This window comes from Trinickia dabaoshanensis, assembly GCF_002879885.1.
Lineage (GTDB): Bacteria > Pseudomonadota > Gammaproteobacteria > Burkholderiales > Burkholderiaceae > Trinickia > Trinickia dabaoshanensis.
Window position 1 is genome coordinate 1 of the sequence record NZ_PNYA01000010.1, and the last position, 113,570, is coordinate 113,570.

A 113,570-nucleotide genomic window follows, 5' to 3' on the forward strand; every position below is an offset into this window, starting at 1 on the left:
AAGTTCAGGCGGGGGCACGTTGCCCGCCTACCAACGGGTCGCACGCGCGAATCTCGGGCAGCAAGGCATTTGAAGGTGAGGTGGTCATCATGACAGGACGATTCAAGATGGTGGGCGCTGCGATCGTGTGGCTGATGTTTTCTTCTTCGAGCCATGCGCAGGGCATCCCGGTCTTCGACGCGCAGAACGTGCTCCAGGCTATTGCCACTGTCGGACAGCTCGAGCAAGAGGTCCAGCAGGAGATCCAGATTTACCAGTCAACGGTGGGCACTCGTGGCTTTGGCGCGCTGCTTAACAATCCGGTGCTCGCGAACTCGCTGCCGTCAAACTGGCAGAGCGTCTACACCGCTGTACAGAACGGAGGCTATGCCGGGCTCACTGGTAGTGCTCAGGCGCTGCGGTCGGCAAGCGAAATCTATGACTGTGCCGACCAGGCGGGCATCGATCAGCAGGTGTGCCAGCGCGCGCTGAACAAGCCATTTCAGGACAAGGCGTTCGGCATGCAGGCGTACCAGACCGAACTGCAGGAGCTGGACAAAACCCAGAGTCTGATGCAGCAAATCGACGTCACGCAGGATCCGAAAGGCATCGCGGAACTGCAGGCGCGCATTCAGACCGAGACGACGGCGGTCGGCGACGAAATGACGAAACTGCAGCTCTTCAGAATGCTGGCCGACACGGAAGACAAGCTTGTCGCCGAGCAGCAGAGCGAATTGATACTGAGCCGGGCGAGTAATACTGTCCGGCTGCAGGACCAGATGGTACCGGCTTCGTTCGGAAACTGAGGAGGCGGCCATGAGCCTCAACTTTCGAATCCTTCTTTCAATTAGCTTAGTACTACTAATTGATGGATGTGTTTCCGGTCCGCCGAAGCCGGTTCTGCCGGACGGCTCACATCGGGTTCCCATCAACCGTGCGCCGCCTGTTCCGCCCGCGCCCAGTCCGTCCGCGTTGCCACGCGCGTCAGTAGGGGGAGGTGGACGATGAGTGACTTTCACGACTACGGACGCGTGCTTGATATCGAGGCGTCGCTTACGCACTTGCAGGAGCGATCGGAGAGGCGGGCTTGGCATGTCGCTTACGGCGCCGTCGGCGTCGCTGTGCTGAGCGTTGCGGCGCTTGCCGTCATGGTCCCGTTCTACCGCGTCGTTCCGCTGCCGATCGAGGTCGACCGCCTGACGGGAGAAGCGCAGGTGATCGACGTGCTCGACGCACGGCACGTCCATACGAAGGAAATCCAGGACAAGCATTGGGTCGAGGCGTACGTGCGGGAGCGCGAGCGCTACAACTGGGGCCTGCTGCAGATGGATTACGACGACGTGCTCGCAATGAGCGATGACGTGGTCGCGCGCGACTACCGCTCTATCTACAGTGGCCCCGACGCGCTGGATCGGCAGCTCGGACCGAACGTCGAGCGGCGGGTGCGGATTGTCTCGACCACGCTGCCACCGGACGAACCGGGCCACGCGGTCGTCCATATCGAGCGCAGGACGTTCAAGAACGGCGAAGCGAATGCGGAGCCTGCTCAGCGCTTCGTGATCACGCTGGCCTACACCTATCGGCCGCCGGTCTTTACTCGCGAAAGCGTAGCCGTTGCGAATCCGTTTGGGTTCAAGGTCACCGCTTACAGCCGCGATCCGGAATATACGCCGCCTGCCGCGTCGGCAGCCGCAGCCGGAGGGGCGCCATGAAAGCCGACTGGAAAGCGCTTGCCCTGATGTTGCTTTGGCTCATGACTCTGATGATGGCGAGTCCTGTAGCGCGTGCCTATACGGTGCCGGGCTGGTCCGACGATTCGCGGGTGCGGCAGGTCGTCTATCGGTCCGACGCGGTCGTGCGGATCGAGGCGCAGCGCGGCTTCGCTACGCACATCGCTCTCGATCCGCAAGAGCATATTCAGGTAGCGGCGCCCGGCGATCGCGACGGCTGGCAGATCGTCGCGAACAAGGGCGACCACGACGTCTACCTCAAGCCGCAACTCGTAGCACACGATTCGAATCTGGAAATCCGCACCGACAAGCGCAGCTACAGCTTCGACCTTGTTGTGCTGCCCATCAAGGCGAGATTCGGCAACGACGAGGAGATGTACCGCGTGACCTTTGTCTACCCGGACCAGGCGAAAGCGCAGGCACAGGCCCAAAGCGATGCGGCGTTGGTTGCCGAACGGTTGGCGCGGCCACCCGCGGTACGAAACGCCCAGTATTCGATGCAGGTCATGCCGCACTCGGACGATATTGCGCCGACCGCAGCATGGGACGACGGCCAATTCACCTACATTCGCATCCCGGCCAACCGGCGCATTCCGGCGATCTTTCGTGTGGCTGACGATGGAACGGAGAGCACAGTCGACAGGCATATGGAAGGTGACACGATTGTCGTTCACGAGGTGGCCAAGCGCTTCGTGCTCCGTCTGGGCGACGAGGTCGTGGGAATCTGGAATGACGCTTACGACATGGACGGCGTGCCGCCACGTGACGGGACGACTGTCGACGGCGTGAAGCGCGTTTTGCGGAGTCACGATGATGAATGACCCGTTGAACGATCACCGGCCTCGCAACACGATTGAACCGGACGAAGCTGTCGATCGGGGAGCGAATGAGCACGACCGCGATCCGGGTCGGGCGGACGGCGGGTTCGCGGATCGTGGCATGCCGGCACTGGGCCAGTACCGAAGCGCACGCCCACGGGCGTGGTGGCTGACGCCGCTTGTCGTCGTCCTCGTCGCGGGCGCCGGCGCGGTCTGGACGGTCCATACGTTCCTTACCCGTCACGATGCGCAGGCGAAAGCGCGTCGTGACGCGATAGCCGAAGCCGCACCTGCGGGCCGGATATTTAAGGATGTACCTGCATCGGCGGCGAGCACTGCTGCTGAATCAAAGGCGGCGCGAGCAGAAGCGGTGGCCTCTGCGCCCGTCGCGAATCGCATACCCGTCTCGGGCCGGACGCAGCCCGCGCGCAGCTACTACGACGCGCCCCTGCTGGCCACCGGTACGAGGTGCGAGGCGAACGGTCGGGAAGGTGAGCTGCCGACACAAGCAATTTCGGGTGGTGTCGCGGACGGTGCTTCGGCGCTGGGAGCGGGCCGCGCGCTAGGTGCATCGGGACGGAGCGGCACTGGAGCGCTCGCGCAGGCGTTGACGCCGACCGCCACGCCGCGGGCGAGGGCGGGCATGCTTGGCAACCGCAGCCTGATTCTGGCACAGGGCGCAAAAATCGACTGCGCCGGGGACACCGGGTTCGATTCGACAGAAGCGGGGATCTCCACCTGCACGGTGACAAAGAACGTCTATTCCGACGACGGGAAGGTGGTGCTGATCGAGCGCGGCTCGCAGATCAACAGTGAGTATCGCTCGAACCTGTCGCCCGGGCAAAAGCGTGCCTTCATTCTCGCCGCGCGGATCAAGACGCCCAATGGGGTGACTGTCCAGATCGATTCGCCGGTAGCCGACGCGCTCGGTCGCATGGGGATCGACGGCTATGTGGACAACCACTGGGGCCAGCGTATCGGTGCGGCACTGCTGCTTGGCATGACTCAGGACGCGATCGGCTATCTCGCCACACGCGGCGGCAATAGCAACAGCTCGGTCGTTTATCAGAACACCGAGCAGCAGGGCAACGACATGGCCACGCGCGTTCTCGACCGGACGATCAGCATTCCGCCGACGCTCACGCAAAACCAGGGTGCGGAGTTCACGATTGTCGTGGCGCGCGACCTCGATTTCGGAACGGTGTATGCGCTCCAGCCGGAGGGATCGCGATGAATTGCACTGACAGAACAAATCGGATTGACGATAGGGTGCTTGCACGCCTTCCCGACGACGCATCGGTGCGTGAGTTGATGCGGCCGTTTGCGCCGATGCTCGACGACGCCGACGTGACAGAGTTGGTCATCAATCGGCCGCAGCGCGTCCTCACCGAGACCCATCGTGGCTGGCACGGTTACGACTACGCCGATCTCGACTACGAGCGTCTGATGTCCTTCGCGGTGGCTGTGGCGACGCTGACGAACCAGGAGGTGTCCGCCCAGCATCCGGTCCTGTCGGCATTGTTGCCAGGGAACGCGCGTATTCAGATCGTCGTGCCACCGGTTGTTCCATCGCGCACGGTTTCGATCACGATCCGCCGGCCGTCTTCGCGCGAGAAGACGCTCGATGCGTACCGGGAAGAAGGGTTGTTCGACGATACCGTGTGGCGTCGTCCAGACGGTATCGACACCGTGTTGCCGATGTTGCTGCCGCAGGAGCGCAAGCTCGTCCACCACCTCGAAGCACGGGACTGGTGTGCATTTTTCGAGCTGGCGGTGACCTCGCGTCTGAACATCGTCATCGTGGGAAACACAGGTTCCGGCAAAACCAGCCTGATGAAGACGCTGTGCCGCTCGATTGCGTCGACTGAGCGCATCGTCACGATCCAGGACGTCCGGGAAATCTTTCTGCCTCACATCGAGAACTGCGTGCATCTGACGTACAGCAAGGGCGGACACGGTCAGGCACATGTGACGCCGGCCGACCTGATCGCAAGTGCGATGCGCATGCGCCCCGACCGCGTGCTTCTTGCTGAGCTGCGCGGCGCGGAAGCCTACGACTTCCTGAAGCTGCTGACAACGGGCCACGCTGGCTCGATCACAAGCTATCACGCACCGAATGCCACGGTGGCGGTGGAGCGCTTTGCGCTGATGGCCAAGGAACATCCGGAAGCTGCTGCATATGACGATGGGGCGCTCAAGCGCCTGTTATTCCTGACTATCGACGTGGTGGCGCACGTGGAGGCACATGCGCTCTACAACGACGCCGGCGAGCAAGTAGGAAAGCGCTGGGGCATGACGGAAATCTGGTTTGATCCCGTGCGCAAGGCGCGCACGACCTTCGCGTGAGGCCGATATGAACGCGAACGGCAAATCCTTAACAATTGTGAACGGCGCCAGCGCTACCGCTTTCCACGCACGGTCAGCCCTGGTTGCGCTCGCCGTACTGGCGATCGTCGCCGTCAGTGTGCTGGCGTCGATGTGGGCCGCGTCATTCTTCCTCTACGCCAGCCTGCGGTGGAATCCGCTGCATGCCGGTCTATGGGGCTGGCCAGATGCTTTACTCGCGTGCCTGCACGGTCAGATGCCGAACGCCGGACGGCGTCTGGCTGGTGCGGCGCTGCTGGGCGTGCTGACTACGGTGGGCGGTCCGGCGATTGGCTTGTACACCCTGTGGGAAAGTACCGGACGGCGGCGCCTATATGGCAGTGCCCGTTTCGCCAGCGAAGCGGAAATCCGCGCGGCGGGGTTGCTATGAACACGCCAACCAACATCAAGGCACCGGCCTTAGTCGTTGGTGTCTGGCGCGGGCGCTATCTGCGGTTTTACGGTCAGCAATTCGTGCTGCTGGCCGCCCCCGCGCGCTCAGGCAAGGGCGTCGGCATCGTGATCCCGAATCTTTTGACCTACCCCGATTCGGTCGTCGTGCTCGACATCAAGCGCGAAAACTATGCGCTAACCTCGGGGTTCCGCCGCGCGCACGGTCAGGATGTCTATCTGTTCGACCCGTTCGCGGAGGATGCCCGAACCCACCGGTATAACCCGCTGTTGGCGATCTCGGACGGGCTCTTTCGCGTGGGTGACATCCTCGCTATCGGCTACGCGCTGTATCCGGCCGGCGGCCATGATGATTTCTGGAAGGATCAGGCGCGCAACCTTTTTCTCGGCATCGCGCTCTTGCTCTGCGAGTGGCGCGACGCGCGAAGGGCTGGCAAGGGCGCGTCGATACCCGACTATCCCGTCACCATAGGTGAGGTGCTGCGGCAGTCGTCGGGCAATGGCATGCCGGTGAAATCGTATCTGCAGCGCGCGCTGGTCCAGCATCGCGGGCTGCTGAGCGGGTCCTGCGTCGATGCGCTCAATCGCTTCCTGTCGAACGACGACAAGGTGCTGGCGAGCATTCTCGCGACATTCCACGCACCGCTCACGATCTGGGCAAACCCGATCGTCGATGCGGCAACCAGCGCCAACGACTTTGACTTGCGCGACGTGCGCCGGCGGCAGATGTCGATCTATGTCGGGATCACGCCGGACCACCTGTCCGAGGCGGCACTCGTTGTCAATCTGCTGTTCTCACAGCTCGTCAACCTGAACACGAAGCAGTTGCCCGAAGCGGATCCAACGCTGCGTTTTCAGTGTTTGCTGCTGCTCGATGAAATGACGGCGATCGGCAAGATCCATATCATCGCCCGCGCGGTTGCCTACATGGCCGGCTACAACCTGCGGCTGCTTTCCATTGTTCAATCGATCGCACAGTTGGAATCTGTCTACGGTCGGGCCGATGCACGTACGTTCATTACGAACCACGCGATGCAGATCCTTTACGCGCCTCGTGAGCAGAAGGACGCGAACGACTACTCGGAGATGCTCGGGACGTTCACCGAACAGTCGCGAAGCGTCAGCCGCCCAAGTGCGATGTTCGGTGGCCGAGGTGGCGCGAGCGAGAGCCTGTCGGAGCAGCGTCGCCCGCTGTTGCTACCACAGGAACTGAAAGAGCTCGGGCGGGAGAAGGAAATCATCGTCCTCGAGAACACCAAGCCGATCCTGGCCGACAAGATCTGCTACTGGCGCGATGCCGAGTTCGCCTCGCGCATAGTCGCCGCGCCGTCCGTCCCGGCATTGAATCTCGCTCGCTTTACGGCTCAGGTGGAGCGGCGCCTGCGTGAGGTGCAGCCCGAGGACGTCGATTTCGAGGGCGCATGCGACATCCATTTGCCTGCCGAGTATCTGGAAATCCTGCAGGCGTGGGATCCACGCGATTTGCCGCCGAGCCTGTCGGACCTGACTGAAGACGAGGCCACCGCGTATGTCGAGCGGCATTTCATGCTGCTCGGTGTGCCGGCGGAACGCGTCACGCGAGCGACGAGGCGGCTTTCGGTTGCGGACCTTGATGTTGCCGAGTTGCGGCCTGTCCGATCGAGCCGAGCCAAGCGCGGATCGACGTCGCGCGGCGCGTCGAACGTGGTGCCGATCGAGGGAGCACGTCAATGAGCCAGCCCTACGTGGACGAGACGGCGCGCGTGCGTGCTGCGCTGGCGGTGATCCCCGCAGACGACTATGGAACATGGGTCGACATGGCCTTTGCGCTCAAGAGCGGGTTGGGCGATGCCGGCTTTGAGATTTGGGACGAGTGGAGCCGTACCGCCGCCAACTATAACGAGCGCGCCGCCCGCACGACCTGGCGATCGGCGAAGCAGACGGGCGGCAAGACGCTCGCGTCGCTCTTTTGGCTGGCTCGGCAGCACGGCTTCGAGCTCAAACGCTCGGCGTATCCGGATCGGATGGCGACCGCACTGGCGCCGCGCCCCGACGTGCTCGAGCAGCGTTCGCGCGAAGAAGCGCGCCAGCGAGCCCGTCATGCGGCGGTGGCTCGCGAGGCCCAAGCGATCTGGGAGTGGGCGCGGCCGGTCGGTCCTGAACATCCCTATCTCGTGCGCAAGCACCTTGAGCCGGTGCCGACACTACGCGAGCTTGAAGCCCCCGAATTGCATGCGCTACTGGGCTATGTCCCAGCGAGCGAAGCGTGGCCGCTTACCGGACGCGTGCTCGTCGTGCCGTTCTGGATCGGCGAGGCCATGTCGACGCTCGAGCTCATCGACGAGTACGGGCGCAAGTCATCGCTGGCCGGAGGGCTCAAGAAAGGCGGCTACTGGATTGCCGGGGCGCCCCCAAGCAAGGCAGAGCCCGCCAGTCCGATTCTGATCGGCGAAGGGATGGCGACGGTGCTCTCAGCGCATCGCGCGACGGGCTGGGTGGCGCTTGCGAGTCTGTCGAGCGCAACGTTGCCGCAGGTTGCGGCCATTGTGCGAGAGCGATTTCCCGATGTCGAGTTGGTGGTGCTGGGTGACCTTGGCCCAGGCGAAATCAAGGCGCGCGAGGCTGCGCAAGCGTCGCGTGCCTATCTGGCGCTGCCCGTATTCGCGAATGACGCGCGGATTGACGACAAGGTGCCGACCGACTTCAACGACATGGCGGTGCTATCGAGCTTCTCGCGAGTGGGCGATCGTCTTCGAGAGATTGTGTATCGGCATAGCGAGCCGGTGCAGCCGGCGGCACATCTGGAAATTGGCGAGGTGCCGGGCGAACGGAGGGAGGAAGTGATGAGTAACGTGAAAGAAAAGCTGGTGACGGAAGCTCAGGAGCCTTCGCGGCGCCGCGCGTCGAAGCGCGGGGAGCCGAAGCAGGTAACGCCGCCGGAATCGCCCCCTCCGGCGGCGGCCCCAGTAACGACGGAGCCTGCTGCCACGGTGGCACCTGCCGGCGAACCTTCGGCGGCCACTGCGGTCACCTCGCGGCAATTCGCACCGACTCGCCCGCCGGTCGGCGAACCCCTGTTCGCCGTCGCGGATGTGCCGAACGAGGTCAGGGCGCTGGCCGAGCATCGTTTCGGCTCACCGCTGCGGATGGCGACGCCACGCGAGAACGGCGGACCGTACCGCGGCGAAGTCTTCAACACCGAGCACTACCTGATTCAGGAGGTTGCTACGCGCAGCGTAGTGTTCCATCCGAAGGCGCAGATGGAGTTCGTGTCGGAGCGACTGCGATGGATGGATGAGAACGCGCGGCTGAACGGCTCGGAGTTGCAAGTCGGGTATGACGGCGACCACCCGAAAGTCTATCCGTGGGATCGTGCGCGCGACCTGCTGGAACGTACTGTGGGGTCGCTCAAGAAATCCGCGCGGGAACTGAATTTCAGTCCGAACCTCGAGGTGATGCTCGATCAGTTGCAGACGCGATCGTGGGCTCGCATACGCGAGGCCCGTGCGGCGGCGCTTGAGCAGTCGAAGGAGCGGGCCGGGTCGCAGGATCCAAACGGGCCGGATCGGTAACCGCCCGCGAGTCACCAATCGCGGCAAATCAGAACGGAGTCGCACAATGACTGAAATCTCTTCCCCTGCCGATCCGGTCATCAACGTGATCGAGCAAGACATTTTCGGCCGCCCGAGTGTCGCAGGGCAGTCGAGTAGTGAAGGGCGTAACCATCGAATCGACGCGCAGGCGATGGATGCCCTGGCGTCCCGACGCCGTCGCGAGTTTGATGCGGCTCGCGCACGACTACGCGACCAGGCGATCAGAGACGAAGGGCGAGGGCTAGACCCGGATTCACGCGCGGTCGCGGACGATCCGGCAGTAAACGGAGCGGCACGCGTACCCCTGGAGCAGGCGCCCGAGCGGGTGCACAAGCGCTATCTGCGCGTGGGCAACCAGTATTTTTTGAAGGATGCGCCCTATCAACTGGCATTCGAGGATCTGGGCCCCTACCTGATCACCGAGCACAATCGGCCAGACGTGGTGGAATCGATGGTCGACATGGCGGCTGCCAAGTCGTGGCGGCGCATTCGCGTCTCGGGGCACGAAGCATTCCGCAGCGAGGTATGGTTGCAGGCTACGGTGCTCGGGATCGAGGTGAACGGCTATGAGCCGAAGGCGGCGGATCTCGCTCGCCTGGCCGATGCCCGGCAAGCGCGACTGAGCAACCGGATTGAGGCGGATGCTTCGATGGTTGCGGCCGGGACACCTGCGCGTGCCAATGAGAGCAACGCGCCGGCGCCGGCGCCGGTGTCGGGGTCGCTCGCCGAAGCGGCGGCTGTCGCTGCTGGCGCTTCCGACGCATTGGCTTCAGGTGCCCCGTATCGGTACCAGGCTCGAGAGCGTCCGGAAGCACGGTTGTCGGCTGCGAGTGACGAACCCGAAGCTGCACGCCGGTACACGGGGGAACTGCGAGAGCACGGTCACACGCCGTACCAGAACAATCCCGCCCGAAGCGGCTCGTACTACGTGGTATTTCGCGATACCGCGGGCACCGATCAGGTTGTCTGGGGTGTGGATCTCGAGCGCGCGGTTCAAGAGTCGCATGCCCAGCCGGGACAGCGCGTGATTCTCGAGAACCAGGGCCGGCGGCTGGTGACGGTCAAGGCGCCGATCTTCGATGATCAGGGCGTGGTGGTGGGTGAGGAAGAGAAGGACGTATACCGGAACATATGGCAGGTTGACGTTGTTGATCGGCACCGGTCGGCGGCCGCGTCCGAGGTGCGATCAGAACAGGCACCGGATGGTGCTGCGGCACCTAACGCTGCGACGCGTAGGGATAGACGTGAACAGCCACGCTCGACCGTGTCGGACGAAGACAAGGTGTTGCATCTTGCGGTGCTGACTGGCGCTATGCGCGAACAGGGATTCAGTGCAAGGTCGATTTCGCGGGTGCGGCAGCGTGCCGAAGCCATGCTCGATGCGTTTGGCACGGAAGGCGTTTTGATACCGCGACCGCGGGTGTTTGACCCGAAGGCGCCGTCTGAACGTGAGCGCCGCGCGCGTCCAGCGCCGGACCGCTCGCGGACCCGCGAGCTCGAGCTCAAGCCTGCCGAACCGTCGCTACCGGCGCGATAAACGGATTCCTGCGAATGCGTCGCCGCGAACGATTGTGCGTCGAGCTGGCGGGAATGCGCCCGGATTGGGAGGCATGGTGCGTTCGCCGTGGGGTGACCGCCGGCGATGGCGTGCGACAGTTGATCACGGCCGCGCTGGATGCAGAAGAGAGTGGTAGCGTTGCGGCTGTCAGAACAGCGATGCAGCCGAATGCTGTCGATGAGCCGCGTACGCGTATCGAAGTCAGGTTGGCCCGCTCCGAACTTGAGGCAGTGGACAAGCGGGCTGCTGCCGCTGGCTTGAGCAGTAACCGCTGGATCGTGGCGCTCATCCGTGCGCAGTTGACGCGCGAGCCGCAGCTTGGACAAATCGAGATGAGGTTGCTGTCCGACTCGAATCAGCAGCTTGCTGCGGTCAGCCGCTGGCTCGCACCGCTTGCGCGTGACGTAGCGGCGGGACCTTCGACGCCCGACAGGGAACCGAATATCGGGGCGGTTCGGCAACAGATCGACGCGCACCTGCGCGCCGTGGCGGCTGTAATTCGCGCCAATCTTGATCGATGGAGCCGGTGATATGGGTTATCCAAAGATTTACGTCGACGCCATGCTTCTGAACTGGGGCGATCGGTTGTTCCAGGAACCGTTTCGACACGCCCGCGCACAGCGGCTTTCCCGCGCTGGATTGCGCAGCAAAGCGGCGCGCATGCGCGAACAGTTGGCCCGAACGCTTCGGCGCGCCCCAGAAGTCATGGTGAAGATCACCAACAAGGCATCGAGTGCTCAGGGCATGGGCGCAGTGCGACGACACCTGCGTTATATCTCTCGCAATGGGCGGGTCGAGCTTGAAGACCAGAACGGAGACAGGATCGTAGGCGCGCAGGCGGTGCGCGATCTCGCGCGGACGTGGCAGTTGGGCGGATGGGGAATACCCGAGACCAGTCACCGTCGCGAGGTGTTCAATGTCCTTCTATCGATGCCACCGGGAACCAACCGGCAAGCAGTGCGCGATGCTGCTCGGGATTTTGCGGCGCTCGAGTTCGGCGATGGGCGTGCGTATGTGTTCGCTGCACACGATGACGAGGCCCATCCGCACGTGCATTTGAGCGTGCAAGTGAGGGGGCCGGATGGGCGCCGGCTCAATCCGCGCAAACAGGATTTGCGGCGCTGGCGCGAGCGATTTGCGGAACAGCTGCGCGAGCACGGTGTCGACGCAAACGCGACGCTCCGGCGCACGCGCGGCGTCACGCAACGATATCCCGGTCAGGGCGTCACGCACATGCTCGCGCGCGGTGAAATCCCCATGTACTGGCGCGCCGTCGCAACTGAGGAAGAGCGGCAGGCGGGTTGGAAATCCCACGACGGCATATTTGCTGCATGGCGGGAAGTGGCGCGCTCGATGGCGGCGTCGCCTGTCAGGGAAGATCGGGCTATGGCAGCCGGCATTGTGGACTTTGTGCGTGCCATGCCGGTGCAGCAGCATGTTTCCCTTCCTGAGCTTCGGCCCCAAACGGCACCGAATCGGGGAGATCCTGCCGTACCTGAGCGCGACCATCGGCATGGCGGCCCGGACTCGGGCGTCGAGCGCTGATCCAGACGGAAACATGTACTGCGCAGATCAATGGGCCTCGGTGTCTTATCGCCCTCAAGGCGGTACGGCGCACGCGGTCGCGATGTCCTCGGCCGGGTAGTTCCTATGGCAGGGCATCCATCTTTGCTCACTGCGGATTGGCGCGCGACCGCGAGCGGCATCGCGGACATGCTGACTTCCGCACGGGCTGCGGCGAGGCGGAATATGCCGGCCTGTTCTTGCGTGCGTTCATCAGTGTTTGATGGAGGGGCTCAACCGCGAGACGTTCACGGATCGATGAGCCATGCAGGCGCGCCCCTGTACGTCGCAAAGAGCAGGAAAAGCAAGGCGATGACGAGAAGCGGTATGCCATAGAGCGCCACGGGGAAAAACAGCATGAGTTGGAGCGACGACACGCCGATGCCGTATACGACGTTCGTTTCGCGAACGTTTTCGTATATCAGCCTTGTGACGGCCGCGATGCCCAAGGCCACCAGGACAATTCCACCATACGCCGGCGCGTGATGGAGTGGGGCGGTCGCCCACGCGTAATATCCCCACCAAACGAGATTGATCGCGATGGCTGCGAGCCAGAAGCCTCGCATACTGAAAATGCTGCAGCCGAACTTGCGTCGGCAGTGGAGATTCAGCTGCTGGATTCCTTTGGCAACTACAAGCAGGATTCCCACGACGATGGCAAGTTTGAGCAAAACCATGTGGTGTTCATCCTTCGATGAGAAGCGTGACTGCCGGTAATTCGGGAGGGGAGGATAACGCATCGCCGTTCGAGACAATTTTTTTCTGCCTCATATTCAATATAGCCGGTCGTGCCGTGAATGCAATGAACGGTCGCAGACTTCGCGTTATGCGATCGTAGGCGGCCGTCAAGAGTTAGTCGACGACTCTGTCGGACAGACTTCGGACTGCCGGTCCGCATCGGTATGCGGCCACATGAACGAGTGCGACGCCCTTTGCGCCGGCGCGCGGATCAGCGCGGTTGAAATGCGAGGAGCACGTGCTCGTCTGAAATCGCTGCCGCCGTTGTGCTTTCGGCAAAAAAGGGTCTTTATGGCCGCAACCAACCCCGACCTATCGGCCCAGCGAATACCTTGCGGTACACTGCAATTAATGCCTGAGAGAAAACGTCGCCCCCAAGTCGCCACAGCGGTGCGCTGAGAACGTAGGTCAACCAGGCGATCATCGCCGCTCCGGCCATGTCAAACGGGAAGTGCACACCGACAAACACGCGCGCCCAGGCGATCGCGATATCGACAGCGAGGGCAAGCATGCCGAGCAGTCGCCTCCCGCTGTAGAAGAACGTAAAGGATATTGCCGAAAGCAGCGTAGCGTGATCGCTTGGAAACGACGAGTCAGGTGCGTGCGTCAAGAATGTGTGCCCCAGCCCGATTGCGAATGGTCGAGGGTGATACCAAGCCATGCCAATCAACTGGTTGATGCCAAGTGCCACAAAGCCAACGAAAGCCGCATGAACAGCGATTCCTCGCCGATTGTCTCCGCCTACCAGCCACATGCAGACAAGCATAATTGGAACTGCCCAGATCGCGTAGTTTGCAATGAACACGCTCGCAGCGATGAGCCAGTGCGGCGTGGCTGGCGTGGCGTTGATCTGAAGAAAAATGGCTTGATTAAATGCTTCGATTGTTTCCATTTCAGACTAATGTAGTGAAGATGTGGGTATGTCAGCGCGTGTGCTTTGTCAGGCTTGGCGCAAAGCCGCACATGGCCAGAGGAACGACCGCCAGCGCGGCCCCAACGTAAAACGTCGTCGATGCGCCGTGGCGATCCCAGAGCCAGCCGGCGATGACGCTCGCGAGTAGCATGCAGATGCCGCTCGCGAGATTAAAGACGCCAAACGCGCTCCCGCGCAGTGTCTGCGGTGCGGTTTCGGCCACCATCGCGGCGAGAATGCCCTGTGTGAAACCCATGTGCACGCCCCACAGGGCAACGCCGAGGAGCACCATGCCGATCGACGTGCTGGTGCCCAGTACCAAATCTGCTGCGATCAGAAGAACCAGCCCGCAGGCGAGGAGAATTCTGCGATCGATGCGATCCGACAGTGCACCTGCTGGATACGCGGAGAGCGAATAGGCGAGGCTCATGACCACCATCACGCCGGGAATCCATGCGACGTTCAATCCTGTCTGCTTGGCGCGCAGCACGAGGAACGCTTCGCTGAAGCGAGTCAGCGTGAAAGCAGCACCGATCGCGACCACAAACCAGTAGCGGCCGGGGAATTCGGGCAGTGCTCGCCAGTGCAGCGGGGATCGGAAGCGGCGAGACGCGCCCGCATGGACCGGCTCTTCGATGCCAAAGAGGATCAAGCCGACCGCAATGAATGCAGGCACGACCGCAAACCACAGGACGGTGCGGATATGATCGGCGAACCAGAGCATCAATACGATGGCGACGAGCGGGCCGGCAAACGCACCGATTGTGTCCATCGACTGCCGAAGGCCGAAGCAGGCTCCGCGGATTTCCGGTGGAGCGATATCGGCGACGAGTGCATCACGCGGGGCGCCGCGGATACCCTTGCCGACGCGATCGAGCAGACGTGCGGTCACGACGATCGCGGGCGTGCTTGCAAGCGGGAAAAGCGGCTTGGTGAACGCGGCCAGCCCGTAGCCGAGCAACAGCAGCGCCTTGCGCTTGCCAAGCCAATCACTCACGGGGCCCGAGAAGATCTTGACGATCATCGCAGTTGATTCGGCCGCTCCCTCGAGCAAACCGAGTGCCGTGACGCTCATGCCCATCGTGGTGACGAGAAAGATGGGCAACAACGCATGAATCAGCTCGGACGACAGATCCATGAAGAGGCTGACAAGCCCAAGCATTCGGACCGCACGAGGGATAGGGACGCGGGCGCTGGCAGAGGTATCAGGTGTCATCGTTCGTTATCGAGAAAGAGAGGTGCTGCCACTGATCAATCGGCGAGACATGGCCTCATCGTCGGTCTGGAAGCCGCATGTGATGCTGCAAGTGATGCTGCAAGTGATGCAAGCGTCGGTCGTCATACACCCAACTATTTTCCTCACCGATTGTCACTTTCTGCCCCACATACCGCCCTCGAAACAGCGTCAATCTTGCTCGAGCCAAGAATGGGCTCGAGTTTGCCCACGGAACCGCCGAACTGCGATAGCACCTTTCCGGAGGCATCGAGGAACTTGCCGCCCGCAATGCCATAGCGCGCGTTCTTGCAGTCCAGCACGAAAAGCGTCATGTCCGCCGTGTAGTGAACCTCAACATCCGTCTGGGGTGACGAATAGAGCGTCTTCGTCCAGACGCTGATGAGACCATGCGCGTCCTTCTTCAAAGAGCCAGCATCCACGAAGACTTGGACATCGGGGCTTGCGGCCACGCGCACCCAGGCTGGCTGTGCGATTGCGTCGATTGCGGTGATGAAGAGGATCGTCGCCAAGAAGAGGCCTCGTCGCTGCCTCGTCGCTGCCACGTCGCGACGAGGCGAACAATGCGCAGGGGGGGCACGCGGCGCGGGTCGAAGATCGCATCGAAGTCGTTCGTGTCTCGATATGTTGTCAGCGGACTCCCCGAATGGTGCTTGCCGAGAGCCGCACGAAACCGGATTCAATCAAGAGCCTGCCGGGGCGATTCTCCGCTCGTTTCGGAGATATCGGTACTCGTGCCACGTGAGCGCGATAATGACGACGTCCAGGGCCGTGATGAGCAGCAACCATATTGAATGCGTGAAGGTGTATCGGTAAAGTTGGTAGACGATGAACGCACCGAATACGACTATTGAGACGGGGTAATACCAAAGTCTCTCTCGCAGTAGACCGACGATCAGCCACAGTTTGATCACGCCGTGTCCGAGCAGATAGACGGCCGCGAATTCCCGGGTGCCGATTGAAAGATGCTGTACCGTATGGAGGAGAAGGTTGGCCACGAGATCGTGCGGATCTTCGACGAACTCTTCCCTGGTGACCCAAAGCACGAGCGTCAGAAAAAGTTGCTGCGGAATGAAATAGGCAGCAACACCAGCGAGGATTTCCGAAAGCGCGAAAGCAGCCTTGAACCACAGGCTTACCTCGAAGACCAGATGGATCTTCTTTTCATCGAGAAATGTGTTCAAGCGAATCACGAGGGTCTCTCCAATGGTTCATAGCGAGCGTTGCATCAGCCTCATTCATACCCCGGCGTGTCGGTGTTGGATGCGCCAGACGCTCCTGGTAGCACCAGCACCGCATCTCGAATCCGATTGTTTTCCGTTATCGAGCGGATCGCGGACCGGCCGCGTAGGTCGAGCAGCGTGACGATCGTCGCGGTGCTCGTGATGTTCTGCGTGGACGCCAGTATGGAAAGATGCGCGGGCCGAGACAGCGTTTCATGGTAGACGGCTCCGTACCAAAGCGGCTCCGCGCCTTGGGCGCTCTGAACGACGTAATGCGATGGCCAAAGGCGCAGCACAAACCTGCCGTCGGGCGAATCCGGTTCAGTACGTATGAACGTGAGCTGTGAGTTTTCCCCTCGCGAGTATTTCGGTAGCATGGGCAATTGAGTCGGCTGGGTCTGGGGCAGCAGCCAGCCCAATGCCGAGTGCACCGACCACGCGGGCGCTGCCAGCCAGCCAATTTGCTGCAAGCGCTGCTCGATAGTCCCGGTGCTTGCTGGCCATTGCAGCGATAGTGGCTCTTCCTCGTCGCCGCTGATCTCTGTGCGTCTTGCCGGAAGCCGCTGCCAGCCGGTGTCCATCCACTCGCCGATCTTCAATGAAGTGACCGTCACCGTGGAAGGGGGCGATGACACCTCGATCGACTGGAGCCCCGCCGGAACAGCCCACGATCCCGCGATGGCCAACGAGCCGATTACGACGAGGGCCACGCCCTTGGGGTGCATGTTGTCCCGGACATGCCAGAACGCATAAGCCCCACCCAGTATGGCGAACCATGCCAACCCAAGCGCCCAGCCCCCCAGTAACCCGCTCAGCCAGGTTTTACCTAAGTAGAGGTCCGCAAGGCCGCCAACGACGATCCAGAGCGCGATGGCAATTGCGACGGCGGTACGCCACGATATCGCTTGCCGACGCGAGATCGCCCACCCCAGAAACGCGTACACGAGAATGTTGAAAGCCGCCTGTCCATCCGGCAGTGGCGTATGCGGAGCGTTAGGGTGCCAGTCGAGGGGCAACGCACCTCCCGATTTTGCCCAATCGAAGGGTGACAGCACGACGGCTATTCCTACCAAAATGATCCACCAGACCGCCGTCTTCCAGCTTCGCCTCAGGACAAACCATACCAGCACGGCAGACGCCATCGCGAAACCGACGACGCGACCATTCAACGCAGCGATGCTTGCCATCACCGCGTCGGCCGGCGTTGCATGCAGCGATTGCAGGAACGTATAAAGTGATGTATCAGCCCGCATCAGCGGATCGTTGGCAATCACGTCCTGCAAGACGCCACCGAAGAGCCATACACTGGCAATAAGGAGCAAGGCGAATGCCGAAACGGTAGGGAACTCAGGATCGTCGAGTTTGATGACTCGTTGTACGCGGTCTCCGAACCGGGGGAAGCGACGCGCCATCACGAGCATCGCGTGCCGCGCGGTGTGCTTCGCGGCGGGAATCCCTCGCGTGATCGTCAGTCGAGCCAAGCGGACGACGAGGTAAAGCAGTACCACGAGAAGAATCAGCGCAGCGGCCAGGCGCGTGCTGACCGCTTCCGCCAAGGCGGCCGACGCGCCGAAGACGATACCGGGTATGAGATTGATCGGCGCCCAGATCACCGCTGAGACGACGTTGGCGGAGTAAAACCTCAACCGCCCCAGATGCGCGGTGCCGACCAGAAGCGGCACGATAGAACGCACCGGTGCGAAGAATCGGGCGAGCAAGAGGCTCCTGCCCCCGTGCCGCTTGACGAACTGCTCACCGCGCACCCAACGGACCTCATGCCCCTTCGCCTGGAACCATGAGCGGACCTTGCCGTGAAAGCGGCGGCCCAATTCGTAGCTCAGACCGTCACCCACGATTCCACCCAGAGCGGACAACGCGATCGTCAGCCACCCGTCGAGCACCCCCGCACCGACGAGGGCGCCCGCGAAAAACATGACGATACTCGCCGGCACCATCGCGATCGTACCCACAACTGCGATCGCTTCGGCAGCCGCGATGGCAAATACCACGGCCAATACGAGAAAGGGGTGGTTGCTGATCGATACAAGCCAGGTATGCATGGACATCTCCTTATCCACACGTGCCGTTTGGTATGTATTGTGGCGTCCGATTACCCGCCGCATCAGGGAGTGTTACGGTGCAGAGGAGCCATACACGCCCATCCCAGCGCTGGAAAGCAGCGCTGACCGGATCGTCCCGTGTAACGCCCTGCGCACCGGCGAATTGCCTCGCGAACGCGGCGGCCGGCACCGTGAAGTCCTCGTCGGGCGACTGAACCGAGAACGACCACGCGATTCCTGTCGTGGGAAGTTCGCGCGTCACCGTACCCGTCCAGATCGGAACGGTACCGTGCGTCGAGCCGGGCAGCGCCATCTCAGCGGCCGGCCAGAGCCGCAACACGAGCAGCGTGCCTCGCGCCCCGTCGGAAAAGCGGACGAACGCCATTGCGGGAACTGCGCCCTCGTGGAACTCAAGCGCAATGGCGGGTGCCGCCCGCACGCCGCGCGTTGCCGGCGCGGCAGGCCAGGCCAGGTTGCTGCGGGCCGCCTGCCACCCGTTCGCTTCCATCACGCGTTCGATCGTCCGCGCGGTGGCGGCCCACTGGACGTTGAACGGCTCATCGATTCTGCCGACCGCCGCCACGCGCCCGACCGGCAGCGTTTGCCACGCGCCCCCTCGCCACTGGGTAGCCGTCATCCGCTCGACCCGCTCGACCGGGCGGTAAAGCACGACGTCCACCGCGTGGCGTCGCACGATATGCAGCGTGGCGCCGGCCAGCAACGTCAACGCGACGAGCACCATCAGCCGCTTCGCGCCGATCGGCTCGATGGTCCGAAGCGAATAGCCGACGGCGAGCACGGTGACCCAGGCGAGCCCAAAGCTCAGGCCAGCGACAACATCGGAGACCCAATGCACCCCCAGATAGAGGCGCGACGCCGCAATGAGCGAGACGGCCACCGCGGTGACGAGCACGATGGCCGTTCGCTGCCGATGTCGCTGCCCGTCGCACAGCAGGAACGCGAGGAATCCGTACGTGACGATGGCGAGCGTCGCGTGACTGCTCGGGAACGAAAAGCTCTCGGCACCGCTCGCGAACGGGTTCGGGCGGACGCGATGCAGCGCCAGCTTCAGGAGCTTGACGATGACCTCCGCACCGCCCACCGCGGCCAGCCAGTAGATCGCGGCGCGCCATCGCCGGTGCCACACGAACCACGACAGGACGACCAGCACGACGGGGACCACGACGGCGGCGTCGCCTAGCTCGGACATGGCGGTCATCCACGCGTCGAGCGGCGGTGTGCGGACGTGCTGCAGCGTGCGATAGACAATGAGGTCCGCCTGCATCAGTGGGTCCTTCGACAGCACGTCTTCCAGCACGCCGAGGAACAGCCACGCGCTGCCGCCGAATATCAGCACCGATATGGGGATGAGCGCCTTGTGCCGACGCCACAACGCCAGCAAGGCGCGTGTCGCCGACAGGATCGGCGGTTCGGCAGGAAGCACCGGAGATTTCTGGATGGCGTCGGAACGTGACGTTACCCCACGCAGCGCGGAGCACGCCAATACGATCATGCCGATCGCCCCTAGCCAGATGCGCAGCGGAAGCGGTTCGAGCGCAAAGAAGGCGCGCAAGAGCGCCGTGCTTGCGACTACTACAAAGGATGCGGCCATCGCCGCAACGATGCCGACGCGCAGGCGGGTCAGCGGCCGCACCAGCAGAGCGACGATCCACAGCGCGATGCCGAACAGCGTCAACGTTGCCGCGCTGCGTGCCTGTTCGAGCGTGCCGTGCAGGTAGCTGAGCGTGACGGAATACGCGGCGAACGTCGCGATCGCCGCGAGGACGCCCGCCGGCACCGTGAAGCGCAGCACGCGCTCTACGAAGCCGCGGCGCGCGCGTTCCGCGGTCGGTTCGAGCGAGAGAAAGAACGCCGGGATGCCGATGGTAAGCGAACCGACGAGCGTCAGGTGTCGCGGCAAGAATGGAAATGCGAGATCGGCGACGCCGATCGCAAACGCGAGCAGCATCACGTAGACGGTCTTGGTCACGACCAGGTTCGCGACCCGTTCGACGTTGCCGATCACGCGCCGGCCTTCGTTGACGATCGACGGCAGGCTCGCGAAGCGATTATCGGTCAGCACGGCCTGGGCCACCGCCGCCGCCGCGCCGCTGCCGCCCCCCATCGCGATGCCGATGTCGGACTCCTTGAGCGCGAGCAGGTCGTTCACGCCGTCGCCGATCATCGCGACCACATGGCCGCGGGCGCGCAGCGCCGTCACCATCGCCGCCTTCAGGGTTGGCGAGACGCGGCCGAACACGGTCTCTCGCTCCATCACGTCGCCGAGCTGGCTGGCGCTTTCCGGCAGCGTGCGCGCGTCAATGCCGGCTCCGGTGCCGGCGATGCCCGCGCGCTGCGCGACTTCGGCGGCCGTGTCCGGATGATCTCCGGAGATCACCTTGAGCGACACGCCCTGCGCGGCAAAGTAAGCGACGGTTGACTGCGCATCGGCACGGATGCGCTCCGCGAGCAGCACCAGCGCGACGGGTGTGATCGCATCGGGCAGCCCGTCCGCGACGAGGGCCGCGTCGGACCGTGCGAGCAGCAGCACCCTGCGGCCTTCGCGCGCATGGGCGGACACGGTCCGGCGCAGTTCGTCCGCGGCCGCCGTCCCGCCGAGCAGAACATCCGGCGCGCCCAGTAGCCACGTGCCATGGCCGTCAAACGACGCACTCGCCCATTTCCTGGCCGACGAGAACGGGACGGCATGGGTCGCATGCCATGCCGGCGATGCGTCGCAGCCCGCCGCAATCGCGCGCAGCGTCGCGTTCGGTGCGGGATCGCTCCGCACCAGCGCGCTGAGCGCATCGTGGGCATCGGCGTCGCCGTCAAGGCGTTCCAGGCGCTCCATGACAGGCTCCCCTTCCGTCAGCGTGCCGGTCTTGTCGAGACAGAGCACGTCCACACGCGCGAGGGTCTCGATGGCGGGCAGTTCCTGCATGAGGGCGCCACGTTGCGCCAGCCGTACCGCACCGATGGCGAGCGCCACGCTCGTCAGCAATACCAGCCCTTCGGGCACCATGCCGGCGACCCCGCCCGCGGAATAGAGCAGCGCCTCATTGAGCGACGTGCCCCGCAGCAACTGGGTCGCCACCATCAACGCCGACAGCGGCACGATCACCCAGCCGACGTAGCGCAGCATGCGATTAATGCCGGCGCTCAGTTCCGACTGCGGCGGCACGAAACGCCGTGCCTGCGCCGCGAGCTGGTGGGCCCAGGCGTCGCGTCCGACCCGCGTGGCCCGAACCCATCCCTGCCCGGCGACGACGAAGCTGCCCGACAGCAACTCGGATTCGGGCGTTTTGGTCTGCGGTTCGGATTCTCCCGTCAGCAGGGATTCATCGATCTCGAGCCCGTTCGCCGCGCACACGACGCCATCGACGACAATCTGGTCGCCTCGTTCGACGGCGATCAGGTCGTCCTTCACGATGTCGCCCAGCAAGACCTCGATCGTCTGCCCCTCGCGGCGTACTCGCGCATGCGGCTGGTGCAGCAGCGCGAGCCGGTCGAGCTGACGTTTCGCCCGCCACTCCTGAACGATCCCGATGAGCGAGTTCGTGATCAGCACGCCGCCAAAGAGCGCATCCTGCCAGGGGCCGACGGCAAGCACCACGGCGCATAGCGTGCCTAAAAGCGCGTTGAAGCGCGTGAACATGTTGGCGCGCACGATCTCGCCAAGGCTGCGGCTCGTCTGCCGCCGGACGCGGTTGATCTCGCCGCGGCTTCGGCGTTCGGCCACCTCGGCCACGCTGAGGCCGTTCGGAAGATCCGCCATCGCCGGCTGCTCAGTCACTTGTCGTCTCTCGGTTCGACTCACGCAGGCGCGGGGCCGGGTTCTGCCAGCGTGTCGCGCTCAAAACGCCCGTAACGCAACGTCAGGGTCGGCAGCACGATCAGGTTGAGCGCGGTCGACGTGATCAGGCCGCCGAGAATGACGATTGCCATCGGCCCCTCGATTTCGTTACCTGCCGCTCCGCTCGTCAAGGCGAGCGGAGCCAGCGCGAGCGCGGTGACGAGCGCGGTCATCAGAATCGGCACCAGACGCTCGGATGCCCCGCGCACCGCCGTATCCATGTTCCACGTCAACTGATCGATATGCACCAGGTGCTCATAGTGGCTGATCAGCATGATCGAGTTTCGCAGTGAGATGCCAAACAATGTGACGAAGCCCACCATACCACCGAGCGACAGGTTCGCCCCCGTCAGCACGACGCTCAGCACCCCGCCGACAAGTGCAAAGGGCAGGTTGACCATGACGAGCAACACGCCGCGGCGGCTTTTCATTGCGAGGAACAGCAGCAGCGCGATGCCGATCAGCGAAATCCCCCCGTATGCAAGCAAGTCGCGCTGCGATTGCGCACGCGCCTCGCTCTCTCCGCTGAAGACGGCGTAGGTGCCCGGCGGCATTTTGATCTCGCGGTTCACGCGCGCCTGGGCTTCATTGACGAAATCACTGGCCGGCCGGCTGCCGAGATTGACTGACACCGTTTGCACGCGCTGGCCGCCGTCGTGAGTGATCTGATAGCGGCCGGCGACCTGGCGGATCGTCGCAAGTGTGCTCAGCGGAACGGAAAACCCGTCTGCATTGCGCACCATGAGCTTCCCGATGTCGCCGACCGTCTTGCGCTGCGCCGGGTCGAGCACCACCGCGACGTCATAGGTGCGGCTGCCCTTGTAGATCTGCGATACCGTTGCGCCCGCATAGGCGGCCTGGAGCGTATCGAGCACTTCGACGGGCCGGAAGCCCCAGCGGCTCAACACGTCCGGCTTGAGCTTCACGTCGAGCTCGGGTATGCCGGGAGGCGAATCCACCCGCACGCTGGCAACGCCGTGGATCGTGCCGATCAGCTGAGCGATCTGCTGCGCCGTGCGATCGATGACGTCCAGATTGTTGCCGAACACTTTCACGACCACCGGGGCCGTCGTACCCGAAATGGTTTCGTCGATACGTTCCTCAAGAAACGTGTTGACCGACGTGCTCAGGCCCGGGAAGCGCGCCAGCGCCTGGCGAATCCGATAGAGCGCCCAGTTTTGGCCCGATGCGCCCATCGGCTTCAAATCGACCTCGAACTCGGAGAGCTGCACGCCGGTCGGATCGACCACACCGTTCGCGCGGCCTGCGCGCTGCGCCACGAGACGCACGCCGGGCACCTGCATCAATGCCTTCGATACCTGCGTGCCGATCCGCATCGATTCCGCGAGCGATGTGCCGGGCTCGAGCCCCATGTGGACGATGTAATGGCCTTCGCGCAGTTGTGGAATGAAATTCCCGCTCAAGAACGGCAACGACGCGAGCGCAGCGACACACATTAGTGCCACCATCACCATGACCCCCTTCACATGCTGCTCGACCTTCGTCAGCAGCGCGATATAACGCGCCTTCAGGCGCGCAACGAGACGTGGTTCATGCTCGGGCAAAGGCCCTCTCGCCAGCAGTGCGAGCGCCATTGCCGGCGTGAGCGTCAATGCGACCCCGAGCGACGCGAGCACGGCCAGTATGTAGGCAATGCCGAGTGGCGCGAAGAGCCGCCCGCCGACGCCCGAGAGCGTGAGCACGGGCAGGAAGATCAGCATCACGATGAAAGTGGCGAACACCACGGCGCTACGGACTTCGAGTGAAGCACGCAGCACGACGCGAAACGCGGGCAGCGGCTGAGCCGACTTGCGGTTCTCCCGCAAGCGGCGAAAAATGTTCTCGACGTCGATGATCGCATCGTCCACCACCTCGCCGAGCGCGATCGCGAGGCCGCCCAAGGTCATTGTGTTCAGACTCACGCCGAACTTGGTCAGCACGATGATCGCAACCAGCAGCGATAGGGGAATCGCCACGGCCGAAATCACCGCGGTGCGCACGTTGAGCAGGAACAGGAACAGCACTGCAATCACAAGCACTGCGCCCACGAGCAGCGCGTTGCGCAAGTGACCGACCGCCGCGTCGATGAAATTGGCGGGCCGGAAGACGTTCGCGGTCACGTCGACACCTTGCCGTGCGAGCGCCGGCTTGAGTCCGACGAGCGCATTTTCGATGTCATTCGTCACGGCCAACGTGTTGGTGCCATACTGGCTTTCCAGCACGACCATCACGCCGGGCTTGCCCATGATCGAAGCCGCTCCGACAGGCGGTGCACTGCCCCACGCCACGTTCGCGACATCGCCGAGACGAACCGCCGCCCCGTTGCTCGAACGGAGTACGACGCCAGCCAGTTTCTCCGGCGTAGCGATCTGGCCATCGGCATTGACGGCGATGCGCTGATTCGTGTTCTCGATGAATCCGGCGCCACGCACCCCAGTGGCTTGACGGGCTGCGGCAATCACGTCCTGAATCGACAGTCCATAGCGCATCAACTTCGCGGGGTCGACCTGGATCTGCATTTGGGGCGTCTCGCCACCGAACACGATGACATCGGCCACGCCGGGAACGCTCAGCAACTGCGGCTTGACGGTCCAATTTGCGATGTCGTAGAGGTCCGCGAGCGAGCGCGTCTTCGACGTGAGGCCGATGATGCGCACGACGCTCGTCGTGGTAGTGAGCGGCAAAAGCCGCGGCGGCTTGACGCCCGCAGGCAGCGTGGCCGCGAGCCCATTGATGCGCTCGGTGACGAGCTGCCGCACCTGCATCACGTTTGCATGGTCATCGAAGACGAGCGTGATCGCTGAGAGGCCCTGCATTGACCTCGACCGCATTGACTGCAGACCGACCATGCCGCCGAGGGCGTTTTCGAGCGGCTGCGTAACGAGCGTTTCTACCTGCTCGCTGGTCATACCCGGCGCTCCGGTCTGCACGATGCTCATCGGCGGTGCGAATTCGGGAAAGACATCGAGCTTGGCACGTGTCAGCGTAAAGAGCCCGTAGCCGGCCGCGATAACGGCCAGCGCGTAGATGACGCCGCGAAAGCGCAGCGAAAAGCGGATGATCGCGTTGAGCATGGGACGTGAGGTCGTGTTGATCTGGGCAGGCGAGGCACGGGTCAGTCGTCACACTCGGGCGGATCCTTGCAGGCCGTGGCAATGCCTTGCGGCTTGAGTTCTTCGGAGAGCAGCAATTGCGCACCCTGCGTCACGATCTGGTCGTCGGCGTGGAACCCGGACGTGACCGTGAACCCGTGATCGCCCTCGTCACCGGCAGGCACGAAGTGCCGCGTAAAGCGGTTGGAAGCCGTCCGCACATAGGCCCACGTCTGTCCGCCGTACCACACCACGGCCCGTTCGGGGATCAGTAGGCCGGACACGGCCTGGCTCGACGTCGGCACGCGCGCGCTGGTGCGCAAATTCGCAGGCAGTGCATCGTCGGCGACGTAAAGCCAAGGGCTGCCCTGCACGGCCGGATCGGCGAGAGGCGAGGCGGAAAGCTTTTGAGCCGGCACCGAGCGGCCATCGGGCGTATCGATCGCGATACGCGCAGGCGGCACCACGCCGAAGCTCGCAGGTAACGTGACGCGCAGCACGACAGCCTGGCCGGACTCGAGGCGCTGGAACAGCGTCGAGGCCGGTGTTGCTGCGGCATTCGCGAGTGTGTCGCCGAACTGCTGCCGCATCGCGGCATTCAGCCCGTTCAGCGTGGCATTGGCCGATTGCAGTTTCGCTTCGTCGGCTTTCATGGCCGACTGCGCATCCTGCAGGCTCTTTTGCGAAATATTGCGGTCGTCGGCGAACAGTGCATGGCTGCGTTGGTACTGCGCCCGCGAACTGGCCGCCTGCGCGGTGAACGTGCCAACGTCCGCGCGAGCGCTAGCCAGGCGGTTGTGCAAATCGAAGAGCGGCTGCAGATCGATGACCGTGGCATAGGCACTAACGTCGGGCTGGCTCGCGACGGCCCTGAGCGGCGCAACCTCGATGTGGCTGGCGCGTTGCTCCTCGGCGCCGATGACGACCACCGTTTCGCCGTTTACTGTCTGTACGGCGGGGGGCGGGGCCGATTGCGCCGCCGCGGTTGCCGAGGCACTTGAGTCCTGGAACGTCTGATAGATGTACCAGCCAGCGCCTGATGCCAAGGCCAGCGATACGACGGAGAGAAGGATCAGTCGGAGTTTCATCGTGGCGTCTCTTCACTGAGGGTATCGCTCACCGCCTCGTGACCGAGGGGTTGCTGCATCGCATCTTCGAGTGCGCCGGCGGCTTGCTGGACCGCGACCGCGGCGTCGAGATGAAGGGTTTCGCTGGTCTGATAGTCAGCCTTCGCCTGCGTGTAAGTCAGACGGTCTGCATCGCCGTTGGCGAAAGCTGCGGCCTGGCTGTCGAGTTGTCTGCGGGCACTCACGAGATGTGCGTCGGACAGACGTAGTGCTTCAACGCTCGACTGGTAGCGCGCCAGCGCGTGTGCGAGATCGCCGAGGATCTTGTCCTGCAGCGCGCCGGTACGGGCTGCCGCTTCCTTGCGCCTGGCCTCGGCTGCATGGATGCCGCCTTGATTCTGGTTGAAGATCGGCAACGTGATGCCGGCCAGCCCGAACGCGATCTTGTGCGTGCCCGTGTCATACGTGTAGCCGGGCCCGAGGTGGATGTTCGGATATTGCTTTGCAACCTCGAGCTGGAGCGCCGATTCGGCCGCGGCGTAATCGGCGAGCGACGCGAGCAGATCGGCGCGATGGAAGATCGCCGCGCGCTGCGCATCCGCGGCCGGCGGCGCAGGGGAAATCGCACCGAAGGCGGAGAGATCGATCGCGACGCCGTCGAGCGCGGCGACAGGCACGCCGATGGCAGCAGCGAGTTGTGCATGCGAATCCTGTTCGGCACTGCGCGCCGCAGCCAGATCGCTTTGAGCCTGGGTGTCGGCCAGGATGGCGGAATCGACGTCGGGCCGCGAGAACTGGCCCACCGCCAGACGCTTGCGGCTCATCTCGGCAATTTGCCGCTCGGCTTCGGCCTTGGTCGACAGGAATGCGATGCGCTTTCGGGCGGCGTAGAGGGCGAGCATCGCATCCCGGACTTGCGCACGAACCTTCCACGCCTCATTGACGAGGCTCAGCCGCGCGGCTTCCGACAAGTGCGTGGCCTGATCGGCGCGATATCCACGCTTATGCGCTGTCTCGATCGGAATATCGAGCGCCGGGCCCAACGTGATCGGAGATCCCGGTCCGGGGTTGGGTGTGGAATACTGAAACGGCAACTGCAGAACCGGGTTGGGGATCGTGTCGGCGACATCGATGCCGGCCTTGGCGGTGTCCCATTGGGCGCGCGCGACGTCGAGGGCGGGATTGTAGTAGAAGGCTGCCAGCGTGAGCATTTCGCGACTCCAGTGCGCGGGTGGCCACGGTGCGACATCGTGTCTTGTTTCGCGCACGACGAAGGCGTGCAACTCCTTGCTCGCAAGCGAGCGCTGCTCGAATTGACGGGCAAGCTGGGCTGGGGCGATCGGCTGGGGGTGATAGGTCGTACAGCCGGCCAGCCCGACGAAGGTAATCAATAACGCTCGGCGCATTCTGGCATCCATCGGTCGTTCTGCCGCCCACCAGGGGCAGCTTCCGACGCGGATGCTACGCCACCGCTTGTGAAGTTTTCGTCAATAAGGTGCCAGACCATCGCGAAACCCGACTGCTTCGGGCTTCGCGGACGGCAAACGCAACGAAACGCGGGTGCCGCGATCGGGCTCGCTCGCGAGTTCGATCGACCAGCCGTATCGATCGCAGATCTTTTTGACGATCGACAGACCAATACCGATGCCGCACTTCTCGGTTTGTTGCCCGTCCGCCTGGTAGAACCGATCAAAAACGTATGGCAGCGCCTGCGTCGGAATACCGGGTCCGGTGTCCTCGATACGCAGCCACCCGTCTGAGTAGGAAAAATGCACATGTCCACGGTCGGTATGCCGCACAGCGTTGTCGATGAGGTTGGATAGCACGACCGCAAGCGCGGAACGGTTCACTACGACGTGAAGATTGCGATTCACGTCAATGACGGCCTCGAGCCTCTTTTTCGCAACGCGATCGGCAAAAGGCATCAGCGCACTTTCAATCAGATTTGCCACAGCCACCGGTTCGACATCGTGCGCGGAATCTTCTCTGGCGAGCATCAGCAATGCGTTCGTGAGTTCACGCATAGTGTCGGCCGCGCACTCGATCTGCTGGAGCCGCGTGCGCGACTTCCCGCTGATCGCGGCATCCTGCGCAAGCAGTTCGCAACTCGTCTTGATTGTCGTGAGGGGCGTGCGCAGTTCGTGGCTCACATTGCCAGTAAACTCCTTCTCCCGCTCGATCATGTCGGCCATGCGCCGATGGTAGTCGTTGAAGGCCTCGACCAGTCCTACGAGTTCCGTTTCATCGTACTTGCCGGGTTGGATCGACGGCGATTCTCCGAACCTGAGCATCTTCACTTGGCGTGCGAGACCGGCTACCTGCCGCACCAGCAGGCCCGACAGACCGAAGGAGAGCCAAATCGTGAGCAGCGCAAAGACGCCCGTGCCGGCCATCAAGGCATTGATGACTCCCTTGAAATGGCGCTCGTAGGCGCTGAAGTTGTAGACGCGATACAAGCGCGTCATACCGAAGGGTACGATCGCGACGTGGATCTCCCGTCCGTTGATGATAATCTGATGCGTCCCGACCGGCAGATCCGTGGCCGATGCCGGTAGAACAATTGGCGGACGGTCTGAGGTCGACACGTAGCCGTTCATACGTTGGTCGAACGGAGGCAGTAAAGCCGGATTGGCTTCGTAGCTCCTGAGCACATTGGCCATATCGTCGTGGATCAGCGCCACGATCAGTTTCTCTTCCTGTGCTTCGGCCAGCGTTCTTACGCCTAGCGCCTGGGCGAGCAGCAGAGCGATGGTCAGCACGGAGAACACAAGCGTGACCTTTAGACGAAGGCTACGCCCCATTACGACCACTCCCAACGAGTCGATAGCCGACACCATGGACCGTCTCGATGAGGTCTGTTTGCCCTGGAGCGGTGAGTGCGCGGCGCAGGGTGTAGACATGCGCGCGCAGCGTGTCGCTGTCGGGGAGTTCTTCGCCCCAGACTTCAGTTTCGAGTTCGGCGCGACTGAACATGCGGTTCGGTGACTGCATCAGAACACGCAGCAACTGCAAACATTTTGGCGGGAGCTTGACGGGGCGACCGGCGCGTTCGACTGTCATCGTCGACAGGTTGAGGAACACATCTGCAAACCGAAGATCCATGGGCGCAACGCGGCCCCGGTAGCGCTTGATCAGGGCGCTGAGCCGCGCGCCAACCTCCTTCAGAGAAAACGGTTTGACCAGATAGTCATCGGCGCCGTGCACAAAGCCCTCGAGTTTGTCGTCGAGCGCGTCTCGGGCGGTCAGCATCAGCACCGGCGTGTCCCGGCGCGCTTCACCGCGCAGCTTACGACAGAGCATCAGTCCGTCCATGCCGGGCAATGACAGATCAAGCAGGATCGCATCCCACGAGTCGGCGAGAGCCATCTGTAGGCCCGTCCTACCATTGGAAGCGACATCGACCTCGTAGCCGCTCTCCTCCAGATAGTCGTAAAGGTTCGCGGCGATCGCCGCATCGTCCTCGACAATGAGCACCTTCATACAGTATCGTTGGTTAGTCTTCCGTTGACGCCGTCAGGTTGTGTTGCTGGGAACCGCAATTGGACCGTCAGGCCCTGCTGATCGCGGCCATTCTCGAGCGAGATTCTCGCCCGATGCTGCTCGGCGATGCGCTGAACAATTGACAGACCCAGCCCGCTCCCCGACGCCGCATGGTCGCTGCCGCGGTAGAAGCGCTCCCACACTCGTGCCCGCTCTGCCTCGGGTATCCCCGGACCCGTATCGCAGACTTCAAGCATTGCACAGCTACCTTCCTGGCGCACGATGATGTCGACGCGCGCATGCGCGCCCGCATAACGAATCGCATTGTCGACCAGGTTATTCAGCAAGATGCGCAGGTTATCGGCATTGCCGGTGACTGTCACTCGGGACGTCCCGACAAAACCCAGGTCGATCTGATTCGCTAGAGCAATCCGCGCCCGGTCGCTCACGACTGACCGGGCCAGGGCGGTCAGATCGACGTCATCCGATATTGGAGCTTGCGAATCGGGCGAGAGCCGCGCGAGCGTCAGAAGCTGTTCAGCCAGGTGCGCGAGGCGTGCTGCCCCGGTCCGGATCTGCGCGACGATGGTTTCGCGTTCCTCCGCGCTCGTAGCCCGCGGCAGCAGCTCTGCCTGGAGTCCGAGCCCCATGATCGGTGTGCGCAGTTCATGCGCCGCGTCAGCAATGAAATGTTTTTGCGTTGTGAACGCCTCATCGAGCCGCTGCAGCAGGTCATTGAGCGCCTCGACAAGGGGCTTCACTTCCCCCGGTACGGCCTCCGTGTCGATCGACTGCATATTGTTGGCATCGCGCCGTTTCAGGCTCGCAACGACTTCGCGCAGCGGCCGCAGGCCGTAGCCGATGCCGAACCACAGGAAAAGTGCGAGCACCGGTATCAGCGAAAGCACTGGCCAGAACAGGTGCACTGCGATTTCCGCCACGGCTTCCCAGCGTGCCTGCTGGACCTGGGCAACACGGACAAGCATGTCTCCATTGCGGGAAACGTATGTATGCCAAAGCTGGCCGTTGACAGTCACATCGGCGAGGCCGGGGCCGCGTGGTGGTGGAATCACCGAATCGGGATCGCTGCTGAACACCGGCGTAGAACCGCGCCAGACCTGGACTAGCACACCGTGCGATTGCTGGCCTGAGAGCCGGTCCTCGTCCTTCCCATGCACCCCTTTCAACGACAGCCGGCCGTCGGCATCGACCACGACGTGTCGCGCAATCGCTTTCAACTGATCATTGAGTAAATCGTCGAGTTCGGCGAGCGCGCCCCAATAGGTGGCAGCACTGGCCAGGATGCCAGTCAGCAACGTGGCGGGCAATAGCCACAGCAGCAGACGGCGGCGCAGCGATGTCACGCGATCTCCCCGATCTGGTAACCCACGCCGCGCACGTTGCGGATTGCGTCGGCACCCAGCTTGCGGCGCAGGTTGTGGACGTGGACCTGGACGGCATTGCTCTCGATTTCCTCGTTCCAGCCGTAAAGGCGCTCCTCGAGCTGCTCCCGGGTGACGATGATGCCCGGATCGTGCATCAACTCGTGCAGCAGCGCGAACTCGCGTGCCGTCACGGATACCTCTTCGTCGCGCAACCAAACACGGTGCAGGGCCGGATCGAGCCGGAGCGCACCTACCTGCAGCGCCGTCTGGGCACGGCCTGCCTGCCGCCGATTCACGACGCGGATGCGCGCGAGCAACTCCTCGAGCGCGAACGGTTTGACGAGGTAGTCGTCGGCTCCGCTGTCCAGGCCTGCGACGCGATCGGGGACCGCGTCGCGGGCAGTAATGATGATCACAGGCGTCGCGTCGTTGCCTCGACGCAATCTCGAGAGCAGCGTCAGTCCATCCTGCCTGGGCAAGCCCAGATCGAGCAACACGAGGCCATAGGATGTCGTGCGCAGCGCGAGTGAGGCGGCCTCGCCATCCTGGGCCCAGTCGACGGCGAAGCCCTCCCGGCGCAGTCCGTGCCGCAGTCCGTCGCCGATCAGCGCATCGTCTTCAACCAGCAGGATCCGCATGCCCTGTTCCGTTTTTCCGGTCTCTAAGCGTCGTTCAGTGGTGACTGTACAACGAGTTCCAGTCGGCGGCCGGGACACGTAAACCAGACTGCGACGCACCACCTGGCGTCCCGCCAACGCCTGTGCTCGCGGCCCCAGTCGCCTCACTTTTGGCAGCGACGCGAGCCTCGGCCGCCTGGATGTCAGCGGGGTACATGTTGTCTTTTCTTGCCGGGTTGTAGCCGGCCCGTTCGAGCTGGGTCAACTCGTGGCGCACCTGCGCACGAGTCAGCGGTACGTTGGAAGGTTGAGCAAAAGAGATGGCCGGCGCGACGACCACGGCGGCAAGGACGATGGATTTAACAGTGGATTTCATGATTAGACCTCCAGATAGTTGGGGCATACCGCTGCGGGCACAGGGCTGTCCGCAACTAGTAAAGACATGTTGACGAGCCAGACTTAAGGAACAGTTAACGCTGGAGGGTTCCGGCCGACGGCCGCGCATCGGGCATCCGTTGACGCGAGCAAAGAACGCTACGCCGCCGCCAATGCCAGCTGATCGAGGAACGGCCGTATCGGATGAGTTTGTTTGCCCGAGCGGGGCCGTATCTGGAGCGCCAGCAGACGCCGCAATAGCCGGCCCACCAGGCCCAAGATCACCCGGCGTCGTTCTGCGCCACGTCTATGGCCACGGTTAGATAGGGCAGGGGATGGCCGGTTGCTGCGCCGGTGAGCGCTACAGCACATGTAGACAAGAAGAGTGCACGCGTCACGGAGAAGGCTGCAGGCGTGATCAGAGAGAATCAACCCGCAGCCGCGAGCGCTAGGGCGAGCACCCAGGGGCGCAGCGGCACGTCGTTTTTATAGCTCGCGCATACGTTGCACAGCAGGAACGCGCGTCTCGCGAAGCGCACCGGTCACGGCCAGCATGACCGTCAGCAGCGCAACGCCAAAGTGGGTGACCAGATAGAGCCACGGCACGCTCGGCAGTTCCGGAGGCGGATCGAAAACACCGATCAGGAGCTTAACCAGCATCCAGGCGAGCATGAACCCGGCAAGCGTTCCAACGGCGGATCCCGCGACAAAAAGCAGACATGCCTCGCTCCAGAGAAAGGCGCCGAGCTGGCGAGGCTTTGCGCCGAGCGCCGACAGAACGGCGAACGTGCGCCGTCGATCGGCGAGTCCCACCGACAGGATGAGTCCTGTGGCGCCGGCAGTCAGCAAGATCGCGAAGCCCAATTCCAGGCGCGTCAACCCGCCGAGATCGACCGAGGTGAGACTGGATCCGATAACGTGTTGGGTTTGGTCGAGATCAGTAACCTTGACACCTTGCAGTCCAGCGACCACGTTTCGCGCTTCGGCGGCCACGCTCGCGGGAGGTCTGGACGTCTTGAGGAGCACGACTTCGGCACCACTTGCGTTGGTCTGCCGAGCCACGTAGCGCGCATTGGCCACCAGGAACGAATCGCGTGGTGCGGTGGGGAATTCGCGAACCACACCGACGAACCGGAACGGGACAACGCGATACTGCTGATCCTTGGCGTTCTGCAGCCGCAGGTTAAGGGTATCACCGACGTGCAGTTGAAAGTCTTTGACGGTTTCCTCCGAGACGAGAATCCCGTCAGGCGTGCGCGCAAGCCGAGCCAGCGCTTGCCGCGCGGTTTCACCCGAGAAGAACGCGTCGGACATGCTGGTTGCCTCGCCGATGTGCTCCGGATCAATTCCGTACAGGTCCTGCAGATCGGTGCCGACATACGCCAGCCGGTGCTGCATCGGTTGCGCGGCACTCACGCCGGGCAAGGAGGACAGCGCGTCAAGCTTCGCCGAGGCGGGCGACGCCGGCGTGCCGGTGATAGTCACGTCGGCACCGTTCGTCAGTTGGGCATCGATGAGCGCCTGCGCATTGTAGGTGGTGTTGAAAATCGCGGTTGAGGTTGCGAACGTAAAGGCCAGTGCCACGAGGGCGATGCCTTGCGTCATCCGTTTCCGCTGTCGGCTTAGGGCCGCCGCCACCACGCCGGCGAGCCGGCCTGCGATCGGCCCCAGCCACCTGGCCAGGCGCGCGCGCCCTCGCTTGAGGCCGCCCAGGCAGAGCCTGACCGTCAGCAATCCAAGCCCGAGCCACAGCAGAAGCGGTGCGAGAAACACCGGGTAGTCCACCGATGCGGACGGTACCCCCTCCGGCGCGAGCACGACCTGGTACCCGGTACTCCAGGTGCGCCAGAAAATGAGGGCCGACAACGCGATCAGAATGAAATCGAGCCCAGCTCGGCGCCAGAGCGATGCGCGCTCGTGGCCGACGATCATGCGTGCCGCCGCGACCGTCGTTTGCCGGGCATCGATCCACGCCGTCACGAGGACGGCGGCGGAAGCCAGCACGACGCCCGCCAACGCCGCGGCCGCGACCCAGCCGGCCGTGGACGCAGCAAACAGGCCGGAGCCGAGCGCCAGGTGTGTCAACGCAACAGCGAGCACGATTCCACCCGCAATGCCGGCCGCGCCGATGCATGCTGCTTCGACGGCGGCCAGCATTACGATTTGCGCGAGCGACGCGCCACGGATTCGCAACAGGGCTTGATCGCGTCGACGCCGCCCGGATCCGGAGGCTATCACGGCGATGGTCAGCATGGCGGCAAGCGTGGCACCCGGCGCACCGAGAAAGAGAAACAACACTTTTGCATACAGCGCGTCGCTGCGCACGGCGTCCAGCCGCGCGGCCAGATTGTCGGCGACGATGCCGCTGCCCGCGATGCGCGCCTCCAGGTTTCTCGCGGCACGCTGCGCCGCCGTGAAGGCGACCTGCGGGTCGCTCGGAAGACGGCCGTGCGCCAATCGGACGTGCAACTGCATGCGCACCGAATCCGGCCGGATCGCCTGCTGTGGATCGAATAGTCGATGCCAAGCATCGATCGGCATGATCAGGACATTGTCCGGCGGCGCTTGCGGTGCTGCCCCGGGCGGCACGCCCACGGCCTGGAACAGCGAGTCGGCGTACGGCAGGTCGACGATGCCCGCCACCGTGACGTCCACCGGCGCAAGGCCGGGGCGGTGAATCGTGACCGTGTCGCCGACGCTCAAGTGCAGGTTCGCTGCGGTTTGTTGCGCGACGAGCACGCCCTCCAGGCTTCCGAGCAGGGACCGGAACTCGCGGGGATACGTCCGGATATAGTCCCCGGCGATGCCGAGAACCCTGCCTTTGCCGGTGGTTTGCACCGTTGCCCCCGTGTGAGCGACGAAACCGTCGACATCGGCGTAGCCGACCTCCTGCAGGTGAGTCGCGCTTGCAGTTTTGCCGACGGAGGCAACGACCGATTGGACGGGCGTGCCCGGGGTAACCTGAATCTGCCAGTCGACCGGCACGCCCGTCACGGCACGATGCGTCATCGTTGCGGTGCTTTGTGCAAGAAAGGCGCCGAGTGACGCGAGCATGGCCACGGTGACCGTAACACCCGCCGCAGCCCCGGCCAGCCGGGCCTTTCGGGTGCGCAGAAGTCCCAACAGCCAGAGCTTGATCATGATGTCCTCGTCGCGACGACGGTTTCAGTGAGTCTGCCATGCTCCATTCGCCAGACCCGCTCCATGCGACCGGCAACAGCGGGGTCGTGCGTGGCGACGACGAGCGCAATGTCGGTCTCCCCCAGGTGCGCAAACAGCGCGTCGAGCAGCGCCTGGCCGGTCGCTTGATCAAGCTGGCCGGTTGGTTCGTCGGCGAGAATCACCCTCGGCGTGCCGGCGATGGCCCGCGCCATCGCAACCCGCTGCATCTGGCCGCCCGACAACTCCTCCGGCATTTTGTGGGCGAGTGCGTCCAATCCAAAGGTGGCAAGCGCATCCGCCACACGCTTGTCGATATCGCGGGCACTGTCCATCATGAGAAGCGGCACCGCCACGTTCTCGCTGACCGTCAACGGCTCCAGCAAGCTGGGAGCTTGAAACACCATGGCGATCTTCTCCGGCCGGAGCGAGTCGGCTCCCCCCAATGCGGGCCATTCGATCTTACCGCTCGTCGGGGTGTCGAGCCCGGCCATGAGATGCAGCAAGGTCGATTTGCCGCAACCGGACGGGCCGACCAGTGCGACGCGCTCGCCCGGTTGCAGGCGGAATGTCGCGGAAACAACCGCGGCGATCGATACTTCTCCCTGCACGTAACGTCGGCCGACCGCTTGGGCATCAATCAGGATGTCAGTCATGGATGAGCCGTCCATCTCGAATGCGCAAGAGCCGGTGAGCCTGGGCCGCGAGCGCGGAGCTGTGAGTGGCGATCAGGACGGCCGCGCCGCCTCGGCACCGGTCCAGCAGATGCGCGAGGATCGCCGCTTCCGTCGCCGCGTCCACTTCCGCCGTGGGTTCGTCCGCCAGCAGGACGTGCGGATTGGCCGACAGAGCCACGGCCAGTCCGGCTCGGGCGGCTTCGCCGCCGGACAGTTGCGACGGCCGGGCATGGCGTCTCGGCGCAAGCCCGACCGTGTCCAGAAGCCCGTCGATGGTCTTCGGTTCAATTTGCCCGGCCAACGACATCTGGAATTTCATATTGGCCTCCACCGTCAGATGATCGAACAGATTTTCCGATTGCATCAGGATGCCGATATGCCGCGCCCGCAAAGCGGCACGAACGGCCTCAGGGCGACGGGACATACGCAGACCCATGACTTCGACATGCCCGCCGTCCGGTTCATCCAAACCGGCGAGACAAGCCAGCAAAGTTGATTTGCCGCTGCCCGACGGGCCTGTCAGGGCAACAAATTCTCCCGCGTGAATCTGCAGCGAGACGCCTCTCAGTGCGGCGGTTTCGTCCTCGCCCGCATGGTAGAAGCGATAGAGTTCAAACGCTTCCAATGGCCGCGCTTCAGCGCCACCGGAAGGAGTTCGAGATGAGTTTCCATTGATCGACATTGTCGGCTCCGAGCGGTGCGGACAGATCCACCGTGGCGAGCCTGCCGCTCCGGTAGATAAGATAGCGGTCGCTTCTAAGGCGTAGTTGCTTGTTGGTGACCGGATTCGGTTCGGAGTTCGACGTATAGACAATCAGAAACGCCGAGCTGGCTTGCAGGGTCATCTGCCTGACGCTCTCGATCTTGACCGCGCGGCCATCCTTGACCAGATCCGCGACGTACCCGCTTTTGACGGCCGCGATCGTCGGTGCCTGGACAGCGGGTGCAACCGTGACATCCACTGCGTTGTACTTGTCCGCGAATCGTGCGCCATCCGCCCGCTCGGTGCGGGCCCAGCCCTCGGGCACCTTGAGCGAGAACCTCAATGGCGAAGAATAATTCACGAACACTTGCGTGTCGGGAATGTCGCCCGCCGGATTTACTTCTGGCACGACGGCGATTTCCTTCGCGATGGCTGACGATGTCGTCCACGCCGCTCCGATTAGGCTCGACAGCGCTACAAGCGTTGCAGCGGCGACGCTCGAGCGCCATGTGACTCTGGTCCTCATGGCAGTTCCTTTGGAAAGGCCGGCAAGCGCTCGTACGTCAGCGCTCGCGCGATGTCTTTGGCACATGCGGGTTGGCATCGACGGTTCTGGACTCCACGCTCACGAACGATAGCGCCAATCACTGCGGCCACAGGAACAGCAATCGTTCGTGTTGGCCCGGCGTGACGTTCGCGGCCCGCTGCTGAGACACGCCGTTGCGCTCAGTGCTGACGGCGTACCGTCCTTGAGGCAATTTCACGAGCATGAATGGCCCGTCGGACGTGGCATTGAGCACGGTCTTGTTCGTGTGATCCTTGATGATCACTTTGACGTCCGACACATACTCATTTTTTGTCGCAGCATGACGCGCGAATTCCAGTTCGAGCGGATAGTGGGTGACGAGTTGCTTGATTGCCGCGACCTCATCCATTCCGATGCCGCCGCTGACGTATGTTGTGCTGCCTTGCACGTGCTCGTGGGGAGAGCCAGTCTGCGCACGTGCCGGAATAAGTGTCGCGATTCCAAGACCGGCAATGACTACAACGACCATAGATGCGAGAGAACGATGTTTCATGGCAGACCTCCTGCAGTTGAACGGGCGTGGCCGAGTCAGGTCGCGATTTCAAATGGCGTACGGCCTGACTTGTGCCGACGTTTGTTACCCGTGACCTATATCAATCCTCCTTCCGCTCCTCCTCCTTGGTCTCGTTTTTCTCATGCTTCGGGTTCTCGTATTTTTCTTCGGCCGCTTCCCGCAGTTTGCTTTCCTTGATGGAATGCTGGGCAGGCGTGGCACCTGCCGGCGTGTGCTCACGCAAAGCGCCCCTTTCGGTCCGGTGGTGGTGAGATAAGGACAGACGTCGCTACCGCGGCGTACGCGACGACGAGCGGTTTTCCATGGGCCATAGCAGTTTTACTCTATCTGTGAGCCGTATCGTCGGCTTGACTTAGGTCAGAGCTTCTCGAATTGGGGACTCTCAGCGTTCGCACTCGAGTGGCCACCGGGTATTGGTTGCCAGGAGAAATTCACGGTGCCTGCCGGAACTTGCGCGCGCGCCGGATCGCTTCATTGAGTCCGGCCCCGCCCATCACAATCCATGCGAGTTGGAGCCGGATATTACTCAAACAAACAGTCCGCGAAGGAGCGCCTGCGATCGGGATGCCTACTCTTCCTCGTTTTCCTCATGGTCGGCCGCATCCACATGCAGGACGGCGCCGTTGCCGGCATCGATCTTCACATCCTTGACCGCATTGCTGGCCGTCTTGATCTCCACGCCATACACCAGATTGCCGTTTTCGTTATCGAGTCCCACCTCGAGCACTGTTCCGGGAACGTGCGCGAGCGCGGCCGAGCTCGCGCGCGTAGCATCGATCTTCGCCAAAGCGGCAAGTCGCGTCGCCTCGTCTTTTTCTCCGCCAGCTTGGTCCGGCACACGGATGCTTGACCGGTAGGACAGAGACGGGCTGTCGCCGCTGCTTTCAGCGTATGCGGCACCCAGCAAGCCGGCACCGACCGCCACTGCACCCAAAGCCGCGATAATTTTGACGCCATTCTGCTTCCAGAGCATTATCTGCACTCCTGCATAAATTCAAGTTGGACGACGAGATTTTCTGGGTCTTTCGGACGATGCATGGTGTTCGATATCGACCGATCGTACCCGTCAGAGCAATGGTGGCACGGCATCGTTGCCCGGATCTTTCCCGGACGTTACTCTTTGGTAATGATCGGCGGCCCACCAACAGGGGAAGGTGAATCAGCGAAAGGGGTGGCGGGAAACACAAGCGTGAAAGTGGAGCCGGCGCCGGGCGTGCTTGCCGCGTGAACACGGCCGCGGTGCGCCTCGACGATCGCTTTCACGAGGCTCAGCCCCAGTCCCAAGCCACGTTCCGAGCGGCTGCGATCGCCGCGATACAGCCGCTCCCAGATTTTCAAGAGCTCGTCGGGCGTCATTCCGATCCCGGTGTCCGAGACGCGAATGACGACCTGGCGCGGCTCGCTCACGGCGCTCACTTCGACCCGCCCGCCCGCCGGTGTGTACTTGATGGCATTATCGAGTAGATTCGCGATGACTTGACGCAGTCGATTTCGGTCAGCAGTCAGCCTGATCGGCGTGGGCTTGGCGAGCGATAGAGCGATGCCCTTGTCTTCGGCAACGTAGCGGTAAAGATCAATGGTATCGGCCAATAATGCCGGGACATCCACAAGCGCGCGCTGTAATTTCAGCGCCCCGGTTTCGGCCTCGGAGATATCCATCAGCGTGTTGAGCATTTGCAGGAGCTGATCCGACTCCTCCACGCAATCCGCCAGCGCTTCACGGTAGCGTTCGGGCCGCTCGTCCGAGCGCAGCGCGATTTCCGCGACGCCGCGGATGCGCGCCACCGGTGTGCGCAGATCATGCGCGACGTTATCGAGCGCGTCGCGCATGCCTTGAACCAGGGCCTCGATTCTGTCCAGCATGCCGTTGAACAGCGTCCCAAGCTCGTTCAGTTCGTCATTGGCCGGACGAACTGCCACGCGAGCATCCATCGCTCCGGACTTGATGGCGCGGACAGTATTGACGAGTTGGCGAATCGGCCGCAACGACTGCCGTGCGAGAAATGCGCCGCCGACGACTCCAATCAGCACCATCGGCAGCATCACGCCGGCGACGATCCAGCCAAAACTCTCCAGCACGCTGTCGCGTTCCTCCGTACTCTTTCCTACTTGCAGCAGCCCGCCGTTCGCCAGACGCATAGAGGCAATCTCCAGGACTGCCTCGTCATCCTTGGCTGGCAACCGGGTCAAGGTGCCAGCCTTCGTCGGAGGCACGCCTTCCAGCCGGCCCACCTCGAACTCCGCCCACTGGTCGGGAATTTCAGTGAAGATCGTGACATTGCGCGGCCCCGCAATGCGAATGAAGAACGGTTTGCCGTGCCGCAGCTTCGCCTCGAGCGTGAGTTCCTTCTTGACGCCCGCGAGATTCGTGGCCTGATACTGTGCAGCCAGTTGATGGAGCCGCTGTTCGATGCTGTTGCGATCGTGCGCACGCAGAGTCGAGGCCAATAGAACGTATGCAAGCGCGAACAGCAGGGCCGTGCTGGTGATGAAGTAGGCCGAATACCAGAGCGCGAGCCGGAAGCTGATTGTCTTCCTGAGGGGATTAGCCGCCCTTGATGGCATACCCGATTCCTCGCACGGTATGGATCATCTTTACGGGGAAATTTCTGTCAATCTTGCTGCGCAGACGGCACACCAGGACATCGACGACGTTGGTCTGCGTGTCGAAGTGGTAGTCCCACACGTGCTCGAGGATCATCGTCTTCGAGACCGGACGATTCGCGTTGCGCATCAGGTACTCGAGCAGTGAAAACTCACGCTGCTGGAGCTCGATTCGTTGGCCAGCCCGTTCTACCTCCCGCGTGAGCAGGTTCATCGTCAGAGCCCCAACGCTAAGATGCATCGGTTCAGCGCCGCCGCTCGACCGCCTGATCAGCGCGTGCACGCGAGCCAGCAACTCGGCCAAAGCAAAAGGTTTGACCAGGTAATCGTCGCCGCCGGCCTGAAGGCCTCTCACGCGGTCATCGACGGAGCGCTTGGCGCTGAGGATGATGACAGGCGTGGCAAGCTTGTTGCGCCGAAGCGCGTCGATGAGCGACAGACCGTCCATTCGCGGCAGCATGACGTCCACGACGGCCGCGTCATAGGACGTCGCAAGTGCTTGCTCAAGCCCGCACACCCCGTCTTCCGCATAGTCGACGACGAAGCCCGCCTGTCGAAGGGCCTTTGTCACAAACAAGCCGATTTTTCTATCATCCTCGACGACGAGCACACGCATGGCATTGCACCTCTCCCAATGATTGCTTTGATTACTTCCGAGAATCGCACCTACGGTGTCCTTCGATCGATGGTAGCCGAATGGCGCGGTCTAGGCGATCTCGATCCCGCCGAGACGCTCACCCGCGCACTGCCGCAACAAGTGGTCGTGTTTGCCGGTGTTACGTCGCGAACAATTCGGCCATGACGATGCAGTACCTCTTGGCCCACCTGCGCCGCGACGTCGGGCGCCAGCCCTCGATGATGTCGCCGATCAGAAAGATCGGTATTTGCGTCGTGATGCCGCAGGAATTCCAGCAGCAGTTCAGGTTGAGCAGCCTCGTTTGCTCCAGGTGCAGATCCAAAAGGAATAATGCTGCCACGCGTCTTGGCCGGGTAGGTCCCGCCCCGGCCGGCGTGTCATGTGGGGGCGGTCGTCCAGCACACACGTCGTTTGTCCGCGCCGGGGCTCGCTGTCCCACGGAAGCGTTTCACCATAAGGTTCTGGTAAGCGAAACGCCTTTAGGCTGGCAACTGCCTTCCGTTCAGACGGGTCAACATGATATCCAACTCTGATTCCAACAAAGTCGCAACCATCACGATAACGTTCTGGGTCCTGAAAACTGTCGTAACGACCGTCGGCGACCTCGTAGGCGACGCGCTCTCCATCGCATTTGGTCTCGGTTACTTGCTCGCGCTGGTCGTTGCACTTGGTGCAACCGCGGCGCTACTTTCAGGGCAGCTTCGTATCGAGCGCCACCGCCCTATGCTGTTTTGGGCCTTAATTCTGAGCACGGCTGCCGTTGGCGCTGAAATTTCAGACAGTTTTGATCGATTCTTGCACTTTGGAACCGCGACCGGGGCAGGACTATTCCTAGTTTGTTTGCTGGCGACTCTGGCGATCTGGCGCGTTCGCTGCGGCAGAATCGGTTTCTACCCAATATCGAGGCGCGAGGATGAAGTCTTCTACTGGGTGTCGGTCATTCTAGCGAACTGTCTTGGCTCGGTGCTCGGTGACTTGATTGGTGACAAATTCGGCTTCGGAACCTTCGGTAACATCGGAGTCAACGCTGGTGTGCTTGTCCTTCTCGCCGTATTGAATGGCAAAACTCGCATCTGTAAGGGCTCGTTGTTTTGGGTCGCTTTCGTGTTCACGCGAATCCCGTTATGACATCGACCCGCAGCAGTGCCGACAGGGACGTAGAGGCGCCCAGGAATGGCCTGATTGGGCCGTAAGTACTTCATGCTAAGTAGTTGGGGAGGAAAGGGCCCGTCCTGCGGGGAGGCCGTCGGAAAGCAAGTCCGAACACGATCTTCGTCGGCCTTGCTACCCGGGAGATCCGACGACTGGCTAGATGGCGCCGATGGCGTCGGGCGGGACACTCGAACAAGGCGAAAGGCTCGAGCGAAAGCGCTGCATGACCTGACATACCCGTGGTTTTGGGCGTGCGCATTGCGCCAGCCATGCTCATGCGCCTCCTCGAGGCGAATAACGCGAAGGAGTTCATGATGAAATCACTAGCCGAAATGCCGAGTGCGCGCCGGATCGTACCGTATCTATCCATATAGTCCTTGCTCGCCGCCTCCTCCGACCGCACGTCGCCGGGCGGCCCAACCAATCGTTCGACGTCCGCCGATGACATCTAGCGTCCCGATAGCCACCTTGGCGGCTGGGGCGCCGCGTTCGGCAGCGCCGGATCGCGTGGATGCAGTGAGGCTTCGCCGCGGAAAACGACTTGACGGTGAGCGCCTACGGGCAGGATCGCATCGCCGAATAAGCGCGCTTCATTGCGCGAACACTTCGATGCATCCGTTGGGACAAGCCTTATCGCCCGCCGCCACCGGCAAGAAGAACTCACCGGCATCGCCGGCGACGGAGTGGGCCGTCTTTCCGCTCGGCAAATTTCCGAGCCACCGCTTGAGCCCGGCATCGATGATGCCAATGACCGGGCCACCTGGATTGGCCACCGCCGCCAGCGCGTAACGCCCACTTGCCTCGTCGTACCAGACCTCGTCCGAACCACCCACCTGCCCGAACGTCTTGACGATCTTCCCAGTCTTCGCATCGAGCAACAGCGAATGCGCGGGGAAGCCCGCGCTCACCGCATCGTCGCTGCAGCCGACCAACATCTCGCTCGCAGGGCCCATCGCGAGTCCGGCCGGCATGCATTGAGCGAGCTCGTCCAACCCGATCAGCGCGCCCTTACGCGGATCGACGACGCCGACAGCGCCTTTCGCCGGCTGTCCGTGGAGTTCGGGAATCGCCACGAACACATTGCCGCTTTCCGGATCCCACACCGGTTGCTCGAGCCCATCAGTCGCACGTTTCAATACGATTTTCGATTGCACCGAATAGGGCGGTTTCGACGAGATCACGGTCAAGAACGGCGGATTGTCGGCGTTGTTCGTCGCGACGATCAGATGGTCGCGCGGGTCGTAGGCGAGTTCGTCGACGCGTTTGACGCCGCCCGTCGAAACCAGCGCGACGACCCGATGGGTGACAAGACTGATGATCTGGATGCGGCTATTGCCATCGCCTGCCCACAACTGCCTATGGTCGACGAATACGATACCGTTCGGTCCCGCTTGATCGCCCTTGGCGCCGGCAAATCCACCGACGCGCGCGAGGAATCGGCGATGACGCGTGTCGAACAGATCAATCGACTCGTTCGACCGGTCGGCGAGCGCGTACACGCCTCCTTGCGCATAGCCTATATCGAAGCTCCTCAACGGCACGCCCGGCACGCCGATGCGATCGACCACGCGGACAGGCTCCGCGGCATGCACCGCAGCGCATAGCGCAAAGGAAAGCGTAACGAATGTCTTGGTGGCGAGTTTCAACATCGTTTCATCCGTGAGTGACGAATTCAATCAAGCGTGCCTCAGGCCGCCGCGGCGTGGTCTCGCCGGCGAACCGTCAAGCCGATGATGATCGGCATCGCCAGCAGCACGAGTGGAAGCTGCACCAGGGCGCCCGCGATGATCGCGATCGCGAGCGGTTGCAGCATCTGGTCGCCCGATCCGCTGATGGCAGCGCCCAATGGCACGAGCGCGAGAATCATGGCGAGCGTGCTCATGGTGATGGGGCGCAGGCGATTGAGCGCGGCTTCTCGGAGTGCTTGCCGCGGCTCCATCGTTTCTCGCAGCAACTGATACTCGGATACGAGGAAGATCGCCATTTCCGTTGCGATGCCGATGATCATCACCATCCCCATCATGGCGGTGATGTTCAATTCGACTCCGGTTGCCCACAGGCCGATGAAAACCGCTCCGATCGAAAAGAGCGATGTGCCCATGATGATGAGCGGCACGAGCCATTGCCGGTATAGGAAGAGCAACAAGATGATTTCCGCCGCCACTGCCGCCGCGAACACTTTGATCATGCCTCGCACGGCCATCTGCTGCTGCTTGTAGGCGCCGCCAAACGTATAGGTGACGCCGTCAGGCACCAAGCCTGGCTTGTCCAATACCGATCTGACTGCGGCGATCGTCGAGCCAAGGTCGTGCGACCCGCTGATTTGAGCCGTCACGGCGACGATTTGCCGGAGGTTGTCGCGCGTCAATTGCGGTTGTCCGGAAACGAAACGCGTCGTGGCAACTGTGCCCAGCGAAAAGATCTGCCCGTTCGGCGAGCGAATCGGCAACTGCGCGAGGCTATCGCGATAGATCGGGTCATGCGGCGCACTGAGCCAAAGCCGAACACCGACGTCTTGAACGGTGCCGAGATAACGCGTCACCACGGCGCCATGCAGGTAGTGATAGACCTGCTCTTTCACATCGGCCGGCGTCATGCCCTTGAGCGCCGCGGCGGCCGGATCGACGTGAATTTCGAGTGCGTCGCCGGCGGGCACCACGCCATTGTTGACGGACGCGGGCTCGACGCCTGGCACCTTGGAGATGGCGTCCGCCACCTTCGTCGCGACGTCGCCGAGAACGTCGGGGTTTTTCGCGCTCAGTTGAATCACCACGGGTTGGCGACGGCCTACCATGTCGCCGATCATGTCGCTCATCAACTGGTGCGTATCGAAGTCGATCCCGGGAACGTGCTGCGTCACCTGGCTCGATATGCCGTCCATCACCTTCCAGATGTTCGGCCGCTTCGAGGCATCCACGAGGTGAACGAAGAAGTCGCCCTGGTAGGTCTCGGTCAGGTCGCCACCGAGGCCGGCACCGGTGCGACGCGAATAGGTGTCGACGTAAGGATTGTGCTTGAGAATCGCCTCGACCTGCTGCAACTCGCGGTTCGTCTCGCCAAGGGACGTACCCGGTGCGGTTTCGTAATCGAGGACGAAGCCGCCCTCGTCCATGCGAGGTAGAAAGCCCGTACCTACGTGGTGGTAGGCAAAGTAGCCGGCACCGGCCAGCACGACGAGACCTGGCAAGATCAGCCACGGCGCCCGGAACATCGCATCGAGCCAACGCGCATGGGTACGCCGCATCCACGTATCCTTTCCGTGGCCCGGATCGGTCCACGCCGAAAAATCGATCATCGCTCTCGCGAGTAACGGTGCGGCGAAGGCGGTCAAAAGGAACGAAATGATCAGCGACGAGGCCATCGTCAGCGACAGAAACTTAAAGAAGGCCCCGGTCACCCCCGATAAAAATGCCAAGGGCACGAAGATGATCGTGGTGGCGAGCGTCGAGCCGAACAGGGGCGACAAAAACTCCCGAGCGGCATGCAGCACGCCCGCATTCGGGTCTTCCTGATCGGGGTGCCCGGCGCGCCGCGCGATGTGTTCGATCATGACGATGACGTCGTCGATCAGCAGACCGATCGCGGCGGCAATGCCGCCCAACGTCATGATGTTCAGTGTCATGCCGAGCAGCGAGAGAATCAGAACGCTGCACAGCACCGACATCGGCACGACGATCATGGCAACCGCAGTCACGCGCCAGTTGCGCAAGAAGGCAAACAATACCCCCGCGGCAAACACGAGCCCGATCGCGATCGCCTCTTCCAATGCGGCGATCGACGATCGAACCAGCTGAGTCTGGTCGTACCACTTGTACAAATGAATCGCACTGGGTTGCGTCTTCATGAAGGCGTCGAGCCGCTGATTCACGAGCTTGGCCAAACTCAGCGAATCGGCGCGGTCTTGCTGATAGACGTCGAACGTGACCGCCGAATGCCCATTGTTGTTCACGAGGAGCCACTGCGGCGCCGAACCCATCTTGATCCGGGCGATCTGCGAGAGCGCAACGACACCCCCTTTCCCGGTGCGGACGGTCGCCTGGCGCACCGAGTCGAGCGAGGTGAACGCGTTGTTGTCGACGGTTAAATAGAGCAGGTCATTGTCTTCGAGCCGTCCCACGGCCGCCACCGTATTCGTGGCCGACAGCGCTTGCGCGACATCCGCAATCGTGAGCCCGTAGGCTTGCAGAGTCTCCGGTGCAATGGACACCTCGACTTCGGGCGTTTCGCCACCGAGCACGCCGACACGCCGGATGCCGGGAATGCCCGTCAACATCGGCAGAATCTGATAGCGCGCCATCTGCCGCAAATCGGAAAGCGGCGTCTTGTCCGATTGCAGCGCATACGAAACGAACGGCATGATGACGTTCGGGCTCATCTGAAGCGCGCTATAGGTGACACCTTGCGGGAGGTCCGTCATCTTTTGAGCGAACGCCGCATCGACGCTCAGCAGCGCCCGCGTCATATCCGAACCCCAGGGGAAATCCACGAAGATTTCGGCCGAGCCGCGCGATGTCGTCGACGAGACGTCCACGGCGCCCGGCACCGCACGCGCCGCGGCTTCGAGCGGCTCGGTTACATCGACCAGCATTTGCTTGGCCGGCATACTGCCGGCGTCCACCTCGATCCGAATACGCGGAAAGCTGGTGAGCGGAAACAAGCCCACGGGCAGGCTGATCGCGGCATAGATGCCGGCCAGCGTCAAGACGAACGCCACCGCCAATACGGGAAGGCGATAGCGATGGAGCCATCCGGCGAAGGTCATTGTTCCCCCTTCCCGTCCTGCGTCGCGACGCGCATGCGCATGCCGTCGTCGAGTTGATAGTTGCCCGACAGCACAAGAGGCTCGCCAGGATTCAGACCCGAGCCGCGGATCACGTCCTTGTCCGCCTGCATGCCCACCACGTTCACCTTGACCTTGCGGGCTTTCATGTTCTTGGACTGCACGACATACGGTTCGCCGTGATCGTCCACGAGAATCGCCGCGTGCGGCACGACGTAGCCTTGCGTTTCGCCCACGGTGATGGCGGCGCCAGCGGCTTCGCCAGGGAGAAAGCGGCCGGGCGGCAAAGCGATCTCGACCGGGACGAGGCCGGTACTCGGATCGATCATCGAGCCGCGTTGCACGACCGTGCCGCTCCAGCTCTGCGCTTCTCCGACGGCGGTCACGCGAGCGGTATTGCCCGCGCTGACCAACATGGCTTGGGCCGGCGCGACGCCGACTTTGAGGATCGTTTTCTCGGGACTCGCGAGTTCCAGCAGCGACGCGCCCTCGGCCGCCAGCATCCCCGGTGATGCCGACAGATGCATTACGACGGCCCGAAACGGGGCACGCAACACTTGCGCGCCGCCTGCGCCCTGCGCCTTGAGCGCCGCCAGATTCGCCGTAGCGTCAGCCTCGCTCTTTTGCGCATCGGCCAACTGCTGGGCGGTGGCGAGGTGCTGCGCGAACATCTGCTGGGTGCGCGCGGCCAGTTGCCGGGCCACGCGCAGCGCCGATTGGGCTTGCGCGAAGGCGGCTGCCGTTTGCGGTGCCGGCGCGAGCCTCAACATGGGCGCGCCCGCGGCAATCTCCTCGCCTTCTCTGACATAGACGGCCTGCACCATCGCCGACGCCGTCGCCATCACCGTCCGGCTCGCCGCCTTCGACGGTTGGACGAAGCCGTAGGCTTGGACCGTGCTCGGCAAGCTGCCTTGCCGAAGGGCGACCTGCGTGACGAGCACGCTCGGCTCGCCGGCATCGGGCTGCGCGCAGGCATAGCTCGACCAAAGGGCGATCGCCATCGCCCCGAACATCCATTGCTTCTTCATGATTTACCTCGAGGAATCGAGCGGAGCCATGCGGGTTTGGGGAAGCCCCAAGCCAAGTTCCAATGCCAATGCGATGCGAGCCTGAGCCAAGCCGCGTTCAAGATCGATGACGTCGAGACGACGCTGCAGCGCAGTCGTTTCGTAGTCCGTCAACGTACGTTGATCGACATTGTTTTGTTCGTAGGCAGCTTTGGCCGCGTCGGCCTGCGATTCGGCCGTCGCCGCGCTTCCTTTGGCCTGGGCGAGATACTGGGCAACACGCACACTGCGCGCTTGGAGCGAGAGGACGGTCGATACGCTATCGTCCAGGCGGCTCTGGTACTGCTCGTGAAGCAATCGCCGCGTCGCGCGCGTCTTGGCGACTTGCCCTTGGTTGCGGTCGAATATCGGCAGATCGAAAGTCGCGGTGGGCCCGGCCGACCTGACATCCGACGTATCGGCGTTCCAGGCTCCGCCGAGGACGAAGGCGGGGAATTGGCCAAGAATCGCCGCGCGCACGTTCTCATCGGCCGAGCGATAACCGAGCTGCAGGGCGACGAGGTCCGGACGCCGAGCCGGCACGCTCGCGATCAGCGCCTTCAGATTGTCCGGCACGCTGGGCACCACGGGCTGCGCGATAGCGAACGTCACGCCGGGCTTCAATCCGAGCAGCGCGTCCAGGTCCTGCCAATTCTTGAGCTGATCGAGCTGCATCGTCGCGAGCGTATGCTCCGCGGATGCTTTCGACGCTTGCAACGGCCCCAGTTCCGATAGGCTCATGGAGCCCGCGTCGACGGCGCGGCGAATATCCGCTTCTTCGCGCGACAACGAAGCAAGTTCGGCTGCGCTGAGCGCAATGGAGCGCTCGCCCCAATAAAGATCGACGGCCAAAAGACGCGCCTTTTGAGCAACTTGCCACTCGTTCCAAAGCAATTGCGCGTTAACTTCGGAAACGTGCGCCTTCGCGGCCGAGACACGGCTTCGATACGTAACCAGCGACGCAACGTTTTGAGCCAGCGAAGCGGTAAACGCGCCGGTAGTGCCGGGGCCCCCTAGCAATGCGGCGTAGCTTAGGCTGACGGAAGGATTCGGCAGCATGGCGCTCTGGGTCAGATCGGCCTTGGCCAAGTCGGACTCGCCGCGTTCCGTTCGGAGCTGGGGATCGTTCAGTATGGCCAGCAGCCCGATTTGATCGACGCTCAGCGGCTGGTCGACATCGATACGCACGGGATTCGCCCGGGGCGTCGGCGCGGGCAACGTGTGCTTCAGGTTGCCGACGCGGTCAGCCAGTTGTGCGTGGTCGGCTAACGGAAGGGCGCGATACGTTGCGCATCCGCCAAGCGCCAGGGCGGCGGTCAGCGCGCCCGATACGAGCAAGATTTTTCTCGACATGTCATCACACGCCGGCGTTTCGGCGCGCTTGCTAAACCACGATGGAGACGATGCGGGCGGTACGGCTACGCGTACCGTCCGCGAATGGACAGGGTTTACTCGGCGAGAGCCCCGCACGCACGGCACGCCGAATAAGCCGTGAGCTTACGGTCGCACCGCTTAAGGAAGCCTTATGCGCGAGAGCGAAGAGCCGAGTCGCCGCTTATGCAAAGCGTACGAGTAGCGTTGGCGAACGATTTCGGACGTCTGCGCCTCGGCCTGGACGCAAGTGAGGCAAACCCGCTGATCGCGCTTTTGCGCCTGTGGCACTGCGTGCAATCATTGGACGCGGGGATTTCTCGACAAATCAAGGACCCCGAGCAGGCTATCGGCGCTACGCTGTAGCTCCGGCGCGCGGTGTTCGAGCGTTGGCCAATTCCACCGACCGAAGCAAGAACTCGCACGTTTCCTTATGGCTAGCTTAAGGGCGACGCACGTTACAAAAATTATCTTGTTAAAGCCCTCCGATGGCACGCCGATAAGATAGATGCCAAGAACTGGCAAAACCTACTTGGAGTACATCATGGCTATATCCGCAATCTCCGCTCAGCCGGCCGGCCTCGGTACAGTTGCCGCGGGTGCGCAGGCGCAACACCCTCAGGGCGCCGCCCAAACGAGCACCACGCAAGCTACATCGTCGAACCCCACTTCATCGTCTGCGCAAACGGCCAAACCGGCCGCATCGTATTCGGTTTCCATCAGCAGCGCAGCGCGCGCTGCACTCATCGAGGCAACGGAGACTTCCGTACAAACGGCCCAGGAAGCACGTCGGGGCGACATCCAAGCGCAGCACCTTCTTGCCAAGAAAAATGCACAAAAGGCGGCTCTGCGCTCGTAGCGCGATTTGCTTTTCTATGCTCCGTGCGACGGGCCGACGGCCTTTTCGCGCGGCGACATCAAGGGGCGAACGCGGTGCTTGGTCGCGCTATCGCTGTTACCACAGCAGTGCGGGTGGCCACGCCGTCTGAAGGCGCGATCCGCGTCTTTTGCTTCCAGTCCGGCGAAGCCTCGTTCGTGCAGAAGCGGACATCCCGCAAGGTATAGGGGGCTAACAGCCCCCGTGACGGTGATGAATATGGGTAGCTGCGAAGCGCTGCGGATCACTATTGAACTCCGAACGGGATTCTTCCGTTTCGAAGTAGTAAGTTCTCCCATCGAAGATCGTGCTCAGGGCATGAGCACGGTCAACGGGATGTCCGTTCACCGGATCGCGTTCCGGCCCGTCTTCATGAACGTGGCGTTCCTCGGGCGACGAGTGACGGCCGCCCATGCCACACCCCATCCCGCCGCCCATTCCACCGCCTGCAGCGCGACGACGCAAGAAAAAGAGGACCCCAACCGCCAGCAGTATCCACCACCAGTTTTGCGAAAACCATTGCATGACACTACTCCCCAGAGTTCGCCCCCGGTACGCTCTAGTCGCTATGTCGCCTTTATATGATCGACGGGTGGACTGACAACCGGACGGGCATCAGAGACCACGTTAGCGAAGCGCTGAATGCGCACGTTGATCGAAATCAAGTGCGGGGAGGCAGCGATGCATCAACAGCCAAAGGGGACCCGATATTCCACCCGTACCGGTCATCCGCGCGGTGTTTGAGTTGGGTCAAATGCTGAGCCACGGAACCCTTCATGATCGAATCACATTATTCGTGAACATTGTTCGTAATGGTTGCGGCACACGGCGTCCCGTCGATGGCGATAACGCGCAGGCCAGGAACACTCCCTGGACGACCAACTCTCGAGAAACAGAATGAAGACTATCTGGCGTTTCGTCGTTGTGCTATTGCTCCTGAGTCTCGCCGGCTGCGGCTATAACAGGTTGCAGTCCCAGGACGAACAGATCAAGGCGAGCTGGTCGGAAGTTGTCAACCAGTACCAGCGCCGCGCGGATCTGGTGCCGAACCTGGTCAATACGGTGAAGGGCTACGCGAGTCAGGAGCGTCAGGTCTTCCAGCAGGTGACCGAAGCCCGCTCGCGTGTCGGCTCGATTCAGGTGACGCCGGAGACGCTGAACAATCCCGAGGAGTTCGCAAAGTTTCAGGCGGCGCAGCGCCAGCTGGGTGCTTCGCTTTCAAGGCTGCTGGTGGTTTCTGAAAGCTATCCGCAACTGAAGTCCGATGCGAACTTTCGCGACCTGCAGGCCCAGCTGGAGGGTACCGAAAATCGTATCGCGGTAGCGCGAAACCGGTACATCAAGGCGGTGCAGGAGTACAACACGACAATACGATCATTTCCTTCCAATCTCACCGCCCAAGCACTTGGGTATAGGGAAAAACCCAACTTTTCGGTCGCAAACGAGGCGGAAATTGCTCGGCCACCTCGCGTCGACTTTGGTCCGACGCCCGGCCAAGCGGGAGCGTCTGCGGGGCGGAGCACAAATTGAAAGTTTTCGGGCGCTTGTTCGCGCTGATCGTCACACTCGCGTTGCTCGGGTCGGCAGGTGCGGCCGGAGAGGTCGCAGTACCGACGCTGACGGCCCGCGTAACGGACCAGACAGCCACACTCACGCCTGACCAGATTGAATCAATCGGCCAAACACTGGAAGCATTCGAAGCCAGAAAGGGCACCCAGATCGCAGTGCTGATCGTGCCGACCACCGAGCCGGAAACGATCGAGCAATACTCGCTGCGTGTCGTCGAGCAATGGAAGCTCGGTCGTAGACAGGTCGATGACGGGGCGTTGCTCATTGTGGCGAAGAACGATCGGACGTTGCGGATCGAGGTCGGTTACGGGCTGGAAGGAGCGCTCAATGACGCCATCAGCAACCGGATCATTCGCGAAACCATAATTCCACGATTCCGTGAGAACGATTTCTATGGCGGCATTGCAGCGGGCGTCGACCAGATGATTCGGGTTGCCGACGGTGAACCATTGCCGCCCCCGCAGACCCGCACGCGCGGTGGCTCTCCGGACGTCTGGAAGCTCGCCCCGGTGATTTTCATGCTCGCAGTCGCGCTTGCGGGTGTCCTGCGCTCTGCCTTCGGTAGATTGCCCGGTGCAGTGATCGCGGGTGGCGGAGCGGCCCTGATTGCATGGCTGCTGGCCACCGGGATCGCCGCAGTTGCGGCTGCTGGCTTGATCGCTTTCCTGTTCACGCTCTTCGGCACTGGCATGGGCGCATACGTCGGGACGTATGGTATCGGGCACCATCGCGGCGGCTTCGGCAGAGGAGGGCGCGGAGGGTTTGGCGGTGGCGGCGGCAGCTTCGGCGGCGGCGGCGCATCGGGCAGGTGGTGAGCATGGGCATCAGGCGAATCATCAGGCACCTGCTTACGACCCATTGGATGGTCAGGCGAGCGTTTTCGCCAGGTGCCCGCGCTGCAATCGGGCAGGCGATCAAGGCCTGCGAAGCCGGGCACGCCGGCGCAGTCTGCTTTGCAGTCGAAGGTGCGCTGCACAGCGCGGCGCTCTTGCGCGGGCAGTCCGCGCGGGAACGCGCGATCGAAGTGTTCTCGCAATTGCGTGTCTGGGATACCGGGCATAACAACGGCGTGCTGATCTACGTGCTGCTTGCCGACCGCGCTGTTGAAATCGTCGCGGACCGGGGCGTCCACGAGAAGGTCGGGGAAACCGGGTGGCAGGCAATCTGCGCCGCGATGGAGACCGCGTTTCGTCAAGGCGCCTATCGCGACGGCGCGGTGAAAGGAATTCAGGCAGTGGCCCAACACCTGACGATCCACTATCCGGCAATCGGACCGAGCCGCGACGAACTGCCTGACGCACCAGTGATTCTCTAACCCGCCGCATGTAGCCGCCCCCAGCCCCAGCAGTATCCGTAATGGTCACGAAGGGCTGCATGGCACAGCGTTCCCATCTGGCCTCCGTTTCGTTCTCCTTCGATCGCGACAGCAATCTGTGGGTAGCGCATCACGTGGCGGTTCGGGCCGACTGTGTGCGCTACGGCCCCGGATCCACGGTGCTTGATATGGGTCAACAGTGACGTTTCGACTGCGCGTAACCTGCGATAGACGAAACCGGAGGGACTGGCGTCCCGCAGCAACCTGGGGAGACCCGAATGGAATCAGGAAACCACGATCATAAGGCGGGTGGCTTCGGGCTGTCGCGTGCGAACATCGTGCTGATCGCGTTCATCGCAATCGGCGGCTTTTATTTGGTGACGGAACATCGCGCGCATCTCCTGGGCTGGTTACCCTTTCTGCTTATCCTTTCGTGTCCCCTGATGCACCTGTTCATGCATCACGGGCACGAGCATGGAGATTCCGGCGAGACTACGAACAGGGACGAAGCGGAGCAGAACCAAGCGGATCAGAACCGGGATACCGGTACCCATCATCACTGACAGTGTTCGCCCCTGGAGCCCCACATGCACGACAATACTCCCGCCTACGGCCTGTGGTTGCTGGTTATCGTCAACTCGGCCTTTTTCATCTTCTTTGCCTTTACCTTCTTCAAGCCGAAGACCAAACGGGACTGGCGCTCGCTCGGCGCGTTCTCAGCCTTCATCGTAGCGTTGTTTACCGAGATGTATGGGTTTCCGCTGACGATTTACCTGCTGTCGGGCTGGTTGCAGACGCGCTATCCGCACGTCGACTGGTTCTCGCACGACGCGGGGCACCTGCTCGAAGAACTGTTCGGCTGGCGAGCCAACCCGCACTTTGGTCCGTTTCACCTGCTGAGCTTTGCATTCATCGGTGGCGGCTTCTGGCTCATTTCAGCCGGCTGGCAGGTGCTGTATCGTGCACAACGCAGTCATGTCGTCGCCACGACCGGTACCTATGCCTGGATGCGCCACCCGCAGTATGTCGGTTTCGTGCTCGTCATGTTTGGCTTCCTGCTGCAATGGCCGACGCTGCTCACGCTCGCCATGTTTCCCGTGCTCGTCTTCATGTACACGCGGCTCGCGCGAGCTGAAGAACGGGAATCCATCGCCGAGTTTGGTGACGCTTACCGCCGCTATATGGACGAGGTGCCGGCTTTCATCCCCCGGTTCGGCGCGCATCACGATGGCCCCACACATGGTCCGGCCAGGCGGAATTGAAGAGGAGCCGGATCATGGAATTCAAACGCGAACACCAAATCAATCTCATCTACGTTCTCGCCGCAATGATCGGGGTCCTGGTAATCCAGAGCCTGATATCTCAACCCGATCACATACGGACGATCCCATACAGCGAGTTCCAGCAGCTCGCGAGCCAGGGCAAGGTGACAGACCTCGTTGTTGGCCCTATCCGGATCACGGGGACCTTCAAGGACGCGCCCAAGGGCACACCGCAACACTTTTCGACGCTGCGGGTCGATCCCGCGCTTGCACAGTCGTTATCCAGCGAGAAGCTGACGTTCTCCGGCGAACCGGAGCCGGGTATCTGGCCGACCATACTCGGCTGGTTGATGCCCACGATTGGCTTTGTGCTCGTCTGGATGTTCCTGATCCGTCCGATGTCGATGGGACAGGGCGCTGACGGCATGATGTCGATCGGCAAGAGCAGGGCGAAGATCTACGTTGAGAAGGACACCAGAGTTACCTTCGCAGACGTCGCCGGTGTGGATGAGGCAAAGGAAGAGCTCAGGGAGGTCGTATCGTTTCTCAAGGATCCCCGCAGCTACGGCCGGCTGGGTGCGCGTGTCCCGAAAGGCGTGCTGCTGGTTGGCCCGCCGGGCACTGGAAAAACGTTGCTGGCGCGGGCCGTCGCGGGCGAGGCGGGAGTGGCGTTCTTCTCGATTTCCGGCTCCGAGTTTGTCGAGATGTTCGTTGGTGTCGGAGCCGCACGCGTACGTGATCTGTTCGAGCAGGCACGCAAACATGCGCCTGCTATCGTGTTTATCGACGAACTGGACTCTCTCGGCCGAGCGCGCGGGACCATGTTTCCGGGCGGTGGTGGTCACGACGAGAAGGAACAGACGCTCAACCAGTTACTGGCCGAACTCGACGGATTCGATCCGTCCATCGGCGTCGTGCTGCTAGCGGCGACCAACCGGCCCGAAATTCTCGACCCCGCACTGCTGCGGGCAGGCCGGTTTGACCGGCAGGTGCTTGTCGACCGGCCGGACAAGAAGGGCCGTGCAGAAGTTCTGGAAGTCCACCTGAAGAAGATCAAGCTCGCGTCCGGCGTGTCCGTCGCAGAAATCGCCGCGCTTACGCCCGGTTTCTCAGGCGCCGATCTGGCCAACTTGGTCAACGAGGCGGCGATCCTGGCTACCCGCCGCAACGCCAACAGCGTTTCACTGGAGGACTTCACGCAGGCCATCGAGCGGATCGTGGCCGGCCTCGAGAAACGTAATCGGTTGCTGAACCCTCACGAACGCGAGGTGGTGGCGCACCACGAAATGGGACACGCGCTGGTCGCGATGGCACTGCCCGGCGTTGACCCGGTCCAGAAAATATCGATCATCCCGCGGGGCATTGCCGCCCTTGGCTACACGATGCAGCGCCCGATCGAGGATCGCTTCCTAATGGACCGGGTCGAACTGATGAACCGCATGACCGTGCTGCTTGGCGGACGGGCGGCGGAACGGCTGGTTTTCGAGGAAGTATCAACGGGGGCGGCCGACGATCTCGCCAAAGCGACAGGCATCGCGCGCAGCATGGTGGTGCGTTTCGGCATGGATCCCAAGCTTGGGCAGGTCGCGTACGAGCCGGAGACCAGTTCAGCGCTCGGCATGTCAACCGGCTCGGAATGGCGACTGCGCCAGTATGGCGAACAGACGGCAACGGCCATTGACATAGCCGTGCGCGAGCTGATCGACACTGCATTCCAGCGGGCCTCGTCTGTCCTGCAGGGGAACCGTGAACTGCTTAGTGAGGCGGCACAGGATCTGCTCTCGAAAGAGACCCTGTCTGGCGACGATCTGCAGGCGCTCGCGGAGAGGCTGGGCGGCAAAGGGGCCGTCGTAACAGCACCTCCGTTCGGCACGACTGACGTTGTCGAAGCCGGCAGCGGTGCGACCGCTGGATGACCGGGGCAAAGGGGGCAATCCGATGAAAGCGCTCATCTTCCTGATTGCCTTGCTGGCAACCGCAGTTGCCGCTGGTCAGGGCGATGCCGGCCAGCACCTGTTGATCGGCGATACCGATGTGTACTACGGTCTTACCCCATCGGCAGCGCTGGGTGCTCACCCCGCGTCTCACCCAGAGGCATCGATGCACGGCGGAGTGCGAGGCAACAGGTACACGTATCACCTCGTTGTCGCGCTTTTCGATCATGTGACACAGAAGCGCATTTCGGACGCCAGGGTGACCGCAGCGGTCCAGGAGATTGGCTTGAGCGAAACGCGCCGCAAGCTCGAGCCGATGCGCACCGGGGACATGATCAGCTATGGAGCGTACCTTGATCTGGGTGGCACCGGCCCCTATCGTGTCAAGCTCGAGGTGCGCCGGCCGGACCGGCCCGGAATAGTCTCGGGCCAGTTCGAATACCGGTCGGAGTAGATCGCCGGCGCGGTGACTGACTGTACGACGGCAGCACAAGTGTGCGCATGGCACGGGGCGCAGCGGTTCGCCTCGCGCCAGCGCTGGTAGCGTGACTGGGGAGAACGGGCCTTGAGCAGGCAGCAGAGCCGAAACGGCGGACCATCTTCTGATCGCGGCATCGAGACGGCGCGGAGGCGACCGCTCATGACCGTAAGGCCCGCCGTGCGGACACTGCAATGGCAGGTATTTTGCCCCCTGCTGCTCGCCATGTTCTCGATTGCCGTGGGGTATGGCTTTCTGTTGCCGATTCTGCCGCGAGTACTTGCACGGATTGTGGCAACGGCGGATCCCGCAACGTTGTCGCGGCACACCGGTCTGCTCACCGGGACCTATACGTTGTCGCTATTCCTGTTTGCGCCGCTGTGGGGGCGCTTTGCCGACCGGCATGGACAACGTCTTGCGATGCTTGTGGGTTTGACCGGCTTCGCCGCGACACTCGCGCTGTTTGCAGCCGTAAACAGCCTTCCGTTTCTGTACCTCGAACGCGCGCTCGGTGGGCTGTTTGCCTCGTCGATCGCCCCTGCGGTCTATGCCTTCGTTGGCGAGTACGCCCCGTCGAAAGAATGGCGCGCCCGCCGTTTCGCGCTGCTCAACATTGCAGGCGCGAGCGGGTTTCTGGTCGGGCCGATGCTGGGCAGCCTGACAATGCATCTTGCGCACGCCGACACACCACGGATCGGCGAGCCACTGGCATGCTGGCCACCTTTTGTCATGGCATCCGCGCTTGCCTTTTCGGTCGCGCTGAGCGTCTGGGCCCTGGTGCCGGGAACACGCGAGGACCGGTCAGACCGGCCTGACGCAGGGAGTCAGCCGGAGGGGCGCACCGCGCTGCCGCGTCTTCTTGCAATTTCATTCGTGACGGCCGCAGCTGTTGGGGAATTCGAGGTCGGGCTGTCACTGCGCGGCACGCAGAAGCTGGGTCTGAGCATCGGGGAGATTGGATTCATGTTCACGGAATGCAGTCTTGTCATGCTGGCGGTTCAATCCGCTGTATTTTCCCCACTGGTGAAACCCGAACTGACCCGCTGGTTTTTGACACCCGCGTTGCTTGTCCTTGCGGCCGGGCTTGCAGCCGTGCCGCTTGCTACGGGCCGCCTGACCACGGCAGGTGCGGTCGCGGTGGTGGCGGGCAGCGCCGGAATCGTTTCGCCAATTGCGACGTACTGGATCTCGCTCGCTGCGGGTGAGCGGCAGGGTGCCGCGCTCGGATGGCAGACTTCGGCTGCAAGTCTCGGCCAAGCAGCCGGATCGGCAGGCGGCGGGCTACTGTTCGGGATCCCGACCATACCCGACGCGCCCTCCATGCTGACCGCGATTGTTGTGCTCGCTGGCCTTGTCGCGAGCGTGCGTGTTCCGCATCTTCTTGCGAAGGCGGTATCAACAGGGTGCGGCGATCTGAGCGACGATTCACTGGAAGCCCAAGGTTCCGGCGACGTCCGGCGGACGAGGTCAGGCAAACAGACGGAGTAGGTATGCCGATGCGGCCCAGGCGGAACGAACCTCATGGCTCTTTAGCGTGGAGGCCGCAGGCCGTCGGAATCCAATGCCGGTCGGCATCTGTGTTCAGATATTCTGGCCGATGATCGCAGCAGCTCAGCTGGTCGAACAGGACGCCGAACTGTACGCGAAGAATCTCGCGTTTGTCGAGGAGGAAGAAAAGCTAAATCCTGAACTCAGGCCCAGGCTTGCGACGTCCAACCACGCATTACCCGATCTGCGGACGTGATGCTGCGGGACTACTCGGCTCCTGGCGCGACCGGCATTCCGACCGTCGTCGACGCGCCATACGCGGGGGCGCGTGATCGAGGCGCAAGTCATCCCGCTTCTGATTCCCGTGTCCATGTGGGGGATTGAGTGACGACCACCGGCGGGCCGAAAAATGGCAGGAACGTCCGTGCGCATCGGCTTTCGGGCCGCTCCCTTGTCACTGGCTTCGTTTGCTCGGTCAGCGATTTATGTTTGTCCTTGCGGCGAGCACGCTCATCCATCGCCACCACGGCTAGTCCTGCGGCGCGCTCGAACGATCCGCCGTCCATCGAGCTACAAAATCATTTGCTAGCGTGTTTAGACTGCCACTTCTTCATGTACGCAATTTCTTCATTTTGTGCCTTGATGATGCTGTTGGCCAGTCGCTTCATGTCGGGGTCCTTACCGTACTTCAGCTCCACCTTCGCCATATCGATGGCGCCCTCATGATGGGGAATCATGTGGGCGACGAAGTCCTTGTCGGTGTTGCCACTGAACGGTGGGGCGCTCATCTCATTCATCATCTTCTTATCCGCTTCCTTGAATAGAGGTGTTGATGGACTTGAGCCGCTATCTGCCGAACTGGACATATTCATTCCGGGTATGGATGCATCCTGCTGGGCATTCGCGGGACGAGTGACGATGGTCAATGTTGCACCTGCGCAGACAAGCACGACTCGAAGGACAGAAAGACTATTCATTTTCAATCTCCTGTTGGGGAAGGTTATTCGTACGCGGTCTTTAAATCACGCCTCTCAGAGCTGTAGCATCGAACTCTGAGGTGTGGCAGCGGCGACTCAGCGGAGATCGGCGGGCATATTCCACGGCAACAACGCGTCGTAGTCCTCGACGGTCGTGGCAAGCGGCAGTTTCTGGAAGAGCCAGTGGAGGTAGTGGTAGGGATCGATGCGATTAGCGCGGCACGTTTCCACGAGCGAATACAGGTTTGCACTCGCGTTCGCACCGCCGACAGTGTCAGCGAACATCCAGCCGCGGCGGCCTAAACAGAATGGCCGGATGGCGTTCTCACATGGGTTGTTCGAGATGGCCCAGTCGCCGTTTTCGATGTAGCGGACGAGCTTCGGCCATTGCCCCTGCATGTAATTCAACGCCTTGCCCAGCAGGCTACCGGGCACGACGTTGGGTAGGTGCTCCAGCATCAGCCGATGGATGAGCTCGAGCACGCGAGCACTGTATCGTCGTCGCAGCCGCTGTCGCTGTTGCGCTTTCCATGTTTGGCTGCGCGCCTCGGCGGCAAACAGTTTGCCGATCAATTTGATGAAACGCGTAGCCAGCAGATCTGGCGTACGCGCCGCCTTCGGGACGTTGTCTTCCGCCTTTACAAAGCCCCTCCTCGCATGCGTCCAACATGCAAGATGGATGAGCCGATGACGTTGAGCGATGCCGTCATAAGGGGCGTACCCGTCGGTCATCAGCACCGCGCCTTCGCGAACGCCGTCGAACAGCTTATCGGCCAGCTTGCCGCCGCGACCGGGCGTGTAGGTGAACACGCGCACGGGCGTATCCGAGTCGGTCATCTGCGCCCACAGGTAACTCTTCGTCTGCGGTTGTCGGCCTTCTTCCTTCAGGACCTGGAAGGTTGTCTCGTCGCAGTAGATCAGTTCGGCATCGAGCAGCGCGTCACGTAGCAGGTTGATCACGGGCTGCGTCGCCAGGCCCACGCGCACCATACTCGCCGCCAGCGTGTTCGATGAGATGTCGCCGCCGAAGCGCCGCAGCAGGCCCGCCTGTCGGTACAGCGGCATGCCAAACTGATACTTGCCGGTAGCGATCCACGCGAGTGCCGATTCGGTCAGCAGCCCTCGCGGGATGATGCGCGCGGGTGCCGGCGTGACCTTGATGCCCAGGTCGCAGCACGGGCATGCGTACTTGACGCGCTGATGCTGGGTGACCCGAATTTGCTCCGGAATCATGTTCAATTGCTCGCTGATCTCCACGCCGATTTCGACAAGCGCATGGCCGTCGTTGGCACAGAACCGTTCGGCCTCGGGCAATTCGTGACGGCGGATGTCGCGCGGCAGGCCGGGATCGAGCGGCTTGCGGCCACGTTTGTTACGCGTATGCGCGGCAACCTTCGTTCCGGGTGTGTCTTCCTGTGCGGGTGTCGCGGCTGTGCCGAGCACTTCGGCTTCGTTGAACAGGCCGAGCTGGTCGGACTCGCGCGCCTCGCTCTTCGCACCGAACAGCTCGCGCCGGTACGCGCGCAGCCGTTCCTCGGCAAGATCGCGCTCGGCCGTCACCAGGCGCAGCGTGCTTTGCAATTCGTCACGCTCGCGCTGAAGCGCGTCACGCTGCTCGCGCATCGCGAGTAGCGCCTTCAGTTCATCGGCATCGATGGTGACGTTGATCGGCATGCTGCTTTGACCAGCATGCCGATCGCGCGTTCAGCTCACGCGCAGATAGTTGCGCTTGGGATGGCGTTCAAGTGCAGCGATATCGACACCGTCGACGAGCCAGTGTAGTAACTCGACGCTCAGCGTCACCACCGCCGTCTTGCTGTCGGGCCACACGAACCGATCGCCCGCTTCGAGCCGCTTGAGCAGGAGCCAGAAGCCGTTGCGCTCCCAACCCAGAATCTTGATGCGATCGCGGCGCCGGTTGCCGAACACGAATAGCGCGGGCGCCATCGGGCTCAGTTGCATTGCCTGTTCGACCAGGATCGACAGACTGTTGATCCCGCAGCGGAAATCTACCGGATCGCGATGGAGGTAGACCTTCAGTTCGTCGTCGAACCGGAACACGGCAGCCTCCCGAACATCTGGACCAGCGTGCTTAGTTCGTCGATGCCGGCCTGGCCCAGGTTGAACTCGACGCCGTTAGGCAGGCGCACGTTCAGTGCAAAGGCGATTGGAGTAGCCGGGACGGATGGCGCCGCCGCAACAGCAGCGGCTACGACCGGCACGAATGCGGACGTAGGCGTCCCACCCTGCGGCGCCCCCGGAACGCCGTCGCGTACCCGCACGCCATCGCCCGAGTCCACGACAACGGCGCCGTCCTTTGGACAGCGGTCGCTCTCGCGCTCGAGCAGGTACTTCGTAATCCACTTGCGCAGTAGATTGGCGTTGACCCCGTGCTCCTGCGCCAGGCGTGCCACGGAAATACCCGGACGCAGTGCCGCCTCGACCAGCGCGCGTTTGCCCTTCTCGTCGTAGCGCCGCCGCCCGTCGCGGCTGCGCGAAACCACCTGCAACTCTGAGTCATGCTCTGTCATAAGTGTCCACCTCCGTTTGGTGGACACATGCTGGCCTCTCAGAGCGTCACTGGGTAGACGTGGTTAATCGATCGCATACGGTTATTCTGAGTGGCCATGAGGCTGATGGTCTGAATCGACATGGGATGCACGATGCGCAGGCTCACCGTGGTCGTGCTCACCGTCTTCCATCATCCGCATCATTTCTGGGCCGCCTGTTCTGAAGAACACGACCGTCAAGACGACGAAGACAGCACCAAACACGATGTTCAGTACGGTCGTGTAGTTGAAGGTGATCGTTGCGTCCACAACGGCCGTATGTCGTTCTTGAGGGATCCATCCGAACAGCTGGAACAGTGCTTCGACCACAAGTGCCGAGGAGACCATCGCGAGGTAAAAGGTCACGGCAAGCAACACCGCCATCCTACCGCCGTAGTATTTCCGATAGATGTTGAGTATGGGAAGGATGATGAGATCGCCAAAGATGAAAGAAGCAACACCGCCGAAACTGATGCCACCGTTCCACAGCACTGCAGCGAGCGGCACGTTCCCGACGGAGCAGGTGAACGACGCGACTGCAATCAGGGGGCCGACAAATGCACCCCAAATCATCGCGGCCGTCGGATGACTGACGAGGAAGAATTGCTGCCAGAAGCTATCGGGCACCCAAGCGCCGAGCGCTCCGGCGATGAGCAGCCCGATGCCTATGTCGCGCCTCAGCATCGACCAGTTCATCACGTAACTGTGGCTGATTGCTATCCACCCATCCTTGGATGAGAGACGTTGCTTCCAGAGGCCGTGCCGTCCACCCATCGACATGGCCGCATGACCTTCCATGCTGCCGGCGATGCCCTTGTTCGCCTGCTCGATAGCTTCGTTCTTCAGCGAGTCCTTGAGAACGAACCGGAAGAGCAACACCAGGACGAAAATCATGATTGGGCCACCGACGAACTCGGCAGCTGCGAACTGCCAGGCAATCAGCACCCACATCAGCATGCCAAGTTCGAGCACGAGGTTCGTCGCCGCGAACTGGAATGCAATTGCGGAGGTGAAGTCGCCCCCCTTGCGCACGATAGAGCGGGCCATGGCGACAGCGGCATAGGAGCAGGAGGAGGATGCAGCCCCGAGCAGGCTGGCGACCGTCAGTGAGCGAGGTGACGCGTCAGGTAGAAGCTTAGACATCTCTGACTTCGAGACAGCGACTTCAATCACGGCGGAGAACAGGAAGCCGAGACTCAATCCCCAGAATATCTGCCACAACATCGTGAAGGTCATCCAGAACGCGCGACCGAGGGCAATGACAATTTGCATCTCAACCTCCTGCATGAATACCTCCATACCAGCAGTACGTGGTAATAGCAAAAATGCCGTGCGGCGATTTCACGACGTTGATGGTGTTAACGAGTTTCAGCGTTTGCGTATCGATGACCTCGACGTAACGGGTGAACCCGAACGTCACCTACAGGTATCTCTCGTCGGGCGTCGGTTCCATGCCGTCGCGGCCGGGCAGCCGATAAGTGATGGTCCCGAGCGAGCGGAGTTTATGCGCGCCCTTGTCCGTATGAATGATCGTCACGATTTTGCTTGCCCACCAGTCGATGAGGGCAGCCTCAGCATCGATCATGCCCGCCACCAGGTAAGTTGCCGCCCAGCGTGAGCCAAAGGCCAGCGGGCGCTGTTCCGATCGGCATCTTCCACAGCGCGGTCGGGCTCGAGAGGTCAATCGCCGCTACATCACCTGCGACCTGCAGCGTCACGAAGACGATTTTGCTGTTAGCAGGAAAAATCACGTGACTGGGCATCGTTGGCAGCCGCACACGTTTGGCACGCGCGAAGTTCCTGCCGTCGAAGTGGTAGATTTTCACCTGGTCGAGCCGCAGGCCGTCGTTTGATGAACCGTTTCCTGTCGTACGAAAAGCCGAGCTGGTATTGGTCCTCGATCTCCGGCATCCACCACTGAATCTTGCCACCTCTTGGGCCAAGAATGACGAGTTGGTTGGACACGGAGTTCGCATGACATATCCTTAACCGCGAATGACGTCGACGCTTTCGCGATGCAGATCCATGATCGATTCCACGATAGCAAGTTTGAGACGGCAAGTCGGGCCGCTCCAGCCGTGACGCGTCGTCCCGATACAACCGTTCGAAAATCCGGTCGATTTGTTGCGGCACAATCGCATTTCCATGATTAGGGGTCGATGCCAATAGATAGGCACATGCTGGCCTCGCAGCGCGTCATTGGGTAGACGTCGTTAATCGATCGCGTATAAACGGTCATCCGGCCGATTGCTGCTGCCATGGTGACCGCGACCGGACGATCTTTTCCGCAATTGCGGGAGCATGCGATCGGTCCCCACGGTCGGGAAGTGCCGGCCTTTGACCGGTGCGCGCATCGGCTGTGTACTGTGAAGGAGGCCGTGCAAGCGATTAAAATTTGCCCGATCGCAGGATGACGATGGCCCACGCGAGCCCCATCGCGCCGGCGACGACAAATCCCGCAAGTCCCAGTAGCGATAGACCGGCATAATGCGGGCCGCTATGCAGCGTTGTGACGATCGAGGATCCGATCACCACGCTCGCGATGATCAGACTCAAGCTGAGCCGGTTGCTTGCACGGTCGAGGTGCGCCTCCAGCCCCTGCAACCGGTTGTGTTCGACGTGAAGCGTTGCCTTGCCGCTGCCCAGTACGTCAACTGCACGGTTCAGAATATCGGGAAGGCTGGCGGCAATGCGATGCAGCGAGCGCAACGTACGGAACCCACCGGCAAATTGACTGGCGGGGTTCCATCCTTGCAGCAGCCGGCGGCCGAGCAGGCGAGGTGCGTAGTCATGCAGGGAGGTGAGCGTATTGAAGCCTGGATCAATAGCGAGCGCCTGCGATTCGACCAGCATGAACGCCTTCGAGACCAGCAGGAATGGGCGGGGTAAGCGGATCTCGTGCCGTTGGCTGAGCAGCGCGAACTGACGCACGATTTCGCCGAACGAGTAGCCTTTTCCCGCTACCTCGTAGTACGCGTTGAGTGCCTCTGAGACATCGCGGGTAAAGTCCTCGCGGTCAATCTGTTCGGCGGCCACGCCCATTTCGAAGTACGCGTCCACCGGCCAAGAAGCATCGGCCGAGCTGACCGCCAGAATGAGCTACGCAAGCGCCTCCTGGTCGTGCGCCGACAGCTCTCCCATGATGCCGAAATCGTGGAAGCAGAGCCGGCTATCGGCGAGGATGAACACGTTGCCGGGATGCGGGTCACCGTGGAAGAAGCCGTGCTCAAAGACCTGTTTCAGGAACGACGCCATCAGCGTCGCAGCAAGCCGTTGTCGCTTCGCGGGGTCGGCTGGCGGCTGCTGTGCGAGCTTGTGGCCAAGGCTGCGTTCCATCGTCAAGACGCGGCGGGTGGTGAGCTCCCAGTAGATGCGCGGCACGTATACGCCAGAGTCGTCCTTGAAGTTTTCGCGCAGCCGGTCACCGTTGCGCCCTTCAATCTGGTAGTCCAGCTCATCGGAGATGAGCCTCGCGAACTCTTCGACGAGTTCTGATGGGCCAAACCGGCGACTCTCCGGGATATGCTTTTCCAGTTGACGGGCGAGAAGCCGCATGATGCCGACGTCCGCGTGAATGACGGGCTCGATGCCGGGACGCTGAACTTTGACGACGACGCTCGCGCCATCCTGGAGGCAAGCCGAGTGAACCTGTCCGATCGATGCGGCCGCAAGCGGCATCTCATCAAATGTCGGAAACAGTTCGTGAACGGGGCTGCCCAGTTCGCGCTCGATGATCGCGCGGGCCTGCGTCCCCGGAAACCCGCCAACGTTGTCCTGGAGCCTTTGCAACTCGCTGATCCAGGTTTCGGGCAGCAGGTCGCGCCGGAGGCTAAGAAGCTGGCCGAACTTGACGAACGCAGGTCCGAGCCGCTCGAGCATTTCACGAAACCGCTCCGCATCATGATTGCCCGCCTCTACGGCTTCGGATGTCGTATCGATTGCCTGGCCGCCGACCCGCAGCCGTGCCACATAATGCGACCAGCCGGCGCTGGCGATCGCCTGCAGGATCTGTACGAGTCGCGGGAACCGGGCCGAGACGGGCTGGCCAACAGGTTCGTCATCTTGACTGGAATCGGCCGTGGAGGTCACCCGTTTTCTCCTTTACCATAGCGCGCTCGAAGATCGAGAGAACCATAACAGCGGGGGTAGCAGACATTGTGACGACGCCTCGGCTTGCTGCTAAATCTCGAGCGCTGTGCTCACTGGCAGGCACTTTGCTCCCGCATACGCCGTTGCAAGCACCAAGCAGTGAAACGGCTTGCGGAGTCGGTGCCTAGTGCATTGTCGGTTTGCTCGACTTACTTATGTTTCCTGCGACGGCGCACGAACAGACCACGACCAATGCGCCGCAAATCAAACTCATGATGGAGAAATACCAGGACGCCCATCGCAGCCAGTCCAACCCACACGAGATGATTCAACATCCAGGTCATCGCGGCCTCCAACGGAATGTCGTTGCCGAAACTCACGCGCGTTCTATGGTTCTATGAGCGATGCGTTAGCCAACGTCCTGTGCAACGGTGGTCTATTGTTTCCGCAAGCATGCCTCCTGTCTGCCTATCGCACGTGCTGTAATTCGTGCCTAGACGCGCGTCAGTTTGCTGCTATCACACTATTGCCCCAGCGACGCCCGTCGCTTGACCGGGATCAATGGATGCAATTGTTGGTTGAAAGGTGCTCTCACCCATGAAGCAGCAAGGGTTCGCCGCGAGATTCGGCCCCCCAATTGTCCGCCGAATTGCGAGCCTTCGAGGGCATCGGCGGCGCCCGTTGGGCTTGCGGTCGCCTGCCATTTCCGTAGGCGGATCACGCGGTGACGCGGAAGCTGGGCGTCGCGGTGGCACCACTAAAACCACAGTCACCCAGTGCGCCGGGGTCCGGTTGGCCAGTCGATGAACGCGAGCAGCCATAGACCAATCAGGTTCAGCAGCGGAACCAGGGCCAGGATTGACCAGAATGGCGACAGGCCAATCCGCATCAGAATGCGCCCGATGGGGTAGAGCAGCACGACCGCCATCACAACGTAGACGATCCAGTGTGCCAGTCCATATCCGGCCATGCCGGTCCAGTGATACATCATGATGCACCTCGCGGGAGGAAATCAGGTTTCGCCTTCCTGCGTCGTATCGGCCTATTCGACGACGAGGCGTCCGCGGAACATGCCCATGGGGCAGGCGAAGGCGTATTCGCCGGGCTTTTCGGGCATCAATTCCACCGATACGAGCTTGCCGGTCGGCAGGTCTGCACTCTTGTTGAAGTCGGCGAAGATGACCTTGTCCGAGCAGCCGGCAGTTTCCTCTCGCCGGAAGGTCAACCGCACTGGCTTGCCATGCTGGACGACGATCGTGTCCGGCGTGTAGCCGCCTTTGACGAGAATCATCGCCTCCTGGTAGCCGCTGCCTGTCTGCGCCGCCTGCGTTCCCCTCGAGCGTTTCAGCCAGAAGAACCAGACAATAAAGGCGACCAGAGCCAGTCCGAGAAGAAGCACGATCCAGCGATCGGGTGTCATGGCGCGATCCTCCGTGGCTTGAAGAAGCGCAGGCGATTGGCGTTAGTCACGACGGTGACGGAACTGAACGCCATCGCGGCGGCAGCGATGATGGGCGACAGCAGGATGCCGAGGAAGGGATAGAGCACCCCCATGGCCACGGGCAAGCCAAGCCCGTTGTAGCCGAACGCACCGAGCAGGTTCTGGCGCACGTTGCGCATGGTTGCGCGGCTGATCTCGATGGCGGTCGCGATGCCGGTCAGGCTTCCCTTGATCAGCGTGATATCGCTTGCCTCGATTGCCACATCCGTGCCGGTGCCGATCGCAAAGCCGACATCGGCCTGGGCAAGGGCTGGTGCGTCATTGATGCCGTCGCCCACCATACCCACTTTCTTGCCCTCAAGCTGCAGCTTCCGGACTTCGTGCGCCTTGTCGTCGGGAAGCACTTCGGAAAGCACCCGCTCGATGCCCACCTGTCGCGCGATCGCGTCTGCGGTACGCCGGTTGTCGCCCGTCAGCATGACCACTTCGATACCGAGATGCCGAAGTGTCTCGATGGCAGCCTTCGAATCGGGCTTGACGGTGTCGGCTACCGCAACAAGGCCGGCCGCCTGCGCGTCGATTGCCACGTACATCGGCGTTTTCCCTTCGGAAGCGAGCCGTTCCCAGGCTGCATCGAGGGCTTGAATCGCAATCCCCCGATCGCGCATGAGCTTCGCGTTTCCAAGCAGCACCTCATGACCGTCGATTCGGCCGCTCACCCCGTGGCCTGGAATCGCTGCAAAGCCATCCGTTGGCGCAAGCGTGGCGCCTCTTGCCTGCGCTCCCTTGACGATCGCTTCGCCAAGCGGGTGCTCCGATCCCTGCTCGAGCGACGCGGCCAGCCCGAGGACGTCGTTTTCGCTGCGCGCGCCCGCCACGAGGACGTCAGTCAGTGCGGGTTCGCCCCGCGTGATCGTTCCGGTCTTGTCCAGAACGATGGCGTCGAGCCGTTGTGCGCTTTGCAGCGCGTCACCCGAGCGGATCAGGATGCCGTTTTCGGCGCCCTTACCAATGCCGACCGTCAGCGACGTCGGCGTCGCGAGGCCGAGTGCACACGGGCAGGCGATGATCAGCGTCGTCACGAACACGATGGTCGCATACACGAAGCGGGGTTCGGGGCCGACGATGTACCAGACAACAAAGGCAAGCACAGCGAGGATCATCACTGCCGGGACGAAGTAACCAGATACGGCGTCCACGACGCGCTGGATCGGCGCCTTCGAGCTCTGCGCGTCCTTGACCATGCGCACAATGTTCGCCAGCGCCGTATCCTTGCCGACCTTGGTTGCCCGGAACTGGAAGCTACCCGTCTTGTTGAGCGTCGCGCCGATGACTTCGTCGCCTACGCGCTTCTCTACCGGCATCGATTCCCCGGTAATCATCGATTCGTCGACCGCGCTCGCGCCGTCCGTCACATCGCCATCAACGGGAATCTTCTCTCCGGGCCGCACGATGACGGTATCACCCACCAGTACCTCTTCCACCGGCAGGTCGACTTCCTTCCCGTCACGTATTACCCGCGCATTTTTCGCCTGCAGGCCGATCAGCTTCCTGATCGCTTCCGAGGTGCGGCCCTTCGCCTTGAGTTCCAGCGCAAGACCCAGCACGACCAGCGCGGTTACCACGTCGCTGACGTCCCAGAACACCTCGGCGAGCGACATGCGCGGAAATAGCCCCGGCCACGCTACCGCGACAATCGAGTAGAGAAAGGCCGCACTGATGCCGATCGCAATCAGCGTGTGCATGTTGGCAGAGCGATGCTTGAGTGCGTCCCACATGCCGCTGTAGAACTGGGAGCCGGACCAGAACATGACCGGCAGGCTGAGCACGCCCAGCAATGCCCATACGACACGCCGGGTGTCACCGCCGGCCGGCATCCACTCGCGCAGCGCTGGAATCAGCTCAGGGTAACTCAGACCCATGACCGGTATTGAGATCGCAGCGGCGAACCAGAACTTGCGCATGAGCGTGTGGTATTCATCGCGTTGCACCGCGTCCTCCGGACTGGCTTCGGCCTCCTCCGTCGTTTTTGGCGCTTTGGGTTCGGCGACGCGATATCCTGCCGATTCGATCGATTGCCGCAAGTCCGCAAACGATGTCTTTTCCGGCAGGTACTCGACATCCGCGGCACCCGGCGCCAGGCTGGCGCGTGCCGAAACGACCCCGGGCGTCGTCTGGAGTGCAAGCTCAACGCGTGTCACGCAGGAGCTGCAGTGCATGTGCCGGATCGGAATCCGCGCCTTGGCCGTCCCAGCGGTATAGCCGGCCATACGGATTGCTTGGAGCAGATCAATGACCCGGGCCCGCGCGGGATCGAAATGGATGCTGGCGAGACGACTGGCGAGATTGACCTGCGCGCTATGCACCCCGGCGAGGGCGCCAAGCGCCTTCTCGATTGCAGTGGGACAGTGAGGGCACGTCATCCCACCGATGGAGAGCTCGATGTGCTCCAGCTTGTGACCCGTTGCGGGCATCAGGTTCTCACGATGGGCGACTGGAATCGGCGTTACGGTTGCGAGTTTCTCATTCATGGAGTCCTCACTCGTCCTTCGCTCGTTGGCCCCGGTCTTCGACCAGAGCTTGCCTGATGGTGGAATCCCGTGCCGGGAGCCTGAAGTATTTCTCGAGCCGTAGAGGCACCGTCAGGGGCGTAACGCGTTGAAAATTGACCAGCCCCCTGTAAGGGCATCGTTAGCATCCGTGACGCCGGGCATGCTCGGGGGAAGAGCCTCGCGGCGTCACGTATTGATCGGGGTTCGCCAAGAATTTCTCGTGGCACGACGTGGAGCAGAAGTGGTAGGTCCGCTCAAGAACGACCTCCGTTGCTGCCGCCTTTTCGGTATCGATCTGCATGCCGCAGACCGGATCAGTGGTTTCCATCTTTGCTCGCTCCTTTCGGTTCAGTCAATTCCCCTTTGAAGCCGGGGGACATACAAGTGACCTCACCCACTGTGGCGCCAACGCGGGTCCGACTGTTTGATCTGGATTAACCTTTCGCGCCAAGCCGGCGAGAACGAACGCACAGCAAGGCATCGGGGATACGACCCGTCGCGATCGCACCACTCACGCCCGCTACCTGAATCTAGTCGCCAGCCTGTATCGATTCGACACGCACGCTTCGTGGAACTGGCTGCTTCGCCCGTCCAGACAACCACATGCCTCTCCGCTTCGACTCGTGGCGCCGTCGCGATGCCGCGCCCCGATTCCCGACTTGGCAGCGCGACGGCGCCGCGGGACGTTGCGGGGGCGACCAGGGCTATTGGGAAAACGTCTGGGCGGGGGGCCGAGGGGCGCAGGCAAGCGCGGCGCGAAATGCCCCATCAATGCCTCAATGCCGTTCACGTCACGTGACAGCGACCAGTACTGAACGTGCCCGCAGAGGGCGATTGACGTGGATCAAGAATCGGCAGCGCCAGCAGAGCAGTGTGGAAACCTCATCGGCGACGCATGGCCGTCAGACGGCCGCGATGCTAGGCCGTCGGGCATGAAAGATCGATCTGGCTCGCCGTGCGTACTCTCCCGGACGGGACGGCGTTGGGTACGCGTTGCTCCTTGTTAGCGTCGGAACGTTCATTCGGGGCTGGCGGGAGCTGTACCTGGCGCACTGGGAAAACAGGCTCGCGGCCGAAGGGATGTACGCAATGGTCAGACACCCCCCGGTACACGGGCCCGTTCATTGCCCTGTTTGGGGACGGCGTCATGCACTGACCAACGGTATTTTCGGTAACGCTATTTCCTCTCATCCTCGTCGCCTATACCTTGCTGGCGTACGGGGAGGAGAAGCAGATGCTCGTACGGTTTTGTGCACAATATCGTACGTATGGGGCTCTGGTCCCCATGTTCTGGCCACGCCTGCGGTGACGGAGTGGTCAGGGGTATAGCTGCTTCGCGAGATCGCGCAGTGGCGCTGAAGCCGGTCAGTCGGCTGGCGGAGTGCGGGCAGTGGATCGTGGGAGACTTTTCATGCACGTAATTGTCGGGGGACTCGGCATTGCACTCGCGGCAATCGCCATCGCGGACGCCATTCAAACGGTGATCGTGGCGCGGCATGCGCGCAAACTACCCGCCATCACAAGACTGTTCTACCGGCTTACCTGGCCGCCTTTCGTAGCATGTGCCTGGTTCATCCCGTCGGGCTGGCGGCGCCACAAATACCTTGGCATCTATGGTCCCGTTTCCCTGTTGCTGCTGTTGGGGCTCTGGGCGGTTAGCCTAATCGTGGCCTTTGCCATGCTCCAGTGGGCGCTTGGACTGCAGCGCGACGGCATCCCGCGCGGCTTTTCCGGTGATGTGTACTTCAGCGCGGCGAGTTTTTTCACTTTGGGCGCCGGCGAGCCAGGCAATTCAGCGTCCCGTTACCTGATGGTTCTCGAAGCGGGCTTTGGGTACAGCTTCCTTGGTCTTGTCATTGGCTATCTGCCGGTGCTCTATCAATCGTTCTCCGAGCGCGAAGTCCGGATCCTGATGCTGGATGCGCGAGCCGGCACGCCGCCAACGGCCTTGCAGTTCGTGCTGCGGCGTGGCGGCGATCCCGCAAAGCTGGAAAAGCGCCTCGCCGAATGGGAAGAATGGGCGCTGGACTTGCTCCAGGAGCATCTGTCATATCCCATGCTGGCTTTCTATCGTTCCCAGCACGCCAATCAATCGTGGTTGGCGGCATTGACCACGGTAGTCGATGTCAGCGCGCTCGCGATGCTCGGTGCCGGCGGCGATCTCCAGCGACAGGCCCGGTTTACGTTCGCAGCGGCACGTCACGCTCTGGTACATACGGCGTCAATCTTCGACACTCGGCCCGCAGCTGGCATGGGTGAACGTCTGTGTGCCGCCGATTTTTCCCGCCTTTGCGACATCGTCTCAGGCACGCAGACGCCGTTGCAGGCAGAACGCATTTCGCAGGTGGAGCTCAGTCGACTGAGGTCCATGTACGAACCCGCTGCCATCGACCTCGGGAGCTATTTCTGTATGGAACTGCCACCATGGATTCCGGCGGAGCAGGCTGCCGAAAACTGGCAGATTTCTTCGTGGGATTTCTAGCCGGAGCCCATGGCATCGCGGATCGGATAGATCCGTCCTGCGCGCCAACTGCCGGATGCGGCCGGGTTCGTCAGCATGAGTTTCACCTAGCGGGAGGACAGCAGGCGGTCTCGGGCGTCGGCGCGCAGTGTGGGTGCGCCTCAGGACGCGCGGACGCGGCGGGAAGGTGCGGCTTTCCGTGGACCATCAGCGCTGAGAGCGCAAGAGAGGCGAGGCGGGCCGCCGGCGAATCGGCACGCGAGGTCAGCACGACGGGAACCGAGAGCCCGGCTACCACACCCGCGGCGACGCTGCCTGCGAGATACGTAAGATCCTTCACGAGGATATTGCCGGACACGAGGTCGGGAACAAGAAGCAGATCTGTGTCGCCAGCCACATCCGAAACGATTCCCTTTTCCTCGGCCGCGGCTGCCGAGATGGCATTGTCGAATGCGAGCGGGCCATCGACGATCGCGCCATGCAACTGACCGCGGCGGGCCATCAGGGTGAGGCACGCTGCGTCCAGCGTCGAGACGATAGCCGGGTTGACGGTTTCCACAGCCGAAAGGACGGCAACCTTCGGATTGTCGATGCCGATCAACCTGAATACATCGATCGAATTCTGCAGGATCTGCGCCTTGGCATTCAGATCGGGGGTGATGTTGATGGCGGCATCGGTGACACCGAGCAGCTTCGAATGAGAGGGCACCTCGATCACGAACAGATGGCTGACCCGCAGGCCCGGCACACGCAGTCCCCGGTCAGGGTCGAGCAGCGCGTGCATCAGCGTATCGGTATGCAGGCGCCCCTTCATCACGACATCGGCCGCACCACGACGCACCAGTTCGACCGCCTGGGCCGCCGCATGGGCATCGCTCTCGGCAGGTACGATCCACTCGTCCTGCAGCCGCCATCCGGCGGACCGGGCAAGCTGCTGGATGGCCTGCGACACGCCCACGAGGCGCGGTTCAACCCATCCCTGTTCGTGCGCTTGACGCATCGTCTCGATGACCAGGTCCTGTTCCGCGTCCGCTACCGCAACGCGGATGGGGGCAAGGGAGCGCGCTTTGTTCACAAGCTGCTGCAGGGACCGCGGTATCTGTGTCACGATGCTATTCCTTCGCTACCGAAGTTTCACGAGCCGGTGTCGCGAGAGAGCCAAACAGCAGGGAGAAAGCCTGCTCTTCAGCCGCATCACGTTGCACGCGCCCCGTCACAATGGTTTCAGAAACCTGCCGGATGAAGGCCCGTTCCTGCACAAGAAAGGGATTGTCGGGGCGCAGCGGTGTGCGGCGCGCTTCCAGCAATCTGGCGAGGTGGGCAATACCGTTCATCCACGGGCTGAACATTTCCGAGAACACGTAACGACTGGTGCGCATCGGATGCATCCACTCCAGCATCGCGGCACTCCACGGATTGGCGAGGGTGCGCACGAGCGGACTGATGAACGTGCGGTAAGCGCTCTCATTCAGCTCGGAGAGCTGGCGCACCTGCTCGAACGCTTCGCGAGGCGAGCCGAAGTCGAGATCCCGGACTTGGCGTTCCTCGAAACGCACGGAATATTGCGGTCGACGGCAATCCGGATTTCCCGTGGGATTGTCGATCTTCATCTCGTAGAGACCCGGTGCAAGTGACTCAATCTCCTCGAGACTTTCGAGCATCGCCCGGTGCTCGAGGCGTGCCACGCTCGCCGATACGAAGAGTCCGAGATGGCCGGCATGAGGATTCGTCAGGTAGACGATCCGCTGCCCGGCCGCCTTGAGATCATCAGTGTTCCGATAGACCGCCGGAATCCACCCCAGCGCCTGCTGCGGCGGTGTGATGTTATCGCCCCATGAGGCGAAGATCACGAGCGGATTGCGGATGCGCCGCAGGTCGGCGGCACAGTCTTCGCAAATCCGGACTTTTCCCTCCTCCAACCGGTTGCCGATGAACAGATTTTCGACGATGGCGAGGATTTCCTCCCGGCTCAGGAAGTAGAAACCGTTCCACCAGCGCTCGAATTCAAGAAAGCGCTCGCGCTCGGTGTCGATGTGGGTGAACAGGTTTGCGTACTTGTCCCAGACCGCTTCGGGCTTCAGGTTTTCGAAGTTTGCCGCGAGCCACGCACCGTCGAATCGGCCGCCATCCAGATCGGCAAGCAGGTGTGTGAGCCATGCGCCGCCGACCAGCCCGCCGGCAACGCGCATCGGATTCACGCCGGACTCACCTGCCCAGTAGGAAAGCGGTGAGCCGTTGAGTACCGCAGGGCCGACAAGCCCTTCGCAGTCAGCCGAAAGCAGCGTGATCGCCCAGCCCGCTTGGCAGTTGCCGTACAGGACCGGTGGCTTGCCGGGGTGCAGTCGTGCGACTTCTCCGACAAATCGCCTCAATGCGTACAGCACGTCGGCGAGCGTCTGGCCCGGACAGGGCTCTGGAAAGAAGATGACGAAGTAGACAGTATGGCCTTCGTGCATGGCCATGCCCACTTCGGAGTCGCGCTTGAAGCCGCCGATGCCGGGTCCGTGCCCGGCACGGGGATCGACGATGACGACGGGCTGCTTCGACGCATCGAAACAGGCGTCGAAGCAGACGTCGCCGGTGCGCGTAATGCGCAGCAGGGCGTAATTCGCGGGGCGTTCGAAACGGCGTGCATCGAGGAGCAGCTCGTAGTCGAAGTCGAGGAGCGGCGGCTTTCCCGCGCGCTCGTGACCGATCATGTTGTCTGCGCGCCGCCGCAGCGCGTCCCAGAACAGCACGCCGCGTTCCGTGAAGTCGCGCAGATAGTCCAGCACATCCTGAATGGCGATTTCAGTTTCCGTTCCAGCCATCGGCTCAGGCCGTGGGGCCACGGCTGGCTTGCGTGGCGCAGGCGTTGCCTTGTTGCGCTTCGAAGGTGCGGTGGACCGCACGGGCACGTTCACCTCGGTTTCAGACATCGATCCGTTCTCCATTCCCAGGTGCGCCGCGCGGCACCGCAGAGTGGTACCTGCAGAGATCCGGCACGTTGCACCACCAAAACAGCCTCACCGTAGCAATTGTGGGTTCGACACGCTTGATGTGGATCAAGCGCACGGCGACGGCGCAGCGCACGATTAGTAAAACCATCACGTCATCGTGAGGCCACTGGCCACCTTCCTCATGGTATCGACTGCAAACATCGTCGTGACTGTTGAGCGCGCTGCGCCGCATCACCACGCGGGTGTCGAAATGTGTGAGCACAAGGGTGTCGGTCACCCCGACACGTTGTGCGACACCGCTGTGGAGGCGGCGGCCCGCGCGCTCGGCCGTGCCTACCTCGACGATTACAGCGCCGTTCAGCACTTCAACCTCGACAAGGCGCTCCTGGTTGGCGGACAAAGCGAGCCCCGCTTTGGCGGCGGCCGTGTCACCCAGCGCATGAAGCTGCTTGTCTCGGGGCCCGCGACCACCCTTGTGGCCGGGTCACCCGAGTCCGTCATCCGGCAAGCTGTGAGCGACCATCTTGCGGGCACGCTGAAGCTCGAGCAAAGCCTGATCGATGTGGTTCCGATGCTGCGACCGGGCGCGCCCTGCCTGCGGCGTGTCAACGGCCCGGCGGGCATGCCGCGGGCCAACGACACGTCATTTGGCGTAGGCTATGCCCCATTGTCTGACCTTGAGCAGCGTGTCCTGAAAGCGGCAGAATTACTCAAGTCCGATGCGCTGCGCGATGCGTTTCCTGCGCTGGGCTTCGATTACAAGATCATGGGGCATCGCGTCGGGGAGCACATGCGTCTCACGGTCGCGCTGGCTTTCGTGGATCGCTACGTGGCCGATGCGGCTAGCTATTTTTCGCAGAAGGCCGCTGTCGAGATGTGTCTTTCCCGGTATCTCGGCGAAGCTTGCACTGTCCGCTGTAACACGCTTGATGACCCGCATGCCCGAAAGGAAAGCGGGCTGTATCTGACAGTCACCGGCCTGAGTGCCGAACAGGGCGATGACGGCGAAGTGGGGCGCGGCAATCGCATCAACGGACTGATCACGCCCGGGCGGCCGATGTCACTCGAAGCAGTTGCAGGTAAGAATCCGGCCTCTCACGTCGGAAAGCTCTATAACGTGCTTGCGCATCGGCTGGCACAACGTATTCTCGATGACGCGGAGAGTGCCTCGCGCGTAACGGTCCGATTGCTATCGGCAATTGGCAACCGGATTGACGAGCCACAGCTTGCAGCCGTCGACGTCTGCGCGTCGGATGGCCTGTCCGGCGCACAGCGCCATCGCATACGGGAGCGCGTTGCGCACGGACTTGCCGAACTGCCTACGCTGACCCGGGAACTGATCGACGGCAGCGTGCTGGTCTGCTGACTGGCTGCCCGGTCGCGGCAGGCAGTCATAACGCTCATTGAGCCGGTGCGGGCGGATTTTGCTGCTGCATCATTTGCTCCATCATCATCTGCATCATGTCCATGCGTTTTTCCATCATGTCCATGCGTTGGTTCATGCCCGCGCCACGTTTGCCGCTCTGGACGCGGTTGGTGGCGCCTCCCATCCCTTGCGGTCCCATCATGGCCATCATCATCGGACCGCCCATCGCGTGCATCGACTGCATCGCGTCCTGCAGGGTTCGCATGTGTTCGTCCATCAGCCGCTGGCGTGCTACGGGATCCTTTGTCTGACGGATTTCATCCATCTGCGCGAGCATCTTCTGCATCTGGCGGCGCGCGTCTTCAAGGCGTTCAGCGGATTGCTCGCTGGCGGAAACCTTCGGTGCGGATACGCCCGGCTGTGCTGCGGACGCCGGGTGATGCGCGTCGTTGGCTCGCACATTCGCTGCCATGGCCATGGCCAGTGCCGTGCTCACCGCGAACAAGGACAAGGCGGTTCTCATTTTCATGTTGCGTGCTCCAGTCAATGGGAACTCCATTGTGCGAAGTGAATTCGGCGCAACGGTTGACGAGGATCAATCTCGCCGCAAACTGAAGCCCGCACAACGCGGGCTTCAGATCACCGGTGACGATCCTGGAAGTGGAACCGCTGCGTGCAGGTGTCGCATCGGGCCACACCGTCGTGCAACATCGCTTCGGCCGATCAGCGCAGTGCGCGGTACGTTATCCCGTTAGGACTACTGCCGACATGATACGTAGCGATCACGCGCTGGGTGCCGGTATTAATGGCGCTGACCGTGTTGTCCCTCGTGTTCGTCACAAATACGGACGCACTGTCACTGCTTGCGACGACTCCGTGCGCCCCTGCGCCGGTAACAACCGTATCCATGAGCTGGCCGCTCGCAACGTCGATGACCGACACCGTGTTGTCCGGCTGGCTCCCGGATCCCTGGTTGGCAACATAGACCTTGCTGCCGTCGGGCACCACATAGACCTGAATGGGGCTACGGCCGACCGGTATGCGACTGGTCACACGACGGGTTGCGGTATCGACAACCGCAACCTGGTTGTCGTCGCGCAGCGACACGTAGGCCCGTTTTCCGTCCGGCGTAAAGCCGACCTGAACCGGAGCACGGCCCACCGGGATTCGGGCGGCTTCCGTGAGGCTTCGGGTGTCGATGACCGATACGCTGTTATCCGCCACGTTCGCGACGTAGAGTTCGCGGCCGTCCGGACTGAGCCTCAGACCGTGGGGGAAGGCGCCGGTAGTTACGGTGCCCACCACGCGCCTCTGGCCGATATCGACGACCGTGACCTGATTGTCTTCGGAGCTCGTGACGTACGCGTGTTTGCCCGATAGGTCCGTAACGACATGGGCGGGATGATGGCCAGCGGGAAGCGTGGCCAGGATCTGGTCCAGGTGGTGAGGATCGATGACGAGCAGGTTGCCTTGCGGCTCTTCTTCTCGCATGTCGCCTTGCGCAGGGGGAGGCATCGAGGCCATGCCGTTCATGTTATGCCTGGCATGGGAGGAAACCGGCATGCCGACCGCGAGCAGCGCCTTGCCATCGGGCGTCATTTGAACGTTGTGCGGGACGATGGGCACCTTTGTTGTGCGTACGGTTGGACTGCCCAGTTCGATTTCACTGATGGAGTTGTCGCCTTCGTTTGCGCTGTACACAACGCCCTCCAGCCTGCTGGAGGCATATGATGTCTGGGTGGCGAGAGCAAAAATGAGACTCGCAAGCGTGAGTTGAAGCCGTTCCATGATGGATTCCTTGCGTTCAGACTGACGCCTGCGCGCGGGCAGGGCAGCCTGTGAGACGGGTATCGGGCGGATCATGGCGAACCGCGGCAGAATCGGGGGACGCCTGAGGCGTCCCGCCTCTCAGACCTTGTATGCGAAGGTCGTCATCATGCCGGTCGCCATGTGGTACAGGTGATGGCAATGAAATGCCCACTGTCCGGGGTTGTCTGCGTCGACCGCAATCGTCACGGCGCGCCGTGGGGGCACCAACACGGTGTCGCGCGTTGCGCCCGGGAAGCGCCGGCCATCGATCGCGACGACCTGAAAGTGATGTCCGTGCAGATGCATCGGATGCGCCATCATGCTCGTGTTGTGCAGCGTGACCTCGACCCGATCGCCCTGGTCGACAGCCAGACGGGGGCGCGTCCGCAGTCCCCACCGGTAGGCGACCATGTCACCGGTCAGTGCCATGTCGAACGTCTTGCCGGCCCGCCGCGACGGAAGCGGTCTGGCGGCCCGCAGCCGGGATTCGAGCGCCAGGTCGAGAACGGGACCTGGCATGCTCCCGGTGGCGGGAAGCCTCGCCACACGTGCCCCCGGCGACTGAAGAACAATGCCGGTGCGCTCCCTGCCGCCTTCTCGTAGCGCGAGAATCGGGAACGTACCGGGTCCGCGCGGCAGCTGAATGCGCACGTCGACACGCTGCCCCATGCTCAGCGGGAATCGCCGGCCGGTGACGGGTTGCACAGGCTGCCCGTCGACTGCAACCAGCGTCCCTTCGAGATTTCCGAAGTCAAGCGTGAAGGCAGTCGCGGTGCCGCCATTGATCACGCGCACGCGCAACTGTCCGCCGCTTTCGACCCGGACGACTTCCGGGTCATCGAGCGTGCGATCGTTGGCGAGGTAGGCGTCATAGTCGATGTCGTTCAGATCCAGCGGCATCGCGGCCGGGCTCATGGGCAAGCCACCTATCGATCCGTTTCCCGCAGCCATGTTCATGCCGGACATGCTGCTCCCGTCCATCGACATCGCGGCGTGGTTGGTGCGGCGCGCCGATGACGCGTGCGATCCGCTGTCGGCATGCGCAGCGTTAGGCGACTGTTTTGCCGTCAGTCGCGCCAGCAGCTCCTCGGGAGACGCAAACGAGAAGTCATGCAGCAGGATCACGATCTCCTGTTCGTCCCGATTTGACTGTGCAGCGTCGGCAACAATCAGGGGTGCGGCAAGGAGCTGCTGTTCCTGCAGCGTGTGCGCATGCATCCAGTAGGTCCCCGGACTGCTTACCGGAAAGTCGAATGTGCGTTGGGCTCCCGCAGCGATCAGGGGCAGCGGTGCGTCGGGAACGCCGTCGACCGGCCACGGAGGCGTGAGACCGTGCCAGTGGATGTTGGTGGGGTCGGCTGTTTCGTTGTGCAGGACGACGTTGAATGTGTCGCCCTCACGCAACCTGATGCCGGGTGTGCCGTCCGGCTGCCGGATGCCGTAGACGCTTGCCGGGCGGCCGTTCACCTCAATGGTCCGACGCACGACGGCAAGCTGCACCTGCCTCGCTGCGCCCGTTGCGTCGGCGGCGTCGGCAGCGCGCGCCGGCTTGCTCCATGCCGGCCGCAGCGCCAGGGCTGCGGCACCCGCGAAGGCGCCTTTGAGAAATCTACGGCGATTCATCGCCCATTGGCCTGATGCCGCTGCGGACGGCGTATCGATAAGATCTTGCATTTGAGTTCCTCGACATAAGCTGACCGGACAGCCACTTCGGGCTACCGGGATGTATCGGGGCTGCACGGGTGTGCGGCCAGCGGACTTATGCAAAGAAGTTGGATGGGGGACGATCGATGCCGTCGGTCAGGAAACGGGTTGCCGGATCGGACCTGGGGCGGACAACGCGAAGGAGTGCAACGTCGCCAGCAGGTAGCCCAACAGCGGACACGGTCGCAACCGCGCTGGCGAAACAGGACGAGCACATGCTGCATTGACCGGCGGGGTAGATGAGGCGCATCGTGCCGTTGCCGTGATCGCACGGGTGGGCGGCGACAGGCGCCTGCGCGGCATGACCGTGCAACAACGTGGCGCGCGACGCGTCAGTCATTCCCTCCGTTACCGCCGCGGCGGGCGCGGCGCCGCAGGACAGAATTGCCGCCACACCCGGCCGGATCGGCAGGCTCAGGAACAGCAGCAGGGCGAGGAGGAATGTGCGCCAGCGAAGCATGGGGGCGGTATATACCGGGTGATCTCTATCGATGTCGGGATGTTGCAGATTGCGATCAGATCGTAAATGCAGTGCGGGTACTGTCATGCACCTGCTGCAGCACCCCGGTGAAAACAGGGAAACCCATCTGCAGCGTCAGGATGTCATGGCAGATGCTAGCACCGCTGAATCTCGTAATTTCGCCTGCGACGACGGGACGCACTGGCACGGCAAACCGGGTTCGCTGCGCCGGTTCAGGTTTTTCACGCGCGCACCGATGCGCTGTAACCCGCCTCCCGGATCGCAGAAACAAAATCATTTGCCGGACGCGTGGATTCAATACGCACAGTTCGGGTTGCTATATCGATGTCGACTTTCGCCCGTGCGTCGACGTTCTGCACGGCCCTCTCGATCACGCCAGAGCAGTGCCCGCAGGTCATATCCGGTACTTGCAGTTCCATGCTGCAACTCCATTCATTGGTAGGACAGTTGCATTTTCGACATTCCAACGGTCGGAAGGTCAAGGCTTTTCCGGCTGACCGGGCATGTTCCAACCGCGAGGCAGGAGTTTGGGCATTGGCAAGCCGCGGGACGACCCGCAGCGTGTGCGCGGGAGTTTCGGGCGCAAAGCGCGTTCACTAACCTAAAGTTCGCGTAGACTGCTGAGCCGTGTTCCTCCGACCTTCGCATTCAGCACAGTATGCGTTTCAACCTTCAAAGCGCTTTCGCCGCCGCGGTCGTTTGTGCGGTTACCCAGTCCGCCATGGCGCAGACACCCAGGACAGTACAGCTGGAAGATCTGACCTGGACCGAGCTGCGCGACCAGATCCACGCTGGCAAGACCACGATCATCATACCCATCGGCGGGATCGAGCAAAGCGGACCGTACGTCGCGCTAGGCAAGCACAATGCGCGCGTCAAGGTGTTGTCGCGGCGCATCGCGGAACAACTTGGCAACGCACTTGTCGCCCCCGTGATCGCCTACGTTCCCGAGGGCGGCTATGCTCCGCCCACCTCGCATATGCGTTTCCCCGGCACGATCACGGTACCCGACGACGTGTTCGAAAAGACCCTTGAGTCTGCGGCGAACAGTTTTAAGGTTCACGGTTTCACGAACATCGTTTTTCTCGGCGATCACGGTGGCTACCAGAACGACATCAAGCGCGCGGTCGCGTATCTGAACAAGACGTGGGCCGGGTCGGGCGCGCGCGCGTTCGTCCCGCCGGAATATTACGCATCGAGTTCCGACGGCTACGCGCAGATTCTGCGTCAGCGCGGCGTGCGTGACGACGAGATCGGCACGCACGCAGGACTGGCCGATACGTCATTGCTGTTGGCGGTCGCTCCGCAAATGGTGCGCGTCGACCGCTTGCGCGACGCGCCGAAGCTCCGTGCCGCCGATGGCGTCTATGGCGGCGATCCGCGCCGCTCAAGCGTCGAGCTCGGGCAGCTCGGCGTTGATACGATTGTGTCGCGCACCGTCGGCGCGATCAGGGCGGAGGTCGCCAGCCGCTAAAACGGCCGGTTAGTCGTCTTTCATCACCCATTCATTCGATAACGAAAACTGCCATGAAATTGATTCCCAGCCGTTTGTCGCGCATCGCAACGTCGCTTGCCGCCGGGCTGGCCGGTTGCTGGCCTGCGGGCGCGGTGTTTGCCGCATCGGCCGTGGCCACCGTGCCGGGTATGCCGCCCGTCGTGAATCCTGGCAACCTGTATGGCGAAGCGGGCGCCGGTCACATGAGCCCGGCAGTCGCGGGTGCGCTATCGCGCATCTACGTGCCGAATCTGCGTTCGAACGACGTGTATGTGATCGACCCGACCACGTTCAAGGTCGCGGACAAGTTTCACGTCGGCTACAGCCCGCAGCACATCGTTCCGTCCTGGGATCTGCAGACGCTGTGGGTCACCAACAATGCCGAAGGACGTTCCGACGGCAGCCTGACGCCGATCAATCCGAAAACCGGTAAGCCCGGTAAGGAAGTGATGGTCGACGATCCTTACAACATGTATTTCACGCCGGACGGCAAGGACGCAATTGTCGTCGCGGAAGCGCACGAGCGTCTCGACTTTCGCGACCCGCACACGATGGCGCTGAAATCGAGCCTGTCCGTGCCGGGGTGCAAAGGAATCAACCACGCCGACTTCTCGATCGACGGAAAATACGTGCTGTTTACGTGCGAATTCGGCGGGAGGGTCGCGAAGATCGATCTCGTGAATCGCAAGGTCGTCGGCTATCTCGATCTGAATAAGAAGGGCATGCCGCAGGACATCCGTATTTCGTCGGACGGCAAGGTGTTTTACGTTGCGGACATGAAAGCCGACGGCGTGTTCCTCGTGGACGGTGACAGCTTCACGAAGATCGGCTTCCTCGAGACCGGTGTGGGCGCACATGGACTCTATCCGAGCCGCGATGGAACGAAGCTGTACGTCGCGAACCGTGGCTCGAATCTCATTCATGGGCCGCGGCATGGCAAGGGCAGCGTGTCGGTGATCGACTTCGCGACGCGCAAGGTCGTCGCAACGTGGCCGATTCCCGGCGGCGGCAGCCCGGACATGGGTAATGTCAGCGCGGACGGCAAAACGTTGTGGCTGTCCGGCCGGTTCGACGACGTCGTCTATGCAATCGACACGAGGACCGGTGTCGGCAAATCCATTCCGGTCGGCATGGAGCCGCACGGGATGACCGTCTGGCCGCAACCCGGACGCTATTCGCTCGGTCACACAGGCAACATGCGCTAACCGCTCGCCAGTTCTGGCGTCCGGCAGGCCGGAGCGACGATAAGGGGCGACATCCCGCCTCGGCCTGTCTGACACGCAGGGGAATGTTCCGGCAATCATTCGCGAAAGTGCTCATCATCGAGGACGACGCATCCATTGCCGCAAACGTTTAGCACTACCTGGAAAGCGGCGGCTTTCATGTCGATGTCGCCATGAGCGGGCCTGACGGCAACTGCTCTATATTCGCCCATGTGGACGAATCCTACCCACTCCGAGATCGACTTTGCGGTCGCCGCGATTGGCGTCTTCCTGCTCACTCGATGGAAAATCCCGCCGCTTGCTGTCGTCGTGCTTTTAGCGATCGCAGGCGTCGCGGAAGTTGCCTTGCGCTGAGGCGCGTGATTGCGACCTCGCCTGGGGAACTGCGTGCTGAAGTTGAGCTATGGACACTGAGTGTGGATGCCCGGGGCGCAACTGCACCAAGTCCGCTGAACTTCACCTCAAGCGCTGTCGTTCTGCGGCCCGGTTGAAATGGCTATCGCCGCTCTTGCCACCGATGCGATCACGTGTGGGTATAGCAGCCCCACGCCCATGTTGGCCGCGCTCGCAATCCGCGCGCCGAAGCCGTGAACGATCACCATCGCGATGATGCCCACGGCCGGCAGCCACAAGCCGGCCATCGCTCAAGCGCGCCGGCCAGAGGCCCGTTCAGGAGCTGGGAGAATCCCTAGACCATGCCTACGCCGCTGTTCCCCAGCCATCATGGGAAGGCGAACGCTGGGAAGTACGAATGGTTCGGTTACGATGGCGCGGACCGTGCGGCTTCAATCTGGAATGTCGGCTTTCGCGCGTTCGTCGCACAACTATGTGAGGGCCGCTTTCGTAAAGGCGAGTGGGGCAAGAGAGTTCGATATGGCCGAGCCTCCGCTTCGCGCAATCGAAAGCTTTGTTGTCGAGGTAGACGTTCGCCGCAATGGCGGCCTCGTCCTCGATGGGGAGCATTTTCATAAGTAAATGATTGTCAGAAAATTTCCTTGTGCTCGAGCGTGACATTTGGCGAGGTGGGACCACGTTCCAGAAAGGCCGCCAGTTAACACCGATCGCCGTTCGATGAAGTTGTCGGACTCGCCACGCGCATATCGCTCGACCGTAGGTGTGCAATGACCGTTCGACATGGCCGGAGCGGCGATGATCGCCCGGTTAATCCACGTTCTCAGGTCACCGCGTGGCGATGTGGAGGCGAATTTTTTTCGAGCGTTGTTCGCGATGCATCGCAAAGTAATGGATCAACAGATTGAGCGGGGGGGGATAGGGCTCTGCAGCGGACGGGGTACGAGCAATCTTGCCAAAATGGCGCTGCTTTCGGACGATCCGCCTTAAGTTCGCGCACCACACGCTATAGTTCATGGTAGTTCGAAAGGGCGTACGGTGTCATTTTGCTCTAGCGGGGCAGACAATGGCCGGGAACTCGCACTTACTCAACGGAAGAGCCATGAGAAAAACGATCGTCGGCCTTGACGCGATGCGCTTCGTACTTGCCGTGTACCTCATGGTATTCCATACAATCCATGCCTACCCGCAAGCCAACGACCTGCCACTCATCTGGCTCACCGATCTAGGTGGCTTTGCTACGAGCAGCTTCTTCATCCTTTCGGGGTTCATTCTCACGCATGTCTATATTGAGCGAGGTGGCGCGTTGCGCGGCGGCACGCGCGATTTTCTCGTTAAAAGACTTTCTGAAATCTACCCCATTCACTTGATCGGACTATTTCTATTTACTCTTGTTTTATTGATCAGCACTCGGTCTTTCGACTTATTTTTCCTGCCTTCTTTGGGCCGGGGGGCTCAGTCGGCGGTTCAACTGAGTACCACCCCGGGAGTGTTTAACTGGCTACTGAATATCTTAATGCTACAGGTATGGGATCCACGGTATTCCTCGATCAACGCGCCGTCCTGGTCCCTGGGTTGTCTGCTGTTCTTCTATCTCTGCTTTCCGATACTGGCCCCACGGCTCGCAAACATGCGTCGCCGAGCTATCGCACTCATCGCTATTTGGCTGCTGTATTTGGTCCCGCCCCTTACGGTCGTGTTGATGGGGGCGTACACACCGGTTGCCGTCGGCACGATCGAACATAACCCAATCCTACGCATTCCGGAATTTTTGGGTGGCATCTTGCTATACAGTCTTTATGCGTCTGGACATTTGAAGTGGATGCTCGGCGGTCGTTGGCGAAAGCCGGTAGCAGCGGCCTTCGTCGTTCTGTCGTTCTTGCTAGCGTCGCGTTTGATTGCGACTGGACCGCTGTACTTGCTCTACGTCTTGCACAATGGCGCGTTGATGCCTGCGGAGCTGGCGCTGGTGGTGTTGTGTGCAGATGCTCACATACCACGATGGGCGCACCGGACCGTCTCCCGGCTCGGAAACGCCGCACTGTCGATCTTCGGCATTCATGGCGCTTTATTTGCCGTGGCAATCAAAGGGCTGAAGTTGACCGACGTCAATGAACCCATATTACGATGCGCCGCACATTTCTCCGCGTGCGCGGCAAGCGCGAAAGCGTTTGAGCCATCCATGGCCTCCTATCCGCTTTACCTTATATTTACGGTTATCGCGGCCGTATTATTCCAGGAGCGCTGCTTCGTCCCCATTCGCACGGCGATTCGGCGGTCGCTCTTGCGGCAAGACCGTCGTCTTGTCGACCGGCCGGGATTCGCTAAAGTGTAAAATCTGACGTCGAGAGCTTGTTTGGCGCTTCGATCAGCACCCGCGAATGTCGCGGCATGGATACGCCCCAATAGCCATTGTCGTCGCGGTGACTGAAAGCTCGATGTTCGCGCGCCAAACAACGTTTATCTACGTCCTCGTTTGAGGCGCTTGTCCTCTACGCAGTCGACCCTGAGGTATTTCTTTTGTCCTGCATGTCGAGGTTCGCCTCCGACGACGCAGCGGTTTGGAAGCGGAGCGAAGCGACGAGAATCAGAATAAGCGGTCGATTGACCACGCCCTTGAACGGTCCCGCGAATTGGGCTGCGGTGTCGCTTCCGCGCTGGACCAGCCTCTATGGCAACAACGCTTGGCAATCGTCGGCGCTTCGCGCGTACGGCGACGCGAACGGCATGAGCACACGCATGATAGGCTGGAATATGCGCATTCGCACGTGCACGTGTCCATCACACATTGACACGCGCTCTTTCCCGGCATTGATCATCTTCACAGGCATTAGTACGTTTACAATCTCGCCTGACAAGCGACACATTTCGTCTCTACAAGCGCAGGTTGGTACCCCTTTACGCGGCCCTTGACTGCGGAAATCGCAATGTGAACGTCGTGCCAAGTTCGCTGCTCCGAACACCGGCAGCGCCCCGATGAAGCTCCATGATGGATTTGACAATGGCAAGTCCCAGCCCCGCGTTCTTCGAGGAACCGTGTCTCGACGTGTCGATTCGATAGAAGCGCTCGAAAATCCTGTCCATATGCTCGGGTGGGATGGGACGTCCTTGATTGGTGACTTCAACGATCGCGTGCCCGGACGAATGGAACGAGGCCAGCATGACAGTCGAGCCTGCGGATGCATGGTCCAAAGCGTTGGAGATGAGATTACCGATCGCACGTCGAAATAATGTGGCGTCGGCAGATATTTGGGCGTTTCCTTTGACCACGATCGTGACGCTTTTGTCGTCGGCGATGCTTTGAAAATAGGAGGCCAACCGGCCCAGTTCGCTCGCTGCGTCAAGGCTGGAGAACTTGAGATGTTGCCGCGCGTTATCCGTGCGGGCGAGAAACAACATGTTCTCGATCATCCGCTGCAGACGCTCGCATTCCTCGACATTCGAGTCGATGAGCGTTTCGTATTCCTCGCGGGTTCTGGGCCGCGATAACGTGACTTGGGATGAGCTGATGACATTGGCAAGCGGCGTCCGCATGTCGTGCGCCAGATCAGACGAAAATTGCGATAGCCGGACAAATGCCCGCTCGAGTCGGTCCAGCATGCGGTTCACGGATAGGGCGAGTTCCCGCAACTCAACCGGGCCGCCCGCTATGTCGAGTCGCTCGCTCAGGTTGTGTGCCTCGATGCTCGACGTCTGTCGGCCGAGGCATTCAACAGGTTGGAGCCCGCGGCGTGCAACCGCGTAGCCAAGTGCCGCAACCAGGAGGGCGCCCGCCGCAGTTGCAAACCAGATGTCGATGCGGTAGCTGTCAAGAAGCGAATGCCGATCGGTTGCCGATCGTACGAGCGATACCCGAACGGTTTCCCCGGACGGGAGTCTCTCCTCGGCGAAGGTGCAACGCGAGGGCCCAATCCCTTCGGGGGAGCAGGCATAGGGCGTGCGACTTGGGTACTGGTCGGTGATGATCGCCTTCAGCGCCACACCTGGTTTGTCTGTGTGTTCGACAAGCGGACTGTTTTGGCCGTCATAGACGCCCAGGTACACCCCAGGATGCGACAGTAGCACCTCGTGAAAGACAGCGGGGTTCGCACGGATTGCCTGCGTAGAACCGCTCGAGCGGGCAATCTGCAGAAACTGGGAAAGTTTGCCACTGATCTCGATGTCGTCGCGCCGTTGCAGTTCCGCAGAGAGAGACCGATAGAGGTAGGCGCCGGTCAGCGCAAAGACAAGCGCTGCGACCACTGCGAACGCAAGCGTCAGACGCCCGAGCAGTGAATATGGCCGGCGGTTAGTCACGAGCGGTCCTCGAGCACATAGCCCATGCCGCGAATCGTATGGATGAGCTTCTTCTCATAAGCGTTGTCGATTTTGGCGCGCAGGCGCTTGATGGCAGCGTCGACGACATTCGTGTCGCTGTCGAAGTTCATGTCCCAAATCTGAGAGGTGATGAAAGTGCGAGTGAGTACTTCGCCCTCACGTTCAGCAAGCAGTTGGAGCAGAGCGAACTCCTGCGCGGTCAGATCGATGCGGTTGTCTCCACGTCGTACCCGCCGCTTGATAAGGTCTACCTCAAGGTCAGCGACGAGCAGGATGTCGCGAACATTGCGCGGAGCACGTCGCAGCAACGACCGGATGCGGGCGAGGAATTCAGCGTAGGCGAAAGGCTTTGGGAGGTAGTCGTCGGCGCCTAGTTCAAGCCCGGCGACCTTGTCCTCAACGGCCTCTCTGGCGGTTAGGAGTAGCACCGGGGTCTGCTTCCGTAGCCGCAATCGCCTGAGGACCTCGAAGCCGTCCATTTCCGGCAGCATGACGTCGAGCACTATGAGGTCGAAATTCTCGTGCAGCGCCAGGAACAGGCCGTCCTTGCCATTTTCAGCGACATCGACCGTGTAGCTTGCCTCCATCAATCCCTTCTGGAGGTACGACGCCAATTTGGGTTCGTCTTCGACAATGAGTATCCGCATGGAAATTGAGGCTGGCTGCTGTCCGGACCGGGCAGTTTACTGCCTGAGCTTACGAGCGCCGGGATGCGCGAAAAATGACCGAGGGATGACAATTCTTTCACGAAACCCTGGCAGTCTGGCCGACCGTCGCCAAAAGGACTCAATGTCCCAACGCCTGGTGTAGCGCTGCGTGAAAATTCGGTCATTTTGTGGCCATGTCGTCGTCACGCTGACGGTTGTAAGCTCCAGCGGTACATCGTGAGGAGTGAGTCCGACACCGGTTACACCCTGACACGTTCTTGACCTTTCAGGCTTGACAGCTGCATGCTAGACTCCGCTCCCATGTCGTACTGGCGCAAACTCTTCATCGTCGTGTTGCTCGCGCTGAGCCTCCCGGTTCAGTCGTTCGCGGCTATCTCGATGAAATGTGTTGCCACATACGGCGACGCCAGCGAGGCGCATGCGCCCCGTGCCCAAGAGGCCGCGTCGGCGCACCACTCCCGTGTCAAGCATGGCATCGCGCTTGCCGACGACGACCACCACCATCGTTACCACGGCGACGCTCATCAGGCGCATTCGTGTTCCACCTGCACGTCCTGCTGTTTCGGCGCGGGGTTGCCGACTGTCCCAGCGGTCGCTGTTTCTGCGGACGTACGCCGCGCTATCGTTTCATTCCCGCCATCCGCCGGTGTCGTGTCATTCCTGACCGACGGCATCGAGCGACCTCCTCGCCGCTTTCCCGTCTAGTCCTTGCTCGCGGTGAACAGACCGCGGCCTGAAATCCATACTGGCGGCCTCTCAGGGCCAGCCAGATGACTCACGACGAGAAAACGTATGCGACTGATATCTGCAGCGCTGCTCGGCGCGGCGGCTACCTTGCCGTGGCTCGCGCACGCCACGACAACAATTCCTGACCCGACGGACGCAGCAGCCTCGGTGCCGGCCATCATGGTGCCGTCCGCCTTCGACGGATACCGACCCTATCAAGATGGCGAGGGACCGACCTGGCAGCAACTCAATCGAGCCGTGATGGAGAAGCCCATGATGAAGGGCGGCATGAAGCACGGCGCCATGTCCGCCACGCCTGTCGACAGTGGCGACGAGGCCCACTTGACGCATGAGGAGTCCGGCAAATGATGAAGCGATTCATCTTCACCCGGATGGGCGTGGGGATTGCCGTGATGGTTTTCCTCGCAGGGTGTACGACTTTCTCGAAAGACGGCGGATTCAATGGCATCTCCTCTACCGCTTCGGAGCGAATCGGCAAGGATGCGGTCATCGCCAAGACCGACGCGGACTGGGAATCGATAGCCAAACGAAGCCAAAGGTTACTGGCAAAACCTCTGTCAATGGACGACGCGGTGCAGGTCGCGCTACTGAACAATCGTGGCCTCCAGGCTTCCTATGCAGAACTGGGGCTATCGGAGGCAGACCTCGTCCAGGCCGGCCGACTCCCTAATCCTGGCTTTACCTTCAGCCGGACGCGTGCCAGCAATGGCGACCTGAGTATCGGCCGCACGTTTTCCGCCAATGCCCTCAGCATTCTGACGCTTCCGCTCGCTGCACACATCGAAAGCCGCCGGTTCGAACAAACGAAGCTCGAGACTGCCGATACGATGCTCAAGGTTGCGGCGGATGCCCGCAGCGCCTATGTCAATGCCGTTGCCGCCGAGCAGGCGGCAAAGTATGCCGAGCAGGTCAGGGATTCGGCAGACGCCAGCGCCGAACTCGCGCTACGCATGCGTCAGGCGGGCAATTTCAGCAAGCTCGACTACGCGCGCGAACAGGCCTTCTATGCAGACGCGGTCGCGCAGCAAGCCAAGGCACGCCAGCAGGCTGTGGCCGCTCGCGAAAAGCTCACGCGCACGATGGGCTTATGGGGTGCGGGAACTCAGTATCAGCTTCCGGACCGCTTGCCCGAGTTGCCGAAGGAGCGGCCGGACCTCAATGACCTGGAAAGCTATGCGATGCAGAACCGCCTGGACATTCAGGCGGCAAAGCTGCGGACTCAGGGCGTTGCGTCCTCGCTGGGACTCAGCAAGGCCACGCGGTTCGTCAACGCGCTCGATGTCGGCTACCTGCACAACTACGAGACCGACAAGGGACACGAGCACGGCTACGAAATCAGCGTGGAGATTCCCATTTTCGACTTCGGTAGCGTAAAGGTTGCCCGTGCGGAAGCCACCTACATGCAGTCTGTCAACCAGTTGGCGCAGACCGCCATCGATGCACGCTCGGAAGTCCGCGAATCCTACTTCGCATATGTGACCAGCTATGACGTCGCCAAGCACTATCGCGATGAGGTCGTTCCGCTACGCAAGACCATCTCGGACGAACTGCTGCTTCGCTATAACGGCATGCTGGCCAGCGTGTTCGAGTTGCTCGCTGATTCACGTGAGCAGGTGGGGGCGGTCAACAGTTATATCGATGCGCTGAAGGATTACTGGCTGGCGGAAACGCACCTCCAGCAAGCGCTTGGGGGGCGTCTGCCTCGAGCGGGCGAGGCTCAGGCAGCGAAGGGGGCGCACGCGGCCGACACGACCCAACCCGCGGCGCGACCGGCGTCGACAACGAATTCGGAAGGTAAATAACATGGTGTCCCGTCGACAATTTCTCAGCGGCTCGGGAGCCGCGCTCCTGGGCGCCGCGATGGTCAGCAAGGTCGGCGCCGCATCGCTGCCTGAAGCGCCCACGACGGCGAACGCCACTACGCAGCCGCCGCTCGTGCCGACCAACGGCCGCGCGTACACGCCGGTTGCGACGCTCAATGGATGGACGCTGCCCTGGCGGATGAAGAATGGCTGGAAGGAGTTTCATCTGACGGCCGAACCGGTCGTGCGTGAAATGGCGCCCGGGATGAAGGCGAACCTATGGGGCTACAACGGTCAGTCGCCCGGCCCGACCATCGAAGCGGTTGAAGGGGACAAGGTTCGAATCTTCGTAACCAACAAGCTTCCCGAGCACACCACCATTCATTGGCACGGCATGCTTCTGCCCAACGGGATGGACGGCGTGGGTGGTCTCACGCAGCCGCATATCCCGCCGGGCAAGACCTTCGTCTACGAGTTCCAGCTCGAAAAGCATGGCACGTTCATGTATCACCCGCACGCCGACGAGATGGTGCAGATGGCGATGGGCATGATGGGCATCTTCATCGTGCATCCACAGGACCGCGGCGTGATGCCGGTCGACCGCGACTTCGTCTTCCTGCTTGCCGCCTACGACATTGATCCCGGCAGCTACACGCCGCGCGTCAATGAAATGACGGACTTCAACATGTGGACGTTCAACTCGCGCGTATTCCCTGGCATCGACCCGTTGCCGGTGCGCGCAGGCGATCGCGTACGCATTCGATTCGGCAATCTGACGATGACGAATCACCCCATTCACCTGCACGGCTACAGCTTCGAGGTGGCGGGCACCGACGGTGGATGGATACCGCCTGCCGCGCGCTGGCCCGAAGTGACGACCGATGTGGCGGTGGGCCAGATGCGGGCCATTGAGTTCACCGCCAACCGCCCTGGCGATTGGGCACTCCATTGCCATAAATCGCACCACACGATGAACGCGATGGGGCACCAGGTCCCCAACCTGATTGGCGTGCCGCAGCAGGATCTCGCAAAGCGCATCAACAAACTGGTGCCTGACTACATGGCGATGGGCAGTACGGGCGGTGCGATGGGCGGGATGGAGATGCCGCTGCCCGACAACACACTGCCGATGATGACTGGCACCGGACCGTTCGGTCCACTGGAAATGGGTGGAATGTTCACGGTCGTCAAGGTTCGGCACGGCCTTGGCCGCAACGACTACCGCGACCCCGGTTGGTTCAAACATCCGAAGGGGACCGTGGCCTACGAATACACCGGCGAGTTTCCGGATAGTTGAATTTCACAACCAGGTCGGGGGCACCCCGACCATTGATTTCATCCCTTCAAACTTTGGAGAAAGCACGATGAAGCATGCACTTGTTTCGATTGCGATGGGCTGTGCGCTGGCGTTTTCCGCTGCGTCGTATGCGGCGGGCGATATGGGTAACATGGACATGAGCGGTGCCGCGAAGCAAAGCGCAGACGCGAAGAGCAGCATGTCGCACGGCGAAATCAAGAAAGTCGACACCGCCAATGGCAAGCTGACCATCAAGCACGGCCCGCTCGAGAACCTCGGCATGGAAGCGATGACGATGGTCTTCAAGGTAAAGGATCCGGCAATGCTGTCGCAGGTAAAGGTTGGCGACAAGATCGATTTCGTGGCGGAGGAAGTGAACGGCGCGCTCACCGTGGTGAAGCTGCAGAAGCAGTGACCGATTCTGGCGGGATACGTTTGTGTCGTGTCCTGCATTGACCATTCGAGACGAGCAAGAAGATGAAGACTTTGACTCTAAGGCATCTGGCCGGCCTGTCTGCGGCCAGCGCGATTGCGCTCGTGCCTGTCGCTGCACTGGCGCATGGCAAGCTTGAAACGGCTGCCCCGGCATTGGGCAGCACGGTTGACGTGGCGCCGAATACGTTGCGGCTTGCGTTCAATGAAGACATCGAGCCGAATTTCAGCTCGGTGAAGGTGTCCGATGCAAACGGAGCGCAGGTCACTAAGGAGAAAGCCAGGGTTGACGCATCCAATCCTCGCGTCATGACGCTTGCCGTGCCGAAGCTCACCTCTGGCGCCTACACGGTGCAGTGGGCGGTGATGACGGCCGACGCTCACAAGACCAAGGGCACCTATACCTTCAAGGTGAAGTGATGAACGAAGGGTCCCTCGGTATCCTCCGACTGATCTCCGTGGCTATCCAGAACGTTGGCTTCGCCGTCATCGTCGGGGCACTGCTCAGCAGTCAATGGCTCGCACGCGGCGCGTCAACATGGCAGGATGGTGTCGGACTGCGTCTGCTCATGACGCTGCGCGTCGCGTCCATTGGCTCATTGCTCTCAAGCGTGCTGTCGTTCTGGGCGCACTGCGCGTTGATGAGTGATTCGACGTTGCTCGAAGCTGGACCGGCTGTTTGGTCGATGCTTGTCGGAACCGGGTTCGGACATGTGTGGTTAGTTGGTGCCGTGTTCACGCTTTGCATTGTGGTTCTGTCGTTCCTGCGCTCCGGGAATGAAACCCGCTTCCCACTTGTGATGTGGATCTCCCTGGCCATCGTGGCGCTGGCGCGCAGTAACAGTGGGCATCCTGTGGATGCCGGGTTTTTCAGTTTGCCAGTGTGGGTCGACTGGCTGCATCTGCTGGCTATCAGTGCTTGGGTGGGACTCGTGCTCATCACTACATATGTCGTGATGCCGCATCTGCTCGACGCTCCGGGAAGCGAGATGCAGCACAGCGCATCGTTCGTTCAATCGTTGTCGGACGCAGCGACGTATGCGCTTTTTGTTCTGTTCAGCACGGGAGCGTACAACGGATGGAGAGGTGTCAACGCACCCTCGAATCTACTCGAGTCGACGTACGGTCAGTTACTGTTGCTCAAGCTGGCACTTGTGCTGATTGCGGCGGCGCTGGGCGGACACAATCGTTTCTTCGAGATGCCGAAACTCATGTCGGCACTCAGGAGTCCATCAGCGACTGAGCCTACTGGTCTGCTTCGCCGCTTTGGCTTGGTTCTTCACGTCGAGTCCATCGTGCTCGCTGGTGTCGTGTTGGTGGCTGCTGTCCTGGTTTCAAGTCCTTTGCCCGGTACCACGTAACTTGGCTATGCCATTTTCGCGTCCTTCCACGCGAGTGGTTCGCCCATGATGTCGAGACGTCCTGGGTGACCATCTCTTATAAGCCCGGCTTAACCGCCGGGTGCTTTTTTCACGGTAATGTATATCGCCTTCCGCGAATCGGTAGATGAACGCGGCATGACCAAAAGATCATTTCCATGTCACGGCCCATTCAGAGGCGGCTCTCCAGAATGATGACTGTCGGGGTCGTGTTTGACGGCCCCACGATTCGAAACGGAGAAAGAACATGAACATCCGAATTGTCGCTGCCATCATCGTTGCCGCAACCGCCGCCACGTCCGCGTTTGCGGACGGCGAACACGGCTATCCGAACGCCGTCACGGGTAACCCCGTCGAATCGACCGCTAGCATCACGTCGTCTGGTTCAATGGTGAGCCAATCCGGAAGCACGGCTACGCGAGAACAGGTACACCAAGAGCTGCTTCAGGCTTATCACGATGGCGGGCTTCCGGCCAGCAAGCGCGACTACCCACCGAGCCCTCAAACCATTGCCCGAAACAGGGAACTCCATAACCTGTTCGAGCCGAAGTGGGCGGCACAGCATTGACGCCGCGGGGAGCGGCGGCGGTGCTCGGTATCGATGCCATCGCCGACTGCCTTCATCTGCGTGGCGTGTGAACCACAAGGCCACGTCAAACCGACTCCATAACCCGAATCCTAGATGAAACCAATCGTGCGAAGCAATCGATATGCTGCTGCATCGTTTGCGACTTTGCTCGTGCTCGGCGGCTGCGCAAGCCCGACAAATCAGATAGCGGACGGAGCCTCCGGAAATGCTTCAGCGCGCGCTATCGCCATTCGGCTGCCGAAGCCCTATCCATGCCAGGACCTTCACGTACGGCCATCGAATTGCCCGCCACGGTAGTCGGTGCCGCGCGAGTATCGGACGACGCGTCAGGTCAGAGTGGCGTCGCAGTACTGAAAATCGTCGGTTATAATCGCCGCCATGAAACTGCTCCGGACGTTGATTCTCTTGCTGCTTTGTGCGGTGCTGCCCATCAGTGGGCTGGCCGCGAGCGGCGTGACCGGTGAATGTCCGATGCAGCAAGCGATGTCCGCGGACGTGGGCCCCGTTACGCCCGCAGACATGCCCGGCTGCGACGCAACGAAGTCCTCGCCGGACGGCAAAGCGAAGGCGAAAGGGGCGTTTTGCAAGATCACCGTACAGTGCCAGTTCGGCAGCCTCTACTATCCGGCCCCCCGCGCCGACGTCGGCCACCCGGTGGCATTCGACTGTCCGGTCGCCTTCCACTACACCGACTCTGTTCCGGTCCGCGATCCGAACGGGTTGTGGCGACCTCCACGTCTCGTCTGATCCCACGCTGAAAGGTTCACCGCGAGTGCGGTGAGGTCCGTCCTATGCCAGGACGTGGAATTCCTATGGGATTCCGCCATTGGGGTTAGAACATGCGATTGATTTTCGGCACGCCACGAGGTTGGCGTGCTCCTTGGCGCGCCCATCCGCTTTTAGCCACGCTGCTCATTGCGGGCGTCGTTCATGCTCAGCAAGCATCCTTTACGCTCGACGCCGCGCTGCAGTCGGCGACCGACCATTCAGCGTCGATGCAGGCGGCGCAGGCCTCGGTGCGCGCCAGCTCGGAAGCGGCCGTCAAAGCTGGCCAACTGCCCGACCCGATGCTCACGGCTGGCGTCGACAACCTTCCTATCAATGGCGCTCAGCGATTCACGATCGGCCAGGATTTCATGACGCAGCGACGCATCGGAATCGAGCAGGAATGGATCTCGCCGAAGAAACGCCGGCTACGGTCCTCGCTTGCCGACCGTAAGGTGGACCGGGAGCGCTCTGACTACCTTGCCCAACTGGCCAGTGTGCGCGAGCGGACTGCCGCGGCCTGGTTGAGCGCGGTCTACGCAAAAAAAACGCTCGCTCTGCAAGAAGAGCTTACGCACCGCATGACGCACGAGTTGGCCGCCACGGAGGCGTCCTACCGCGGGGCCAAAGCGACGGCAGCCGACGTCGCGCAAGCCCAGGTCATGCTCGCTCAGACCCAGGACGACCTGCTCAAGGCGCAGCAGACGTATCGCTCGGCCCTCATTGCGCTTTCGCGCTGGACCGCGGTACCCGTCGGCGACGTCGTTGGCGAGCCGCCCGCGCCACGATCCGGCGTCGCCGAACTGCCGCCGGACCAACTCAGCCAAGTGCAGCCCGCGCTCGTCGTGGCCGCCGCCGATGTCGCCGTGGCCGATGCGGCCACGGCGGTGGCGAGCAGCGACAGGAGTCCAAACTGGACTTGGAACGTGTCCTATCAGCAGCGCGGAGGCGCGTACTCGAACATGGTATCGATCGGCGTGACGATTCCGCTGCCGATCGATCGCAAAGACCGCGAGGATCGGGACGTGGCCGAGCAAGCCGAGCGTGCAACGCAGGCCCGCCTGATGTTCGACGACACGCAGCGCCAAATCGAAGCCGATATCCAGAATCTTGCAGCGACGCTCGCAAACGGGCGCGAGCGCATCGCTCAACTCAAACAAACCTTGCTGCCGGCCGCCGACCGCCGTGTGCAGCTCGCAGAGGCGGCGTATCGGGGTGGCACGGGCTCCCTGGCCGACACCTTCGCGGCGAGGCGAGCCCAGCTCGATGCGCAATTGCAGATCCTCGACCTGCAGCGCGATGTGTCGCTCGACTGGGCTCGGCTCGAATATCAGGTGGTCCCGCCGGCAATGGCCGTTGCACAGTGAAGGAGCATCCATGAACAAAAAAGTGCTTGCGCGAACGACGTTCGCGCTTTGCGCCGCGGCCGCGCTCGTTGCCGCGGGCTATGTTGCGGGAAGCCGCCACGCGGCAACGAACAGTCCGGCCGTGTCGGTTCCGGCATCCGGGGACAAGATCGATCCCAAGACGGGCCGCAAGGTCCTGTACTGGCACGACCCGATGGTCCCGAACCAGCATTTCGACAAGCCGGGCAAATCGCCTTTCATGGACATGCAGCTTGTGCCCGTCTATGCGGACGAAGGCGGCGCGAGCGGCATCCGAATCGACTCCGGACTCCAGCAGAACCTCGGCATTCGCTATGCGACGGTGCGCCGGCGGGAGGTGAGTGAAGGGTTCGACGCGGTCGGCACCACGCAGTTCGACGAATCGATGGCCGATGTGATCCAGGCGCGCACGACCGGCTACATCGATCGCCTATATGCGAGCGCACCGATGCAGCGGGTCGCGAAGGGTGCGCCAATTGCGTCGATCTTCGTGCCGGACTGGCTCGCGCCTCAGGAAGAATACCTCGCCCTGAAAGCGAGCCACGCCGATGCGAACCTGCTCGCCGCTTCGCGTGCCCGGATGCGGGCCATGTCGATTCCCGACGGCGTCGTCGCTGCGCTCGATCGGACAGGCAAGGCACAGACTCACGCGGTGCTGGTCTCGCCCGCGAACGGCGTGCTCACCGAACTGAATGTCCGGGAAGGCGCGATGGTGGCGCCCGGCCAGACGCTCGCCAAGGTCGAGGGTCTGTCGAAACTCTGGCTTGTCATCGACATTCCCGAAGCACTTGCCTTGCAGGTGCGCCCCGGAATGACGGTGGATGCGACGGTGGCCGGCGACACCGCGCAACATTTCAGCGGACACATCCGCGAGGTCCTGCCGGGCATCAGCACTGGGACGCGCACGCTGCAAGCGCGTCTCGAGATCGATAACCCGGACATGAGACTCACCCCCGGCATGCTCATGCGCGCCCGTGTTAGCGCGGCGAAGCCCGTATCACGCCTCGTCGTGCCGTCAGAAGCGGTCATCACGACGGGCAAGCGATCGATCGTCATCGTCCGGAACGCCGACGGTCGGCTACAGCCCGCGATCGTCACGGTCGGCAACGATATCGGCGGCGACACGCAGATCACCGACGGTCTCAGCGAAGGGCAGCAGGTCGTCGCCTCTGGCCAGTTCCTGATCGATTCCGAAGCGAGCCTTAAATCGGTCCTGCCGAGACTGGAAGGCAGTGCGACCTCCGGCAGCAGCGCGTCGACACCGGCACCCGCCTCGATGGCCTCCTCGACGGCCTCCGCGTCCCCGACCTACGAAACGACGGGGAAGGTCGAGCAAATCACCGCCGCCGGCATCACCTTCTCGCATCAGGCGGTACCGGCGCTCGGCTGGGGAGCGATGACGATGACCTTCAACAAGCCGGCCGCCAGCGCCTTCCCGGACATCAAGGTCGGCCAGACGGTGCACTTCGTCTTCAAGCAGGCAGACGACGGCTACCAGTTGATCAAGGTCGACCCCACCGGAGGCGCACAATGATCGCGCGCGTCATTCGCTGGTCCATTCAGAACCGGTTTCTGGTTCTGCTCGCGACCGTGCTCGTCGCGGCCTGGGGTGTCTACTCGCTCAAGGAAACGCCGCTCGACGCGCTGCCCGATCTTTCGGACACGCAGGTCATCATCAAGGCGTCCTATCCCGGCAAGGCGCCGCAGGTCGTGGAGGACCAGGTCACCTATCCGCTGACCACGACGCTCTTGGGCGTGCCGGGCGCGAAGACGATCCGCGCCTACTCGTCGTTCGGCGACGCATTCGTCTATGTCCTGTTCGACGACAAGACCGACCAGTACTGGGCCCGCTCGCGCGTGCTCGAGTATCTGAATCAGGTCCAGAGCCGCCTGCCGCCCGGGGCGACCTTGTCGCTCGGGCCCGATGCCACCGGTGTCGGCTGGATCTATGAATACGCGCTCGTCGACCGCACCGGGCACCACGACCTCGGCCAGCTTCGCGCGCTCAACGACTGGTTCCTGAAGTTCGAGCTCAAGTCGGTGCCGGATGTCTCGGAGGTCGCGAGCATCGGCGGGATGGTGCGCCAATACCAGGTCGTGCTCGACCCGGACAAACTGCGTGCCTACGGCATCACGCAGACGCAGGTCGCCGACGCGATCCGCCAGGCGAACCGGGCGTCCGGCGGCTCGGTCGTCGAACTCGCCGAGTCGGAATACATGGTGCGTTCGACCGCCTATTTGCACTCGCTCGACGACTTCCGCAACATCGTGCTGCGCACGAACGATGCCGGCACGCCGGTGCTGCTCGGCGATGTGGCCACCATCCGGATCGGTCCGGAAATGCGGCGCGGCATTGCCGAACTGAATGGCGAAGGCGAAGTGACCGGCGGCGTCATCGTGATGCGCTCCGGCAAGAACGCGCTCAAGACGATCGAGGCGGTCAAGGCAAAACTCGCGGACCTCAAACGCTCGCTGCCGGCCGGCGTCGAAATCGTGCCGACCTACGATCGCTCCCAGCTCATCGAGCGCGCCGTCGACAACCTGAGGGACAAGCTGATCGAGGAGTTCATCGTCGTTGCCCTTGTCTGCGCGGTATTCCTGTTTCATCTGCGCAGCGCATTTGTGGCGATTCTGTCGCTGCCGCTGGGTGTCCTGACCGCCTTCATTGTCATGCGCTATCAGGGCGTCAATGCGAACCTGATGTCGCTCGGCGGCATCGCCATCGCGATCGGCGCGATGATCGACGCGGCGATCGTGATGATCGAGAACGCGCACAAGCACCTGGAAGCGTACGAGCACGACAACCCGGACGAGCCGATGACCGCCGCGCGGCGCTGGGAACTGATCGCGACGTCCGCGGCGGAAGTCGGGCCGGCGTTGTTCTTCTCGCTGCTCATCATCACGCTGTCCTTCATTCCGGTATTCTCACTGGAGGGTCAGGAAGGCAAGCTGTTCTCGCCGCTCGCGTTCACGAAGACGTACACGATCGCCGGTGCCGCCGGCCTGTCGGTCACGCTCGTGCCGGTGCTGATGGGCTATCTGATTCGCGGCCGCATTCCGCACGAGAACGCGAACCCGATCAACCGCGTGCTGATCCGGCTGTACCGGCCGCTGCTCGAGGCGACACTCAGGCGCCCCTGGTTCGCGATCGGCCTTGCCGCTGTCGCGTTGGTGTTGACCGTGATCCCGGTGTCGCGTCTCGGCGGCGAATTCATGCCGCCGCTCGACGAAGGCGACTTGCTGTACATGCCGACCGCACTGCCAGGCATCTCCGCGGAAAAGGCCGCCGAATTGCTGCAGCAGACCGATCGTCTCATCAAGACGGTGCCGGAAGTGGCGACGGTGTTCGGCAAGTCGGGTCGCGCCGATACGGCCACCGACCCCGCGCCGCTCGAGATGTTCGAGACGACGATCCAGTTCAAGCCGCGCAGCCAGTGGCGCCCTGGGATGACGATGCGCAAGCTCATCGACGAACTCGATGCGCGCGTCAAAGTGCCGGGGCTGTCGAACGTCTGGGTGCCGCCCATTCGCAATCGGCTCGACATGCTCTCGACCGGCATCAAGACGCCGGTGGGCATCAAGATCTCCGGTCCCGACCTTCAGCAGATCGACCGCGTTGCCACGCAGGTGGAAGCGGCGGTCCGGCACGTTCCGGGGGTCACTTCGGCACTCGCCGAGCGCTTGAACGGCGGGCACTACGTCGATGTCGGCATCGACCGGCTCGCGGCGGCTCGCTATGGTCTGTCGGTTGCCGATATCCAGGATGTGGTTGCTTCTGCGATCGGCGGCGAGAACGTCGGCGAAGTCATCGCCGGACGCCAGCGATTCCCGATCAACATCCGTTACCCGCGTGCCTTTCGCGACTCGCTCGACAAGCTGCGGCAATTGCCGATTGAGACTGATCGCGGCGCGCAGATCATGCTCGGCGACGTGGCGAAACTGACGATCGCCGACGGCCCGCCGATGATCCGCAGCGAGGATGCGCGGCTGACGGGCTACGTCTACGTCGACATCCGCAACACGGACCTCGAGACCGCCGTCAAAGCCATGCAACATGCCGTCGCGCAGCAGGTGGTCCTGCCGCCCGGCTACTCGATCGCCTGGTCCGGCCAGTTCGAATATCTGGAGCGCGCGGCGGCCAAGCTGCGTACCGTGATCCCGGTCACGCTCGTTGTGATCTTCGTGCTGCTGTTCCTGACCTTCAACTCGGCCGCGGACGCGGCGCTACTCATGTCGACCGTGCCGTTCGCGCTCGTGGGCGGCTTCTGGTTCATCTGGATATTGGGCCACGCGGTGTCCGTGGCGACTTCGGTCGGGTTCATCGCGCTCGCGGGCGTGGCGGCAGAGTTCGGCGTCGTGATGCTCCTGTACCTGAAGGGGGCACTGAACCGCCGCCTTGCGGAAGGCGAGCCGTTCACCGAAGCGACGCTCGTTGCCGCGATTCGCGAGGGTGCCGTGCTGCGAGTGCGGCCCAAGGCGATGACGGTTGCGGTCGTGCTGGCCGGACTCGTGCCGATCATGATTGGCCACGGCGCGGGTTCCGAGGTTATGCAGCGCATCGCTGCGCCGATGGTGGGCGGCATGGTGACCGCGCCCATCCTGTCGATGTTCGTGATTCCCGCCGCGTGGCTGCTGTTGCAACGCCGCCGCGCCGCGCTTGCCCGGCGCCATGCCGAAGCTTTTGCTGTCCCCGTTGGCACGACCGTGCCGCAAACCAACCCTGGAGAAACTCGATGAAGAAGTTGATGACCCTGACCGCTGCGTGCTGTGTTGCCGTTTCGTTGACCGGTGTGGCATTTGCCAAGGAAAACGGCGGCATGATGATGCAGGCGGGCACGATGGGGGCTCAGGCCGGTACCTCGGCGCTCACGGACGCCGTAGTCAAGAAGGTGGACGCGGCCTCGTCGATGATCACGATCAAGCACGGCGAACTGGCCAACATCGGCATGGCGCCGATGACGATGGCCTACAAGGCGAAGGACGCGGGCATGCTCAAGGCCGCCAAGGAAGGCGAGAAGGTCAAGGTACGCGTCGAGAACGTGAACGGCACGCTGACTATCGTGAAGCTCGAGAAGCGGTAATCGGCCCCGTAGCCGCGACGCGAGGCACGCGTCCCAAGGAGGTGTGCCTCGTGAAGCACCAAGTCGAAAGGGCCGCCGGACGAGGCTCGTCCGGCTACGGCTGCACTTCGGCTCGCGTATGGATGCTGTAGAAGCGCGTGACCGGCATCACCGCGACGATGCCGTCGCCCGGCGCGCCGATGTGCGCGGCCTCCATGATCGCGGCAACCAGTTCATCGACGTCCGCCGCGCGCGCGAAGACCTCGACCTTCACGTGCTCGGTCGTCCACTCGTCGGCATAGGGGTTCAGGTGCATCCCGAACCCCCTCACCTTGCTGACCGTGATGCCGTGGGTGCGGAGCGCATGTAATGCCTGTTCGAGCGCGTCCAGCCGATCCGGCCGGACGATTGCCACGATGTATTGAGATTCCATGAGTGTCCCCCTTTCGATCTCTTAGGTGCGGATCAGATAGTTGCGCATGAGGCCGGTGTCTTCGTGCTCGAGCATGTGGCAATGATAGAGAAACAGCCCCGTGTAACTGCCAAAATGCATGAGCACCCGCACGCGCTCGCCGGGCATGACGAGTACCGTGTCCTTCCATCCTTCGTCGACGTATCCGCCCGAGAGCGTGGCGCGCGCAGCGGCGAGGTCGGCAGCCACCGACCGGTCGAGGACCCGAAATTGCACGTTGTGCACGTGCATCGCATGAGCCATGAGCATCATCGATTCGTCGTTGCGGAACTCCCAGATTTCGGTCGTGCCGGCCCGCACGGTTTCGGAGGACGTCACGCCGTCCATTTGGAACCGACGCCCGTTAATGCCCCACGTCATCATGCCCATTGTTATGCCGAAGGTGCGCGGCTGCGTTGCATTTATGGCGTCCTGAGCACGTATGGGCGGCAACGGCTTGAATTTGGGCGGAAGTTGATCATGCGCCTGTTCGCGGCGGGCGACCCGGAATTTCATGATCGGAAAGTGCGCGCCCATCGGCAACGTGAGGCCACCCATCATGCCGCCCATCGCCGCGTCGCCGTCGAACGGGAGGCTGTCGAGCGCTATGTCGGTGCCGACCGGCTGACCTGCGAAATCGATCCATAAATCGACCCGCTCGGCAGGAGCGAGCGTCACGTAGGGGCGTTTCAGCGGCTGACCCAACAGACCGCCGTCGGTGCCGATCACGGTCAGCGGTACACCGTCGCGCCGCGCGAATTTGTAGATGCGGCTGTTCGATCCATTGAGCAAGCGCAGCCGGTACGCGCGCGTGGCGACAGGCAGAACGTAATCGGGTTGACCGTTGACCAGGATCCGGTCGCCGAGGAAGCCCATCATCCGTTCCATCATGCCGGACATGCCGCCGCCCATCATGCCGCGCCCCATCATCCCGCCGGCGCGTTGTGCCAGATAGACGAACTGGTTGTCGGCATCCACCCTGCGATCCTGGATCATCAGCGGCATGTCGTGTTCACCCTTGGGCAGGCCGAAAGCTTCTTCTTCATCGCTGACGAGCAGAAACCCAGCCTGGCCGTAATAGACCTGCGCGCCGGTGCGGCCGTCCGGGTGCGCGTGGAACCAGTACGTGCCGGCCCGATTGCGGACTTCGAATTCGTAGACATAGCGTCGCCCCGTGCCGATCGCATCGCGTGGATGCCCGTCCAGCGCCGCGGGCACGGTCAGCCCATGCCAGTGGATGATCGTTGGCTCGGACAGCTCGTTGATGAAGTTGATCCGGATCTTTTGCCCGCGGCGTACTCGCAGGATCGGGGCATAGCCGTTGGCCACGAAACTCAGCGCGGATGGGTCACCTGCCACCACCCGGCCGTCGTAGCGCCAGACGCGCGTGGTCGGCCCAGGCCAAATCCGCAACGTGTCGCGCTTCGCGCGCAGTTCGACGATCAGATCGGGAACGAAGCCGCTGTTGGCCGACGCGGGCTGCGCAAGCGCATCGGGCGGCACGAGGGCGGCAAACGGCCAGACGGAGCCGGCCGCCATCGCAGAAGCGAGCGAGGCGCGCAGGATCGCCCGGCGCTTGGTGTTGGGTGGTTTCGTCACGACACAGTCCCTCCAGAGCCCTTTGCTTTAGCACGCTGCCGGTGCCGGCAATACGGTACAGACGATCGCCTTTTGCGCATTTACCTCAGATCGACGGCCGCCTGACTGGCCGCTCCGCTCACTGGACGGGGCATAGACAGCCTAACCGGCTCAGGGAGCTTCGCGAGCCCTCCAACTCCGCACCGCAGCTCCCGTTGCGATCGCCGATTATCGCCATGCCCGCATCGCGTCAAAACACGGCCGTGACGTACCCATCATGCCGAAGTGCATCACGGCCATGCCACCGACGCCCAGAACGGCGAGAAGCCCGATCACTGCAAGCACGATGACGATGACCTTCAGAATCCACGAGGTGCTATCCATAGGTCTTTCCTCAACGTTTCGGGTGCGCCGTCTTCAATCGGCGCACCTTGCTTGCGCGTCCGCCCAGCGCAATGCCGATGATGTCGGGCTGAGTGGGCCATCGCTCGATCGATCGGTGATGGCGACGGCGAGTCGTGCCGGTGGTTCCGTCGGTTCATCAACCACACCATGACCGCCATCGACAGAGGGCAGATCAGCACCGGCGAACGGGATCAGCCCCAGGATCTCCCTATGGAACTAAGGCGCAGCCCAGGAGCCGACGGTGGCGCTCCCAGGTCGAAGGTGCGCGCGAGTCAGCGCTGTGGCGAGTTTTTCACCCGGTCGGCGTACTTGCGCATGATGTTGCTCATCGCCTGCAACATGTCCGCGTGCATCAGCATGGCGTCCTTGCCGCTCAGGTATGTGCCGCTCATCGGGCAGCTACCCATGCCCATCATGCCCATCATGCCCATCCCGCCTTGGCTCATCATCCCCATTCCGCCCTGGCCCATCGTGCCCATGCCGCCCGAATGCATCGTCGGCGGAGCCGTCTCCTGTGCGGCGGACGAATTGTCTGCCGCCTCGGCGAGCCCGGTGAATCCCACCGCAACGGCGATGAGAACGGAAAGGGGGAGTCGTTTCGTGTTCATGTCGTGTTCCTTCGAATCCTCAGGGATTCAGTTGGGTTGAGTGAGCATGTCCTGGGCCGCCGTGTACCGCACAACCGGCCGGCGTGCAGCGGCCACGCCCATCAGAAGGTCGCGAAGACCCTCGGCGCGGACCCGGACTCGAGGTAATAGATCTTGAGTGGTCCCGAGCGCGCGCCGGGCATGCCAGGAGCCCCGGTGGGCATGCCGGGCAGCGCGATGCCCTTGGTAGCGGGATGCTGCGCCAGCAGGCTCTTCACGTATCTCGCGGGGACGAGACCTTCGACCACGTAGCCGCCGACGATCGCCGTATGGCATCCCTCTAGGCTCTCGGGCACGCCGTATCGCTGGGCGACCGATGCCAGGTCTTCCGTATTGACTGTCTTCACTGTGAAGCCGTTCGCCGCGAGGTCTTTCGCCCAGGCATCGCAGCATCCGCAACTCGGGTTCTTGTACAGAGTTACGGGTATCCCGGCGGCCATCGCGGGCAATTGCACGCCGATGGCGAGTGCGGTTAGCAGGGCTAGTTTCGGGTAACGCATGATTTCATTCCTTCATCGTGATGGGGGGACGGGTCGATTGTCCGGTTCAGGTTCGATTCACCGATGCGACGATATTCGCAGGCGGCAGGCAGATGCCCTGCGTGCTGCAGGCTTGCACGTGCACGACGATGCGATGCATCGGGAGGCTGGGGGGCAGCGAAAATGGAATCACCGTGCCGTCTTCGTAGACCTGGATGTGCTTGCCTTCGAGTACGACGCCGCTGTCCTTTCCGGGCGGATAGACGGCCTTTGCTTCTTGCGGCGAGCCATCGCCTTCGATCGATAGCGTGGTGGGAATGAGGTATTCGAGCGACGCCGGATTCGCATTCACGTGCCAGCCGGCGGTAATGTGCAAGGTCAGCGTGGCTTGGCGCTCATGCTCGGCGACGCTCGCGCTCACATAGTTCGACGAATTGATCATGCCGCTGCTGCCCGCAACGACGGATGCCGGTGCGGGCTTCGACGAACCGAACTGTAACGATCCGAACTGCGACGAAGCCCAGAGTGCGACACCCGCCAGCACGGCCGCGGCCGCCGTCGCGGCGAGGATGCGATTGACGTTACGTTTCACCGTCGGTTCTCCTTTATTTGAGCGTATTCAGCACATCCGCGAGACTGTCGCTCGTGAACAGCCCGGAAAAGCTGTGCACCTCGCGGCCGTCGCGATCGAGCACAGCGAGGAATGGCAGGCCCGCTCCGCCATAAGAGGCGAGCAGACGCTCGAGCGCCGGGTCGGGACGCGTCAGGTCGACCTGGAATGCGGCGATGCCGTGCCGGTGAATCGCCTGGACGATGGGATCGGACCGGTACACGGTGTGCTCGAGGATCTTGCAATTGAGGCACCACTGCGCAGTGAACTCGACGACTGCCGGTCGCCCGAGCGCCGGCAGCAACGCGGCATCGCGGTCGTGCAGCTGCTGCCACGGAATCGCCGGAGAGAATCCGAAGCTCGCGCCGACGTAGACCGAAGCTGCGGCCACGATGCCGATGACCGTCACGGCGCGGCGCGAACCGGCGTCCTTGCGGCGCGCGAAGATTGTCACTGTCCAGGCCAGCATGCCTGCGCCGAATGCGATCGAGAGCGGCGTTTCCCAGGCCGGAGGCAGGACGCTGCGGATGAAGAAGAGCGCGGCGCCGAGCAGTATCCAGCTGAAGCTTTGGCGTACCACGTCGGACCAGGCGCCTCCGCGCGGCAGGCGCTGGATCAGGGCGGGCCGGAGAATCAGAAGAACATAGGGCGACGCGAGCCCGAGACCGATCGACACGAAGAGCGCGACGATGTTGGGCGCGGGCTGGGCAAGCGCGAAAACCAGTACGCCGCCCAGGAGCGGGCCCGTGCACGGTGTCGACAGCAGCGCGCATATCAGGCCCGAGATGAGGGGCTCGAGAAATCGTGCACCGTGCATCGACGCGAGCGTGGAGGGCAGGCGCAGGCCGTGCCAGCGGAAGTTCACGATCGCCAGCCCGATCAGCAGTGCGCTCAGCAGGATCAGCAGGATCCGCGATTGAAACAACACGCCCCACTGCAAATGCAACAGCGCCGTCGCAAGCCCGAGGGGCGCGAAAAAAAGCACCGACCCTGCAGCGAACAGGACGGCCGACGTCAAGCGCGCACTCAGTTGCCCGCCCGTTTCGCGCAGAATCGCGCGAACCTTGAGCGGGATGGCCGGCAGCACGCAGGGCGTGAGGTTGAGCAGCGCGCCCGCACCGAACGCGAGCAGGATTTGAGCGGTCAGCATCGTCGACATATCGGTGTGCACTCGTCAGGCAGGCTGGGCGAGCGCCTGCTCGATCAGGCGGTGGAAAACCTGGAAGTCCGGTTCGCCGAGGATGCGCTTCAGGATTCTCCCTTGCTTGTCGACTACGAAGGTGGTGGGCGTCATTTCCACGTCGTAGAACTTCCGCTCGAGGCTCCCGTCGGCGTCGATCGTGACCTTGAACGGCAATTGCCGGGTCCGGGTGTAATTCCTGACGTACGCCGGCGGGTCGTATTTCATCGACACCGCGACGAAATCGAAGTCCGGTCCCTTGAACTTGTTGTACGTCTCGATCATCTGCGGCATTTCCTTGACGCAGGTCGCACAGCTCGTCGCCCAGAAATCCACGATGTACACCTTGCCGCGCAGATCGCGCGTCGTGAGCTTCTCGCCCGACAACAGGACGAACGTCGCATCCGGCACGGACTTCGTCCGGCCCAGCGCCAGGTAGGCCGAAACGAGGAGAACGACGACCGCGAGCGCGGCCGCAATCTTGGCCAACGAAAGCCGGAATCCCTGATTGACTGTCATGTCGTGCTCCCTGATTTCATTCCAGCAACTGGCGCATATCCGCAGCGAGTGTCTGCGCGTCCACGCCGCTGTCTTCGAGCACGCGGACGGCACCACTGCGGTCGAACAGGAAGACATTGCCGTTGTGCATGATGGTCTCGTCGCCTGGCTTTCCGGACGGGCCCGCGACGACTTTCATCTGGCTCGCCGCCGCCCTGAGTTCGTCCGGCGTGCCGCGCAGTCCCAGAAAGCGCGGATCGAACCCGGTCACCCACTTCGCCAGGACGGGCAACGTGTCGCGCATCGGATCGGCGGTCACGAACAGCACTTGCACCTGATCGGCTTCCGTTCCGAGAAGCTGCATGGCGCGCGCGAGCTGGGCCATCGTCGCCGGGCACTCGTCCGGGCAGTGTGTATAGCCGAAGAACAGGGCAATCACCTTGCCGCGGAAGTCCGTGAGCGTACGGCGCCTGCCGGTGTGATCGGTCATCGCGACCGTCAAAGTCATCGGGGCGCCGCTGATGTCAGTGCCCTTGAAAACCGGCTTCCGACTGCATGCGAACAGGAGCATTGCCGCAGGTACGACCAGGAGCCGGTGCAACGCGGCGCGCCGGGTGTCGAAGCGTATCGGGTGGATGACGCGCCGCGGCTCGCGGTCGCGGGATCGAGGCGAAAAGATGAACGATGTCATGAAGTTCCTCGTCAGCGCGCTTCTGGCGGAAACGGCTCCCGCCGGCTTTCCGTACGCTGGAAAGCTCTCTGCTCAGGCGTCCACATGGTCTTGATGTATTCGATCACGCTGCGAATCTCGAGTGGTGTCAGTTGGGTGCCGAAAGACGGCATGGTCAGGCAGCTCGTCTTGTTGAACGGATCGCGCCAGCCGTCGTGGACGAGCCGGTAGAGCATGCCGTCACCATGCTTCCATGTGTGGCCGCTCGCGTTGTGCGGCGGTGGGGGCATCTCCCCTAGTGCGTCCGGCCGCTCCCAGTTTGGCGCCCCTTCGCCGTGGACGCCGTGGCAGGAAGCGCAGTTCTGCCGGTAAATCGCTCGGCCGGCCGTGATCTGGTCGAGACCTCGCGAAAGCGCAGGCGTCGCACCGGCGTCGGCCCAGGACGCGAGCGCGAGCAATCCAGCTGCGGCGGCACGCGACGTCTTAACCATCGAGTCGCTCCCACGTGCCGGCGTGGTCCCGGCTGCGATATACCGCTGCGCCTCCGGCCGCATAGAGCACGCCGTCCGGCGTGACCAGCAACGCAGTAAGCGCCGGGCCGGGGGCATTGAGACGTGTCCATTGTTCGCCGCCATTCGAGCTCAGCAGGATTTCCTTGCCCGTCGCCGCATAGATCTGCTGCGGCTGTCGCGGATCGTAGGCGACGGCGTTCACCTTGCCGTCTAGCCCGCCGGCATTGCGCCAGCCGCAGAAACAGTCCATCGAGCGCCGCACGCCGCTGGCTGTCGCCGCGAACAGCCAGCCAGTCTGCATGCTGCCGGGCATGTTTGAGTGAATGAGCTGCAGGATGGCTTCTCGCGGCCCCCGATCCATCAACCGCCAATTCAGGCCGCCTTGTCGGCTTCGGAAGATTCCGCGTCCGGCCACATAGACGTATACCGTGTCGGCCTGATCGGCATGCACGGCCACTGTTTCGACGGAACGGCCCGGCAACCCTGCGTTGCGACCTTCCCAGCTTCGGCCGTCGTTTCCGCTTCGCAGGACCCCGAGGCCCGGCCCGCCTACATAGACGAGACCGGCTTGCCGTGCCGTCGTCGCCATGGCGGAAATGCGGCCGTGCGCGCCGGGTGGCAATGCGATCCGCGTCCAGTGCAGACCGTCGTCGGCGCTCCGGTAGAGCGTTTCGGCGGTGGCCTTCAATAGCACGTGATTCTGCGCATCGAACCCCAGTGCGACGATCGGGGCGCTCGTCGTATGGGAGGCATCCGCATTCGCGGCGTGGCAGGTAAGCAAACCGACGAGGACGGCGACGGCGCCCGCGGCGCCGGACAGCATCTTGCGCCGCGCCGGGACGGGGCGCGGACGACTTTCATGGCATGTCATCCAAGAACTCCACGAAAAACGGTCGATCTGCCGACGATCCCTTGTGCGTCGGAATCGTGCCGTGACATCGCCTGCGACGATCGATCGGCAAATCAGATTCGGCACGGCGCGCGGGTTTTCCGCTCGCGCGCGGGTTCGGGCAAACATGGCTGTTCCGCAGCGATGGGACGCGGCGAATGGCGTACCTCGGGTACGGCGATCGTCAAGGATGAACCTACGCCAGATGACGACGGCACGTCAGCGCCACGCTACGGAAGGCGTGAGGTCAGGCGAGTCGAGGTGGGCGCAGAAGCGTCTGCGGGAAGTCCTGCAGGACGAAATGTGCAGCGATTCGGGGGTATTTGAAGCGCTGGTACGGGGAATCCAGGAGGCCGGCTGCAGTGCTGAACACCGGCACCGTGAGGCCGCATGCCGCAGCGGCTTTGCAGAGTTGGCCGGTCGGCGCATGGCGAGTAGCATCCGACCGCTGGCAACTCGTCATCATCGCCATCGCATCCAACGTCGCATGGGCGGGGCATGCCTGCGGCGCTGACCATGACGTGCCCGTTTGCGCCAGGAAGGCGACGCAAACCAGCAGCGGCAGGAGGAAGCGTAGTGTGGCGCGCATGACGACGTTTAGAGGGGAGCCCAATCGGACCATAGACAGGCTCAATATATCAAAACTGAGCGCGCCGTCCACCGGTATCACCACGTTGCGGGAAATCCAGGTCGTTGGGCAAGTGCACCTAGCACCACTATCCCGCCCCTCGATCAGCCCTTGATGTGTCCCCCAAGGCGCACTGGAAGGTTGGTTGTGACCGGCGCGCAAGCGTATGCCGAGCTCCCCATCTGACTGCGGAGCTCGGCCAATATGGCACTGCACGTTTGACAGGGGGCCGCATGGCGAGTGGTGGGCCGGTGCCTTGCACAAATACGCTGGCGCGAATTTTGTGCATTACCCCTGCTGAAATGTCAAAGCGGTCATATGGAATTTTGGTCACGCCCCGGGAAAATACCTTGACATTCCAGTCATTGGATCGTCTAGATTGAAATCGTATGAAATGTGGGGCGTCCCGCTCATCAGGAGATGATGAAGGTCGCATCGTGGACGGGAATACGGCAATATCGAGGTGTGCCATGAACATCGGGCAGGCTGCCAACGCATCGGGCGTTTCCGCCAAGATGATCCGCTACTACGAGAGCATTAATCTCGTGCAAGCAGTCGGACGAACTGAAGGTGGATACCGAATCTACGGACAGAACGATGTCCAGGTGCTGCGCTTCATTCATCAAGCACGCACGCTTGGCTTTCCGATCGAACAGATTCGGCACCTGCTCGCGCTCTGGCAGGATCGCGACCGTGCGAGCGCGGAGGTCAAGCAGATTGCCATGCAGCATATCGCCGAACTCGATGCGCGGATCGAGGAGTTTCGCGAGATGCGCGGGGCGCTCGCATACCTTGCTAGCCATTGCGCAGGTGATGAGCGGCCGGCATGCCCGATTCTCGAATCGATTGGCGGCGATCAAGACGCTCGGAAACTCGCCCATCGACACGCGCGTCTTTCAGCAACGCCAGCCTCGCCGAACTCCCACAACCGAGCGTCGGGAGCCGAAATCGCTTAACCAGATCTTGAGGACCGGATCGTGAAGTGGATGGTCAAACTGGTGCTGAGTTTTCTGATCGCGTGGCTGCCCGTCGCGGGCTTCACGGCGCCAGCACTGCTTTGCCCGGGTCATTCGTCGCCTGTCTCCACTTCGCAGGTCGTGGCGTCCTACATGACAGCGCCGATGACCGATATGCATGCCGCCGCGCCTGGCGCGTCGCAGCACCATCAGCCCAGCTGTCAAAGCAGCGCGGGTATGCTGTCCTGCGCCATTCTCGCGATTCCCTCGGAGACGTCTATTCCCGTCCCCGCGACGTCTTCGTCCACGTACGCGCACCGCAACACCCCCCTGGCATCGCAGTTCATTCCTGAGCTGCCTCAACGCCCGCCGCAAGCGCTCTAACTCCCCGCTGTCTCCCGATCGGACACCGCAGTCGCGGTTCGATCGTGCTCGCCATTACGCGTCGGTTTGACGATTTCGCGACGAACGCGGGGGCGCCCGCGATGCAGATGCACGGCGAAATGATGAAGGTGATGGGCGACATCATGCTCAAGTACGCCGACAAGATCCAGACCATAGCAACGAAATTACCTGGCGTCCGCGTGACGCGGATCGTTGAACAGCTTTCGAATCTCGAGGAGTCTCATCATGAAATGCACGAAAACCATGCTTGTTACGGGTGCCGCCGTGCTTGCCGTTCTGGCAGGCGCCTATTTTGCTTTGCCGCAGTTCCGCGCGCTCATCGTAAGTGCGGGACCGTACTTGCTGTTCCTGCTTTGTCCGCTGTCGATGCTCTTCATGATGAAAAGCATGAACTCGCATAGCGATCGCCGATCGTCGTCGGACGACTCGGAAAACGGCCGTCAGCCTTCGAACGAGTCGCATCTGAAGCGCTGACCGGCGGCGTCGGAAGCCGAGGCGAATGCGCGCCGCATGTCATCGCGTCACGGCTTCGTCGCCGGCACCGCCATCGCGGGCGTCGCTGGCTGGCTGCGCACCAGGCATCGGACGCGACATACGAACGTATCGCCGGCGCACGCCGGCTACAGGACCGCAAGATGGAAACCAGTATTTTCTTCGGGGGGCGGTCATCGCCGCGTTTATGGCCGGCATGCTCGCGTTGTTCGCGCCGTGCTGCATCTCTGTCATGCTGCCGGCCTATTTCGCCAGTTCGTTTCAGAATCACCGCAAGCTGGTGGCGATGAGTTTCGTGTTCGCGGCCGGGGTGGCGACCATCATCCTGCCATTGGTCATGGGGGCGGTCGCGCTACGGCAGCTCTTTGTTTCGCGCCACCTGTTCGTGTATCTGGCCGGCGGTCTCGTGATGATCGGCATGGCAGGTTTCACGTTGCTGGGCGGCAAGCTGCAACTGCCAATACCCGGTCGTCGCGCGACGACGCACGCGGGGCCGCTCGGCATCTACTCGCTCGGTATGTTCTCGGGTGTCGCCAGCTCGTGCTGCGCACCGGTGCTCGCCGGCGTGATCGCATTGTCGAGCGTCGCTCCGTCCGTTGCGCTCGCGATGGGGCTCGGGGGGCGTACGTGTTCGGCATGGTGGCGCCATTGTTCGTCGTTTCGCTGTTGTGGGATCGAATCGACTGGCGGTCGAGCGGACTGTTTCGCACGAGGCATATCACGTGGCGGATTGGTTCGCTGCAACGTACATTGTCAGCGTCGATGCTCGCAAGCGGGCTGCTGCTCGCCGTGATGGGCACGGCTACTGTGTGGATCGCGTTCGCCGACCAATCGATGCCTGCGCCGAGTCACTGGGCGCTGATGCTGTCGGTCAGGTTGCAGCACCTCGGCGAGCTCATCACGACCGCCCTTTCGGTAGTTCCGAACTGGGCGGCCGCACTGGGCCTCGTGATCGCGGTAAGTGCGCTGGCCGTGCGAGCGCGCGCAGTGGCATGGCCGGGAGCAGCAAGAGAAGCAAGGCAACATGCAACAACCGAAGCGTAACTAACGCGGAGGAGAACATGAAACAGATACACGCAAAGCCTGTCCCGGAAGGCCAAACCGGATC

111 protein-coding genes (1 of these 111 running past the window's edge) are annotated in these 113,570 nt (G+C 62.3%); 45 read left to right on the forward strand and 66 right to left on the reverse strand.

Annotation, left to right across the window (positions count from 1 at the left end):
- The first annotated feature begins 134 nt into the window (after window positions 1-134).
- The 11 genes from virB5 to C0Z18_RS12335 all read left to right on the forward strand — a co-directional run bounded on the left by virB5 (window position 135) and on the right by C0Z18_RS12335 (window position 11,977).
- Entirely contained in the window at window positions 135-785 is a 651-nt protein-coding gene (virB5, locus tag C0Z18_RS12280; protein ID WP_408646995.1) for a P-type DNA transfer protein VirB5, read from the forward strand.
- A gap of 198 nt (window positions 786-983) precedes the next feature.
- Window positions 984-1,691, forward strand: a complete 708-nt coding sequence (locus C0Z18_RS12290) for a virB8 family protein (protein ID WP_102645704.1) — start codon at window positions 984-986, stop codon at window positions 1,689-1,691.
- Between the two features lie 26 nt (window positions 1,692-1,717).
- Entirely contained in the window at window positions 1,718-2,530 is an 813-nt protein-coding gene (locus C0Z18_RS12295) for a TrbG/VirB9 family P-type conjugative transfer protein (RefSeq protein WP_102645888.1), read from the forward strand.
- Window positions 2,523-3,761 carry a type IV secretion system protein VirB10 gene (gene virB10, locus C0Z18_RS12300; protein ID WP_102645705.1) on the forward strand — a complete coding sequence of 413 codons (1,239 nt, stop codon included), beginning with the start codon at window positions 2,523-2,525 and terminating at the stop codon, window positions 3,759-3,761. The genes C0Z18_RS12295 and virB10 overlap by 8 nt, the downstream gene beginning before the upstream one ends.
- The gene (virB11, locus tag C0Z18_RS12305; RefSeq protein WP_102645706.1) at window positions 3,758-4,873 is read left to right on the forward strand and encodes a P-type DNA transfer ATPase VirB11; all 1,116 of its coding nucleotides are present in this window, start codon (window positions 3,758-3,760) and stop codon (window positions 4,871-4,873) included. The genes virB10 and virB11 overlap by 4 nt, the downstream gene beginning before the upstream one ends.
- A 7-nt stretch (window positions 4,874-4,880) precedes the next feature.
- Window positions 4,881-5,282, forward strand: a complete 402-nt coding sequence (locus tag C0Z18_RS12310) for a hypothetical protein (protein WP_102645707.1) — start codon at window positions 4,881-4,883, stop codon at window positions 5,280-5,282.
- Window positions 5,279-7,015 (forward strand): type IV secretory system conjugative DNA transfer family protein, encoded by a 1,737-nt coding sequence (locus C0Z18_RS12315; RefSeq protein WP_102645708.1) that lies wholly within the window; start codon window positions 5,279-5,281, stop codon window positions 7,013-7,015. The genes C0Z18_RS12310 and C0Z18_RS12315 overlap by 4 nt, the downstream gene beginning before the upstream one ends.
- A complete protein-coding gene (locus C0Z18_RS12320) occupies window positions 7,012-8,853 on the forward strand; it encodes a PriCT-2 domain-containing protein (protein ID WP_102645709.1) in 1,842 nt (613 codons plus the stop codon). Before C0Z18_RS12315 ends, C0Z18_RS12320 begins: the two co-directional genes overlap by 4 nt.
- A gap of 46 nt (window positions 8,854-8,899) precedes the next feature.
- Entirely contained in the window at window positions 8,900-10,411 is a 1,512-nt protein-coding gene (locus tag C0Z18_RS12325; protein WP_102645710.1) for an LPD7 domain-containing protein, read from the forward strand.
- A 14-nt stretch (window positions 10,412-10,425) separates the two neighbouring features.
- Window positions 10,426-10,962, forward strand: coding sequence for a plasmid stabilization protein (locus tag C0Z18_RS12330; RefSeq protein WP_102645711.1), 537 nt, complete (start codon window positions 10,426-10,428; stop codon window positions 10,960-10,962).
- Window position 10,963: 1 nt separating this feature from the next.
- Complete coding sequence (locus tag C0Z18_RS12335; protein ID WP_146013998.1) at window positions 10,964-11,977, forward strand: relaxase/mobilization nuclease domain-containing protein; 1,014 nt, start codon at window positions 10,964-10,966, stop codon at window positions 11,975-11,977.
- A gap of 266 nt (window positions 11,978-12,243) precedes the next feature.
- Here C0Z18_RS12335 and C0Z18_RS12340 read toward each other — a convergent pair whose 3' ends face one another.
- From C0Z18_RS12340 to C0Z18_RS12455, 25 genes are all read right to left on the reverse strand, one after another.
- Entirely contained in the window at window positions 12,244-12,672 is a 429-nt protein-coding gene (locus tag C0Z18_RS12340; protein ID WP_102645712.1) for a hypothetical protein, read from the reverse strand.
- Between the two features lie 350 nt (window positions 12,673-13,022).
- Entirely contained in the window at window positions 13,023-13,625 is a 603-nt protein-coding gene (locus C0Z18_RS12345; RefSeq protein WP_102645713.1) for a phosphatase PAP2 family protein, read from the reverse strand.
- A gap of 31 nt (window positions 13,626-13,656) precedes the next feature.
- Window positions 13,657-14,862, reverse strand: coding sequence for an MFS transporter (locus C0Z18_RS12350; protein WP_102645714.1), 1,206 nt, complete (start codon window positions 14,860-14,862; stop codon window positions 13,657-13,659).
- A gap of 143 nt (window positions 14,863-15,005) precedes the next feature.
- Window positions 15,006-15,392 carry a surface-adhesin E family protein gene (locus tag C0Z18_RS12355; protein WP_146013999.1) on the reverse strand — a complete coding sequence of 129 codons (387 nt, stop codon included), beginning with the start codon at window positions 15,390-15,392 and terminating at the stop codon, window positions 15,006-15,008.
- 171 nt (window positions 15,393-15,563) lie between these two features.
- Window positions 15,564-16,073 carry a DUF2127 domain-containing protein gene (locus C0Z18_RS12360; protein WP_102645716.1) on the reverse strand — a complete coding sequence of 170 codons (510 nt, stop codon included), beginning with the start codon at window positions 16,071-16,073 and terminating at the stop codon, window positions 15,564-15,566.
- A gap of 41 nt (window positions 16,074-16,114) precedes the next feature.
- On the reverse strand, window positions 16,115-18,163 hold the full coding sequence (locus C0Z18_RS12365; protein ID WP_102645889.1) for a VTT domain-containing protein: 2,049 nt from the start codon (window positions 18,161-18,163) through the stop codon (window positions 16,115-16,117).
- 10 nt (window positions 18,164-18,173) lie between these two features.
- A complete protein-coding gene (locus C0Z18_RS12370; protein ID WP_233217287.1) occupies window positions 18,174-21,956 on the reverse strand; it encodes an HAD-IC family P-type ATPase in 3,783 nt (1,260 codons plus the stop codon).
- A gap of 20 nt (window positions 21,957-21,976) precedes the next feature.
- Window positions 21,977-25,090 carry an efflux RND transporter permease subunit gene (locus C0Z18_RS12375; RefSeq protein ID WP_102645718.1) on the reverse strand — a complete coding sequence of 1,038 codons (3,114 nt, stop codon included), beginning with the start codon at window positions 25,088-25,090 and terminating at the stop codon, window positions 21,977-21,979.
- Window positions 25,091-25,131: 41 nt separating this feature from the next.
- The gene (locus C0Z18_RS12380; protein WP_102645719.1) at window positions 25,132-26,196 is read right to left on the reverse strand and encodes an RND family efflux transporter; all 1,065 of its coding nucleotides are present in this window, start codon (window positions 26,194-26,196) and stop codon (window positions 25,132-25,134) included.
- A complete protein-coding gene (locus tag C0Z18_RS12385; RefSeq protein ID WP_102645720.1) occupies window positions 26,193-27,581 on the reverse strand; it encodes a TolC family protein in 1,389 nt (462 codons plus the stop codon). Before C0Z18_RS12385 ends, C0Z18_RS12380 begins: the two co-directional genes overlap by 4 nt.
- Before the next feature lie 81 nt (window positions 27,582-27,662).
- On the reverse strand, window positions 27,663-28,976 hold the full coding sequence (locus C0Z18_RS12390) for a sensor histidine kinase (RefSeq protein ID WP_102645721.1): 1,314 nt from the start codon (window positions 28,974-28,976) through the stop codon (window positions 27,663-27,665).
- On the reverse strand, window positions 28,966-29,655 hold the full coding sequence (locus C0Z18_RS12395) for a response regulator transcription factor (RefSeq protein ID WP_102645722.1): 690 nt from the start codon (window positions 29,653-29,655) through the stop codon (window positions 28,966-28,968). Before C0Z18_RS12395 ends, C0Z18_RS12390 begins: the two co-directional genes overlap by 11 nt.
- A complete protein-coding gene (locus tag C0Z18_RS12400) occupies window positions 29,652-31,019 on the reverse strand; it encodes a sensor histidine kinase (RefSeq protein WP_102645723.1) in 1,368 nt (455 codons plus the stop codon). Before C0Z18_RS12400 ends, C0Z18_RS12395 begins: the two co-directional genes overlap by 4 nt.
- On the reverse strand, window positions 31,016-31,678 hold the full coding sequence (locus C0Z18_RS12405; RefSeq protein ID WP_102645724.1) for a response regulator: 663 nt from the start codon (window positions 31,676-31,678) through the stop codon (window positions 31,016-31,018). The genes C0Z18_RS12400 and C0Z18_RS12405 overlap by 4 nt, the downstream gene beginning before the upstream one ends.
- 34 nt (window positions 31,679-31,712) lie before the next feature.
- Entirely contained in the window at window positions 31,713-32,033 is a 321-nt protein-coding gene (locus C0Z18_RS12410) for a DUF4148 domain-containing protein (RefSeq protein ID WP_102645890.1), read from the reverse strand.
- Window positions 32,034-32,518: 485 nt separating this feature from the next.
- Window positions 32,519-35,173 (reverse strand): ABC transporter permease, encoded by a 2,655-nt coding sequence (locus C0Z18_RS12415; RefSeq protein ID WP_199189435.1) that lies wholly within the window; start codon window positions 35,171-35,173, stop codon window positions 32,519-32,521.
- Window positions 35,170-35,847 carry an ABC transporter ATP-binding protein gene (locus C0Z18_RS12420; RefSeq protein WP_102645726.1) on the reverse strand — a complete coding sequence of 226 codons (678 nt, stop codon included), beginning with the start codon at window positions 35,845-35,847 and terminating at the stop codon, window positions 35,170-35,172. The genes C0Z18_RS12415 and C0Z18_RS12420 overlap by 4 nt, the downstream gene beginning before the upstream one ends.
- Window positions 35,840-36,550, reverse strand: a complete 711-nt coding sequence (locus C0Z18_RS12425; protein WP_102645727.1) for an ABC transporter ATP-binding protein — start codon at window positions 36,548-36,550, stop codon at window positions 35,840-35,842. The genes C0Z18_RS12420 and C0Z18_RS12425 overlap by 8 nt, the downstream gene beginning before the upstream one ends.
- Window positions 36,504-37,097, reverse strand: a complete 594-nt coding sequence (locus C0Z18_RS12430) for a hypothetical protein (RefSeq protein ID WP_199189436.1) — start codon at window positions 37,095-37,097, stop codon at window positions 36,504-36,506. The genes C0Z18_RS12425 and C0Z18_RS12430 overlap by 47 nt, the downstream gene beginning before the upstream one ends.
- A gap of 118 nt (window positions 37,098-37,215) precedes the next feature.
- The gene (locus C0Z18_RS12435; protein ID WP_146014000.1) at window positions 37,216-37,650 is read right to left on the reverse strand and encodes a carboxypeptidase regulatory-like domain-containing protein; all 435 of its coding nucleotides are present in this window, start codon (window positions 37,648-37,650) and stop codon (window positions 37,216-37,218) included.
- A 100-nt stretch (window positions 37,651-37,750) separates the two neighbouring features.
- The gene (locus C0Z18_RS32935; RefSeq protein ID WP_158244227.1) at window positions 37,751-37,894 is read right to left on the reverse strand and encodes a hypothetical protein; all 144 of its coding nucleotides are present in this window, start codon (window positions 37,892-37,894) and stop codon (window positions 37,751-37,753) included.
- Window positions 37,895-38,239: 345 nt separating this feature from the next.
- On the reverse strand, window positions 38,240-38,644 hold the full coding sequence (locus C0Z18_RS12440; protein ID WP_102645729.1) for a PepSY domain-containing protein: 405 nt from the start codon (window positions 38,642-38,644) through the stop codon (window positions 38,240-38,242).
- Between the two features lie 140 nt (window positions 38,645-38,784).
- Window positions 38,785-40,236: a sensor histidine kinase gene (locus C0Z18_RS12445; RefSeq protein WP_102645730.1), complete on the reverse strand. Its 1,452-nt coding sequence runs from the start codon at window positions 40,234-40,236 to the stop codon at window positions 38,785-38,787.
- Window positions 40,217-40,891: a response regulator gene (locus C0Z18_RS12450; protein WP_102645731.1), complete on the reverse strand. Its 675-nt coding sequence runs from the start codon at window positions 40,889-40,891 to the stop codon at window positions 40,217-40,219. Before C0Z18_RS12450 ends, C0Z18_RS12445 begins: the two co-directional genes overlap by 20 nt.
- Before the next feature lie 160 nt (window positions 40,892-41,051).
- Window positions 41,052-41,252, reverse strand: coding sequence for a hypothetical protein (locus C0Z18_RS12455; RefSeq protein WP_139776765.1), 201 nt, complete (start codon window positions 41,250-41,252; stop codon window positions 41,052-41,054).
- Between the two features lie 176 nt (window positions 41,253-41,428).
- Here C0Z18_RS12455 and C0Z18_RS12460 point away from each other — a divergent pair, with 176 nt between their 5' ends.
- Window positions 41,429-42,040 (forward strand): COG4705 family protein, encoded by a 612-nt coding sequence (locus tag C0Z18_RS12460; RefSeq protein WP_102645733.1) that lies wholly within the window; start codon window positions 41,429-41,431, stop codon window positions 42,038-42,040.
- A gap of 614 nt (window positions 42,041-42,654) precedes the next feature.
- Here the strand turns inward: C0Z18_RS12460 and C0Z18_RS12465 are convergent.
- From C0Z18_RS12465 to C0Z18_RS12480, 4 genes are read right to left on the reverse strand one after another with little or no spacing between them, the layout of a single operon-like run.
- Window positions 42,655-43,713: a YncE family protein gene (locus C0Z18_RS12465; RefSeq protein ID WP_233217288.1), complete on the reverse strand. Its 1,059-nt coding sequence runs from the start codon at window positions 43,711-43,713 to the stop codon at window positions 42,655-42,657.
- Window positions 43,714-43,751: 38 nt separating this feature from the next.
- Window positions 43,752-46,826, reverse strand: coding sequence for an efflux RND transporter permease subunit (locus C0Z18_RS12470; protein WP_102645734.1), 3,075 nt, complete (start codon window positions 46,824-46,826; stop codon window positions 43,752-43,754).
- Window positions 46,823-47,872, reverse strand: coding sequence for an efflux RND transporter periplasmic adaptor subunit (locus C0Z18_RS12475; RefSeq protein ID WP_102645735.1), 1,050 nt, complete (start codon window positions 47,870-47,872; stop codon window positions 46,823-46,825). The genes C0Z18_RS12470 and C0Z18_RS12475 overlap by 4 nt, the downstream gene beginning before the upstream one ends.
- Window positions 47,873-47,875: 3 nt before the next feature.
- Window positions 47,876-49,243 carry a TolC family protein gene (locus C0Z18_RS12480; protein WP_102645736.1) on the reverse strand — a complete coding sequence of 456 codons (1,368 nt, stop codon included), beginning with the start codon at window positions 49,241-49,243 and terminating at the stop codon, window positions 47,876-47,878.
- A gap of 225 nt (window positions 49,244-49,468) precedes the next feature.
- On the opposite strand from C0Z18_RS12480, the gene C0Z18_RS32940 reads away from it, so the two are divergent.
- The gene (locus tag C0Z18_RS32940; RefSeq protein ID WP_158244228.1) at window positions 49,469-49,627 is read left to right on the forward strand and encodes a hypothetical protein; all 159 of its coding nucleotides are present in this window, start codon (window positions 49,469-49,471) and stop codon (window positions 49,625-49,627) included.
- A 252-nt stretch (window positions 49,628-49,879) separates the two neighbouring features.
- Here C0Z18_RS32940 and C0Z18_RS33765 read toward each other — a convergent pair whose 3' ends face one another.
- Together C0Z18_RS33765 and C0Z18_RS12490 are read right to left on the reverse strand one after the other, a co-directional pair.
- Window positions 49,880-50,008 (reverse strand): hypothetical protein, encoded by a 129-nt coding sequence (locus tag C0Z18_RS33765; protein WP_269845310.1) that lies wholly within the window; start codon window positions 50,006-50,008, stop codon window positions 49,880-49,882.
- Between the two features lie 322 nt (window positions 50,009-50,330).
- Window positions 50,331-50,663 carry a YHS domain-containing protein gene (locus C0Z18_RS12490; protein ID WP_102645738.1) on the reverse strand — a complete coding sequence of 111 codons (333 nt, stop codon included), beginning with the start codon at window positions 50,661-50,663 and terminating at the stop codon, window positions 50,331-50,333.
- Between the two features lie 372 nt (window positions 50,664-51,035).
- On the opposite strand from C0Z18_RS12490, the gene C0Z18_RS12495 reads away from it, so the two are divergent.
- The 9 genes from C0Z18_RS12495 to C0Z18_RS12535 all read left to right on the forward strand — a co-directional run bounded on the left by C0Z18_RS12495 (window position 51,036) and on the right by C0Z18_RS12535 (window position 58,440).
- A complete protein-coding gene (locus tag C0Z18_RS12495) occupies window positions 51,036-51,668 on the forward strand; it encodes a LemA family protein (RefSeq protein WP_102645739.1) in 633 nt (210 codons plus the stop codon).
- Complete coding sequence (locus C0Z18_RS12500; RefSeq protein ID WP_102645740.1) at window positions 51,665-52,522, forward strand: TPM domain-containing protein; 858 nt, start codon at window positions 51,665-51,667, stop codon at window positions 52,520-52,522. The genes C0Z18_RS12495 and C0Z18_RS12500 overlap by 4 nt, the downstream gene beginning before the upstream one ends.
- 2 nt (window positions 52,523-52,524) lie before the next feature.
- Window positions 52,525-53,022 carry a TPM domain-containing protein gene (locus C0Z18_RS12505; protein WP_102645741.1) on the forward strand — a complete coding sequence of 166 codons (498 nt, stop codon included), beginning with the start codon at window positions 52,525-52,527 and terminating at the stop codon, window positions 53,020-53,022.
- Window positions 53,023-53,300: 278 nt separating this feature from the next.
- On the forward strand, window positions 53,301-53,585 hold the full coding sequence (locus C0Z18_RS12510) for a DUF2933 domain-containing protein (protein ID WP_102645742.1): 285 nt from the start codon (window positions 53,301-53,303) through the stop codon (window positions 53,583-53,585).
- 24 nt (window positions 53,586-53,609) lie between these two features.
- Window positions 53,610-54,284, forward strand: coding sequence for a methyltransferase family protein (locus tag C0Z18_RS12515; protein ID WP_102645743.1), 675 nt, complete (start codon window positions 53,610-53,612; stop codon window positions 54,282-54,284).
- A gap of 14 nt (window positions 54,285-54,298) precedes the next feature.
- Entirely contained in the window at window positions 54,299-56,200 is a 1,902-nt protein-coding gene (ftsH, locus tag C0Z18_RS12520; protein WP_102645744.1) for an ATP-dependent zinc metalloprotease FtsH, read from the forward strand.
- A gap of 22 nt (window positions 56,201-56,222) precedes the next feature.
- On the forward strand, window positions 56,223-56,672 hold the full coding sequence (locus C0Z18_RS12525; RefSeq protein ID WP_102645745.1) for a hypothetical protein: 450 nt from the start codon (window positions 56,223-56,225) through the stop codon (window positions 56,670-56,672).
- Window positions 56,673-56,858: 186 nt separating this feature from the next.
- Window positions 56,859-58,184: an MFS transporter gene (locus tag C0Z18_RS12530; protein WP_102645746.1), complete on the forward strand. Its 1,326-nt coding sequence runs from the start codon at window positions 56,859-56,861 to the stop codon at window positions 58,182-58,184.
- Window positions 58,185-58,257: 73 nt separating this feature from the next.
- Window positions 58,258-58,440, forward strand: coding sequence for a hypothetical protein (locus C0Z18_RS12535; RefSeq protein WP_199189437.1), 183 nt, complete (start codon window positions 58,258-58,260; stop codon window positions 58,438-58,440).
- A gap of 322 nt (window positions 58,441-58,762) precedes the next feature.
- On the opposite strand, the gene copM is transcribed toward C0Z18_RS12535, so the two are convergent.
- From copM to C0Z18_RS12590, 13 genes are all read right to left on the reverse strand, one after another.
- Entirely contained in the window at window positions 58,763-59,161 is a 399-nt protein-coding gene (copM, locus tag C0Z18_RS12540; protein WP_102645747.1) for a CopM family metallochaperone, read from the reverse strand.
- A 96-nt stretch (window positions 59,162-59,257) separates the two neighbouring features.
- A complete protein-coding gene (gene tnpC, locus C0Z18_RS12545) occupies window positions 59,258-60,835 on the reverse strand; it encodes an IS66 family transposase (RefSeq protein ID WP_102645748.1) in 1,578 nt (525 codons plus the stop codon).
- Between the two features lie 30 nt (window positions 60,836-60,865).
- Window positions 60,866-61,222 carry an IS66 family insertion sequence element accessory protein TnpB gene (gene tnpB / locus C0Z18_RS12550; RefSeq protein WP_102645749.1) on the reverse strand — a complete coding sequence of 119 codons (357 nt, stop codon included), beginning with the start codon at window positions 61,220-61,222 and terminating at the stop codon, window positions 60,866-60,868.
- Complete coding sequence (locus C0Z18_RS12555; protein WP_102645750.1) at window positions 61,198-61,692, reverse strand: transposase; 495 nt, start codon at window positions 61,690-61,692, stop codon at window positions 61,198-61,200. The genes tnpB and C0Z18_RS12555 overlap by 25 nt, the downstream gene beginning before the upstream one ends.
- Window positions 61,693-61,773: 81 nt before the next feature.
- A complete protein-coding gene (locus C0Z18_RS12560) occupies window positions 61,774-62,982 on the reverse strand; it encodes a permease (RefSeq protein ID WP_102645893.1) in 1,209 nt (402 codons plus the stop codon).
- Between the two features lie 148 nt (window positions 62,983-63,130).
- Window positions 63,131-63,295 (reverse strand): hypothetical protein, encoded by a 165-nt coding sequence (locus C0Z18_RS33180; RefSeq protein ID WP_199189438.1) that lies wholly within the window; start codon window positions 63,293-63,295, stop codon window positions 63,131-63,133.
- Window positions 63,282-63,536: a YncE family protein gene (locus C0Z18_RS33185; RefSeq protein ID WP_199189439.1), complete on the reverse strand. Its 255-nt coding sequence runs from the start codon at window positions 63,534-63,536 to the stop codon at window positions 63,282-63,284. Before C0Z18_RS33185 ends, C0Z18_RS33180 begins: the two co-directional genes overlap by 14 nt.
- A gap of 562 nt (window positions 63,537-64,098) precedes the next feature.
- Window positions 64,099-64,746, reverse strand: a complete 648-nt coding sequence (locus C0Z18_RS33480) for an AarF/ABC1/UbiB kinase family protein (RefSeq protein WP_233217289.1) — start codon at window positions 64,744-64,746, stop codon at window positions 64,099-64,101.
- A gap of 63 nt (window positions 64,747-64,809) precedes the next feature.
- Window positions 64,810-65,799 carry an ABC1 kinase family protein gene (locus C0Z18_RS33485; protein ID WP_233217290.1) on the reverse strand — a complete coding sequence of 330 codons (990 nt, stop codon included), beginning with the start codon at window positions 65,797-65,799 and terminating at the stop codon, window positions 64,810-64,812.
- A gap of 769 nt (window positions 65,800-66,568) precedes the next feature.
- On the reverse strand, window positions 66,569-66,790 hold the full coding sequence (locus tag C0Z18_RS12575; RefSeq protein ID WP_233217291.1) for a hypothetical protein: 222 nt from the start codon (window positions 66,788-66,790) through the stop codon (window positions 66,569-66,571).
- A gap of 51 nt (window positions 66,791-66,841) precedes the next feature.
- Entirely contained in the window at window positions 66,842-67,219 is a 378-nt protein-coding gene (locus tag C0Z18_RS12580) for a cupredoxin domain-containing protein (protein ID WP_102645751.1), read from the reverse strand.
- Window positions 67,216-69,771, reverse strand: a complete 2,556-nt coding sequence (locus C0Z18_RS12585) for a heavy metal translocating P-type ATPase (RefSeq protein WP_199189440.1) — start codon at window positions 69,769-69,771, stop codon at window positions 67,216-67,218. The genes C0Z18_RS12580 and C0Z18_RS12585 overlap by 4 nt, the downstream gene beginning before the upstream one ends.
- Window positions 69,772-69,931: 160 nt before the next feature.
- Window positions 69,932-70,120, reverse strand: coding sequence for a YHS domain-containing protein (locus C0Z18_RS12590; RefSeq protein ID WP_102645753.1), 189 nt, complete (start codon window positions 70,118-70,120; stop codon window positions 69,932-69,934).
- 1,083 nt (window positions 70,121-71,203) lie between these two features.
- Here C0Z18_RS12590 and C0Z18_RS12595 point away from each other — a divergent pair.
- Window positions 71,204-72,274: a two pore domain potassium channel family protein gene (locus C0Z18_RS12595; protein ID WP_102645754.1), complete on the forward strand. Its 1,071-nt coding sequence runs from the start codon at window positions 71,204-71,206 to the stop codon at window positions 72,272-72,274.
- An 82-nt stretch (window positions 72,275-72,356) separates the two neighbouring features.
- On the opposite strand, the gene C0Z18_RS12600 is transcribed toward C0Z18_RS12595, so the two are convergent.
- A complete protein-coding gene (locus C0Z18_RS12600) occupies window positions 72,357-73,361 on the reverse strand; it encodes a bifunctional enoyl-CoA hydratase/phosphate acetyltransferase (protein WP_102645755.1) in 1,005 nt (334 codons plus the stop codon).
- 4 nt (window positions 73,362-73,365) lie between these two features.
- A complete protein-coding gene (locus C0Z18_RS12605; protein ID WP_199189441.1) occupies window positions 73,366-75,171 on the reverse strand; it encodes a DUF3141 domain-containing protein in 1,806 nt (601 codons plus the stop codon).
- 202 nt (window positions 75,172-75,373) lie between these two features.
- Here C0Z18_RS12605 and C0Z18_RS12610 point away from each other — a divergent pair, with 202 nt between their 5' ends.
- Window positions 75,374-76,558: a methionine adenosyltransferase gene (locus C0Z18_RS12610; RefSeq protein WP_102645757.1), complete on the forward strand. Its 1,185-nt coding sequence runs from the start codon at window positions 75,374-75,376 to the stop codon at window positions 76,556-76,558.
- 34 nt (window positions 76,559-76,592) lie between these two features.
- Here the strand turns inward: C0Z18_RS12610 and C0Z18_RS12615 are convergent, their stop codons facing one another.
- The 5 genes from C0Z18_RS12615 to C0Z18_RS12635 form a co-directional block, all read right to left on the reverse strand.
- Window positions 76,593-77,087, reverse strand: a complete 495-nt coding sequence (locus C0Z18_RS12615) for a hypothetical protein (protein ID WP_233217292.1) — start codon at window positions 77,085-77,087, stop codon at window positions 76,593-76,595.
- 194 nt (window positions 77,088-77,281) lie between these two features.
- Window positions 77,282-78,346: a YVTN family beta-propeller repeat protein gene (locus C0Z18_RS12620; RefSeq protein WP_102645896.1), complete on the reverse strand. Its 1,065-nt coding sequence runs from the start codon at window positions 78,344-78,346 to the stop codon at window positions 77,282-77,284.
- Window positions 78,347-78,466: 120 nt separating this feature from the next.
- Window positions 78,467-80,041, reverse strand: a complete 1,575-nt coding sequence (locus C0Z18_RS12625) for a multicopper oxidase family protein (protein ID WP_199189442.1) — start codon at window positions 80,039-80,041, stop codon at window positions 78,467-78,469.
- Between the two features lie 85 nt (window positions 80,042-80,126).
- The gene (locus tag C0Z18_RS12630; RefSeq protein WP_146014001.1) at window positions 80,127-80,618 is read right to left on the reverse strand and encodes a hypothetical protein; all 492 of its coding nucleotides are present in this window, start codon (window positions 80,616-80,618) and stop codon (window positions 80,127-80,129) included.
- Window positions 80,619-80,773: 155 nt separating this feature from the next.
- Window positions 80,774-80,971, reverse strand: a complete 198-nt coding sequence (locus tag C0Z18_RS12635; protein ID WP_102645760.1) for a heavy-metal-associated domain-containing protein — start codon at window positions 80,969-80,971, stop codon at window positions 80,774-80,776.
- A gap of 239 nt (window positions 80,972-81,210) precedes the next feature.
- Between C0Z18_RS12635 and C0Z18_RS12640 the strand changes: the two genes are divergently transcribed.
- Together C0Z18_RS12640 and C0Z18_RS12645 are read left to right on the forward strand one after the other, a co-directional pair.
- Window positions 81,211-82,026: a creatininase family protein gene (locus C0Z18_RS12640; protein WP_102645761.1), complete on the forward strand. Its 816-nt coding sequence runs from the start codon at window positions 81,211-81,213 to the stop codon at window positions 82,024-82,026.
- 53 nt (window positions 82,027-82,079) lie between these two features.
- Window positions 82,080-83,252 carry a YncE family protein gene (locus C0Z18_RS12645; protein WP_102645762.1) on the forward strand — a complete coding sequence of 391 codons (1,173 nt, stop codon included), beginning with the start codon at window positions 82,080-82,082 and terminating at the stop codon, window positions 83,250-83,252.
- Between the two features lie 479 nt (window positions 83,253-83,731).
- On the opposite strand, the gene C0Z18_RS32945 is transcribed toward C0Z18_RS12645, so the two are convergent.
- Entirely contained in the window at window positions 83,732-83,887 is a 156-nt protein-coding gene (locus tag C0Z18_RS32945) for a hypothetical protein (RefSeq protein WP_158244229.1), read from the reverse strand.
- Window positions 83,888-84,723: 836 nt separating this feature from the next.
- On the opposite strand from C0Z18_RS32945, the gene C0Z18_RS12670 reads away from it, so the two are divergent.
- Window positions 84,724-85,956, forward strand: coding sequence for an acyltransferase family protein (locus C0Z18_RS12670; RefSeq protein ID WP_102645897.1), 1,233 nt, complete (start codon window positions 84,724-84,726; stop codon window positions 85,954-85,956).
- Between the two features lie 563 nt (window positions 85,957-86,519).
- Here the strand turns inward: C0Z18_RS12670 and C0Z18_RS12675 are convergent.
- Entirely contained in the window at window positions 86,520-87,917 is a 1,398-nt protein-coding gene (locus C0Z18_RS12675; protein WP_102645766.1) for a heavy metal sensor histidine kinase, read from the reverse strand.
- A complete protein-coding gene (locus C0Z18_RS12680; protein ID WP_102645767.1) occupies window positions 87,914-88,585 on the reverse strand; it encodes a heavy metal response regulator transcription factor in 672 nt (223 codons plus the stop codon). The genes C0Z18_RS12675 and C0Z18_RS12680 overlap by 4 nt, the downstream gene beginning before the upstream one ends.
- A gap of 321 nt (window positions 88,586-88,906) precedes the next feature.
- Between C0Z18_RS12680 and C0Z18_RS12685 the strand changes: the two genes are divergently transcribed.
- The 13 genes from C0Z18_RS12685 (at window position 88,907) to C0Z18_RS12745 (ending at window position 102,083) form a co-directional block, all read left to right on the forward strand.
- A complete protein-coding gene (locus C0Z18_RS12685) occupies window positions 88,907-89,311 on the forward strand; it encodes a hypothetical protein (RefSeq protein WP_102645898.1) in 405 nt (134 codons plus the stop codon).
- Between the two features lie 87 nt (window positions 89,312-89,398).
- A complete protein-coding gene (locus C0Z18_RS12690; protein ID WP_102645768.1) occupies window positions 89,399-89,701 on the forward strand; it encodes a hypothetical protein in 303 nt (100 codons plus the stop codon).
- Window positions 89,698-91,155, forward strand: coding sequence for a TolC family protein (locus C0Z18_RS12695; RefSeq protein WP_102645769.1), 1,458 nt, complete (start codon window positions 89,698-89,700; stop codon window positions 91,153-91,155). The genes C0Z18_RS12690 and C0Z18_RS12695 overlap by 4 nt, the downstream gene beginning before the upstream one ends.
- Before the next feature lies 1 nt (window position 91,156).
- On the forward strand, window positions 91,157-92,452 hold the full coding sequence (locus C0Z18_RS12700) for a multicopper oxidase family protein (RefSeq protein ID WP_102645770.1): 1,296 nt from the start codon (window positions 91,157-91,159) through the stop codon (window positions 92,450-92,452).
- 67 nt (window positions 92,453-92,519) lie between these two features.
- A complete protein-coding gene (locus C0Z18_RS12705) occupies window positions 92,520-92,867 on the forward strand; it encodes a copper-binding protein (RefSeq protein WP_102645771.1) in 348 nt (115 codons plus the stop codon).
- Window positions 92,868-92,929: 62 nt separating this feature from the next.
- Complete coding sequence (gene copC / locus C0Z18_RS12710; protein WP_102645772.1) at window positions 92,930-93,304, forward strand: copper homeostasis periplasmic binding protein CopC; 375 nt, start codon at window positions 92,930-92,932, stop codon at window positions 93,302-93,304.
- On the forward strand, window positions 93,304-94,245 hold the full coding sequence (locus tag C0Z18_RS12715; protein ID WP_102645773.1) for a CopD family protein: 942 nt from the start codon (window positions 93,304-93,306) through the stop codon (window positions 94,243-94,245). Before copC ends, C0Z18_RS12715 begins: the two co-directional genes overlap by 1 nt.
- Window positions 94,246-94,510: 265 nt before the next feature.
- Window positions 94,511-94,831: a DUF4148 domain-containing protein gene (locus tag C0Z18_RS12720; RefSeq protein WP_102645774.1), complete on the forward strand. Its 321-nt coding sequence runs from the start codon at window positions 94,511-94,513 to the stop codon at window positions 94,829-94,831.
- 399 nt (window positions 94,832-95,230) lie between these two features.
- Window positions 95,231-95,599 carry a hypothetical protein gene (locus C0Z18_RS12725; protein ID WP_102645775.1) on the forward strand — a complete coding sequence of 123 codons (369 nt, stop codon included), beginning with the start codon at window positions 95,231-95,233 and terminating at the stop codon, window positions 95,597-95,599.
- A gap of 92 nt (window positions 95,600-95,691) precedes the next feature.
- On the forward strand, window positions 95,692-96,984 hold the full coding sequence (locus C0Z18_RS12730) for a TolC family protein (protein ID WP_102645776.1): 1,293 nt from the start codon (window positions 95,692-95,694) through the stop codon (window positions 96,982-96,984).
- 10 nt (window positions 96,985-96,994) lie between these two features.
- Window positions 96,995-98,536 (forward strand): efflux RND transporter periplasmic adaptor subunit, encoded by a 1,542-nt coding sequence (locus C0Z18_RS12735; protein ID WP_102645777.1) that lies wholly within the window; start codon window positions 96,995-96,997, stop codon window positions 98,534-98,536.
- Window positions 98,533-101,739, forward strand: coding sequence for an efflux RND transporter permease subunit (locus C0Z18_RS12740; RefSeq protein WP_102645778.1), 3,207 nt, complete (start codon window positions 98,533-98,535; stop codon window positions 101,737-101,739). The genes C0Z18_RS12735 and C0Z18_RS12740 overlap by 4 nt, the downstream gene beginning before the upstream one ends.
- On the forward strand, window positions 101,736-102,083 hold the full coding sequence (locus C0Z18_RS12745; protein WP_102645779.1) for a copper-binding protein: 348 nt from the start codon (window positions 101,736-101,738) through the stop codon (window positions 102,081-102,083). The genes C0Z18_RS12740 and C0Z18_RS12745 overlap by 4 nt, the downstream gene beginning before the upstream one ends.
- Before the next feature lie 94 nt (window positions 102,084-102,177).
- Here C0Z18_RS12745 and C0Z18_RS12750 read toward each other — a convergent pair whose 3' ends face one another.
- The 12 genes from C0Z18_RS12750 to C0Z18_RS12800 all read right to left on the reverse strand — a co-directional run bounded on the left by C0Z18_RS12750 (window position 102,178) and on the right by C0Z18_RS12800 (window position 110,654).
- On the reverse strand, window positions 102,178-102,495 hold the full coding sequence (locus C0Z18_RS12750; protein ID WP_102645780.1) for a P-II family nitrogen regulator: 318 nt from the start codon (window positions 102,493-102,495) through the stop codon (window positions 102,178-102,180).
- Between the two features lie 21 nt (window positions 102,496-102,516).
- The gene (locus tag C0Z18_RS12755; RefSeq protein ID WP_233217293.1) at window positions 102,517-104,112 is read right to left on the reverse strand and encodes a multicopper oxidase family protein; all 1,596 of its coding nucleotides are present in this window, start codon (window positions 104,110-104,112) and stop codon (window positions 102,517-102,519) included.
- A gap of 207 nt (window positions 104,113-104,319) precedes the next feature.
- Window positions 104,320-104,475 (reverse strand): hypothetical protein, encoded by a 156-nt coding sequence (locus C0Z18_RS32950; protein ID WP_158244230.1) that lies wholly within the window; start codon window positions 104,473-104,475, stop codon window positions 104,320-104,322.
- A gap of 293 nt (window positions 104,476-104,768) precedes the next feature.
- Complete coding sequence (locus tag C0Z18_RS12760) at window positions 104,769-105,104, reverse strand: hypothetical protein (protein WP_102645782.1); 336 nt, start codon at window positions 105,102-105,104, stop codon at window positions 104,769-104,771.
- 101 nt (window positions 105,105-105,205) lie between these two features.
- Window positions 105,206-105,643, reverse strand: coding sequence for a DUF411 domain-containing protein (locus C0Z18_RS12765; protein ID WP_102645783.1), 438 nt, complete (start codon window positions 105,641-105,643; stop codon window positions 105,206-105,208).
- Between the two features lie 46 nt (window positions 105,644-105,689).
- Window positions 105,690-106,214 carry a protein-disulfide reductase DsbD domain-containing protein gene (locus tag C0Z18_RS12770; RefSeq protein WP_102645784.1) on the reverse strand — a complete coding sequence of 175 codons (525 nt, stop codon included), beginning with the start codon at window positions 106,212-106,214 and terminating at the stop codon, window positions 105,690-105,692.
- A gap of 13 nt (window positions 106,215-106,227) precedes the next feature.
- On the reverse strand, window positions 106,228-107,391 hold the full coding sequence (locus tag C0Z18_RS12775) for a protein-disulfide reductase DsbD family protein (RefSeq protein WP_102645899.1): 1,164 nt from the start codon (window positions 107,389-107,391) through the stop codon (window positions 106,228-106,230).
- 15 nt (window positions 107,392-107,406) lie between these two features.
- Window positions 107,407-107,931, reverse strand: coding sequence for a TlpA disulfide reductase family protein (locus tag C0Z18_RS12780; RefSeq protein ID WP_102645785.1), 525 nt, complete (start codon window positions 107,929-107,931; stop codon window positions 107,407-107,409).
- A 16-nt stretch (window positions 107,932-107,947) separates the two neighbouring features.
- Complete coding sequence (locus C0Z18_RS12785) at window positions 107,948-108,601, reverse strand: SCO family protein (protein ID WP_199189443.1); 654 nt, start codon at window positions 108,599-108,601, stop codon at window positions 107,948-107,950.
- 11 nt (window positions 108,602-108,612) lie between these two features.
- The gene (locus tag C0Z18_RS12790; RefSeq protein WP_102645786.1) at window positions 108,613-109,071 is read right to left on the reverse strand and encodes a c-type cytochrome; all 459 of its coding nucleotides are present in this window, start codon (window positions 109,069-109,071) and stop codon (window positions 108,613-108,615) included.
- Complete coding sequence (locus C0Z18_RS12795) at window positions 109,064-109,963, reverse strand: WD40/YVTN/BNR-like repeat-containing protein (RefSeq protein ID WP_146014002.1); 900 nt, start codon at window positions 109,961-109,963, stop codon at window positions 109,064-109,066. The genes C0Z18_RS12790 and C0Z18_RS12795 overlap by 8 nt, the downstream gene beginning before the upstream one ends.
- 265 nt (window positions 109,964-110,228) lie before the next feature.
- Window positions 110,229-110,654, reverse strand: a complete 426-nt coding sequence (locus tag C0Z18_RS12800) for a hypothetical protein (protein WP_146014003.1) — start codon at window positions 110,652-110,654, stop codon at window positions 110,229-110,231.
- 425 nt (window positions 110,655-111,079) lie between these two features.
- On the opposite strand from C0Z18_RS12800, the gene cueR reads away from it, so the two are divergent.
- From cueR to C0Z18_RS12825, 5 genes are all read left to right on the forward strand, one after another.
- A complete protein-coding gene (cueR, locus tag C0Z18_RS12805) occupies window positions 111,080-111,565 on the forward strand; it encodes a Cu(I)-responsive transcriptional regulator (protein WP_102645789.1) in 486 nt (161 codons plus the stop codon).
- 21 nt (window positions 111,566-111,586) lie between these two features.
- A complete protein-coding gene (locus tag C0Z18_RS12810; protein WP_146014004.1) occupies window positions 111,587-111,949 on the forward strand; it encodes a hypothetical protein in 363 nt (120 codons plus the stop codon).
- Between the two features lie 246 nt (window positions 111,950-112,195).
- Window positions 112,196-112,444, forward strand: a complete 249-nt coding sequence (locus tag C0Z18_RS12815; RefSeq protein WP_102645791.1) for a DUF2933 domain-containing protein — start codon at window positions 112,196-112,198, stop codon at window positions 112,442-112,444.
- 205 nt (window positions 112,445-112,649) lie between these two features.
- Window positions 112,650-113,255: a cytochrome c biogenesis CcdA family protein gene (locus tag C0Z18_RS12820; protein ID WP_199189444.1), complete on the forward strand. Its 606-nt coding sequence runs from the start codon at window positions 112,650-112,652 to the stop codon at window positions 113,253-113,255.
- A gap of 268 nt (window positions 113,256-113,523) precedes the next feature.
- Window positions 113,524-113,570 carry the beginning of a peroxiredoxin family protein gene (locus C0Z18_RS12825; protein WP_158244231.1) on the forward strand. It continues 628 nt past the right edge of the window, so 47 of the gene's 675 nt are visible here — the first part of the coding sequence; the start codon lies at window positions 113,524-113,526; its stop codon lies beyond the right edge, outside the window.

What these genes read in the sequence shown, in the direction of transcription:
- virB5 (WP_408646995.1), top strand. Translation starts at nt 135, where the DNA reads ATGTTTTCTTCTTCGAGCCATGCGCAGGGCATCCCGGTCTTCGACGCG.
- C0Z18_RS12290 (WP_102645704.1), top strand. Translation starts at nt 984, where the DNA reads ATGAGTGACTTTCACGACTACGGACGCGTGCTTGATATCGAGGCGTCG.
- C0Z18_RS12295 (WP_102645888.1), top strand. Translation starts at nt 1,718, where the DNA reads ATGTTGCTTTGGCTCATGACTCTGATGATGGCGAGTCCTGTAGCGCGT.
- virB10 (WP_102645705.1), top strand. Translation starts at nt 2,523, where the DNA reads ATGAATGACCCGTTGAACGATCACCGGCCTCGCAACACGATTGAACCG.
- virB11 (WP_102645706.1), top strand. Translation starts at nt 3,758, where the DNA reads ATGAATTGCACTGACAGAACAAATCGGATTGACGATAGGGTGCTTGCA.
- C0Z18_RS12310 (WP_102645707.1), top strand. Translation starts at nt 4,881, where the DNA reads ATGAACGCGAACGGCAAATCCTTAACAATTGTGAACGGCGCCAGCGCT.
- C0Z18_RS12315 (WP_102645708.1), top strand. Translation starts at nt 5,279, where the DNA reads ATGAACACGCCAACCAACATCAAGGCACCGGCCTTAGTCGTTGGTGTC.
- C0Z18_RS12320 (WP_102645709.1), top strand. Translation starts at nt 7,012, where the DNA reads ATGAGCCAGCCCTACGTGGACGAGACGGCGCGCGTGCGTGCTGCGCTG.
- C0Z18_RS12325 (WP_102645710.1), top strand. Translation starts at nt 8,900, where the DNA reads ATGACTGAAATCTCTTCCCCTGCCGATCCGGTCATCAACGTGATCGAG.
- C0Z18_RS12330 (WP_102645711.1), top strand. Translation starts at nt 10,426, where the DNA reads ATGCGTCGCCGCGAACGATTGTGCGTCGAGCTGGCGGGAATGCGCCCG.
- C0Z18_RS12335 (WP_146013998.1), top strand. Translation starts at nt 10,964, where the DNA reads ATGGGTTATCCAAAGATTTACGTCGACGCCATGCTTCTGAACTGGGGC.
- C0Z18_RS12340 (WP_102645712.1), bottom strand. Translation starts at nt 12,672, where the DNA reads ATGGTTTTGCTCAAACTTGCCATCGTCGTGGGAATCCTGCTTGTAGTT.
- C0Z18_RS12345 (WP_102645713.1), bottom strand. Translation starts at nt 13,625, where the DNA reads ATGGAAACAATCGAAGCATTTAATCAAGCCATTTTTCTTCAGATCAAC.
- C0Z18_RS12350 (WP_102645714.1), bottom strand. Translation starts at nt 14,862, where the DNA reads ATGACACCTGATACCTCTGCCAGCGCCCGCGTCCCTATCCCTCGTGCG.
- C0Z18_RS12365 (WP_102645889.1), bottom strand. Translation starts at nt 18,163, where the DNA reads ATGCATACCTGGCTTGTATCGATCAGCAACCACCCCTTTCTCGTATTG.
- C0Z18_RS12375 (WP_102645718.1), bottom strand. Translation starts at nt 25,090, where the DNA reads ATGCTCAACGCGATCATCCGCTTTTCGCTGCGCTTTCGCGGCGTCATC.
- C0Z18_RS12380 (WP_102645719.1), bottom strand. Translation starts at nt 26,196, where the DNA reads ATGAAACTCCGACTGATCCTTCTCTCCGTCGTATCGCTGGCCTTGGCA.
- C0Z18_RS12385 (WP_102645720.1), bottom strand. Translation starts at nt 27,581, where the DNA reads ATGCGCCGAGCGTTATTGATTACCTTCGTCGGGCTGGCCGGCTGTACG.
- C0Z18_RS12390 (WP_102645721.1), bottom strand. Translation starts at nt 28,976, where the DNA reads ATGGGGCGTAGCCTTCGTCTAAAGGTCACGCTTGTGTTCTCCGTGCTG.
- C0Z18_RS12395 (WP_102645722.1), bottom strand. Translation starts at nt 29,655, where the DNA reads ATGAAGGTGCTCATTGTCGAGGACGATGCGGCGATCGCCGCGAACCTT.
- C0Z18_RS12405 (WP_102645724.1), bottom strand. Translation starts at nt 31,678, where the DNA reads ATGCGGATCCTGCTGGTTGAAGACGATGCGCTGATCGGCGACGGACTG.
- C0Z18_RS12410 (WP_102645890.1), bottom strand. Translation starts at nt 32,033, where the DNA reads ATGAAATCCACTGTTAAATCCATCGTCCTTGCCGCCGTGGTCGTCGCG.
- C0Z18_RS12415 (WP_199189435.1), bottom strand. Translation starts at nt 35,173, where the DNA reads ATGATCAAGCTCTGGCTGTTGGGACTTCTGCGCACCCGAAAGGCCCGG.
- C0Z18_RS12420 (WP_102645726.1), bottom strand. Translation starts at nt 35,847, where the DNA reads ATGACTGACATCCTGATTGATGCCCAAGCGGTCGGCCGACGTTACGTG.
- C0Z18_RS12425 (WP_102645727.1), bottom strand. Translation starts at nt 36,550, where the DNA reads ATGTCGATCAATGGAAACTCATCTCGAACTCCTTCCGGTGGCGCTGAA.
- C0Z18_RS12430 (WP_199189436.1), bottom strand. Translation starts at nt 37,097, where the DNA reads ATGAGGACCAGAGTCACATGGCGCTCGAGCGTCGCCGCTGCAACGCTT.
- C0Z18_RS12435 (WP_146014000.1), bottom strand. Translation starts at nt 37,650, where the DNA reads ATGAAACATCGTTCTCTCGCATCTATGGTCGTTGTAGTCATTGCCGGT.
- C0Z18_RS12440 (WP_102645729.1), bottom strand. Translation starts at nt 38,644, where the DNA reads ATGCTCTGGAAGCAGAATGGCGTCAAAATTATCGCGGCTTTGGGTGCA.
- C0Z18_RS12445 (WP_102645730.1), bottom strand. Translation starts at nt 40,236, where the DNA reads ATGCCATCAAGGGCGGCTAATCCCCTCAGGAAGACAATCAGCTTCCGG.
- C0Z18_RS12450 (WP_102645731.1), bottom strand. Translation starts at nt 40,891, where the DNA reads ATGCGTGTGCTCGTCGTCGAGGATGATAGAAAAATCGGCTTGTTTGTG.
- C0Z18_RS12460 (WP_102645733.1), top strand. Translation starts at nt 41,429, where the DNA reads ATGATATCCAACTCTGATTCCAACAAAGTCGCAACCATCACGATAACG.
- C0Z18_RS12465 (WP_233217288.1), bottom strand. Translation starts at nt 43,713, where the DNA reads ATGTTGAAACTCGCCACCAAGACATTCGTTACGCTTTCCTTTGCGCTA.
- C0Z18_RS12470 (WP_102645734.1), bottom strand. Translation starts at nt 46,826, where the DNA reads ATGACCTTCGCCGGATGGCTCCATCGCTATCGCCTTCCCGTATTGGCG.
- C0Z18_RS12475 (WP_102645735.1), bottom strand. Translation starts at nt 47,872, where the DNA reads ATGAAGAAGCAATGGATGTTCGGGGCGATGGCGATCGCCCTTTGGTCG.
- C0Z18_RS12480 (WP_102645736.1), bottom strand. Translation starts at nt 49,243, where the DNA reads ATGTCGAGAAAAATCTTGCTCGTATCGGGCGCGCTGACCGCCGCCCTG.
- C0Z18_RS33765 (WP_269845310.1), bottom strand. Translation starts at nt 50,008, where the DNA reads ATGAGTGCAGCGCGCGCTGCGCTGCTGATGGAAACCGAATACGATGCG.
- C0Z18_RS12490 (WP_102645738.1), bottom strand. Translation starts at nt 50,663, where the DNA reads ATGCAATGGTTTTCGCAAAACTGGTGGTGGATACTGCTGGCGGTTGGG.
- C0Z18_RS12495 (WP_102645739.1), top strand. Translation starts at nt 51,036, where the DNA reads ATGAAGACTATCTGGCGTTTCGTCGTTGTGCTATTGCTCCTGAGTCTC.
- C0Z18_RS12505 (WP_102645741.1), top strand. Translation starts at nt 52,525, where the DNA reads ATGGGCATCAGGCGAATCATCAGGCACCTGCTTACGACCCATTGGATG.
- C0Z18_RS12510 (WP_102645742.1), top strand. Translation starts at nt 53,301, where the DNA reads ATGGAATCAGGAAACCACGATCATAAGGCGGGTGGCTTCGGGCTGTCG.
- C0Z18_RS12515 (WP_102645743.1), top strand. Translation starts at nt 53,610, where the DNA reads ATGCACGACAATACTCCCGCCTACGGCCTGTGGTTGCTGGTTATCGTC.
- ftsH (WP_102645744.1), top strand. Translation starts at nt 54,299, where the DNA reads ATGGAATTCAAACGCGAACACCAAATCAATCTCATCTACGTTCTCGCC.
- C0Z18_RS12525 (WP_102645745.1), top strand. Translation starts at nt 56,223, where the DNA reads ATGAAAGCGCTCATCTTCCTGATTGCCTTGCTGGCAACCGCAGTTGCC.
- C0Z18_RS12530 (WP_102645746.1), top strand. Translation starts at nt 56,859, where the DNA reads ATGACCGTAAGGCCCGCCGTGCGGACACTGCAATGGCAGGTATTTTGC.
- C0Z18_RS12535 (WP_199189437.1), top strand. Translation starts at nt 58,258, where the DNA reads ATGCCGGTCGGCATCTGTGTTCAGATATTCTGGCCGATGATCGCAGCA.
- copM (WP_102645747.1), bottom strand. Translation starts at nt 59,161, where the DNA reads ATGAATAGTCTTTCTGTCCTTCGAGTCGTGCTTGTCTGCGCAGGTGCA.
- tnpC (WP_102645748.1), bottom strand. Translation starts at nt 60,835, where the DNA reads ATGCCGATCAACGTCACCATCGATGCCGATGAACTGAAGGCGCTACTC.
- C0Z18_RS12555 (WP_102645750.1), bottom strand. Translation starts at nt 61,692, where the DNA reads ATGACAGAGCATGACTCAGAGTTGCAGGTGGTTTCGCGCAGCCGCGAC.
- C0Z18_RS12560 (WP_102645893.1), bottom strand. Translation starts at nt 62,982, where the DNA reads ATGCAAATTGTCATTGCCCTCGGTCGCGCGTTCTGGATGACCTTCACG.
- C0Z18_RS33180 (WP_199189438.1), bottom strand. Translation starts at nt 63,295, where the DNA reads ATGATCGATGCTGAGGCTGCCCTCATCGACTGGTGGGCAAGCAAAATC.
- C0Z18_RS12575 (WP_233217291.1), bottom strand. Translation starts at nt 66,790, where the DNA reads ATGATGTATCACTGGACCGGCATGGCCGGATATGGACTGGCACACTGG.
- C0Z18_RS12580 (WP_102645751.1), bottom strand. Translation starts at nt 67,219, where the DNA reads ATGACACCCGATCGCTGGATCGTGCTTCTTCTCGGACTGGCTCTGGTC.
- C0Z18_RS12585 (WP_199189440.1), bottom strand. Translation starts at nt 69,771, where the DNA reads ATGAATGAGAAACTCGCAACCGTAACGCCGATTCCAGTCGCCCATCGT.
- C0Z18_RS12590 (WP_102645753.1), bottom strand. Translation starts at nt 70,120, where the DNA reads ATGGAAACCACTGATCCGGTCTGCGGCATGCAGATCGATACCGAAAAG.
- C0Z18_RS12595 (WP_102645754.1), top strand. Translation starts at nt 71,204, where the DNA reads ATGCACGTAATTGTCGGGGGACTCGGCATTGCACTCGCGGCAATCGCC.
- C0Z18_RS12605 (WP_199189441.1), bottom strand. Translation starts at nt 75,171, where the DNA reads ATGTCTGAAACCGAGGTGAACGTGCCCGTGCGGTCCACCGCACCTTCG.
- C0Z18_RS12610 (WP_102645757.1), top strand. Translation starts at nt 75,374, where the DNA reads ATGGTATCGACTGCAAACATCGTCGTGACTGTTGAGCGCGCTGCGCCG.
- C0Z18_RS12615 (WP_233217292.1), bottom strand. Translation starts at nt 77,087, where the DNA reads ATGAAAATGAGAACCGCCTTGTCCTTGTTCGCGGTGAGCACGGCACTG.
- C0Z18_RS12620 (WP_102645896.1), bottom strand. Translation starts at nt 78,346, where the DNA reads ATGGAACGGCTTCAACTCACGCTTGCGAGTCTCATTTTTGCTCTCGCC.
- C0Z18_RS12625 (WP_199189442.1), bottom strand. Translation starts at nt 80,041, where the DNA reads ATGCAAGATCTTATCGATACGCCGTCCGCAGCGGCATCAGGCCAATGG.
- C0Z18_RS12630 (WP_146014001.1), bottom strand. Translation starts at nt 80,618, where the DNA reads ATGACAGTACCCGCACTGCATTTACGATCTGATCGCAATCTGCAACAT.
- C0Z18_RS12635 (WP_102645760.1), bottom strand. Translation starts at nt 80,971, where the DNA reads ATGGAACTGCAAGTACCGGATATGACCTGCGGGCACTGCTCTGGCGTG.
- C0Z18_RS12640 (WP_102645761.1), top strand. Translation starts at nt 81,211, where the DNA reads ATGCGTTTCAACCTTCAAAGCGCTTTCGCCGCCGCGGTCGTTTGTGCG.
- C0Z18_RS12645 (WP_102645762.1), top strand. Translation starts at nt 82,080, where the DNA reads ATGAAATTGATTCCCAGCCGTTTGTCGCGCATCGCAACGTCGCTTGCC.
- C0Z18_RS12670 (WP_102645897.1), top strand. Translation starts at nt 84,724, where the DNA reads ATGAGAAAAACGATCGTCGGCCTTGACGCGATGCGCTTCGTACTTGCC.
- C0Z18_RS12680 (WP_102645767.1), bottom strand. Translation starts at nt 88,585, where the DNA reads ATGCGGATACTCATTGTCGAAGACGAACCCAAATTGGCGTCGTACCTC.
- C0Z18_RS12685 (WP_102645898.1), top strand. Translation starts at nt 88,907, where the DNA reads ATGTCGTACTGGCGCAAACTCTTCATCGTCGTGTTGCTCGCGCTGAGC.
- C0Z18_RS12690 (WP_102645768.1), top strand. Translation starts at nt 89,399, where the DNA reads ATGCGACTGATATCTGCAGCGCTGCTCGGCGCGGCGGCTACCTTGCCG.
- C0Z18_RS12695 (WP_102645769.1), top strand. Translation starts at nt 89,698, where the DNA reads ATGATGAAGCGATTCATCTTCACCCGGATGGGCGTGGGGATTGCCGTG.
- C0Z18_RS12700 (WP_102645770.1), top strand. Translation starts at nt 91,157, where the DNA reads ATGGTGTCCCGTCGACAATTTCTCAGCGGCTCGGGAGCCGCGCTCCTG.
- C0Z18_RS12705 (WP_102645771.1), top strand. Translation starts at nt 92,520, where the DNA reads ATGAAGCATGCACTTGTTTCGATTGCGATGGGCTGTGCGCTGGCGTTT.
- copC (WP_102645772.1), top strand. Translation starts at nt 92,930, where the DNA reads ATGAAGACTTTGACTCTAAGGCATCTGGCCGGCCTGTCTGCGGCCAGC.
- C0Z18_RS12715 (WP_102645773.1), top strand. Translation starts at nt 93,304, where the DNA reads ATGAACGAAGGGTCCCTCGGTATCCTCCGACTGATCTCCGTGGCTATC.
- C0Z18_RS12720 (WP_102645774.1), top strand. Translation starts at nt 94,511, where the DNA reads ATGAACATCCGAATTGTCGCTGCCATCATCGTTGCCGCAACCGCCGCC.
- C0Z18_RS12725 (WP_102645775.1), top strand. Translation starts at nt 95,231, where the DNA reads ATGAAACTGCTCCGGACGTTGATTCTCTTGCTGCTTTGTGCGGTGCTG.
- C0Z18_RS12730 (WP_102645776.1), top strand. Translation starts at nt 95,692, where the DNA reads ATGCGATTGATTTTCGGCACGCCACGAGGTTGGCGTGCTCCTTGGCGC.
- C0Z18_RS12735 (WP_102645777.1), top strand. Translation starts at nt 96,995, where the DNA reads ATGAACAAAAAAGTGCTTGCGCGAACGACGTTCGCGCTTTGCGCCGCG.
- C0Z18_RS12740 (WP_102645778.1), top strand. Translation starts at nt 98,533, where the DNA reads ATGATCGCGCGCGTCATTCGCTGGTCCATTCAGAACCGGTTTCTGGTT.
- C0Z18_RS12745 (WP_102645779.1), top strand. Translation starts at nt 101,736, where the DNA reads ATGAAGAAGTTGATGACCCTGACCGCTGCGTGCTGTGTTGCCGTTTCG.
- C0Z18_RS12750 (WP_102645780.1), bottom strand. Translation starts at nt 102,495, where the DNA reads ATGGAATCTCAATACATCGTGGCAATCGTCCGGCCGGATCGGCTGGAC.
- C0Z18_RS32950 (WP_158244230.1), bottom strand. Translation starts at nt 104,475, where the DNA reads ATGGATAGCACCTCGTGGATTCTGAAGGTCATCGTCATCGTGCTTGCA.
- C0Z18_RS12760 (WP_102645782.1), bottom strand. Translation starts at nt 105,104, where the DNA reads ATGAACACGAAACGACTCCCCCTTTCCGTTCTCATCGCCGTTGCGGTG.
- C0Z18_RS12765 (WP_102645783.1), bottom strand. Translation starts at nt 105,643, where the DNA reads ATGCGTTACCCGAAACTAGCCCTGCTAACCGCACTCGCCATCGGCGTG.
- C0Z18_RS12775 (WP_102645899.1), bottom strand. Translation starts at nt 107,391, where the DNA reads ATGTCGACGATGCTGACCGCTCAAATCCTGCTCGCGTTCGGTGCGGGC.
- C0Z18_RS12780 (WP_102645785.1), bottom strand. Translation starts at nt 107,931, where the DNA reads ATGACAGTCAATCAGGGATTCCGGCTTTCGTTGGCCAAGATTGCGGCC.
- C0Z18_RS12785 (WP_199189443.1), bottom strand. Translation starts at nt 108,601, where the DNA reads ATGACATCGTTCATCTTTTCGCCTCGATCCCGCGACCGCGAGCCGCGG.
- C0Z18_RS12790 (WP_102645786.1), bottom strand. Translation starts at nt 109,071, where the DNA reads ATGGTTAAGACGTCGCGTGCCGCCGCAGCTGGATTGCTCGCGCTCGCG.
- C0Z18_RS12795 (WP_146014002.1), bottom strand. Translation starts at nt 109,963, where the DNA reads ATGACATGCCATGAAAGTCGTCCGCGCCCCGTCCCGGCGCGGCGCAAG.
- cueR (WP_102645789.1), top strand. Translation starts at nt 111,080, where the DNA reads ATGAACATCGGGCAGGCTGCCAACGCATCGGGCGTTTCCGCCAAGATG.
- C0Z18_RS12815 (WP_102645791.1), top strand. Translation starts at nt 112,196, where the DNA reads ATGAAATGCACGAAAACCATGCTTGTTACGGGTGCCGCCGTGCTTGCC.
- C0Z18_RS12820 (WP_199189444.1), top strand. Translation starts at nt 112,650, where the DNA reads ATGGCCGGCATGCTCGCGTTGTTCGCGCCGTGCTGCATCTCTGTCATG.